Here is a 115,343-nt window from a genome sequence, read left to right on the forward strand (position 1 = left end):
AGCCCGCATTGTCCTTCTGCACCGCGCGCAGTCCGTCCCACACGGTGCCGTCCGGTGTCACCACTTCGAGGCCGAGCACGAGGTCCTGCATCATGCCATAGCGAAACCCCTGGCTGCCGCCGGCATTGGTTCCGATCAAGCCGCCGATCCCAGCGCTGCCTTCCGCGCCGAGATGCATGGGAAACATCAGGCCATGCGGCTCCAGCGCCTCGTGCAGCGCGGCAAGCACGACGCCCGCTTCGACGACGATCGAGCCGCTGTCGAGATCGGGTTCGCCGATCGCCGCCATGCGCGACAGCGAGACGATCACCGCGTTCGGCTGCTCCGCGACGGCACCGCCGCAAAGCCCGGTATTGCCACCTTGCGGCACCACCGCCAGCCCAGCCTCGCGGCACGCCTTGACGACCGCGGCCACTTCAACGGTTGTCGCGGGGCGTGCAACGCCCAGCGGCGCGACGCCATAGCGGTTGAGCCAATCGCGCTGGTAGGGCGCGGCATCGGCGCCCGAAAGCCAGCCTTTCGGTCCGAGGATCTGGCGCAGCGCGGCTGTGGGGTCAGTCATGGAAATCCCTGAATGTGTGTGCTGCTTGAACGTTGCATCTTCAAAAATGCCGTTCAATGACCCAGCACCTGCGACAGGAATTGTCGAGTGCGCTCGTTGCGGGACGCTGTGAAGAATTCTTCCGGTGGCGCCTCCTCGACGATCTCGCCGCCATCCATGAAGACCACCCGGTCGGCGACCCTTCGGGCAAAGCCCATCTCATGCGTGACGCAGATCATCGTCATGCCTTCGGAGGCGAGCGTCACCATGACGTCGAGCACTTCCGAAATCATTTCCGGATCGAGCGCCGAGGTCGGTTCGTCGAACAGCATGATCTGCGGCTGCATGCACAGCGCCCGCGCGATCGCCACCCGCTGCTGCTGGCCGCCGGAAAGCTGGCCGGGAAACTTCATCGCCTGTTCGGGAATGCGGACCTTCTCCAGATAGCGCCGGGCGGTTGCCTCGGCGTCAGCGCGCGGCTTTCTGCGCACGATCATCGGCGACAGCATGCAGTTCTCCAGCACCGTCATGTGCGGAAACAGGTTGAAGTGCTGGAACACCATGCCGACCTCCCGCCTGATCTCGTCGATGTTGCCGACATCGTCGTTGAGCTCTGTGCCGAGCACAGTGATACGACCTGCGTTATGTTGTTCGAGGCGATTGATGCAGCGGATCATGGTCGACTTGCCCGAGCCCGATGGACCGCAGACGACGATCTTTTCGCCGCGCTCCACGGACAGGTTCACCTTTCTCAACGCGTGGAACGTCCCGTAATATTTGTCGAGATTTTCGATGCGGAGCGCGGGTCCGGCCGGTTGCGTCGATTTGCCTGAAATCATGTCCGCGCCTCCTTAGCGTTCACTGACCGACATGCGGCGTTCCAGGAAGGCGCCGTAGCGGGACAGGCTGAAAACGAAGACGAAATAGATGAAGGCGATGAAGGCGTAGACCTCGACATAGGCGAAGCGCCATTCGCCGGTGCCGTAGGCAGCATTGCCGGAAGCCAGAATCTCGAAGAAACCGACGATGACCACCAGCGAGGTCTCCTTGAACGAGATGACGAACTGGTTGATCGTCGCCGGCAGCGCGTTGCGCATGGCCTGCGGCAAGAGAATGCGGCCGATGCGCTGCCAGTAGCGCATGCCGAGCGCCATGGCGGCTTCTTCCTGTCCCTTGGCAACGCCCTGCATGCCGCCGCGCACGATCTCCGCCTGGTAGGCGGAGAAGAACAGCGCCGAACCCAGGATCACCCGGTAGAGCTTGTCGCCCTGCAGCCATTGCGGCAGCGCGAACGGCAGCACGATGGCGAATGTGAACAGGATCGAGATCAGCGGCAGCGAGCGCACCCCATCGATGATCAGGCCGGTGGTGCGGGAAATCCAGGGCAGTTCCGAGCGGCGCAGCAAAGCGAGGCAGATCGCCAGCGGGAAGCCGATCAGGCAGGTGGTGACAAAGATGAACAGGGTCAGCGCCAGCCCGCCCCACGCTTCCTCGCCGACGAAGGGCAGGCCGAGCACGCCGCCTTTCATCAGCACGTAGAAGACGGTGGTTCCGACACCCCAGACCAGGGCGATGCGGCGGCCCGTCCAGAAGGCTGGAATGCAGCTCAGCACCGTCATCACCACCACGGCCACGCAGGCCAGCGCCGAGCGCCATTGCTCCTCATAGGGATAGAGGCCGAAAAAGATGATGCGCCACCTGGCCGCGATGACCGACCAGCAGGCCCCGGCCGCGGCCTGGCAGGCTTCGGGCCCGCCGCTGGTGGTGAAGACAGCCGAGAAGACCGCCCAGTTCAGCAGCTTCCAGACGATGAAAGCCATGATCGCCAGGGAGATCAGCGACATCACGGCCTGAAGCGGCGTCGCGAAGAAGCGTCGCCTCAGATCTTTGAGCTTTCCGGGGGCGGGGGAGCGACAATCTCCATGGCTCAGCCCCTCAGCTGATTGCCCTTGAGGGCAATGGCCTTGTTGAGGCGGTTGAACAGGGCGGCCAGCGAGAGGTTGATGGCGAGGAAGCCCGCCATCAGGATGCCGATCACTTCGAGGGTCTGGCCGGAATGATTGATCGTCAGCGCCACGATCATGAAGAAATCCGTGAAGCCCACCGCAATGCCCATCGTGGTCGCCTTCATCAGCCAGACATACTGGTTGGCCAGGATCGGCAACATGGCGCGCAGCGCCAGCGGCAGCCGCACCAACGTGAACACCCGCCACGGGCTGAGCCCCAGTGAGAGCGCCGCTTCCATCTGACCCTTGCCGACAGACTGGAAGCCACCGCGCACGATCTCTGCGATGTAGGAGCCGCCATAGATCGCGATGGCGATGGCCAGCGCGGAAAACTCCGGCGGAATGCGCAGGCCACCCCTGAGGTTCAGGCCTTGCAATGCCGGGAAGTCGATGAACGGAGCGTCGGGCAGGCGGCCGATCACCAGAATGATCGCCGTGCAAGCGAGCGCTGCCGCCACGGCGGCGAATTGGATCGTACGGCGCTGGCCGATTGCCTGGCTCAGGCGCGATGTGCTGCCCAGCCAGAGCGGCAGCGCTATGGCCGCGACCAGGGCCAACAGGGCCAGCGCCATTGCCACTCCGCCGACATTCGGAAACGGGATGTAGAGCCCGCGGCTGGTGAGCAGAAAGCCCCAGGCTTCGTGCGCGGCGCGCGGCGTCGGCAAATGCGTGATCAGCGCATACCAGAAGAACACCTGCAGGATCAGCGGGATGTTGCGGAAGATGTCGACATAGGTGCGGCCGAGCAACTGCGCCAATTCGTTGGTGGAGGTCCGCGCCAGGCCGACGATGGTGCCGACTGTTGTCGCCAGCATCAGGCCGACGGTCCCCAGAAACAGCGTGTTGGTGATGCCGATGAGGAAGAACCACCAATAGGGGTCATTGGCCGTGGCGGGCAGCAGCGTGAAGTTCACGTCCCAGCCCGTCGACTTGAACAGGAAGTCGAAGCCGGAGGTGATCCCTTGCTCGGCCAGATTCCGCCGTGCGATCACGACACCGGCAAGCACCAGCGCTGCGATCGAACCGACATAGAGAAGCTGCAACAGCGCGTTGCGGACCTTCTGATTTCTCAGCAGGCTGCTCATTGACCAATCTTTCCCGAATTGTCGCCGGCTCCGCCCGGCAAAGCCGGGCAGAGCCTAGAGCGGGATGTGTTTAAGAGCGGATCAGTCGATGACCAGCGGGAACAGGACGCCGCCATTGTTCCACAAATTGGTCAGCTCACGGTCCATCTTGTAGGGCGAGCCCTTGCCGAGGTCGCGATCGAAGATTTCGCCGTAATTGCCGACATTCTTGATCACCTTGTAGGCCCAGTCGTCGGAGAGCCCGAGACCCTTGCCCATGCCTGGCGTCACGCCGAGGAACTTGGCCACTTGCGGCGAGGTCGGCTTGGCCTTGATCTCGTCGACATTCTTGGAGGTGATGCCTTCCTGCTCGGCGAAGATCAGCGTGCTCAGCGTCCAGTTGGCGATGTCAACCCAATTGTCGTCGCCTTGCCGCATGATCATCACTTCGGGCTCGACCGCCAGCACGTCGGGCAGGATGACATGGTCTTCGACCTTGCCCTTGGCGATGCGCGCGATGGCCAGCGTCGGGCCCCACTGCGCATAGAGATCGCAGCGTCCCGAGAAATAGGCCTGTTCGAGTTCCTCGGTCTTTTCGATGAGCACCGGCTCGAGCTTGATGCCGAGCTTGGCCGTGTAGGCGGCGACCTGCTGTTCCTGCGAGGTGCCGGCGGGAATGCAGATCGTGCCACCCGCGGCATCCTTGAGCGACTTCAGATTGAGTTCCTTGTGCGCCATCACCTTGGTCGTGCCGAGGTAGTAGGACATGGAGAACTGCAGCCCGAGTTCCGTGTCGCGGCTGAGCGTGCCGCCCGATGCCTTGATGATGATGTCGACATCGCCCGATTGCAACGCCGGCCAGCGCTGCGCCCAACTGATCGGGACGACCTTCAGCTTCGTCGGATCGCCGAACACCGCCGTGGCCACTGCCTTGCAGAGGTCGATGTCCATGCCCTTCCAATTGCCCTTGTCGTCCACCTCGGCAAAGCCGAGATAGGAGCCGTCATGGCCGGTGCAATTCAGCACGCCGCGTGCCTTGACCGTTTCGAGCGTCTTGCCGCCAGCAGCTTGCGCCGGCGCTGAAAAATGCACGAGGCCAAGGGCCAGGGCCGCAGCCCCCCATTTCATCGTCTTCATGTTTGTTGTCTCCGCTGTTGAGGTTGTTCCGTTTCTTGTTGTTGGAGCCGCGAAAGAGAGCTTTCGAGGCCCGGTCTCGAAGCCGCTTCCTATTCGGAAAGCGGGGTCGGTTTCGGCAAGGGGATGGTGAGGTCGCTTCGCCAGTCTTGCTGGGCCAGCCATCGATGCAGGGCGGCCACCGCCTTCACGCGCAGATGTCCGCGCGGGACGACGAGGTAGAAACCCGGAACTTCCTCCGGCCGCATATCGGCGATGGCATCGCGGCCGATCGGCGCGACCAGCATGCCCGCCCGGAAATCCTCTTCGGCGTCGATGACGGAAACCAGGCCCACGCCGATGCCTTGCAGGGTCGCCCGGCGCATCGTCGCCGCGTCATCGAAGCTGATGCTGCGGTCGCCTTCGGTCAGTTCCACACCGAGGTGGCGCAATATATCCGGCCACAGGCGCTTCGACTTGACGGTGTCGAGCAGCGTGAACTTCGTCAGGTCGCGCGCCGACTTGATCTTTTCGCCGATCGCCGGCGTGCAGCAGATGATCTTCGGGTCCGGCACCAGCAGCGTGGTCTCGTAGTCTGGCCAGTTGCCGTAGCCCCACTGCACCGTCATATCGATGTCGTCGCGCCCGAAATCGGGCAGGTCGACCATCGTCGTCAGCCGCAGATCCGCGCCCGGCAGGATTTCCCGGAACAGCGAAAGCCTGGGCAGCAGATAGTGCGTGGCGAAATATGGGCTCGCATTCAGGTTGATGCGGTCGCGGTAGGTCGACTTGGTGACGCGGCGTACACCTTCCGAAAACTCGTCGAAGCCGGCTTTGACGTAGTGCGACAGAAGGATGGCGGACTCGGTCAGTTCGATCGACCGGCCCTTGCGCTCGAACAGTGTCACCTGAAGCGTGTCTTCCAAGAGCTTGATCTGCTGGCCGACCGCTTGCGGCGTGACCAGCAATTCGTCCGCGGCCTGTCGAAAGCTCTTGTGCTGCGCCACGGCGTGGAAGACGCGAAGCGCGTTCAGCGAGGGAAGGCGCAGCTTGCCGGTCATCGAATATTCCGCTCCTTCCGCTCGAGGCTCCGTTGATCATGCACTGCCGTATTTCAGCCGCCGCCGGCTGCAGAAAGCCGCCTCAGGCGTAGATATAACCACCTGAAACAATGACGTTTTCACCGGTCATGTAGGTGTTCTTCGGGCCACCGGTCATCAGCACCCATTCGGCGATCTCGGCCGGCTCGGCGCCGCGGCCGAGCGGGCTTGCCTTGGCCAGTTCCTCCAGGAAGCCGAGCGCTTTTGCCTTCTCCGTGGCCATACCGGCCGGCGCCACCGAGTTCACCAGAATGCCGTCCTTGGCCACGTGATGGGCGAAGGATCGCGTCAGGCTGACGACGGCGGCCTTGGTCGCCGCATAATGGGCGTTCTGCGGATGCGCCTTGAAGGCGTCGACGGAGGTCAGGTTGACGATGCGGCCGCGTACATGCGCCTTCGGCTGTTGCGCCTGCATATGGCGAACCGCCGCCACCATCATGTGATAGGTGCCCTTGATGTTGATGCCGTTGGAGGCATCCCAATCGGCGTCGCTGATTTCCAGAAGCGGGCGGCGCGGATAGATCGCGGCGCAATTGATAAGCGTGTCGACGCGCCCGAGCTTGGCAACGATGGCGTCGAATGCGGTGTGACATTGCGGGCCGACCTGGATGTCGCATGCCGCCGCCGCTGTTGGCAGGCCCTTGGCCTTCGCCGGCGCGAGCGCGGATTCGGCGGCCTCCTGATTGATGTCGATGATGCCGATCTTCGCCGCCCCGGCCGCCACGGCCATTTCGGCCAGGAGGGCGCCGAGGCCGGCACCGCCGCCAACGATCAAAACGGAAAGATCCTTCATCTAAAGTTTTCCTTACTTGGTGCCGCTTGGCGATGTCGGCCAGGTCGGCATGATGTCGAAACGGGTGACGTCGGCCCATGCGGGCAGTGCAAGCACCGCGACCACCATCCTGGCCACGTCGTCCGGCTGCACCACTTTGCTGGCGTACATGGCGGCACGCGCCTCGGCGCCGAGGATGTCCTGGTAGAGCTGCGTCTCGACACGGCCGGCGACGATTTCGGTGACGCGTATGCCTGACGGGGAGAGGTCGGCGCGGAGTGCTGCGGCAAAGCCTGATATCGCCGCCTTGGTGGCTGCGTAGACGGCGATGTTGGAGAAGGCCGCGTGGCCGGCGACGGATCCGGTGAACAATATGTGGCCGGACTGCCGCTCGCGCATCTGCGGTACGACGAGGCGGGTGAGCAGGATCGCCGCGCTGAGGTTTATCTCCAGCGTCGTGTCGATATCTGATATCTTCATGTCGGCGAAATTGCCGAGCGGCGGCATGATGCCGGCATTGTTGATCAGCACGTCGATGGTGAGATCCGCCAGAACCGCCTCCAGCGCCTCGCGGTCTGTGATGTCGACGGCGATCGGCACGATGCCGGGCCGCTCGGCCTGCAGCGCCTTGAGCGCGGCCTGGCTGCGCCCGACCGCATAGACCTCGTAGCCGGCATCGCTCAGCGCGATCGCCATGGCCCGCCCTATGCCGCTTGTCGCTCCTGTGATGAAGGCTGTCGTCACCTGGGCTTCCCCGTTTGCCTGGATTTCAATGTGCGGCGCTGGCCGGCGCCGCGAAACCAAGAAAACCAGCAAAAAGGAAAGATAAACTTTCGAATTCTCTTTTCCCGCCCGAAAATCGGGCAGATGGCCAGCCCGGTGCCGAGGCTGTAAACCCGGGAAAACGGCAGGAAAACGGCATTCTGAGCCTGCTGAAAGCGCCTTCGGTCAGCTGGCGGAGCAAAAACTTGGCTTTCGCAATGCGCGGCTAATCTGGTTGTCGACGAATGCCTGTGCGATCTAGGCCGTGAACCCATAAACACGAACGGCTGAGATGAGGTGGAAAGCTTCAATTCGCCTCGTCCGATCGGAACGACTAAGGACGCCTTCTCTAAACCTACGGGTCGCCCCAGTACCGTCGCGTCGACCGGGTCCAATCGATAGCGGCTGGGTATCAAGCGGAGGTTAAGGCTTTCAGCGTATTCGAGATGACGCGGGAGTAGTGACAACTTGAAGAGCCGTTGGGAACTTAAGCACGAAGACAGCCAAAGGGCGTTTACGACCTCAGGCACTGTAGTCGCCCTGCTGACTGCATTCATTTATGCCTTTTTCTCCCAAGCGGATTCTGGGTTCGCAACGTCGTTTTCAACGGCAGGGCTGTTCAACGCTAACATCTTTGTGATCGGCTTTGATGCGTCGCGGGCAAAAAGGGCGATTCCCTCCGGGAGATTTGTCTGAATCTATGCAGGGCAACCAATCATGAGGGTTGCACCGTTGCCCGGCACATTGCTGTCATTGTTTTCGCAGATCCCCGATCCACGCCGTGGCCAGGGGCAGATGTATCCCCAGGCGCCGATCCTGCTGTTCACGGTGCTGGCGATGCTGGCCGGGGCGGTTTCGTATCGTCAGGTCCACGCCTTCATCCGCATCCATCTTGTCCGCCTGAACGGCGTGTTCGGGGTCTCGGTGCGAAAGGCCCCAGCCTACTCGACGGTGCGGTTCATCCTTCGCGGTCTCGACGGGGCGGAGGTCGAAAGGGTGTTCCGCCAGCATGCGGCCGGCCTGCCGACGCCCCCGGCCCAAGAGCCGGACGACGCCATGCCGGACGACGTCATGCCGGCGTGCGTGGCCATTGACGGCAAGACGCTGCGCGGCAGCTTCGACGCCTTCAACGATCGCAAAGCGGCGCATCTGCTGAGTGCTTTCGCCAGCGATGGTCAGATCATCCTCGGCCATCTGGCGATCGATGAGAAGAGCAACGAAATCCCCGCCGCCCAGGACTTGATCGCCACGCTGGGCCTGACCGGGCGCATGTTCACTCTCGACGCCATGCATGCCCAAAAAAACCTTCGCCGTAGCCCTGGCCACGGGTAACCATCTGCTGGTTCAACTCAAGGAGAACCAGCCCAATCTGGATGACGAGATTCGCGCCATCGTCGACAGCCGCACTCCCAGCGACACGGCCTCCTCACGCGACACAGTGCGATCCCGGCAGGAGGATCGAACCGTGGACGTCTTTCCCGTCGGCAAGGCCCTCGTCGACAGCGAATGGCAGCCCTTCGTCAAGACCATCATCCGCGTCACCCGCCAAACTTGGCTCCGCAGTGCCGCCACGGGCATGTGGCAGCCGCGCGGCGAGGTCTCATACTATATCTCCTCCGAACAGGGTCTCCCCGCCAAGACTTGGGCCGCCATCATCCGAGGCCACTGGGGCATCGAGAACCGCAACCACTATGTCCGCGACGTGTCCTGCGACGAGGACCGCAGCCGTATCCGCGACAACCCCGGCATCATGGCCAGAGCCCGCAGCTTCGCCCTCAACATCCTGCGTCACAACGGCACGAAAAACGTCGCTCAAGCCCTCTGGAACGGCGCTCTCTCCCTCGATCTCATCCTCGCTTACAAGGCTCTGTAATCAGCGTTGAACAGCCCTGGTTTTCAACGGCCTTTTCGCTCACTGTCGATCTCGGAAGGTGCTCTTCATCTTTCTCAGCGATCATCATGGCGCAGATGGTCTATTCCATCGCGGTTACTTTGCTTTTGGTATCCATCGCGGGCAGGTGCGCATTCGGCGCGATTACGGATGCTGGAAGCAGAAAACCGTTCTTATGGATGGCTGTCGGGGCGCTGCTTTTCGGCGGGTTCCTCATTGGGCTCGCAACGACTGAAAGCGCATGGTGGTTTTTCGGAAGTCGTAGGTCGATCAGTCGCGCGATTTCGTTTCAACAAGCATGTTTGAACAGCCGTCAAGTTCTCCATCCCCAGCTTTATCTGATCAGCGTCTGGCTTTTCGGAATAACCTGGATGGCTTTAATGGTGTTAACGATGCTCACACAAAGAGTGGCGTTTCACCGTGAGTACGAAGACTTGCCCAGGGACCCGCAACTTCGCGAAGAAATCCTGAAAATTCGAGCGAAGTATCCGCCAGTTCCACAGCCGAAGCCGAAGAGTAGCGACTATTCGATCGTCAGCTTAGTCTTAGTTGTCGGAGGCTGCATCATAGGCCTGACGCACGGCCTTTATAAAGCTGGTATCGCCTTCGCCCTATTGGCTTTTGGGAGCTAGCCGCCAGCTATCCGCCGGTGGGCGAGGGCCTCTTCATATCGGTGAACAGCGAGGCCGCTGCCGCCTTCTGCTCCGCCTCCGTCGCCTCGACGCCGGAAGCTCGGGCCAGCGCCCGCACACGCCCGAGGCTGTTGTGCAGGTGCTTGCGCATGGCCTGGCGCGCGGCGCGGCCGTCCTGCCTTTCAATGGCGTCGACGATTGTCCTGTGCTCGTTGTGGATGCGCGTGTAGTAGCTGTCCTTGCGCTCCGGCGTGACCACGTAGCCGAGCTGGAAGCGCGGAACGATCATCGGCCTGAGATAGGCGAGGAAGCCGTGGATGAATTCATTGCGCGCCGCTTTGGCGATCGCCAGGTGGAAATCATAGTCGTAGTGGATCTGGACGACGGCCGGATCGGCCTGCTGGGCGTCGACCTGTTCCATCAGCGCGCGGATGCCGCTGGCCTCCGCATCGGTTCGCCGTTCCGCGCAGAGCCCGGCGGACTCCACCTCGACGCTTAGCCTCAATTCTAGCAAGGCGATGGTTTCTGGCAAGGTCCTCAGCGCCTCGTCGGGGATCGAGAAATTGCGCGGCGCCGGTGTTTCGCTGACGAACATGCCGCGCCCCTGCTGCGGCACGACCATGCCTTCGGAGCGCAGCCGTGCCACCGCTTCCCGCACAACCGTGCGGCTGACATCGTATTCGGCGCAAAGCTCCGCCTCGGTCGGCAATTGCGCGCCGGGAAGCAGCGATCCGGAACGGATCTTTTCCGACAGGCTCTCCGCCACGACGGTGGAAAGCGGCTTGCGCTTCGTCATCAGTCTCCCTCTCGCCCGATTCGCGATGATGCCCGAACCGGCAGGACCATTCAAACCGCCGCGGTGACGATCAGCTCGACCAGCATTCCGGGCTTGGCCATCCGTCCCTCGCCGGAAGAGCGCGCCGGCGCATGCTCCTTCGGTATCCAGGCGTCCCACACCGTGTTGACCTCGTCGAAGTCTCTGACATCGTCCAACCACATCTGCACGTGCAGGATGCGGGTCTTGTCCGTGCCTGCTTTGGCCAGCAGCGCATCGATCTTGCCGAGCACCTCGCGCATCTGGTCGGCGGCCGACTGGCCCGGTCTCGCGACCTGGCCGGTGAGGTAGAGCGTGCCATTGTGGATGACGCCGTGGTGGATGCGGGTGTCGAAGTCGAAACGCTTGATGTCGCTCACGGATTTTTCCCTCGTCAGATTGCCGGCGTTTGCCGGATGGGATTGCCTTGCAGATATTGGGCGTAGGGCGCCTGGACGAGCCAGCCGGCGTCGACAGGCAAGGTAACGCCGGTTATCGACGCTGCACGGTCCGAGCAGAGGAACAGCGCCGCCTCGGCAACGTCGCGCGGCTCGACGAAGCGGCGCAGCGCCGTCGTGGCCTGGATCGCTTCGGGATTGCGCTCGCCCTTGGCGATCCTGGCCTTCAGCCCATCGGACAGTGTGTAGCCGGGCGCGACCGCATTGACGCGCACCCCATGCGGGCCGAGTTCAGCGGCGAGGATCTGTGTCAGCGCCAGGACCGCGTGCTTGCCAGGCGTGTAGGCGGGCAGCGACAGCGGCGCGAAGGAGGCGAGCGAGCCGACATTGAGGATCGCGCCGCGTCCGGCCGCCGACATCAGCCGGCCGAACATCTGGCACCCCAGCAGCGTGCCGCGATAGTTCACCCGCCACATCTTCTCGTCCTCGTCCAAATCCTGGTCGAGGACATGCTTGCCGCTCTGCAGGATACCGGCGCAGTTGACCACGACATGCGGCGTGCCGAACGCAGCGCTGACGGCCTGAGCCAGCGCCTCCACCGAGGCGGCTTCGGCGACATCGGTCTGGACAAACAGCGCGCGCGGCGCGCCCGCCGTCTCGCAGGCGCTGGCCGCCTCCTTGCCTCGTGTCGCGTCCCGGCCGGCGACGACCACCTGGTAGCCGTCCTCGGCGAAGCGCAGCGCGATCGCGCGGCCGATGCCGGAAGTGCCGCCGATGACGACAGCCGTCAATGTCTCAGCCATGGCTACGATCCCTGCGCTCGATATCGAAGAATTCGGCCATGGCTTCAACCTGGAAATCCATCATCGGGCGTCCGGGCTGGACGCGGCAGCCGATCTCCTTGGCTGCCTTCAGCAGCGCTGTCTCGGCCGGCTCCATGATGATGTCGACGACCGTCATGTCGGGCGTCAGCTTCGTCACATCCATGGGCAGCGGATCGCTGGCCTTCAGCCCGGAAGGCGTGGCATTGATCGCCATGTCCATGCCGGACGGATCGGGTTGGCCAACCTCGATACGGCATTTTGGAAAGGACTTGCTGACCAGCGCGGCCAGCTTCTCCGCGCGTCCCCTGTCGATGTCGGCCAGCCGGATCTCCGCCGCGCCTGCCTCGGCCAGACAGTAGGTCAGCGAAGCGCCGGCGCCGCCGGCGCCGACCTGGAGGATGCGGCGGCCGGCGATCTGATGCCCGCCTGCCTTCAGCCCGTCGATGAAGCCGACGCCGTCGAAATTGTCGGCGTACCAGCTTCCATCGGGCATCCGCCGCACGGAATTGGCGCTCTCGACCCGCGCCGCGCGGTCATGCGCGGCGGAACACTTGTGGTAGACCGCGACCTTGTACGGCACCGAGATGATGACGCCGCGGATGTTCTCGGCCGCGGTGAGGCCGGCCCAGAAGGTGTCGAAATCCTCCGGGCGGCAGCTCAGCGGAACCATCAGGCTGTCGAGGCCCTTCTGCTCGAAGATCTCGTTGAACATGCCGGGGCTCTTGGCGTGGCCCACGGGATGGGCCAGCATGACGAAGACATCGGCCTTGCCGGTTCCGCGCATCGATTTATTCCTTTCCGTTTGACAGTTCATGGTCGCTCAGCGGTCGGGCACATCTTGCATCGAGTCAAAGCCATATGATATAGGACATCATACAAATTTCAATGCACCTTCTTGGATTGGAGACCGCCGCGTAATGCAGGAGCGCCGCAACACATTGAAGGTCGCCTTGACGGCCGGCCGGGCCCATATCGGCATCTGGTGCTCGCTGGCTTCGGCTCTCACCACGGAGATCGTCGCCGGCTCCGGAGCCGGCTGGGTGCTGATCGACGGCGAGCACAGCCCCAACGATCTGCGCAGCATCATGGCGCAGCTCCAGGTGATGGGCGGCTTCGACAGCGAACCCGTCGTCAGGTTGCCGTCCGACGACCCCAATCTGATCAAGCAGGCGCTCGATATCGGCGCCCGCAGCCTGATGATCCCCAATGTGCGCACGGCCGAGCAGGCCCGCGCCATCGTCGCGGCCATGACCTATGCGCCTGGCGGGTTTCGCGGCTTCTCGGTCGGTCACCGCGCCAACGCCTTCGGCCGCATCGCCGGTTACCATGCCAAGGCGCGCGAGCAGCAGCTTCTCGCCGTGCAGATCGAATGCGAGACAGGGGTGGCCAATGCCGCCGAGATCGCCGCCGTCGACGGCGTCGATGTCCTCTTCGTCGGCCCCGGCGATCTCTCGACCAATATGGGTGCGATGGGCAATCCGGGTGCCGCGCCTGTCCAGGAGGCGATCGCCTCGGTGCGCAAGGCCGCAAAGGCGGCAGGCAAGGCCAGCGGCATACTGGCGCCGGCAAAGGCCGATGCCGACCGCTACCTCGCCGACGGCTTCACTATGGTTGCCGTCGGGTCGGACCTCGGCCTGCTGGCACGGGGCTCGGACGCCCTGATCGCTTCATTCAACCAGTAGACCGGAGACAGACCGTGGCAATTCCTCCTTACAAGGCGCCGTCGCGCGCTGCCTATGACATCGTCATCGTCGGTGGCGCGGTTGTCGGTTCGTCGACGGCCTATTGGCTGAGCCAGGCGCTGGGCAATGGCGCCTCGATCCTCGTGGTCGAACGCGATTCGAGCTACACCTTTTCCTCGACGGCGCTCTCCACCAGCGCCATTCGCCAGCAATATTCCAATCCGATCAATGTGAAGATCAGCCAGTTCGGCATCGACATCATCCGCAATTTTCCGGAGCGGATGGCGCCCTTCTACAAGGATGAGCCGGCACCCGATCTCGGCTTCAAGGAACATGGCTATCTCTACTGTTGCTCACCCGATGGCGTGGACGCGGCGCGCGAAAGGGTGGATCTGCAGCGCAGTCTCGGCGCTCACACCGTCTTCCTCGAGCCGGGTCCGCTGAAGGAGCGTTTCCCCTGGCTCAATGTTGAGGATCTCGGCGGCGGCTCCTGGGGCTCGCGCGAAGAGGGCTGGTTCGATTCCATGGGCCTGCTGAACGGCTTCCGCCGCGCGGCGCGTGCCAGCGGCGTCGAGTACATCGACAACGCCGTGACCGGACTGGAACTCGCCGACGGGCGCGTCGTCTCGGCGCGCCTCGCGACCGGTGAGACGATTTCCTGCGGAACCCTGGTCAACGCCGCCGGCCCGCGAGCGCAGCAGGTCGCGGCCATGGCCGGCCTCTCCATCCCGGTCGCGCCCTACAAGCGCTACAGCTTCGTCTTCGCCAGCGCCACTCCGATCCCCGGCCCCATGCCCAATGTCATCGACCTCTCCGGCACTTTCGTGCGTCCGGAAGGCGAGCTTTTCCTCACCGGCAACACGCCGCAGGGCGATGGACCGGCCGACTACGACGACTTCGAAATGCACTTCGAGGAGTTCGACGATTACATCTGGCCGGCGCTCTGGCACCGCATTCCGGCCTTCGATGCGCTGAAGGTCCAGACCAGCTGGACCGGCCACTACGAATACAACATGCTCGACCACAACGGCATCGTCGGCTTCCACCCGGAAGTGACCAACTTCATGTTCGCCAATGGTTTTTCGGGACACGGCCTGCAGCAGTCACCGGCCGTGGGCCGGGCCGTGTCGGAGCTGATCGTTCATGGCGCCTTCCAGACACTCGACCTGTCGCCGTTCTGTTACGAACGCATCGCGCGCAACGAACCGTTCCTGGAAGAAGCCGTGATCTGAGGCGAGGGGTCATCTGGACTTTGCCCGGCCTGGCGACGGCGGATGCTTGGATGCAATCGACTAAAAGCCCCGCTGCTGTTTCTGGTAGCGTTTGACAAGCCGCTCCCGCTTCAGGCGGGAGAGCCGCTCGATCCAGAACTGCCCGTTGAGCTGGTCGATCTCGTGCTGGTGACAGACAGCGAGCAGGCCCTCGGCCTCCTCGACGGCCTCGTCGCCATCCAGGGTCTGGTAGCCGATACGCACGCGTGCATTCCGTTCTATCTCCTCGGTAACCCCTGGCATGGACACGCTGCCTTCGACATGGCGGATCATTTCGCCCGATGCCCAAAGGATGGTCGGATTGACGTAGCTGCGCAGGCTCGCCGCCGGCGACACTTCGAGGACGACCAGCCGCTTCAGGATGCCGATATGAGGCGCGGTGATTCCGATGCCTGGAGCGGCGCGCATTGTGTCGGCGAGATCGCCGGCAAGCCGGTGCAGGTCTTCGTCAAAGACCGATATGGGCTCGGCGACGGAGCGCAGACGAAGGTCGGGAAATCTCACGATTGGCCGTATCGTCACATGTCACTCCCGCGTTCGGCAAGCGCAGAGGCTAACGCCAGGCGATCGAGAGGCCAAGCCGGCAGGGCAAAATGTCAGGCTTGAACGGCGCCCCGCTCTTGCTCCATCTCGGCCATGTCCTGGAAGCGGTCGGCGATGCGGGGATGGATGCGGCCGCCATCCGCCGCGCCGATGGCGACGACGATCTCGTCCGCGGCCGGGCCGTCGGCGATCTGGAAGTTGGCGGTAATGAAATGCGAGCGGCGGCCGTTTTCGCTCTTGTGCATCATCGGCAGCGACAACAGTGCGCCCGGCGCATTGCGGGTGTTGCAGAATTCGAGATAGGTCGTGCCGCCGACGGCATCGCGGAAAACATTGCCGAAGCGCAGCGTGTGGATCATGGCGGAGGCATGCTCGATCTCGCCGGCGGTTCCGACGGCCGCGGCCTTGCCGTAGCTCTCGATGCGTTCCGCCGGCATCAGCCCGATCAGGCGGCGCGTCAGTTCCTGCCCGAGCCGGGGGGCGATGGCGACAATCTCCGGCCGCAAATCCTCGACGAAGCCGCGCCCGGCCCATGGATTGCCCAGGACGGCGGCGACGACGATCGATGTCACCGGCCTGGCGGCCACCTTGCTGCCTTCAAGGTGTACTTCCTCGATGAAGGTACAGATCTTCCGCAATTCCATGATTTTGGCCTCTCCACGTGGAAGCTCAAATCTAATGCGCGCCAATCGGCGGGTATTCCTCCGATTCGTAGGAAGAATCGGCGTGCGCCCCGCTTGGAAGCGGTGTAGCGTTCGTATATCCGCGACGGCTTAAATTCGCCCTTCGCGAGTGGCGGAAAATCAGGCGTGGACCACGAGTCGCAAATTCTCTCCTTGCGGGACGCCGCCAGCCTCATCAATTCGGGCGGCGATCTCCAGTCCGTGCTGCGCGACCTCGTGCTGGCGGCCTGCCGACATGCCCAATGGACGTTGGGCTCGATCATGGGCATCGATGCCCCGCATGGCCACGCCTATGTGATCGTGCGCCACGACCCGACGCTCATTCAGCGCACGCTGCCGGATCGCTGGGAACTCGCCACCAGTCCCTCGATCGTTGCGCTCAACCGCAATGAGCCGGTCTATATCAGGGACGCGCGGGTGTCGGAGGAGTTCCCGGGCTATCGCCGCGAGGCCTTCGAGCGCGACTACCGCAGCGTGCTGGTCATGCCGATGAACTGCCTCGACGAAGACGGCCGACCGATGGTGCTGACCGTCGTCTCGCGCGAAATCACCGAAGTGACGGCGCAGGATATCGCCTTCATCGGCATGATCGTGCATCTGGGCGAGATCGCGGTCGAGAAGCAGCATCGGCTGCGCCAGGAGAAGCAGGCCGGCGAACGCCTGCAACGCGCCCTCTCGGCGCACACCTCGCTTCTGCAGCAGGCCTTGTCGGACGGGTCGGTGGTCTCGCTCGCCGAGAAGGTCAGCGAACTTCTGCCCAATCCGGTGGTGGTGATCGATTTCCATGCCAATCTGGTCGTCGCTGGCCGTTCCCCGAGCGAGGCGCATTTCGACATCGCCTCGTGGCAGGCGGTGAGCGGAACACTGAGCCGGCAGATATTCAAGATCGCGCGCGGCGCGTCCGACGGACGCCACACCGAGACGCTGTTCGTCGATGACGGCAAGCGCCAGCTCAAGCTTTCGGTGCGCATCGAACCGCTTACCATCGATGCCGAAGTGGTTGGCGCGCTGATGATTTTCCCGACGCCGCAGGCATCGGGCCAGCTCGAGCAGATGCTGCTCGACAGCACCAAATTTGCGCTCAGCGTGCAGATGATGCGCAGTTTCGTGCGCTTTCGCTTCGAGACCAGGTCGCTCACGGAACTGTTTCTGGAAGTGACGGAGCGCCGCTGGCGCGACGAGGCCGATATCGTCAATCGCGCCCGCCGGCTGGGGCTCGACCTGACGGTTGCGCACAAGATGATCGTCGTCGATCTCGCCGAGCAGGTGAAGGACGGTGCCATCGGTCTTGCCGATCCGCATCATGCGCTGGTGCGTCTTTTGCAGCAGGCCGGTATTGCCGGCACGGCCATAGCGGTGGAAGACGGCCTTGTCTGCCTCGTCCCGGCCGATGCCGGACAGGACGGCGCGCGCTTCGCGAAATTGCCGCACAGGATCGCGGCCGAGCTTGGCCGCTATTTCGAACGCGAGCCGGTGGTGGTGCTGTCTGAAGCCTGTGCCGCGCTGGCCGATTATCCCATCGCCTGGGAGCGATGCCGCCGCATGATCCGGATCGGCCGTTCCTTCGGACGCACCGGTGTTTTTGCCGGCCAGGATTTCGGCCCGCTGCCGATATTGGTCGCCGCCGCCGACGCTCCCGACGTGCGCGGCTTCGTCGAGGACAGTGTCGGCGCTCTGATCGCGCATGATCGCGACCACGGCACGCCCTATCTGGACACGCTGTTTGCCTATCTGCGCGAGGGCTGTCGCAGCCAGGCCTGCGCCGACGCCATCGGCCTGCATGTCACCACCTTGCGCTATCGCCTGTCGCGCATGGAGGAACTGTTCGGGATCCGTCTCGACACGCCCGAACAGCGCTTCGCGGTTGAACTGGCGATCCGTCTCAGCGGCATCATCGACAGCCGCGTGCCGCCCGTCCGCTAGAACCACTCCATCCCGACACCGCTGGCACTGCCTGGCGTCCGCTGCCAGGCACAGGCTCGCCGCGCCTGCACTTGCTCGGGATGGCAGCAGCGCGCCACGACATCTTTCCTACAGACCGGAGGAAGAACGCCGGCCGGCTCCTGCCTAGCTTTCATCCGACACTATGGAGGAAAGCAATGGCGGACGCGGTGGCACAAAGGACGATCGACCCGATCGCCTTGCGTCGTGCCTTCGGCACCTTCGTCACCGGCGTCACCGTCATCACCGCGCGCGACTGCGACGGCAATCCGCGCGGCATGACCGCCAACTCCTTCACTTCGGTCTCGCTTGACCCGCCTCTGCTCCTGGTCTGCGTCGGCAAGGCGGCGGCGAGCTTTCCGGCATTTAACGAAACGCGGTCCTTCGCGGTGAATTTCCTGCATGAAGGCCAGGCCGATGTTTCTTCGGTGTTCGCGTCGAAAGCGGCGGACAAGTTCCAGTCGGTCGACCATGACCGCGCCCACACCGGCGCGCCGATCCTCACCGACAGCCTGACCTGGTTCGACTGCACCGTTCACAACCGCATCGAGGCCGGCGACCACATCATCCTGATCGGCCAGGTCCAGGCTTTTGGAACGAGCCCATCGGCGCCGCTCGGATTTTGCCGCGGCCGTTACGCCAGCGTGAAGGATCCGCTGCCCGCCGGCTGGCTGGCCTCGCAGGACATGATCATCGGCTATCTCGTCGAAGCTGGTGACCGGATCCTCTTGCGCACCGACGGCAAGGGAAGCTGGGTGCTGCCGACGGCGCGGCGGCGCAAGGCCGACAGCCAACTTGTGCTGGATGGCGGCGAGGCGCTGAGCCTCGTCCCTGAAAACACCTTCCTCTATTCGGTGTTCGACGTCGCCGACAGCGATCCCGGCTATCTGATCTACCGCGCCGAACTGAGCCGTGAGAGCGTTGAAGCAGCACTTCCGGACGGCCACGCCTTCTTTGCCGTCGACGCGCTGCCCTATGAACGGATCGCCACGCATGAATTGCGCGCCATGCTGCGCCGCTATGCACGCGAGCGCCAGGACAAGCGCTTCGGCATCTACATCGACACCGGTGACGGCGGCCGTGTCGCCATGATCGACGGCCAGTCGCAATCGTGGACGCAGGCCGCGTCCGAATGATGCTCCACGCAGGACAGACAGCATGAAAACGACGGTCGCATCGCTCGAAGGCTCGCGCCAGAACCTGTTCATCAACGGGGCTTTCGTGGCGCCCAGGAGTGGGCAGTACATCGACAGTTTCGACCCGACCACCGGCAAGCCCTGGTACCAGTTCGCCGAGGCCAGCGCCGAGGATGTCGGCGCAGCTGTCGAGGCCGCGCGGTCCGCCTTCGCGGCGCCGGCCTGGCGGCGCATGACCCAGACTGACCGGGGCAAGCTCGTTCGCCGGCTGGCGGAGCTGGTGCTGGAGCACGCCGACGAACTGGCGCTGATCGAGACGCGCGACAATGGCAAGCTGCTGAAGGAAATGCGGGCGCAGATGCGCGCCATGCCCGACAGCTACACCTATTTCGCCGGCATGGCTGACAAGCTGCTCGGCGACACCATTCCGGTGAACAAGCTCGACATGCTCAACTTCAACCTGCGCGAGCCGATTGGTGTCGTCGGCATGATCACGCCATGGAACTCGCCGCTGATGCTGCTCACCGGCACGCTGGCGCCATGCCTGGCGCTCGGCAATACAGTGGTCGTCAAGCCGTCCGAGCATGCCAGTGCCTCGACGCTCGCTCTGGCCGAGCTGATCATGGAAGCTGGCTTTCCCGCCGGCGTCGTCAACGTCGTGACCGGCACGGGTGTTGTGGCCGGCGACGCGCTGACGCGGCATCCGGGCATCGCCAAATTGGTCTTCACCGGCTCGACCGTGACGGGGCGGCGGATTGCCGCCAATGCGGCGCAGAATCTCATCCCCTGCTCGATGGAACTCGGCGGCAAGTCGCCGCATGTCGTCTTCGGCGATGTCGACATCGACCATGCCGTCAACGGCGTCGTGTCCGGTGTGTTCGCGGCCGCCGGGCAGAGCTGCGTCGCCGGTTCGCGCTGTTTCGTCGAGGCCAGCGTCCATGACCGTTTCGTCGAGGCGCTGGTCGAGCGCACGAAGCGCGTGCGGGTCGGGCTGCCGATGCTGGAGGAAACCGACATCGGCCCGCTGGCGCTGTCGGCGCAGCTTGCCAAGGTGGAAGGCTACGTCGCCTCGGGCGTGCGCCAGGGCGCCAGCATCGCGGCCGGCGGCAGGCGGCCGCAGGCGGCCGAGCTTGCCGGCGGCTGGTATTTCGAACCGACCGTCATGACCGATGTCGACAACGGCATGGACTTCATGCAGGAGGAACTGTTCGGCCCCGTCGTCGGCGTCATGCCGTTCTCGTCGGAAGAGGAGATGATCCGGCTCGCCAACGACACCCGCTATGGCCTCGCCTCCGGCATCTGGACGCGGGACATCAACCGCGCGCTGCGCTTCGCCAGGAACGTCGAGGCCGGCACCGTCTGGATCAACACCTATCGCGCCTCCTCCTTCATGTCCGCCAATGGCGGCTTCAAGGAGAGCGGCTACGGCCGACGCGGCGGCTTCGACGCCATGGAGGAGTTCTCGCGCCTGAAGAATGTCGTCATCGACTATTCGGGCGCCATGCAGGACCCGTTCGTCATCCGCCTTCGCTGACCAAGACCCGATACACTGGGGAGACCGACATGAAATTCGCCGTTTCGCTGACCATGGAGCGCTTCTCGCCCGACATCCCGATGTCGAAGGTGAAGAGCAATCTGCTTGAGCTGGCGCGCATGGCCGACGAAGGCGGCTTCGAGACGCTATGGACGGCGGAGCATCACACGATCGAATGCACGATCTCGCCCAATCCGCTGATGACGCTGACATGGCTTGCCCAGCATACCGAGCAGATCCGGCTCGGTACCTCGACGCTGGTCGCGCCCTATTGGAACCCGATCCGGTTGGCGGGGGAGGCGGCGCTTTGCGATCACCTGACCGGCGGTCGGCTGGAGTTCGGCATCGCGCGCGGTTCGTACCAATACGAGTTCGACCGCATGGCCGGCGGCATGCCGCAGCAGGAAGGCGTTGCCTATCTGAAGGAACTGGTGCCGGCGGTGAAGAAACTGTGGGCGCAGGATTATGCCCATGACGGCCACTACTGGAAGTTCCCGCTCGCCGCTGGCGTCCCGAAGCCGCTGCAGAAGCCGCATCCGCCGATCTGGGTGGCCGCGCGAGACCCGGGCACCTTCGATTGGGCCGTCGGCATCGGCGCCTCGATCCTGTCGACGCCCCTGTCGGCGCCGGCGGCCGAAATCGCGGTGCTCGGCGAGAAATTCCGCAAGGCCGTCGCCGATCATCCGGAGGTGCCGCGCCCGCGCCTGATGATGCAGCGGCGCACCTGCGTCTACGAACGGGCGCAGGACTGGGAGATCGCGGTCGGGCATGCCATCGACTACGGCCGCGCCTTCGAGAACCTGTTCCAGAACATCGGCACCGTGCAAAACGGCTTTCCCGAAGCCGTCCCCTATGAGAGCGTCAAGGGCAAGGACAACTACAATCCCGAGAACATCCGCCGCAACCTGATGTTCGGCACGCCGGACGAGGTGATCGAGAAGCTGCTCGACTATGAAGCGGCGGGCGTCGACCAGTACTGCCTCGGCCTGACGTTCAACCTGCCGTTCGAATTGCAGAAGAAGACGATCAAGCTGTGGGTCGACGAGGTAATGCCGGTCTTTGCCGCGCGCGAGCGCGACAAAGCGCGCCAGGCGGCGAGGGCGTGACCATGGCGCGCACCGGCCAGCTCGATGTCGAAGGCGTGCTGCTCAACTGGCGCCTGGACGGCGAGGGCGGCGTGCCGCTGGTCTGCATCCATGGCGTCGGCTCCTACCTCGAAGCCTGGAATGGCGTGGCCGGGCAGTTGAAGGATCACTTCGCGGTTCTCACCTTCGACCTGCGCGGCCACGGTCGCTCCAGCCGCGTGAAGGGTCGCTACGAGATCGACGATTTCGTCGGCGAGACTCTGGCGCTGGCCGACCATATGGGGTTTGCCACTTTCCATCTGGCCGGGTTTTCGCTGGGTGGCCTGATCGCACAGCGCCTGGCGCTGACGCATGCCGAGCGCCTGCAAAAAATGGTGCTGTTGTCTACGGTCGCCGGCCGCACGCCCGAAGAGCGGCACGCGGTGCGTGGCCGGCTGGCGGCGCTGATGGCGAGCGACGCCTCGGCGCATCACGCCGCCTCGCTGTCGCGTTGGCTGACGGAGGAATTTCAGGACAGCAATCCGGAGATTATCGCGGAGCTGCGCCGGCGGGATGCCGAGAACGACCGCGACTGCTACGTGGCAGCCTATCGCGTTCTGGCCGAAACCGATTTCGGCGGCATTCTCGACCGCATCACTTGCCCGACGCTGATCGTGACCGGCGAGGATGACCAGGGTTCCAGCCCGCGCATGGCGCGGCTGATGCACGAACAGCTGCAAGGGTCGCAACTCGCGATCCTGCCCGGACTTCGCCATTCGATCCTGATCGAGGCGCCGGCTCGGGTTGCCGCGGCGATGGGCGATTTCCTGTTGGATCAAGGTGCCAAGAGGGCGGCGGCCCATGGATAGCAACCTTCGCGAGGCAGGAGAGCAACGCCGGCCCCAAGCTTCGCGTGACGCTTCGCCGGCATCAGGCCGGGGCCTTCCCTGTGATCGGGGGAATGGCGACGGCGAACATCCTCCGCGACATCGGAAGACCGGAACGGCCGCGACGTCGCTAAATCCGCGAGCCTTTGGGAGAAGACGCCGACCTGGTCGGCACGAGATTGCGACGTCACGACCGGCTGAACGGAAGTGACCGCAAGTGACTGAACAACAACAGGGGAATACGCACATGACAATCTGGAACAGACGACAGCTGACGATGGCCGCGATGGCGCTTGCGCTTGGCGCATATCCTGCTCACGCCGGCGCTGTGCTCGACCGCGTGATGGCGGCCGGCACGCTCAAGGTGGCGACCGACGCCAACTGGGCGCCGCAATCCTTCGTGAATGCCAGCAACGAGCTGGACGGCTTCGATGTCGACGTCGCCAAGGCGATCGGCAAGCACCTCGGCGTCAAGGTCGAGTTCATCACGCCCGGCTGGGACATCATCACGGCCGGCAATTGGGCAGGGCGCTGGGACATGCATGCCGGCTCGATGACGCCGACCAAGAAGCGCGCCGAGATCTTCGATTTTCCGGCGGTCTATTATTACACACCGGCGGCCGTTGCCGTGCACAAGGACAGCAAGGCGAAGACTTTGGCCGATCTCGACGGCAAGGTGGTCGGCGCCACCAGCACCTCCACCTTCGAGGCCTATGCCAAGAAGGATCTGACGCTCGACGCCGCCGGCGCGCCGCCATTCGAGTACAAGCTCAACCCGAAGGAGGTCCACTCCTACGAGAATTCGACGACCGCCTTCGACGACCTTCGCCTTGGCGATGGCGTGCGCCTCGACGCGGTGGTCTCCTCGCTGCCGTCGATCCTGGATGCGCAGAAGGCCGGCTACCCGATCAAGCAGCTGGGCGATCCGGTATTCTACGAACCGCTGGCGATCGCCATCGAGCGCGGCGATCCCGAACTCTCCGCCAAGATCGCCGACGCCGTGAAGGCGATGAAGGCGGACGGCACGCTGAGCAAGCTTTCCGAAAAATGGTACGGGCAGGATTATTCGAAGACAAACTAGCCCTTAAGGCGGCCTGCCTTGGGGCAGGCCGCCGAACAGCCGGTGCTCAAAGATGCTCTATCCGGATACCGTCGAAGCCGAAATCCTCGTCCACAAACCCTGGTTTGTGGCGACGATGTTCGGCGTCGTTCTGCTGCTCTTCATGGCCTTCAACATGGCGGGCACCAGCTTCGCTGAACTGATGCGTCCGGTGATCGGCGAACCGTCGGTGAGTGGCCTCTACGGCCGCTTTGCCATTGCTTTCGCTATAGCGGTGATCTTCACCTTGAATGTCGTGCTGATCGGTTTCGCGCCGATCAAGTTCCAGATCGGCATCGTCTGGCTCGAACTGCTGCTGCTGTTCATCGCCTTCTTCGAGACGTTCCATCTCAGCCTGCCCTTCATCAGGGAGAAGCTGCCGTTCCTGATCAGCCAGGGCGTTGTCACCACGCTCTACGTTTCGGCGATTTCCATCGTCATCGCCTCGGTCATCGCCGTTGCCGGCGCGGTCGCCAAGCTTTCCAGCAATGGCTTCGCTTACGCCATCGCCAGCTTCTACACCTCCTTCTTCCGCGGCCTTCCGCTGCTCATGCAGGTCTATCTGATCTATCTCGGCTTGCCGCAACTCGGCTTCGTCATCAACGCGGTGCCTGCCGGCATCCTGGCGCTTTCGCTCTGCTATGGCGCCTACATGACCGAGATTTTCCGCTCCGGCATACAGAGTATCGATCGCGGCCAGTGGGAGGCGTCGCGCTCCATGGGTTTCGGCTTCGCATTGACCATGCGCCGCATCATCCTGCCGCAGGCGCTGCCGGTCATCATTCCGCCGACCGGCAACCAGTTCATCTCGATGCTGAAGGATTCCTCGCTGGTCTCGGTCATCGGCGTCTGGGAACTGATGTTCCTGGCGCGCACCCTCGGCCAGAAGACCTTCCAGCACATGGAGATGCTGATTTCGGCCGCCATGATCTACTGGATGCTGTCCATCTGCCTCGAACTGATCCAGGCACGGATCGAGCGGCACTACCGCAGGAGCAAGGTCAGATGAACGCTCATGTCATCATCGAAGCGCGCAACGTATCGAAGTGGTACGGCGCCTTTCACGTCTTGAAGGACATCAACCTGACCGTCCACAAGGGCGAGCGGATCGTCATTTGCGGGCCGTCGGGTTCCGGCAAATCGACGCTCATCCGCTGCTTCAATCGCCTGGAGGCGCATCAGGAGGGCGATATCACCGTCAATGGCGTTGCCTTGCATGGCAAGATGGGCAACGTCGCCGACGTGCGCTCCAACGTCGGCATGGTGTTCCAGCATTTCAACCTGTTTCCGCACATGACGGTGCTGATGAACTGCATGGCCGGCCCGATGTGGGTGAAGGGGGTGTCGGAAAAGGAGGCGCGCAAGACCGCGCTGAAGTTCCTCGAGCGGGTTCGCATTCCCGAGCAGGCGAACAAGTTCCCCATCCAGCTGTCCGGCGGCCAGCAGCAGCGTGTGGCGATTGCCCGCAGCCTGTGCATGGAGCCGGCTGTCATGCTGTTCGACGAACCGACCTCCGCCCTCGACCCGGAAATGGTCTCGGAGGTGCTGGACACCATGACGGAACTGGCCCGCGACGGCATGACCATGGTGTGCGTGACGCATGAGATGGGCTTTGCCCGTGCCGTGGCCGACCGCGTCATCTTCATGGACGCCGGGCAGATCGTCGAGGCCGGTACGCCAGACGAATTCTTCGGCCACCCACGCCACGATCGAACCAGATTGTTCCTCAGCCAGATCCTGAAACACTGACCGGAGCGTCCCACCGTTTCACGGAAATGCCCTGTCGGCACGGCCTCCAGGGGGCTGCGAACGCCTGCTTCTTCGCGCGGCCATCCCGATACGGTCATCCATGCGCCTAAGGCCCCAGCGCGGTCAGCGCTGGCCTGGTTAGGCCCAGCCTAAGCAGAATTATAGAAAATCATTATTTGTGCATCGCACACAGCGTGCTTTGCTCCCTCCACCGGCTGAAAGAGAACAAAAAGAACGTCAGGCGGCAGCCTTCGGCGATGCGTCCGAAGCGGGTTGTTTTGGCGCCGACAGCGCCTGACCTCAGAAAAAGACAGGGGAACGTGATGACGACAATAATCTCGAAGTTTCGCCGCGCCGCGCTTGCGGCCGGCATTGCGCTGAGCGCCCTTTCGGTGAGCCTCCACGCCGAAGCCGGCAGCTTGAAGCTGGGCATGACGACCTGGGTCGGATACGGCCCGCTCTTCCTTGCGCGTGACATGGGCTACTTCAAGGAAGGCGGCCTCGATGTCTCGCTCGAAATCATCGAGGAAGCATCGATGTACATGGCGGCCGTCGCCGCCGGCGAGCTCGACGGCAGTGCCTCGACCATCGACGAAATCATGAAATACCGTTCGAAGGATGTCTGCTTCAAATCGGTCTATGCCCTGGACGACAGCCATGGCGGCGACGGCGTTCTGGCGCCGAGCGGCGTCAAGAGCGTCGCCGATCTCAAGGGCATGGAAGTCGGGCTGAACGAAGGCTCGGTGTCGCAGTTCTGGTTCAACATCCTGCTCAAGCAGGCCGGTCTCAGCCAGACCGATGTGAAGATCACCAACATGACGGCGGATGATGCCGCCGCCGCCTTCATGGCCGACCGCATTCCCGTTGCCGTCACCTGGGAACCGCATCTGACGCTGGCCAAGAAGGAAAACAAAGGACAGGTGCTGATCGACTCCTCCAAGACGCCAGGCCTGATCGTCGATGTGGTGGCGCTGAACTGCGACTACATCACCAAGAACCCGGCGGATGTCGAGGCGCTGGTCAAGGGGCTCTACAAGGCCAACGAGTTCATCAAGGAAAATCCTGCGAAGGCTTATGAGGTGATGGCCAAGGGCGTCGGCGGCTGGCTGAAGGATCCGAAGGACTTCGCCTCCTCCGCCGCGGGCGTGAACTTCTACGGCAAGGACCGCAATGCCCAATTCTTCGCCGGCGGCGAGACTGGCGAAGCCGGCAAGCTGATCAAGCTCGGCGGCGATATCTGGGGCGGCTTCGGCAAGCTCAAGATGGACATCAAATACGACGACCTCGTCGATACGTCGTTCCTTGCGAAGTGACTTGGCCTTGCGAAGTAACCTATCCTTGTAAAGTGAGCTCGCTGGACCGCGGGCCGGGCCTCGCGCCCGCGGTCCATCCGGCCCAAAGGGTTTCCCTGTGACACTGGCACCGAATGCAACGTCTCCCATCAGCCATATCGTGACCACGAGCGTGGAAAAAAATCAGCCCGGTCGATCCGCCTGGAAAGCTGTCACCACGCCTTTTCAGGCCGTGTCGCGCCCTCTCTCCATCACGCTCAGCGTCCTGGTCTGGGGCGCGGTCATCGGCGGCTGGTTTGCCTTGACCTATTCCGGAGCGGTCAAGGAAATGTTCCTGCCGCGCCCGGAATCCGTACTGTTCACCACCATCAACATGGCGCTTGACGGCTCCTTGTGGGAGCACGTGCTGGCCAGCGTCCAGGTGGTGCTGATCGGCTTCGTCATTTCGAGCATCGTGGCGGTGCCGCTTGGGCTAACGATGGGCACCTACCGCATCGTCCAGGCCGCGCTCGACCCGCTCGTCAATTTCATCCGCTATCTGCCGGTGACGTCCTTCGTGCCGCTTTTCATCCTGTGGATCGGCATCGGCATCGAGCAGCGCGTGGCCGTCATCATCTTCGGCATCTTCTTCCAGCAACTGGTGATGATCGCCGACAGCGCCCGCAGCGTTCAGCGCGACCTCGTCAATGCGGCTTACACGCTCGGGACGAAACGCAGCGACACGGTCTTCCACATCGTCTTTCCGGCCACGCTTCCCAATGTGCTCGACGTGCTGCGCGTCACGATGGGCTGGGCCTGGACCTATCTCGTCGTCGCCGAACTCGTCGCCGCGCGCAGCGGGCTTGGCTACATATCGCTGAAGGCCATGCGCGGCTTCCAGGTCGACGTCATCTTCATGGCCATCGCCCTGATCGGCATCCTTGGCCTTTGCACCGACCAATTGTTCCGGGGCATCCGCCGCCTCGTCGCTCCCTGGGCCAATTGAGGAGTTCGTAGACATGGATGCCCTGACACTCGCGACGAAACCGAAGAGCGCCGACATCGGCATCGACAATGTGGTCCTGCGCTACGGCAAGGGCGACAACGCCGTGCTGGCGCTGGACGGCATCTCATTCCATGTCGTGCCCAATGAGTTCTGCGTGATCGTCGGCCCATCGGGCTGCGGCAAGTCGAGCCTGCTCTATCTCATTGCCGGTCTCGAGGAGCGCACCGGCGGCATGATCTCCGTCGGCGGCAAGCCGGTCACCGAGCCAGGCCCGGATCGCGGCATGGTGTTTCAGGCCTATACCCTGTTTCCCTGGCTGACCGTGGCGCAGAACGTCGAATACGGCCCGAAGCGCAAGGGCATGCCGGCGGCCGAGCGCAGGGCCACCGTCGAGCATTTTCTCCAGGAAGTCGGCCTGGCGAAATTCGCCAACCATTATCCCTCGCAGCTGTCCGGCGGCATGAAGCAGCGCGTGGCGATTGCGCGTGCGCTCGCCAACGATCCGCAGGTGCTGCTGATGGACGAACCCTTCGGAGCGCTCGACAGCCAGCCCCGCCACTCCATGCAGAAGCTTTTGCTGAGGATCTGGGACCATTCCAAGAAAACCGTCCTGTTCGTCACCCACGACATTGACGAGGCGATCCTGCTGGCGGACCGGGTGCTCGTCATGTCCGGCCGGCCCGGCCAGATCAAGAAAGAAATCCGCGTCGGCCTCCCGCGTCCGCGCAGCATGGACCTGGTCATGGAGCCGAACTTCATCGCCATGAAGCGGGAAATCCTCGAGCTCTTGAAGAACGACGAAGACGACGAGCACTAATGCATGTCGCCCAAAAGTGACCTCGGTTTTGGGAGGACGACATGCATGAAACGAAGACCGGCATGAGCATCGCGACCGCGGAATTCGACTATATCGTCATCGGCGCGGGCTCGGCCGGTTGTGTCCTGGCCAACAGGCTGAGCGCAAACCCCGCCAATCGCGTCTGCCTCATCGAGGCCGGCGGCAGCGACGATCGAACAAGGGTGCGCGTGCCGGCCGGCATTCTCTCGCTCTACGGCAATCCGACTTTCGACTACGGCTACAAGGGCGTGCCGCAGCCGCTGCTCAACAACCGCCGCATACCGGTCAATCGAGGCAAGCTTCTTGGCGGGTCGAGTTCGATCAACTCGATGGTCTACATCCGTGGCGCCGTGCAGGACTACGACGAGTGGGCAGCGCTTGGCTGCGCGGGGTGGTCCTATGCCGACGTGCTGCCGGTCTTCAAGACGCTGGAGCGCAATCTCCTGTCGCAGAGCCCGGCCTATCACGGCTTCGACGGCGAATTGCTGGTCGACAATCCGCGTGATCCCAACGCCGTATCCAGCCTCTGGGTAGAGGCGGGTCGCAGCGTCGGCCTGCCCGAAAACCGCGACTTCAACGGCGATGGCCAACTCGGCCTCGGCATCTACAACGTCACCCAGGACAAGGGCGAGCGCTTCTCGGCCTACACCGCCTTCGTCCGGCCGGTTCTCGGCCGCTCGAACCTCCAGGTCCTGTCAGGCGTCGAGGTGCTTAATCTGGCGATCGAAAACGGACGCGTGACCGGCGTCAATGTGATCAGGGACGGAGCAGCCCAAAGGCTGTCATGCCGCGCCGAAGTCGTCCTGAGTGCGGGTGCGATCGGATCGCCGCGCATCCTGCTTGCTTCCGGCATTGGCCCGGCCGAAGAGCTGAAGGCGGCGGGGGTGGAACCGGTCATGAACCTGCCCGGCGTCGGCAAGAATTTGCGCGACCATGTCGACGGCATGATCACCGTGCGGTCGAACAGCACCAGGACGCTCGGCCTGTCGCTCGCCAATCTGCCGGCGATGCTGGCCGCACCCTTTCAGTATTTCGTCCGGCGCAAGGGCATGCTGACGACCAATTACGTCGAGGCCGGCGGTTTCGCCAGGACGAAATATGCCGGCGATATTCCCGATGTCCAATTCCACTTTGTCCCGGGCTACCGCAGCCATCGCGGCCGGCTCGTCGAATATGGCCATGGCTATGCCGTGCACACTTGCGTGCTGCGGCCGGGAAGCGTCGGCGCAATCACGCTCGAGCGCGACGGCACCCGCCGCAACGTGCTGATCGATCACCGCTTCTTCAGTGACGGGCAGGATGCTTTGACCCTGGTCGAAGGCATCAAGCTGGCGCGCTCGATCCTGGCTGCACCGGTCTTTGCCGATATTCGCGGACCGGAAATCCTGCCGGGACCCGATGTCGTCAGCGACGACGAGATCCTCGCCTATCTGCGTGCCGAAGCGCTCACCGTCTATCACCCGGTCGGCACGGCCAAGATGGGCAACGACGCCATGGCAGTGGTCGATCCCGCCGGCCTCAAGGTGCGCGGCTTCGACAATCTGCGCGTGGGGGACGCCTCGATCATGCCGACACTGATCGGCGGCAACACCAATGCGCCGTCCATGATGATCGGCGAAAAAGCAGCCAGGGCGATGCTGTCGTAGTCTCGCACTGGCCGGTCTCCTGGCATTTAGGGACAAGCTAACCACTGCCACGTGAAATCGTAATTTTCGCTAATCAGTCCCTCCAGTACACCAGCGATCTGACCTCCTCGCATCCGCAGAAACTCTTGGGGGGAAAGGACGCAGAAATGTCGGTGGAAAAAATAGACACACTTGTCGTCGGCGGTGGCCAGGCGGGGGTGGCTATGTCTGAGCATCTGAGCAAATGCGGCGTGCCGCATCTCGTTCTCGAGCGTGGCCGGATCGCTGAGCGCTGGCGTTCGCAGCGGTGGGACTCGCTCGTTGCCAACGGCCCGGCCTGGCACGACCGTTTCCCGGGCATGGAATTTCCCGTGACGGGTCCCGACGGCTTTCCCTCCAAGGAGGAGGTTGCGGACTATTTCGCCGCCTATGCAAAACAGATCAATGCGCCGATCCGCTGCGGCGTCGAGGTCAAGCTCGCACAAAGAAATGTCGGACGGCCCGGGTTCCGCGTCGAGACGTCGGACGGGGTGATCGAAGCCAACAGCATCGTCGCGGCGACCGGACCGTTCCAGGTCCCCGTCATCCCCGCTCTTGTCCCCGGCGATGCCGGCATTCCGCAGATCCATTCCAGCGAGTACCGCAACCCCGGACAATTGCCAAAGGGCGCGGTGCTGGTGGTCGGGGCGGGATCGTCAGGTGTGCAGATCGCCGATGAGTTGCAGCGCTCGGGGCGGCGCGTCTACCTCTCGGTCGGCCCGCACGACCGCCCGCCGCGCGCCTATCGCGGGCGCGATTTCTGCTGGTGGCTTGGCGTTCTCGGCAAATGGGACCTCGAGACCCCAGGGCCTGGCACAGAACATGTCACGATCGCGGTGAGCGGCGCGCGTGGCGGCGAGACGATTGATTTCCGTCGGCTGGCCGCGCAGGGACTTACCCTGGTCGGCATGACGAAAACATATCAGGACGGCGTGCTGACCTTCGCGCCCGATCTGGCGAAGAACATTGCCCGCGGTGACGCCAACCTGATGTCGCTGCTGGACGAGGCTGACGCCTATGTCGCGCGCAACGGCCTCGACCTTCCGCAAGAGCCCGCGGCCCGTCGGATCGACCCGGATCCCGAATGCCTGGCTAATCCGCTTCGTGAACTCGATCTGGCCGAAGCCGGCATATCGTCGATCATCTGGGCGACAGGCTTTGCCGTCGATTACAGCTGGCTGAAGGTCGATGCTTTTGACGGGAAGGGCCGGCCGAGGCATCAGCGCGGCGTCTCGACCGAACCTGGAATCTATTTTCTCGGCCTTCCCTGGCAGTCGCGAAGAGGATCGAGTTTCATCTGGGGTGTCTGGCATGATGCCAAGCATGTCGCCGACCGTATTTCGACGCAGCGCAAATATCTGGCCTATCACGCTGCCGCTCAACGCGAGACAGTGGACGCCTGACCGACGTTGACGACAGCCGCGAGCCCGATCTGATGGAGACCAGCATGGCGCATACGAGAATTCGCAAGTTCAACACCAAGGACACCTATCCCGAGCAGAAGCTCGACAATGATCTGTGCCAGGCGGTCGTCACGCGGGGTGGCCGGACGGTCTATCTGCGTGGCCAGTGTCCTCAGGATCTCGACACCGCCAAGAATATCGACAGCCACGATCCGGCCGAGCAGACGCACAAGGTGATGCAGAACATCAGGCAGCTCATCGAGGAGTGCGGCGGCACCATGGAGCATCTGGTCAAGGTGGTCGTCTACATCACCGACGTGCGCCATCGCGAGGCGGTCTACCGCACCATGGGCGAGTACATCAAAGGCGTGCATCCCGTCTCGACCGGCCTCGTCGTGTCGGCCCTGGCGCGGCCGGACTGGCTGGTCGAGATAGACGGCACCGCCGTCATCCCGGATTGATCCTGATGACGTTCTCAATTGTCGCGCGGTGCAGCCGCACCGGCATGTTCGGCGTCGCGGTGTCGTCCTCCTCACCGGCGGTGGCGGCGCGTTGCGCCTATGCGCAGGCGGGCGTGGGCGCGGTCGCCAGCCAGAACGTCACCGATCCGACTCTCGGTACGAGAGGGCTCGAACTGCTGGCGCGCGGAGCCTCGGCCGCCGAGGCGGTCGCCATCCTGAAGCGCACCGGCGCCTACAGCGAGTACCGGCAGGTGCTGGCTGTCGATGTCGCCGGGACCACCGCCATCCATTCCGGGCCGAGGGCGCTTGGCATCTGGGCGGAAGCGCGTGCGGACAATGTCGCCTGCGGCGGCAACATGCTGGCCCATGATGGCGTGCCGCAAGCCATGGTCGAGGCCTTCCTCGCCTCGGAAGGGCATCTCGGCGACCGCCTGATCGCGACCATGCGCGCCGCGCTGAAGGCGGGTGGCGAGGCGGGTCCGGTCCATTCGGCTGGAATGAAGCTGGTGCGCGAGGTCGCCTGGCCGGTCGCGGACCTGCGCTGCGACTGGAGCGAAAGCTGCCCGATCGAGGAGCTGGCAGCCCTGTGGGATCGCTACAAGCCGCAACTCGATGCCTATGTCACCCGCGCGATCAATCCGTCCGACGCGCCGAGCTATGGCGTGCCGGGCGACGAGTAGTGAGTACGCAGGGGGAGGCGTCCGCATGAGCGAACTCAGTCACAAGGACTGGATCGGCAAGGCATCGGCGATCCGTTTTCGCGACAAGGCGTTCATCGACGGCAAGACGGTTGCCGCGCGTTCGGGCCGCACCTTCGCCAGTATCAACCCGGCCACCGGCGAAACGTTGGCCGAGGTGGCGTCGTGCGGCGAGGAGGATATCGATCTGGCCGTTGCCGCGGCGCGCCGCAGTTTCGAGGCCGGTGTCTGGTCGCGCACCAGCCCGGCGCACCGCAAGGAGGTTCTGCTGCGGCTGGCACGGCTGCTGCGCGAAAACCTGCAGGAGCTTGCCCTGCTCGAATCGCTCGACATGGGCAAGTTGGTCACGGATGCCGCCACCGTTGATGTTCCCGGCTCGGCGGCGATCTTCCAGTGGTATGGCGAGGCCATCGACAAGATCTACGACGAGATCGCGCCGACAGGCGCGAGCGATCTGGTATTGGTGCGGCGCGAGCCACTCGGCGTCATCGGCGCTGTGGTGCCGTGGAATTTCCCGCTCGACATGGCCACATGGAAATGCGCGCCCGCGCTGGCGGCGGGCAATTCGGTGGTGCTGAAGCCCGCGGAACAGTCGCCTTTCTCGGCGCTCAGGCTGGCGGAACTCGCCATGGAGGCGGGCCTGCCGGCCGGTGTGCTCAACGTTGTACCCGGCCTTGGCGAGACGGCCGGACAGGCGCTCGGTCGCCACATGGACGTGGATTGCCTCGCCTTCACCGGATCGACCGCGGTCGGCAAGATGTTCCTGCAATATTCGGGTCAGTCGAACATGAAGCAGGTCTGGCTCGAAACCGGCGGCAAGAGCCCGAACCTTGTCTTCGCCGATTGCGGCGATCTCGATGCGGCAGCCGACATGGCGGCATTTGGCATCTTCTTCAACCAGGGCGAGGTCTGTTCGGCCAATTCGCGCCTGCTCGTGCAACGCTCCATCAAGGATGCCTTCGTGGAGAAACTGGCTGAGCGCGCGGCGGTCACCCAGCCTGGCGATCCGCTCGACCCGGCCTCGAAAATGGGCGCCATGGTCGATGCCCGCCATGCCGCTAACGTCATGCGCTTCGTCGAGGCCGGCAAGAAGACCGCGCGCCTGGTCGCCGGCGGCGATCGCGTCACGGTCAATGGTCGGGGCAGCTTCATACAGCCCACCATCTTCGACAATGTCGCCCATGACGACCCGATCGCCAGGGACGAGATATTCGGGCCGGTGCTCTCGGTCATTGCTTTCGACGCTGAGGAGGAGGCTATCCGCATAGCCAATGACAGCCCCTACGGGCTGGCCGCATCGCTATGGACCGACAGTCTTTCGCGCGCGCACCGCGTCGCCGGCCGGCTCCGCGTCGGCACGGTTTCCGTCAATACGGTCGACGCGCTGAGCCCGATGACGCCGTTCGGCGGTATCAAGCAATCCGGCTTCGGCCGCGACCTGTCGCTGCATGCGCTGGACAAGTACACCGCGCTGAAAACGACATGGATCAAGTACTGAGGCGGAGCGGGCGCTTGATCGCGGCCCCCAAACCGGCAACATAGAAGCCCATGCCGCTACGCTTCACGCTCAGACAACTGGAATATTTCGTCGCCGTCGGCGAAGCCGGCTCCATTACCAAGGCGGCCGAGCAGGTCAATGTCTCGCCGCCTTCGATCTCGGCGTCGATCGCGCAGCTCGAGGCCGAATTCGGCGTCCAGCTTTTCGTCCGCAAGCATTCGCATGGCCTGTCGCTCACGGCCGGCGGGCGCGTTTTCCTGAAGGAGGCCGCCCGGCTTTTGGCCGATGCCGACGCCCTGCACGATATTGCCGGCGACATCGCCGAGAAGGTGCGCGGGCCGCTGGCGGTCGGATGCTTGCTGACCTTCGCGCAGATCGTCATGCCGACCCTGCGCATGAAGTTCGAGCGCGCCTATCCCGAAGTGCGGTTCCGGCAGTTCGAACGCAACCAGGGGCAGTTGCTCGAAATGTTGCAGCGGGGCGAGATCGATGCAGCACTTACCTACGATCTCGAACTGTCGCAGGACACGACGTTCGAACCGCTGATGCTGGTGCCGGCCTATGTCATGCTGCCACAGGGGCACCGCTTCGCCGGCAAGGCTTCGATCACGACGGAAGAACTGGCTGACGAGCCGATGGTGCTGCTCGACCTGCCATACAGCCGCGAATATTTTCTCTCGGCCTTCCAGATGCGGGGCATCAGGCCCAACATTGCCGAGCGCACCGGCGACATCGCGGTGATGCGGTCGATGGTAGCGAACGGCTTCGGCTACGGCATCGCCAACATGCGGCCGCTCAACACGCTGGCGCCCGACGGCAAGCCGCTGGTCTTCGTGCCTCTGGCAGGGGATTTGCGGCCTCTGACCATGGGTGTCGCCTTGCCCAACGCCGAGCACCGCACCCAGACGGTGCAGGCTTTCATCGATCATTGCCGCCGTTTCGTCGTCGAACAGGGCGTGTTCGGCAGCGGGCGGGTTGTGGAATAGAGGCGTTCCGTCACGCAAGCTGAAGCCGGTGATCGGCAAGCCGTTGCAGCAGATTGTCCAGCATGTCGTCGCAGCGGCGTAGCTGTTCGACGCTGACGAATTCGTCCGGCCGGTGCCCTTGCGCCATCGAGCCCGGCCCGCACACGATGGTCGGCGTGCCGAGGTCGCGGCTGAACAATCCGCCTTCGGTGCCGAAGGCAACCTTGATGGTGTCGTTGGCGCCGGTCAACGACTTCACGAAGGCCACGGCCTGCGAATTCGCCGGTGTGTCCAGTCCCGGATAAATGTTGGTGATCTCGATGTCGATGGCCGCTTCCGGCGCGATCGTTGAGGCGGCAACGGCAATACGCTGCGCCTCCGCGCGCAGGCCATCGAGGATTTCGTCCGGATTGTCGGCCGCGACGTTGCGGATCTCGAAGTCGAGCTGGCAGAGGTTCGGCACAATGTTGAGCGCCACGCCGGCATTGATCTTGCCGACGTGGACGGTGGTGTAGGGAATATCATAGTCGCCGTCGCGCGCGCCATCGCTGGCCAGCCGGTCCTGTTCCCGGCGCAATGCGCAGACGAAGTCGCAGCCCAGATGAATGGCGTTGAGCGCCAGCGGAGCGAGCGCCGAATGGCCTTCGCGTCCCCTGCAGAGGGCGCGCGCCGCAAGCTTGCCCTTGTGTCCGGTCGCCACCTGCATGTTGGTCGGCTCGCCGACGATGCACAGCAGAGGCCGGTGCGGCGCGGATCGCAGCATGTCGATAAGGCTGTGTACGCCGATGCAGCCGATCTCCTCGTCATAGGAAAGCGCCAGATGCAAGGGCGTTAGCAGGCTCATTTTCGCGGCCTTGAGACAGGCCGCGAGCGCGCAGGCCACGAAACCCTTCATGTCGGCGGCACCACGGCCGTACAGCTTGCCGTCGCGCGCGGTCATCTCGAAAGGCGCCAGCGTCCAGTCCTGCCCGTCGACGGGGACGACGTCAGTGTGGCCGGACAGCATGACGCCGGGCGCGTCGGCCGGCCCGATGGTGGCGAACAGGTTCGCCTTGTGGCCATCCGCGCTGCGGATGATCTGGCAGGCAATGCCCTGCGTCCCCAGCAACTCCGTCACATAGCCGATGAGGTCGAGGTTCGAGTCGCGGCTGACCGTCGGAAAGGCGATCAGCTTTTCAAGGATCTGGATGCTGTCCATGCGTCTCACGTCTTGTTGGCCGTGCGCGCTATCTAGCATCGCGTGGCCACCGCCTTGAAGTCGCATTTGGCTCAGCCGGGATTTGCCGGATGCTAATCCAGGCGGCGAGGGCTGATTAGGAGCGTCCTAATCGGCACAGAAGAAATCTGTAGTTTTCCGGCGCGCGCCGCAACTTATGAGTAGGGTCACGGCATCTACCCAGCGGGCAGACCGGCTTGCGCCAAGTTTCATCACCGCGCATGCCGCGATGCGACGCAGGCAGGAAGGAAGCACCATGCGTGATCCACGCTACGACATTCTGTTCGAGCCCGTGAAGATCGGTCCGGTGACCGCCAAGAACCGCTTTTACCAGGTGCCGCACTGCAATGGCGGCGGCTACCGCGATCCCTCCGCCGCGGCCGAGATGCGGCGCATCAAGTCGGAAGGCGGCTGGAGCGTCATCTTCACCGAGCAGACCGAGATGCACCACACTTCGGAGATCACGCCCTTCATCGAGCTCAGGCTGTGGGACGACGCCGACATCCCGGCGCTGGCGAAGATGGCTGAGGCCATGCACCAGCATGGCGCGCTGGCCGGTATTCAGCTCGCCTATTCCGGCATCAACGGCCCGAACCTCTACACCAAGGAGGTGCCGCGCGGGCCGTCGGCCTTGCCGATCCGCACCTTCACCAACGATCCGGTGCAGGCGCGCGCCATGGACAGAGAGGATATACGCGACCTCAGGCGCTGGCACCGCAACGCCTTCAAACGCGCCAAGATGGCTGGCTTCGATCTGGTATGTCTCTACGGCGCGCATGGTTTCGGCATCATCCAGCACTTCCTGTCCACCGCCACCAACCAGCGCAGCGACGAATATGGCGGCTCGCTGGAAAACCGTTCGCGGCTGATGCGCGAACTGATCGAAGAGGGCAGGGATGCCATCGGCGACACCTGCGGCCTGACGCTGCGGCTGTCGCTGGACGAGATGATCGGCGAGCTTGGCTTCGCCAATTCCGAAGTGCGCGACATGATCGAGATGCACGCCGACCTGCCCGACCTCTGGGACCTGGCGCATGGTGCCTGGGAGGATTGTTCGGGGCCGTCGCGCTTCAAGGAAGAGGCCGCGCAGGAAAGCCTGGTATCCGGCATCAAGACGCTGACCTCGAAGCCGGTCGTCGGCGTCGGCCGTTTCACCTCGCCGGATGTGATGGTCAGGATGATCAAGTCCGGCACGCTCGATTTCATCGGCTGCGCCCGTCCATCGATCGCCGACCCCTTCCTGCCGAAGAAGGTGGAGGAGGGGCGCATCGAGGACATCCGCGAATGCATCGGCTGCAACATCTGCATCACCGGCGACATGACCATGTCGATCTCGCGCTGCACGCAGAACCCGACCTTCATGGAGGAGTGGCGCAAGGGCTGGCATCCCGAGCGCATGCAGGCCAAGGGCGACAGCGACAGCGTGCTGATCGTCGGCGCCGGTCCCGCCGGGCTGGAGGCCGCCCGGGCGCTCGGCCTGCGCGGCTACCAGGTGGCCATCGCCGAGGCCGGCACCGAGCTCGGCGGCCGCGTCGCGCGCGAGTGCCGCCTGCCTGGGCTGTCGGCCTGGGGCCGCGTGCGCGACTATCGCCAGTACCAGCTCAGCCAGATGTCCAATGTCGACGTCTATTTCGAAAGCCGTTTGTCGGAGCAGGATATCCTGGCCTTCGGCTTTCAGCACATCGCCCTTGCCACCGGCTCGACATGGCGCCGCGATGGCGTGGCGCGCGCCCATGTCGTGCCGATGCCAATCGACCAGGCCACGCCGGTCTACACGCCGGACGATTTGATAGGCGGCAATGTGCCGACCGGCGCTGTCGTACTGTTCGACGACGACCACTACTATATGGGTGGCGTTCTGGCCGAGCTGATGGCGCGCCAGGGCGCCAAGGTGACGCTGGTGACGCCGTCCGCCTATGTCTCGGACTGGACCCGCAACACGCTGGAGCAGGGCGCTATCCACCGCCGCCTGGCCGGACTCGGTGTCGAGATCGTGCTCAACCGGACCGTGACGCGCGTCGTGCCGGGAGGCGTTGCCACCGCCTGCGCCTACACCGGTGCCGAACGCGACATCGCCGCCGACGCCGTGGTGCTAGTGACGTCGCGCCAGCAGGACGACGAGGTCTGGCGCGCGCTGAAAGCGCGGCGCGACGAATGGGCCGACAATGGTATCCGTTCGATCAAGGTCATAGGCGATGCCGAGGCGCCGGGGCCGATCGCCTGGGCGACCTATGCCGGCCACCGCTTCGCACGCGAGCTGGACGAACACGATATCGGTGATGCGCTGCCGTTCCGGCGGGAAGTGACGGCCCTGGCGGCGGAATAGCCGGGGCTTGCGCCTGGCAACCATGGTCCTTAGACAGGCGGCCGTTAAGGACGTTTGCCGAAGGCGGAGAAGAACATGTCGGACCGGATGAAGACCATCTCAGCTGCCAAATCGCATGGCGGCATGCAGGGGGTCTATTCGCATGCTTCGGATGCCTGCGCCTGCGACATGATTTTTGCCGTCTTCGTGCCGCCGCAGGCCCGTGAAAAACCTTGCCCGGTCGTATGGTATCTCTCCGGCCTCACCTGCACCCATGCGAATGTCATGGACAAGGGTGAGTACCGGCGGATGGCCGCCGAGCTCGGGCTGATCATCGTCTGTCCCGACACCAGCCCGCGCGGCGCCGACATTCCCGACGAGAAGGACAATTGGCAGTTCGGCAGCGGCGCCGGCTTCTATGTCGATGCGACGCAAGCGCCCTACGCCACGAACTATCGCATGTACTCCTACGTCACCGAGGAATTGCCGGCGTTGATCGCGAGGGAGTTTCCGGCTGACATGACGCGCCAGGCGATCTTCGGCCACTCGATGGGCGGGCATGGCGCGCTGACGATCGCGCTGAAAAATCCCGAGCGCTTCAAAAGCTGCTCGGCCTTCGCGCCGATCGTGCAGCCGAGCACCGCCGGCTGGTCGAAGCCGGCCTTTGAAAAATATCTCGGCGCGGACGAGACATCATGGCGGCGCTACGATGCCACCTTGCTCATCGAGGATGGCCACCGTTTCCCCGAGCTTTTCGTCGATCAGGGAACGTCGGACGGCTTTCTCAAGGACGGGCTGAGGCCCTGGCTTCTGGAAGCGGCGTGCGCCGACGCCGGCATCGCGCTGACCCTGCGCATGCAGGACGGCTACGACCACTCGTATTTCTTCATTTCGACATTCATGGACGACCATCTGCGATGGCACGCCCAAAGATTGTCTGGCCCGGTCGCTGACACCGGGCCACGCTGAACCAAGGGAATATCCCCGAGCGGCTCTAATCCCGCAGCAGGTCGAACATCAGCTTGAAGAAACGGTCCGCGTCGACCTCGTGGGCGATACGCGCATTGTCCTTCTCGCCGCGCTCGCCCCAGAAATCGGCAACCGTCGCGCCGAACGCATAGGTGCCGGACAGATCGACATCGATATGGGCGGGACGCGTGCGCACCAGCGTCGGGTCGATGGCGAGCGCCAAGGCCAGCGGATCGTGCATTGCGCCGCCGACGCCCATCGAGTTGCGGTGCAGCTTCTCGTAGAACAGCAGCCAGTCATTGACGAGCTTGCCGAGCGGCGTGTCGATGGTCGCCAGTTCGGCGTATTGCGGCGCCTCGATCAGCACCTGCATGGTGACGTCGAGCCCGACCATCAGGATCGGCACACCGCTGTCCAGCACGATCTTCAGCGCCTCAGGATCGCAGAATGCATTGAACTCGGTCGGCGTGATGATCTCGCTCTTGCGGTAGAAGACGCCGCCCATCCAGATCAATTCCTTGATCTTGGGCAGCACATCGCGATGCTTGAGGATCATCAGGCCGATATTGGACAATGGGCCGGTGGCGACAACCAGGATCGGTTCGGGCGCGGCGCGCAGCTTGTCGGCCAGGAAATCGACGGCGTGCTGGTCGACCGGCTTGATCGTCGCCTGCGGCAGATAGGGCGAACCTTCGAGGCCGCTCGGACCATCGGCGGTGCCGAGCACCAGCGGCCGCGCCAGCGGGCGGTGGCAGCCTTGCGCGACGGGCACGTCGCCGGCGCCGATATATTCAAGGATGCGCAGCGCGTTGGCGGTCGTCTTCTCGACCTCGGCATTGCCACAGGTGGTGGTGACGCCGATGAGTTCGATATCAGGCGAGCGATGCGCCATGACCAGCGCGATGGCGTCGTCGTGGCCTGGGTCGCAGTCGAACAGGATGGGAGTTGCAATGGTCATTTTGTCGGTCCTCACGCCGCTTGCTCGTAGCGCGCGACGGTTTGCTTGAAGATGTTCAGGAAGCGGCGGCCGTCGAGATCGGTGCAGATGCGCGTGGTCTTCGGCCCGCCGCCGGGTAGCAACTGCCGGCCGCGATGGGCAACCGTCTGTCCACGTGCGAGGCGGCCATCCAGCACGACATCGACGAAGAGCGGTTCGGTCATGGTGGCAAGGGCCGGATCGAAGGCCAGCGCCACGGTGATGACGTCATCCATCGGGAAGCCGACCAGGTCGAAGAACTCGCGCCAGATGTCGATATAGATCGGAAAGCTGTCGGCGATCATGTCGAAGACGGCGTTCTTCCGGGCAACGGCCTGCATGTCGGCAATGTCGTCGCGCGTCAGCATCGAGGCGGCGACGCGGTTGTCCTCGCAGATGTCGAGCGGCACCAGGATCTTGTCGACGTCGGCGTTGAGCACGATGCGCGACGCCTCCGGATCGGCCCAGATGTTGTATTCCGACAGCGGCGTCATGTTGCCGGGCGTCTGGAAATTGCCGCCCAAGACCAGCATCCGTTTGAGCGCGCCGGTCAGGCGCGGCTCCTGCAGCAGCGCCATCGCCGCATTGGTCAGCGGCCCCGTCGTCACCAGCGTGATCTCACCCGGATTGGCCATCACCGTCTCGATGATGAAGTCGACCGCATGTCCCGACGTTGCCAGGCGGACGGGAGTCGGTGCCGGCGGGTTGAATTTCTTCAGCCGGTCGCCGAAGCGGGCAACCAGCCGCTTTTCGAAATGGACAGGCGCCTCCATGTCGGCCTTGGCGTTGCCGACGATCGGCCGCCACGCCCCGGCATGGACCGGTATGTCGTCGCGCCCGGCCAGCGTCAGCGTGTTGAGCACGACATTGGTGACCTGTTCGATCGGGCCTGCCGCACCGGTTACGGTGGTCACGCCTTCGAGCCGGACATTCGGGTTCGCCGCGGCAAACAGCACGGCGAGAATATCGTCGCCGGCAGAATCCACGTCGAGGATTATGCGTTCCATGAGAGTTCCTTCACTGAGGATTTTTGTCGACCGGGGCGCTGCTGTTCCTGTCCACCGACAGCAGTTTCTGCATCGATGCCAGCGTCTCCTTGATGATTTTCGGCCGTGCCCGGTAGGACAGCGCGAACAGCGCCGTCAGCGCGACGACATAGGGCACGGTCAGCACCAGATAGGAGGGGAAGCCGAAGGTCTGCAGGCGCAGCGAGAAGGCATCGGCGAAACCGAACAGCAGGCAGCCGGCCAGCACTTTCAGCGGATCGCCATTGGAGAAGATCAGGATGGCCACCGCCATGAAGCCGCGGCCCGACGACATGTTCTCGGTGAACATGGTGATGTAGCCGAGCGACAGATGCGCGCCGGCCAGCCCCGCCAGCAATCCGCACAGCAGCGAGGCGGTGTAGCGGACGCGGGTGATCGAGATGCCGAGCGCTTCGGCGGCTTCGGGCTTTTCGCCGACGACGCGGATGTAGAGGCCGAGCCGGGTGCGGTTGTAGAACAGCACCAGCAACGGCACCGCGATGAAGGCGACATAGACGATCGGCGTGAAGCCCGAGATCAGCGGCGCCCACGAGCCGAGCAGCGCCTGGGCGCCTGGTATCTGCACCTTGGGCAGGCCGACAATGCCGTGACCGACGATCGATCCGCGCGTGCCGAAAATCGCTTTCATCAGCGAGATCGTCATGCCGCCGGCGAGGATGTTGAGCGCCAGGCCGACGACCACCTCATTGGCCCGGAACGTAACCACAAGAACGGCAAAGGCGAGCGCGAAGGCAAGGGCCGCGGCGACGCCGCAGGCGACGCCCGCGAATGCCGAACCTGTCCAGATCGAGCCGATGACGGCGAAGAAGGCGCCGGCCAGCATCTGTCCCTCGAGGCCGATGTTGAAGATGCCGGCCTTGGTGGTGAACGAGCCGCCGAGCGCGACCAGCAGGATCGGCGCGGTGGTGCGCAGCGTCGCCGCGATCAGCGCAACGTTGACAAGCTTGTCTCAGAATTTCCATCGCCGCTCCCCCGCCTGGCTGTCGCCGCGACGTTTGATCAGAACCTGCGCCGAGACGCTCAGGATGATCAGCGCCTGGATGACGGTGATGATTTCGCGTGAGGCGCTGGTGTCGACCTCGAGCAGCAGCGACCCGCTGCGCAACGCGCCGAAGAACAGCGCCGTGACGATGGTGGCGACCGGTGAGCCGTTGGCGAGCAGGGCGGCGATCAGCCCGTCGAAGCCGAAACCCGGCGCAAAGCCCTCCATGAACCGGTGATGCACGCCGAGCGTCTCGACGCCGCCGGCCAGCCCGCCGACGGCGCCTGAAAGCAGCAGCACGACAAAGCCCTGCCGCTTGACGTTGACGCCGCCATATTCGGCGAATTTCGGCGCCGAGCCGACCATGGTCACGCCATAGCCCCAACTGGTGTAGCGGAAGACCAGCGCGACACCGACCGCCAGCAGCAGGCCAATCACCAGCCCCCAGTTCAGCCGCGAGAAGGAAAAGATCTCCGGCAGATAGGCTGTCGCCAGGATCGGCGGCGTCTCCGACCAGCCGCCGGGCCGCTTGAACAGGAAGATGGTGAAATAGGAGGTCAGCAGCACGGCGATGTAGTTCGACAGGATGGTCGAGACGACTTCGTTGGTGTTGTAGCGGGCGCGGAAAAAAGCGGGAATGGCGACCCAGGCCGCACCCGCGACGACCGCGAGCGCCAGCGCCGCCAGCATATGGATGCCCGCGGGCAGGGAAAAGCTGAAGCCGACCCAGGCGGCGGCGAAACCGCCGAGGAAGAGCTGCCCTTCGATGCCGACATTGAACATGCCGCCGCGCAGGCCGATGCAGGCCGCGACACCGCAGATCAGGATCGGCGTCGTCTGCAGCAGGGTGCCGGCAATCTTCTCCTGGTCGCCAAAGGCGCCGCGCAGCAGCGTCATCAAGACACGCACCGGGCTTTCGCCGACCAGAAGGATGATGATCGCCCCCAACAGCAAGGCTACGCCCACGGCAATGATCTGGCCGGAAAAGGCGCGCAAACGGTCGCTCATCATGCGGGCTCCAGCTGCGGCGTAACACCCGCCATCATCATGCCGATCCTGTCTTCGTCGGCATCGTCGCCGGCGACTTCGCCCATGATCCGCCCGTTGAACATCACCAGGATGCGGTCGGCGAGCGCCGCCAATTCGTCAAGCTGCACGGAAATCAAGAGGATGGCACGGCCGGCCGCGCGCTGGCGCATGATCTCGTCATGAATGGCCTCCTGAGCGCCGATGTCGACGCCGCGCGTCGGCTGATCGATCAGCAGGAAGTCGGCGCCATTGGTGAACTCGCGCGCCAGCACGACCTTCTGGATGTTGCCGCCCGAAAGCCGCTTGACGGCATCGCCCGCTCCTTGCGCCCGGATATCGAAGCTCTTGATCAGCGCACCGGCATTTCCGGCAATCGCCTTCCAGTCGAGCATGCCGTTGCGGCTCCACGGCGCGCGGTGCTGGCGGCCCATCAGCGTGTTTGCCGCGATCGACGCATTGCGATCGACCCCGCGCACCATGCGGTCGCCCGGAACATGGGCAAGGCCCGCCTCGCGGATCGCGGCGGTGGAGAGCGTGGTGAGATCCTGGCCCTTCAGCCGGGCCTCGCCATGGCTTGCCGGCCGCAGGCCCGAAAGCACTTCCGCCAACTCCGTTTGCCCATTGCCGGCGACGCCCGCAATCCCCACCACCTCGCCGGAGCGGACAGTGAAGCTGGCGTTGCGAAGGGCTGGCAAGCGGCGATCATCACGCGCCCACAAATCCTTGACCTCAAGGATCACATCGCCCTGCAGCGCCGCGCGCGGCCGCCGGTCGAAACTGACCTCGCGGCCGACCATCATGCGCACCAGCTCGTCCTTGTCGAGTTCCGATGTCGGGCGGGTCGCAACCTTGCGGCCATTACGCAGCACCGTCACCGTGTCGGACACCTCCATCACCTCTTCCAGATGGTGCGAGATGAAGATCACCGTCATGCCCTCGGCCACGAAGCTGCGCAGCGTCTGGAACAGTTCGCGGCTTTCCTGCGGCGTCAGCACCGCAGTCGGCTCGTCGAGGATGATGGTGCGGGCGCCACGCACCAGCACTTTCAGGATTTCGATGCGCTGCTCGATGCCGACCGAGAGCAGCCCGACGCGCTCGGTCGCATCGACATGCAGTCCGAAACGCTTCGACAATTCCTGCGTGCGTGCGATCTGCGCGGCATGGTCGATCAGCCCATGACGACGGATTTCCATGCCGAGAAAGACATTGTCGGCGACCGAGAGCGAAGGCACCAGCTTGAAATGCTGGTGTACCATGCCGAGCCCCGCCTTGATGGCGGCGGCAGGGTCGGCGACCACCGTCGCCTCGCCATTCAGCCGGATCGCGCCTTCGTCGGGCTGCAGCAGGCCGAACAGGATGTTCATCAGCGTCGTCTTGCCGGCGCCGTTTTCGCCGATGATGGCGTGGATTTCGCCCCGGCGCACGGCAAGGTCGATGCCGTCATTGGCAATGAAGGCGCCAAAACGCTTGGTGATAGCCGTCAGCTCGACGGCCATCGCGGCAGTGTTGTGGAGGGTCGGTGACCCCGGCGCGTTCGACACCATTGCTCTCGCAGATTGGGCTCTCGCAGATTGCGAGCTCTCGAAGATTGGACACTGATCCGCCGCGGCGTGCCGCGGCGGATCAGTGTAGCGCTTTCTTGGGAGGGATGCGCTGTTGCTGGCTTATTTCGCCTTGGCGATCACGATCTTGCCGTCGAGAATGCCCTTCTTGATCTCGTCCAGCTTGGTCGTGACGTCGGCCGGGATCTTCGGCGCGATGTCGTCGCAGACCTTGAACTCGACGCCGCCTGACGCCAGGTCGAAGGTCCGGGTGCCGGCGGTGACCTTGTTGCCGCCGACCTCGTCCTTGATCAGCGTGTAGACGGCGATGTCGCCGCGCTTCAGCATGCTGCCCAGCACATTTCCGGGAGCCGTGCCGCACATGTCGATATCGACGCCGATCGAATATTTGTCGGCGGCGGCGCTTGCCTGCATCACGCCTTCGCCGGTCGGGCCGGCGACGTTGTAAACGATGTCGGAGCCCTGGCCGTACAGCGCCTGGGCAAGCTCGCTGCCCTTGGCCGGATCATCGAAGGTGCCGGCGAAGACGGAGTTCACCTTCACGTCGGGCGCGGCGTATTTGGCGCCTTGCTCGTAGCCGCCAAGGAAGTTGCGGATCACCGGAATGTCGCGGCCGCCGACGAAGCCGATTGCCTTGCCGTCGCCGATCTTGGGAAATTCGCTGCCCTTGGCCTCGATCATGCTGGCCAGAGCGCCGGCGACGAAGGAGCCCTGTTCCTCGGCGAAGTTGGCATAGATCATCTTCGGATTGTCGAGCACGCCATCGATGAAGACGAAGCGCTGGTCGGGATATTCCTTGCTGACCTTCTGCAGCGAATCCACCAGTTCCCAGCCCATGACGAAGATGAGGTCGTACTGCTTGCCCTTGGCCAGGTTCTCGAACTGCTCCTCATAGTCCAATGCGCGATTGCCGGTGTCGACCAGCTTGAGGTCGATGCCGAAATCGGCCTTGGCCTTGTTGAGGCCGTTGACGATCGAAACGCCAAAGCCCTGTGCGAAATATCCCGAGATGGCGGCGACCGAAACCTTGGTCTGTGCGGCGGCCGATCCCAACGAAACGGCCAGCATCGTGCCAGCCAGAAATAAGCTCTTGAGCGCCCTTTTCATGGTATTCCCCTTCAGCTTTTTTCAGCTTTTGAAGCCACGCCTTGACCATCCCCACGTGTCGCCGAGACGGCGGCGAGTTCGTTGATGGTCATATGAGTTTAGGAGCGGCTAAACAGGCTGTCAATCGTCATCCGATGCAGTTTTCTCGGGCTCGTCGCTGGCGTCCTCCACCTCCGTGCTTGACAAATATCGCGATGCATAATTGTTGATGCTCCAACGAATTTTCGTGAGTGACAGTCGAAGGATACGCGCAATGCCAGCTGTGGTGGTCAGGAAATTTCTGGTCCAGGTCGAAGAGATCTTCCATGAGGGTGGGCCGCCCGCGGCACGTCCCCCCAAGCGCGGTGCGATCGTTGCCGTCATCGCCAACCCTTTCGCCGGACGTTACGTCGAAGAGATCATCGGCTTCATGGAGGATCTGAAGCCGCTCGGCCTCGAAATGGCGCGGCGCCTGATCGACGCCATGGGCGATGGCGTCGCCGCTGTTGAAGGCTATGGCAAGGGTGCCATCGTCGGCGCCGCCGGCGAGCTTGAACATGGCGCACTGTGGCACAATCCGGGCGGCTACGCGATGCGCGAACTTCTCGGCGACGCCAAGGCTATCGTGCCCTCGACCAAGAAGGTCGGTGGCCCCGGGACGCGCATCGACATTCCGATCACCCACATCAACGCCTCCTATGTGCGCAGCCATTTCGACGCGATCGAGATCGGCGTCGGCGATGCGCCGCGCAGCGACGAGATGGCGGTCATCCTGGCGATGACGATCGGCGCGCGCGTTCATGCACGGGTCGGCGGCCTGGCAGCGGCTGACATCAAGGGCGAGGACGGATTGCGATGAGCCTCGAAATCCGCCGCATCATCACCATCGTCGAGGAAACCCGGATCGAAGGCGGCCGTCCCGTCGACCCGCCGACACGGCGTGCCGCCGCGATCGCGGTGATCCGCAACCCTTATGCCGGCACGTTTGTCGAGGATCTGTCGGCGTTGAGCGCGATTGGCGAAGCGCTGGGCGATATCTTGCCCAGGCGTGCGGTGGCTGCTCTCGGCATTGCCGGCGGTGAGGTCGAAAGCTTCGGCAAGGCAGCCGCCGTCGGCGCCGACGGCGAGCTTGAACATGCCGCCGCCATCCTTCACCCAAAGCTCGGCGCCCCGTTCCGCGACGTGCTGGGCAAGGGCGCCGCGCTCATTCCCTCATCGAAGAAGCGCGGCGGCCTCGGCGTGCCGCTCGACATTCCGCTCGGCCACAAGGACGCGGCGAAGGTGCGCAGCCATTTCGACGGCATGGAGGTCCGCGTCCCCGATGCACCGCGCGCCGACGAGATCGTCGTCGCCATCGCCGTCACCGATTCCAGCCGGCCGCACCCGCGCGTTGGCGGGCTGACCAAGGACAAGATTGTCGGCAAGGATGGAGTTAGCTGATGAGCCAGAAGGCCATCGTCACTGCGCAGTCCTGACTTCCGGCACCCGCATCGCCGGCGGGGTGTTGCGGCTCCGGCCGGTGCGCACCTCGCCGTCGATCACGACCATGCCGATGCCCGGCAGATTGCCGAGCGCCACGCTGTCGAGCAGCCCGTCACCGGCGCCGCCCATCGCCTGATCGATGAAGATGAGGTCGGCGGCGCGGCCGATTTCGATGATGCCGCGGTCTGCCAGTCCGCGCACGCGCGCGGTGTTGCCGCTGGCAAGGCAGAACGCCACTTCCGGCGCGATGCCGCCCAGTGAAGCCAGCATGGTCAGCGTTCTCAAAATACCCAGCGGCTGCACGCCGGATCCGGCCGGGCTGTCGGTGCCGAGGATGACGCGCGAAAGTTCGCCGCGCTGCCTGGCCAGGTCGAGCACGAACAGTCCGGTGCGCAGATTGCCGTTGTGGACGATTTCCAGCGCACGCGAGCCGTTTTCACAGATCTGCCGGATCTCGGCTTCGGGAAGTGCCGTCGGTCCGCCATTGACGTGGGCAACGATGTCGGCGTCGACCTCCAGCACGACATCCGCACCGATGCGGCCGGAGCCGGGCAGGGATGGACCGCCCGTATGGGTCATCGAGGTCATGCCGTATTTGCGCGCCCAGGCGATCATCTGCCGGCCGGTCGGACCATCCTTGACGCCGCCAAGTCCAACCTCGCCGATGAGGGTCACGCCGGCTTCGGCGAGATATCGAAAATCATCCTCGACCAGGCCGTGCTCCAGGATGGGGGCGCCGGCCAGGATCTTCATGCCGTTGGGGCGGAAGTTGGAGAAGGTCCGCTGCGCCGCGATCGCCAGTGCCTTCAACCCGACCAGGTCGCGCGGGCGTCCGGGCGTGTGGACCTCGCCCGCCGAGATGATGGTGGTGACGCCGCCATGCACGGTGGAATCCATCCAGCCGATCTGGTTCTGCCGCGGCGTCCAGTCGCCGGCCACCGGATGAGCATGGTTGTCGATGAGCCCCGGCGCCACCGCGCAGCCCATCGCATCAATGATCGTCGCCGCGTTGCCGCTGTCGACGTCATCAGCCTTGCCAATACCTGTAATGCGCCCGTCGGTCACGACGATGGTATCGGCGTCGAGGATCGGCTGGCCGAGGTCACCGCTCAGCAGAAGGCCGATATTGCGGATGACAAGCGTGGCAGACGACTTGGGGTCGGACGGCATTGGTTCTCATTTCTGCTGGTATGGAAAGGTCTGGGCGCGGCCTATTTGCCGCCGTCGCCATTCGATGGATCGTCGTCATTGATGCGCTTGAGCAGGCGAAGCAGCGTCGCCTGCTCGGCGGGTGAAAGCGGTGACAGGAAGCGGCGGCCGACCTCGACGCTGCGTGCGAGCCGCTCGAGCGTGTATTCGGTGCCTTTTTCGGTCAGCGCGATCATCGACAGGCGCTGGTCGGTGTCGGAAGCACTGCGTGTGATCAGCCCGTGCTTGAGCAATTTGCGCATGACGATGCTGATGGTCGACGGGTCCATCGCCGTCAGCCGGCCGAGATGGTTCTGCGAGACCTCGCCATGTTTGAGAATGGTGGCAAGGGCCGCGAACTGGGTCGGCGACAGGTCTTCGCCAGCCATGACCTGCTGGAAGCGCAGCGTCGCGCGCTGATGCGCCTTGCGGATGACGTGCGCTGGATGCTGGTCCAGCGCGTATCCGGTCTCAGCGTAGCGCTCCAGCACTTGCTCGCGGCTCAGTGGTTCCGCGTTGCCGTTCGGTCGCTTTGGTGTCGCGCTTTTCTCGGATTTCTTTTCGGTCGTCAAACCGGACTCCTGTTGCCTGTCTCGGATGCCGCTGGCTCTAGGTCAAGCCGCGACTTCAGTCGGTTGCAGCGACGTCCCATCGCGAAGCGCCGCGACGACATCAGCCGAATCGCTGACCACGCCGAAATGCGTCGCTATGTCGTAGAGCGAGCTTTCCTGCTCGCGCGGTCCGGTCGCGGCGCAGCAATCGCTAGGCACCACCACTTCATAGCCCTGGAAAAATGCGTCATGGACGGTCGAGCGCACGCAGATGTTGGTGACCACGCCAAAGATGACCAACTGGTCGACCTGCATATCCCTCAGCGTCAGATCGAGGTCGGTCTGAAAGAAGGCCGAGTAGCGCCGCTTGATGACATGGATTTCGTCATCGCGGGCGCCGAGATCCTCAATGATCTCCGGTCCCCAACTGCCTTCCACGCAATGCGGCGTGCGCTTGACCCATTCGCGCTCGCGGCGCATGCCCGGCCGGTGCGCGTCGTGAACCCAGATCACCGGCGCGCCGCTCGCACGCGCAGCTTCGATGACGGCCAACTGCGGGCCGACCAGCGTCTCATATCCAGGCAGGACCATGGCCCCGCCCGGTTTGCAGAACTCGTTGACCATATCGATGACGATAATGGCTGCGCGTTGCGCATCAAGGCGCATCGCGTCATCGTGCCGATGTGAGGAAAAAACGTCCACGGCCATGGCGGACTCCTTTGGTCGATCGTTGATACTCATACAAAAAACCCTGGCGGGTGCCAAGTCAATCCCGTTCGACGCAAAGCAGTAGTCACCGGCCTTGCGCACGCTGCTCTGACAAGCGTATGCGCTATTTGTCCAGCCGGATATGGCCTTGACAAGGGGTGGCAATCATGGACTCAATTTGTATGACCATCAACGATATCCATGCCGCCGAGTTTGCCGCGCCGAGGGCCGTGATATGAGGACGATCGTCACCGGAGCCAGTGGCCTGCTTGGCCGCCACGTTGCCGAGGCCCTGCTCGCCGCCGGCCATGACGTGCTGGGCATCGATACCGTGGCGCCGGTCGGGGGCGCATGGCGTCACGTCACCGCCGACCTGACGGATCTGGGATCGACCCTGCAGCTGGTGCGCGATTGCGATGCCGTCGTCCATGTCGCGGCCATTCCGCGCCCGACCGGGCGCGCCGGCGGCGAGGTGTTCAAGACCAATGTCGCGACCGCCTACAATATCGTCGAGGCCGCCGCCATGGCTGGTATCAGGCGCTTCGTCTATGCCTCGTCCTTCAGCGTCTTCGGCTACCCCTTCTTCGAGAAGATGGTCATTCCGCCCTATCTGCCGGTCGACATGAACCACCCTGTCGCCGCGCAGGATCCGTACGGCCTGTCGAAATGGCTGGGCGAGGAAATCGTCGACGCGGCGGTGCGCAGAAGTGCCTTCTCGGCGGTCAGCATCCGCATGCCATGGATCCAGACCCCGCAATCCTTCTTCGCCGGCGTCGGTCCACGCCGCGCCACCGCCGACAGCGCCCGCGACCTGTGGGCCTATCTCGACGCGCGCGATGCCGGGCAGGGTTTTCTGCGGGCGCTCGAATGGCAAGGCGACGGCCATCTGCGCGTCCTGCTCAGCGCTGCCGACACCTTCATGGAGGAAGAGACCGAAGCGCTGGTACGCCGCGTATATCCAGGCGTCGCCCTGTCGCGGCCGATCGCCGGTTTCGGGTCCGTGCTCGATACCGTCCATGCGCGCGAAACGATCGGCTTCGAGCCACAGCATTCATGGCGTTCCTATCCAAAGCCGGAGACCCAGGGATGAAAAGGTTCGACCAGAAGACGGTCCTTGTCACTGGCGGCGCCGGCGCCATTGGCAGTGCCGCGGTTCGGCGCTTCCTTGATGAAGGCGCACGTGTCGCCATTGTCGACCGCAACGGTGCGGCTGCCCGGGAGCTGGCTCGCGCTCTCGGCATCCGCACCATCGCCATCGAAGCCGACGTCACCGACGAGACGAATGTGCGCGGCGCCGTCGCAACCACCGTCGAGACGTTCGGCGGGCTGGATGTGGTGTTCAACAATGCCGGCATTTCGGGGGTCGTCGCTCCCGTGCATGATTTGCCGGTCGAGGACTGGGACACCATCATCCGCATCAATCTGCGCGGCATCTTCCTCGTCCTGCAGGCATCGCTCCATGCGATGATCGAGGCCGGAACCAGTGGCTCGATCGTCAATATGGGTTCGTCCATGGCCGGCTGGGACGTGCTTGCGGGCGGCGCCGGCTATGTCGCCTCGAAGCATGGCGTAGTCGGGTTGACGCGGGTCGCGGCGCTCGATGCGGCGCCCTATGGCATCCGCATCAATGCCATCTGCCCCGGTGTGATCGAGACGACGCTCGGCGTGCCGGCTTCCGGCGACGGTGATTTCAAGAGCAGCGTCCAGCATTTCGCCGACCGCATTCCGTTGCGCCGCATCGGCCAGCCTGACGATGTCGCGGCCGCCGTGGCCTTCCTCGCCTCGGACGAGGCAAGGCATGTCACCGGCGTCGACTGGCTGATCGACGGCGGCCAGACTTTGCAGAGCTGGGCCAACGCGCCGGCCGGCGACGCGTTTCCGAAATTTCGATAAGAAGCTGGTGCCATCTCACGGGCTGTCAGGCCGGGCGGCTCTTCGCCTCAGAGGCCGAACCGGTCCTTCAGCCGCCCCAAAAGGATCGCGGCCTTCACCCCGAGCGGCCAGAAGCGGTGAAACCGGATGGGCTTGAGCGGCGATATCGGCATGGGAAACGGCGACGTCTCACGGCCTTGCAGCCGCTGCGCCAGAGCAGCGCCCATGGCCGAGGCCATGGCGACGCCACGGCCGTTGTAGCCAAGGCAGATCAGCACGCCGTCTTCCGGCTCGTGAATGTGCAGGAGATGGTCCTTGGTGATCGCAACCCGGCCGTTCCAGGCGTGTGTCCAGCGTGTTCCCGCAAGCGCCGGCCAGAGCCGCAGCGCATAGTCGGTGAGGTAGCGGATGGCGGAAGCATCTCCGAGGGGTTTCATCGGCCCCCGGCCGCCCATGAGAAGACGGTTCTGGGCGTCGATGCGGTAGTACACGGTGATGTTCCCGGCCTCGTAGAGGACTGGCCTTTCGGGGAGAATTGCGGCTGCGACCGCCGGCGCAAGCGGTTCGGTCGCAGCGATGGCGCTGAACACCGGAACCAGCGACTGCTCGAGGTCCGGCCACAAGGCTCCGGTATAGCCGTTGGTCGCGACTAGCACCTTCTCGGCGCTGACCGAGCCGTTCGCGGTTTTGAGGATCCATCGCCCGGCCTCCCTCTTCAGCGAGAGGACTTCGCTGCCGCCGAATATCCGCGCGCCGGCGTTCTGCGCGGCTTCTGCCAGGCCGATCGTGTATTTCAAGGGATGGAGGTCGCCGCCGCGGGCGTCGAACATGCCGGCTATGTATCTGTCGGTTCCGGTTCGCGCCGCCATCGCCTGGGCGTCCAGCAGGCTGACCGGCATGCCCCGCCGCTCGCATTGCGCGGCCGTGGTCCGCACCGCGGCCTCCGGCTTCGGCCGGATCGCCGCGCGTATGGTGCCGTTCTGCCGCGCCTCGCAGGCGATCGATAGGCGTTTTATGAGGCCGAAGGTGAAATCCGGCGCACCATAGGAGAAGTCGATCATCCGCGGCCCAAGCTCGGGGCCGAACATCGCCTCGATCGTGTCGGGATCGTATTTGAGGCCCGGATTGACCTGGCCGCCATTCCGGCCCGAAGCGCCCCAGCCCGGCTGCTGCGCTTCGATCACGGCGACGTCGTCGCCCGCTTCCGCCAGATGCAAGGCGGTCGAAAGGCCGGTGAAGCCGCCGCCAACAATCGCCACCCTTGCCCGCTGCGCGCCGGCAAGGACAGGGTAGTTGCCGGTACCGCCGGCCGTTTCGCGGTAGAGGCTCCGGGGTGGACTGCTTTCGAGCAAATTGGGCATTGTCAAGGGAACCGGAAGAGACGCAGGTCAGAGAGGCTGGCGAAAGCCGTCGGGCGAAAGGGGACGCGCTACCTGCGAGAAACTCCATAACGGCAGACTCTCGAATATCGTGCCGGGCGCGCCACGCAATTCAGCATGGCTTTCGGGAAATCACAACAGTTGCGACAGCGCGGCCATGAAGTGGTCGTTCTCCGTTGGCGAGCCGATGCTGACACGCACGTAGCTGTCAAAACCGTCCTGCTTCCAGGGTTTGACAATGACGCCTTCGCGCAGCAGGCGCTCGGCGAAGGCGGAGGCATTGTGTCGGCAGTTGAAGAACAGGAAGTTGCCTCGTGAAGGGGCGACTTTGAGGCCCTTGCTTGCGAGGAAATTCTCGACACGGACTCTCTCCGCCTTGGCCAGCGCGACGACCCTGGCGAGGTGTTCCTCATCCGCGAGCGCCGCCAGCGCGGCGGCCTGCGCAACGCCATTGGCGTTGAACGGCGTGCGCACCCTGTCGAGCAGCGCGCGCAATTCCGGGTCGCCGACGATGCCGAAGCCGATCCGCAATCCGGCAAGCCCGAACGCCTTGGAAAATGTCCGCAGCACGATCCAGGGCCGGTCGCGTGTGCCGAGGTCAGGCAAGGACGATGCGTAGTCCTCACCCTCGGCATATTCGGCATAGGCTTCGTCGACGACAACAAGCGTCTCTTCGCTCACCGCATCCAGAACCTTCGACAGATCGCCGCCGGAAAGCCAACTGCCGACCGGGTTCATCGGGTTCGAGAACAGCAGCACGCGAGGTCGTTCGCGTACCGCCTCGATCAGCGCGTCAACGTCGATGGTGAGATCGTCGTTGACGGCCACGCGGTTGACGGTAGCGCCCATCAGCGTCGCATAGTCCTCATGCAGCGGGAACGACGGATAGAGCGTGACGACAGCATCGCCGGGCCGCAGCACGGCACGGCTGATGACGGAAAGAAGATCCTCCGAGCCATTGCCGAGGATGACCTGATCCTCGCCCACTTCATATCTGGCGGCGATGGCCTGGCGCAACTCGCGCCCAGCCGGATCCGGATAGAGCCGGAACATCTCGGCGCCGGCCTGCATCATCGTGGCGAGCGTCGGGCTCGGGCCAAGCGGGTTTTCATTCGAACCCAGCTTGGCGATCCTGACTGGCGCGTATCGCTGCATGACCTCGGCGATGGTCAGTCCGGAATTGTAAGGCGACAGGCGCGTGACCTCGGTTCGGACCATGTCTGAAGCTTTCGACACGAGCGGGCTCCTTTGCTGTTGGCCAAGCGACTTCCGTCTTCGGCCGGGTTCTCAAACACTGGGTTTCGCGGCATCGTCCCCGGGGCGAGCCAGGTTGCCGACGGGCGCGCCGGTGCGGCGAATTTTGTCAGGAGTAGCGTAGCCGAAACGGTTTGTATATGCTTGTATATGTAACTTGATCTGATAGTCTCGCTCTGCAAGCGGAAGGCGACATCGGTAAGGAGGATCACATGCGCAATGCTTCTCTGTTCGATCTTGCCGGCAGGAAAGCGCTTGTCACCGGCGCCAGCCGCGGCATCGGCCGCAGCATTGCCGCGGCGCTGAGTGCTGCCGGCGCCGATGTCGCGGTCACCGCGCGCAGCCTGGCCTCGCTCGAGGAGACGATGGCCGCCATCCGTGCGGCCGGTGGGGTGGCGCATGCCGTCGCCCTCGACGTCACCGATGTCGGCCGCTGCCGGACCGCCACCGCCGAGGCCGCGAGCCTGCTTGGTGGTCTCGATATCCTCGTCAACAATGCCGGAATGGAAGAGGTCCGGCCCTCGCTCGATGTCGACGAGGCGCTGTGGGACCGGATCGTCGACACCAATCTCAAGGGGGCGTTCTTCTGCGCCCAGGCGGCTGCGCGGCAGATGCGCGACGCCGGGCGTGGCGGCGCCATCATCAATCTCTGCTCGCTGACTTCAGAAGTCGGCATTCCGACCGCGGTGCCCTATGGCTCGTCGAAGTCCGGCCTGCTTGGCATGACAAGGGCGCTGGCGGCGGAGTGGGCCGATCTCGGCATCAGGGTCAACGCCATCGCCCCGGGCTATTTCCGGACGGCGATGACCGATGTGTTCTACAACAACGAGGCATGGCAGCAGTCCATGCTCGCCAAGATCCCGCAGCATCGTTTTGGCGATCTCGGCGACCTGCACGGCGTCGCCGTGTTCCTTGCCTCCGATGCTGCCGCCTACATAACCGGCCAGTCCATTCCGGTGGATGGCGGTTTTCTCGCATCGATCTGAGGCGGCTCACAATAGGTTCGAAATCAAAATCTTCCGCACTGTGACCGGCCGGCACGTTGCGTTCCAACAAAGAGGAAAATCCATGTCCGACATCAGCTTCCACGATCTGTCATCGCTTGATGCCACCCAGCGGGCTGGCCTGCTGAAACGCGCCGAGGGCGATCTGTCGGACTTCGTCGAAAAGGTCCGCCCGATCATCCAGGCCGTCAAGGACGAGGGCGACGCCGCGCTGGTCCGCTTCGCCAGGGAACTCGACAAGGCTGATGTGACTGAGGGCGGACTGAAGGTCTCGGAAGCCGAGTTCGATGCGGCCTTCGACAAGGTCGAGAAGGATGTCGTGGAAAGCATCGGCTTCGGCATCGACAATATCAGGCGTTTCCATGAGGAGCAGAAGCCGGAAACGATGTGGCTCAAGGAAGTCCGGCCGGGCGCCTATGCCGGCGACCGATACACGCCGATCGCCTCCGTGGCGCTTTACGTGCCGCGCGGCAAGGGCGCCTTTCCGTCGGTGACGATGATGACCTCGGTTCCGGCTGTCATCGCCGGCGTGCCGCAGATCGCCATTGTGACGCCGCCGACAGCCGACGGTTCGGTGGATGCGGCGACCCTGGTCGCGGCTCGCCTTGCCGGCGTGCAAACCGTCTACAAATGCGGTGGCGCCCAGGCCGTCGCCGCCGTCGCCTACGGCACCGAGACGGTGAAGCCCGCGCTCAAGATCGTCGGCCCCGGCAGCCCGTGGGTGGTGGCGGCCAAAAAGTGTGTTGTCTTCGGTCATCAACACCGGCCTGCCTGCCGGTCCGTCGGAAGCCATCATCTTCGCCGATGACAGCGTCGACGGCGGCCTTGCCGCGCTTGACCTTTTGATCGAGGCCGAGCACGGGCCGGATTCCTCGGCCTATCTGGTGACGCACAGCCGCAAGGTCGCCGAGGCTGCACTTGCCGCACTCCCGCAACACTGGTCGCGGATGACTGAACAGCGCGTGGAGTTTTCGCGCGCGGTGCTGACCGGCAAGCGCGGCGGCATCGTGCTGACCGCGTCGCTGGAAGACAGCTACCGTTTCATCAACGACTATGCGCCCGAACATCTCGAAATCCTCTCGAAGGAACCGTTCGCGCATCTCGGGCACATCACCGAGGCGGCCGAAATCCTGATGGGGCCGCATACGCCTGTGACCCTTGCCAACTTCGTCCTCGGGCCGAATGCGGTGTTGCCGACCAGCCGCTGGGCACGGACCTATGGGCCGCTTTCGGTGACGGATTTCGTCAAGCGCTCGTCGGTCGGCTATGTCACCTCGGCCGCCTATCCGGAACTGGCGAAGCATGCCCGCAGGCTCGCCCGCTACGAGGGCTTCAGTTCGCACGAGAATGCTGTCTCGGAGATCCGCGACCGCTACCTCGCCGGTTGAACGGAGGCGATGGCGATGAAGGCGGCACGGCTTTATGGAACTGGCGATCTGCGCGTCGAGGACATCGCCACACCAGGCGTACCTGATGCCGGCTGGGTGAAGCTCAGGGTCGATGCCGCCGGCATTTGCGGTTCGGACCTGCACAATTTCCGCACCGGCCAATGGATAAGCCGGTCGCCCTCGACGGCCGGCCATGAGTTGACCGGCACGGTGACCGCGCTCGGCCAAGGCGTCGACACCGTCGCCGTCGGCGACAGGGTGGTCGCCGATTCCCGTTTCTGGTGCGGGGACTGCCCGCAATGCCGTGCCGGCAGGCGCCATCTCTGCGCTTCGCTGGGCTTCGTCGGTGAAGTCTGCGACGGCGGCTTTGCCGAACAGGCGGTGTTGCCCGCGCGTCTGCTGCATGTCGTCGATCCGGCGCTGGATGAGCGGGTCGCTGCCATGGCCGAGCCACTCGCGGTCGCGCTGCACGCGGTGCGGCGGCTGCCGAAGACGGCAGGCTCTGTGCTGGTCGTCGGCTGCGGGCCGATCGGCGGTCTCGCCGCGCTGCTGCTCTCCCGAACTTTCCCTGGCACGGTGCTCGTCGCCGACCGCAACCAGGCGCGCTCTGCCCGCGTGGAACGGGTCACCGGCGCAACGATCGTCGACCTCAACCGCGATGCCATTGTCGCCGCAACCGGCAATGCCCCACTGCTGGCGGCGGTCGAGGCGACCGGCAGCATCGCCGCATTCACTCAATTGCTCGGCGTGCTCGATTCCGGCAGCGCGGTGGCGATGGTCGGCATCTTTCACGGTCGTCTCGACATCGATCCCAACCTCCTGGTCGAACGCGAGATCGCGCTGCTGGGATGCCACGCCTTCGCCGACGAACTGCCCGACGCCGTGCGGATGCTGGGTGAATTGAGCGACCCGCTGCTCGCCCTGATCGATCAAGAGATCGGTCTCGACGACATTCCGGCCACCTACGAGCGGCTGTTGGCGGGGCAGAGCGATGGCTTGAAAACAATCATCCGCATGCGGCAACCTGTTGAGCCGGCGTGATTTCCGATAAATTGCCGGAAAGGATTTTGAAATGATCGAGTTGCCCGATACGGCGAGCCCCCTTTACGAGAAGGTGAAGGACTACATCCTGACCAACATCGGAACGGGCCGATGGGGCAAGGATCGCAAGCTGCCGTCCGAGAACGAGTTGGTGGTTTCGTTGGGCGTCTCGCGGATGACGGTCCACCGCGCCTTGCGGGAACTGACCGCGGCGGGCTTCCTGATCCGGCTGCAAGGTGTGGGCACGTTCATCGCGCCGCCCCGCCCGCAATCGACGCTGATCGAGATCAACAACATCGCAGCCGAGATCGTCGAGCGCGGCAATAGGCATCGCTCCGAAGTCCTCGTGCTGGAAACCATCACGCCGACGAAGGAGCTTGCACTGTCCTTCGAGTTCCCAAAACGTGTTTCGATCTATCACTCCGTCGTCGTCAATTTCGAGAACGACCTGCCGGTGCAACTGGAAGAGCGCTTCGTCAATCCGAGCCTGATTCCCGACTATGACAAGCAGGATTTTTCGAAGACGGCGACCTATGACTACCTCATGCAGAAAACCCCGGTGACCGAGGTCGAGCACATCATCTCCGCGATCCCGGCCGACGCCGAGACGGCGCGGCATCTCAACATCGATGTCGGCAGCTGTTGCCTGTTTCTGCACCGCCGGACATGGACGGGCGCGATCGTCGCCACCATCAGCAAGCTGACCTATGTCGGCAGCCGCTACTCGCTCGGCAGCCGCTATTCCCCTCCAAGGCCAACTGACGACAACGCAGATGGAGGGAGGCGGATGCGCCAGATCAACGGGAAAATTGAGTCACTCTTACTTGTATATGCATGTATGTATTTTAGCCTTGACATCCGTTCGCGCTGACGCTGAAATATCCCTGCACTTCACTATGAAGTGGTGGTTAAAATGCCGAGGCACAGTGCCGCGAGAGCAGAAACCCACAGTCTCACCAGACCGGATGCCTGGGTAAAAAGCGGTCTGATCATCAAGGGGAACTAGATGATGCGTAACCTAGCAGGACAATTTCGCGCGCTCATGATGGCCGCCGCCATCGGGCTCGCCGCCGCGCCAGCGGCCCACGCGGCCGATGCGGCCATTCCCACGACGCCCGAGGCCGGATCGTTCAAGATCGGCATCGAGCCCTGGCTTGGCTACGGCCAGTGGCACGTCGCCGACGCCAAGGGCCTGTTCAAGACAAACGGCCTGTCGGACGTCCAGATCGTCAACTTCGCCGAGGACAAGGACATCAACGCCGCACTGGCCAGCGGCCAGCTCGACGCCGCCAACATCGCCACCCACACGGCGATGGGCATGGTTGCCGCCGGCCTGCCGGTGAAGATCGTGCTGCTGCTCGATGTCTCGATGACGGCCGATGCCATCATCGCCGGCAAGGACGTCACCTCCATTAAGGACCTCAAGGGCAAGCAGGTCGCTTTCGAGGAAGGCACGACGAGCGACATCTTGCTCAAATACGCGCTCGCCAAGAATGGCATGTCGATCGACGATGTGAAAGCCGTTCCGATGCCGGCGTCCGACGCCGGTGGCGCGCTGATCGCGGGCCAGGTACCGGTCGCGGTCACCTACGAACCCTACCTCACCGTCGCCATGGCGCAGAACAAGGACGTCAAGCTGCTATTCACCGCCGGCGAGGATCCCGGCCTGATCAGCGACGTGCTGGTGGTGCGCGACGAGGTGATCAAGTCGCGGCCCGGCCAGGTGCTGGCCATGATCAAGAGCTGGGACGCCGCGCTCAAGGACTACACTTCAGATACACCCGGTGGCCGCGCCATCATCGCCAAGGCGGTCGGTTCCGACGTCAAGGATCTGAACACCGCTTTCGACGGCGTGCGCTACTACTCGCTCGCCGAAAACAAGACGGCGCTCACCGGCGATTTCACCACCAAGACATTCGCCGATGTCGAAGCGGCCGCCAAGAACGCCAAGCTGCTGCAGGCCGACGTGACGCCGGAGCAGATGATCGACCCGTCCTTCGTCAAGGCGGCGCAATGATAAAGGCCGGGTCGCGGTGGTAGCGCAGATGTCCGCGAAGCCCCCCGCGAAAACGGGTCTGGCTCTTCCCTCATCAGGGCCGGTCACGAAACAGGCGAGGCGCCGCCGATCCTCGGGGATCGGCGTGCCCATCGCCAGGTCGCGTTTCCTGATGATCGCGGTGACCGTGTTTGTCGGGCTTGGCCTTGCCTGGTGGGCGGCGACCGGGCTGGAGTGGGTAAAGCCCATTTTCCTGCCGTCGCCCGGCAGCGTCGCGACCCAGATCGCCAAGCTCGCCACTGACGGCACGCTGTGGGTGGACCTCAGCGCCTCGGCATATCGCATTTCCATCGGCTTCCTGATCGCCTCGGCTTTGTCGATCCCGATCGGCGTGCTGATCGGCAGTTTCCGCTCCTGGGAAGCGGCCATCGAGCCGCTGGTCGATTTCATCCGCTACATGCCGGTCGTCGCTTTTGTGCCGCTCTCCATCCTGTGGGCCGGCACCGGCGATACGCAGAAATTCCTGATCATCTTCATCGGCACTTTCTTCCAGCAGGTGCTGATGATCATGGACAATGTGAAACGGGTTCCTGCCGATTTCATCGGCCTTGGCCGTACGCTCGGCCTGCCGGACCGCGAGATCCTGACGCGCATCGTCGTGCCCAGCGCTCTGCCGGGCATCTGGGACACGCTGCGCATCAGCCTGGGCTGGGCATGGACCTGGCTGGTGCTGGCCGAACTTGTCGCGGCGACGTCGGGCTTGGGCTATCGCATCACCGTTTCGCAGCGCTATTTCCAGACGAACACCATCATCGGCTACATCCTGCTGCTTGGCGTGCTCGGTCTCATCACCGACCAGGTCATGAAGGCATTGGAAAAGGTGCTGTTCCGGCAGGATGGCCACTCGCAATGAGGAACCGCCGATGACTGTTCCCAAACTGCGCATCGCCGGTCTCGACAAGAGCTTCGGCACGGGCGAGCGGCGCACGCAAGTGCTGCGCGACATCAACCTCGATCTTGCCGACAATGAGTTCGTCTCGCTCGTAGGCACGTCGGGCTGCGGCAAGAGCACGCTCTTGTCGATCGTCGCCGGACTGCAGGATTTCGACGCTGGCGATCTCAGCATCGATGGCGCGCCGATCCTGCAGCCCGGTCTCGACCGTGGCGTCGTCTTCCAGTCCTACACGCTGCTTCCCTGGCTGACAGCGCGGCAAAACATCGAGTTCGCGCTCAAGGCCGCCGGTTACGATCGCACGGCCTGCCGTGAGATCGCGCTCGAGCATCTCGATCTCGTCAAGCTGTCGCAGAGCGCCGACCGCTATCCGTCCGAACTGTCGGGCGGCATGAAGCAGCGCGTCGCCATCGCGCGTGCGTTGTCCTACAGGCCCAAGATGCTGCTGATGGACGAGCCCTTCGGCGCGCTCGATGCCTTGACCCGGCACCAGATGCAGGAACTGCTGACCCAGATTTGGGAAGAACACAGGCTGACCGTGCTCTTCGTCACGCATGATGTGGAAGAGGCGGTCTATCTGTCGGACCGCATCGTCGTCATGGGGATCGGCCCGGGGCGCATCATGCAGACCTTCAATGTCGACATCGAGCGGCCGCGCCGGGAAGAGGTGATGGAAACCCCGGCCTTCATGGATTTGCAGCGCGGCGTGCACAAGGCGATCCGCGAAGCGTCAAGACGCCCCGAAATGGCGTAGCATCCGAGCGGGGCCTCCTCCTGCATTGCCGGAATGACGAGGCAGCCGTCCCGGAACATCCGGGCCGGCTGTCCTGTGCGGGCCGGCGGCGTGGTCAGCAATCAGGGGCCGTGAGGACCGCACAGGTCGAGCGTCCAGGCGATGGTTCCGCAGAAGTCACCGACGTCGCCACGGTAACTGCCGTAGCCATTGTAGTAGTTGTCCATCCAGCCATTGCCGCTGGTCGAATTGTCGGCGGTCCAGCCGCCGCCAACCCAGCCGCCGTGGCCTCCATGCCCGCCATTCGCATGGCCGCCATGGGCAGCGGTGAGGTGGATATAATGATGCTTGACGACGGCGGCATCGGCGACGGTTGCAAACGGGATCGCGCTGGTGGCCAGGGTCAGCAGGATGGAGCTGATGAATACGAGTTGCCTTTTCATGGGAATGTCTCCTTTTCGTTCCAGAAATATGGGAAGGAAAGCCGTCCCTCGCCGGACACGTTCCTTCACGAAATCGGGACGGACACTCGCTGAACTGTGCGGTGTCTTCAGGCGGTCTCGCGACACATCGCCTGAATGGCCGAAATCTCAGTCCGCTCACGGCGCCGGTCAAGATTTGTTGACTTCCGGCAGGCTGGAAATGACTACCCCCGACCTATTTGTCGGACCATAAGACGGCGGTGCGATTCAGGCTCCGGCTGGCACGTAGGGCAATCTTGCCTTTGAACTGGGATGCGCCAATTTGGCTAAAGACTATAAGCCGCCCGCATGACGGAATTGGCCGTAGCACTGGAATAGCCTCAATTTGCCACCGAGCGTGATCCGAGGCTGAGGCTGATCATCCCGATCATCGTCGCCATCGCCTTTCTGATGGAGCAGCTCGATTCCACCATCATCACCACGGCGATTCCGGCCATCGCGCACAGCCTCGACACCACGCCGGTCCGGCTGAACCTTGCGATCACCACCTACATCCTGACGCTCGCCGTGTTCATTCCCGTCAGCGGCTGGTTCGCCGACAGGTTCGGCGCGCGAAAAGTGTTTGCGCTGGCGTTGTTCACCTTCACCCTTGGCTCGGCACTGTGCGGCATGGCCAACAGTTTCGGCATGCTGCTGGCCACGCGCGCCCTGCAGGGGTTGGGCGGCGCCATGATGACGCCGGTCGGACGGTTGATCCTGCTGCGCAGCTTTCCGCGCAGCGGGTTGATCACCGCCATGACCTACATGACCTTGCCGGCCATCATGGGACCGGTCATCGGGCCGCTGCTTGGCGGCCTGCTGACCACCTACGCCTCGTGGCGCTGGATATTCTATGTCAACGTACCGTTCGGCTGCCTCGGCATACTGGCGGCGCTGCGCTTCGTCGACGATTTCCACGAGGAAGCCGTGCAGCGCTTCGACTTCGCCGGGTTCCTGATGGTGGGATGCGGTGTGGCATTGCTGCAATTCGGCCTGGAAAACATCGGCCGGCCGATCATTCCCGTTTCCGCGACGGTGCTGGTGCTGGCCGCTTCCGTCCTGCTGCTGCTCGCCTTCGGACGCTACGCGCGCCGCGTCGTGGCGCCGGCCGTCGACCTGACGCTGTTTCGGTTTCGCTCCTTCTGGGTCGGCACGCTGGCAGGTGGGCTGTGCCGCGTCGGCCTCAACGGCGTACCTTTCCTCGTGCCACTGATGCTGCAGCTCGGCTTCGGTATGAGCCCGGTCACTTCGGGGTCGCTGACATTCGTCGGCAGCTTCGGCGCCTTGCTCATGCGGCCGCTGCTGTCGCCGCTGCTGCGGCGCTTCGGCTTCGGTGCCGTGCTGATCGGCAGCGCGATCGTCGGCTCCGCCGCCGTCGCGGGTTTCGCCCTGATGCGTCCCGAGACGCAGCATTGGATGATCGGCGTCTATGTCTTCCTGTTCGGCATCGTCCGCTCGGCGCAGTTCATGACCTCCAACACTTTGTCCTACGCCGACTTGCCGGCGGACAAGCTCAGCCGCGCCACCAGCCTCGGCGGCGTGCTGCAGCAGCTCAGCGTTTCGCTCGGCGTCTCGATCGCCGCCATGCTGCTGGGCCTGATCGCAGGGGAGACCCACGTGCTCACGCCGGAACGCTTTCACCAGGTATTCCTGCTGACCGCGATCATCCCGCTGATCTCCATTCCCGGATTTCGGTACCTGCGCGCCGAGGACGGCGCGCAGGTCAGCGGCCACATCAGGGGAATGCGCAAATAGGTCTCTCGGGAAGGCTGTGTCGGCGTTGAAACATGTCGCGGCCGGGGGCGCGAGGCCTGCAATGCAAGGAGGTTCCTCCGGACGGCACCAAGGCGCCGTCCTCGCCCGCGTGGGAGATTGCGGATCAGTACATCGGACGCGGGTTTATCGCGTCCGCTCGGACCGATTGGATAACGTCCCAATGTTCCACTTTACGGAACCTTAGTACCAGCGTCCGCGACCGTAAAATCCGCCACCGCCCAGCACGATAACAATAAGAACTATGACCAGGATTGTGGTGATATCCATATGCGCCTCCTGAGCGCGCCCGGCCGAGTTGGCCGTTCACCGCTCTTGCCCTGTAGGGCATGATTGTTCCTGTTACTTTGACATCCACCAACGTTCCGCACGGCATTCTTGTTCCAATGGACGCAAGGCATGAACCGCCGCCCAACGAACCGCTGGCCTCGCATCTCGGCTGGAAAGGTTTCGGAAACCATGTCCGGGTCCACCAAGGAACCAACTGGCCTGACGATTTCTTTAGCTGCATGAAAAGACCTGGCCCGCTCACAACGGAAGATCGCGACCACACCGATGCAGTGCGCACGTCGCCCGAATTGCCATCCCAATACCAGGATGCTGAAGGAGATTTCGGCGGTCGATTTGGATATGGGCATCCCGCTCACAAGCCCGATCCTTTTGCCACATACACGTTTTCGCCCGGGGCTGTTCGTCCTCTACCGGTCGACAACAAGAAAAGATGGCGCTAACCGGCTGTGCAAAAACCCTACGAAACAGCCTATTTCGCCAGGAAGCACGGGATCACGCAGGCCCAGGCACGGCGGATCACCAAGGACTTCGGCCCTTCACGTGTCAGGTGCGACATTGCCGCCCAGGATCTGAACTTGGCCCTGACAGGCTCATCGCCCTGTATGAGCGTCAGCCAGCATCTGTGTCTTCGATACCGAAGGAATAGCTGAGTTCTGAACGCAGACTACCAAAGCCGATGCATCGGTCTTGGCACAATCAGCGAAGCCACTTCCTGAACCTCGCGGCTTTATTCCGCACGAATGCAGCAGCTGCCGCATCACACGTCCTGCGCGATGGTCCATTCGCGGCAATGATGAACTTGGCGTCTCTCAGCGTGAGACCGTGCTTCTCTGCAAAGTGGATTGCTCCATAAGGCTCGTCTTGGGGTATGCCCCCGTTGGTGTGGGCCATTTGTGCCTCGCATGACGGATGGCTCGGCTTCGGCCTCTTCCGCCCGCCCAATCTGGTACATCAACCTTCGACGACAGGCGAAGGTTCCGATCAGAAGTGGAACCTCCAACTACAGGGCAAGGTTTAAGCTTGATGTTCGAAGGTTTTCGACTTGAGACAGTCCAGCTGCCCGAGGCGTCGCTTCGGGTGAGGCACGGCGGTTCAGGACCACCGGTCCTGCTTCTGCATGGCCACCCACGTACACATGCCACCTGGCATCGCGTTGCGCCGCTTCTCGCCGAAAGCCATACGGTTGTTTGTCCTGACGTTCGCGGTTTCGGGCAGTCTTCGATCCCCGAGGACACACACGATCATGCAGGATCATCCAAGCGCGCCAAGGCAAAAGACTGTGTCGCGCTCATGCGCCTTCTCGGCTTTGACCGGTTTGCCGTCGCCGGGCACGATCGCGGAAGCTACACCGCTTTCCGGACAGCGATGGATCATCCGTCCGCGGTGACGCATCTCATCATTCTGGACGGTGTTCCCATCCTTGAAGCCCTCGAGCGATGTGACGCCCGCTTTGCCACAGATTGGTGGCATTGGTTCTTCTTTGCCCAGCCCGACAAGCCGGAACAGGCGATCATGGCCGACCCCGAAGCCTGGTATGGCGGCTCCGCTGATCAGATGGGCGCGGAGGCATTTGCGGACTACAGGGCGGCGATTTTCGACCCTCGTGTCATCCATGGGATGGTCGAGGACTATAGGGCCGGGCTCTCAATCGACCATCTGCATGACGCGGATGACCGAAGGGCGGGCCGACGGGTCCAATGTCCCACCATGGTTCTGTGGTCGATGCGCGATGATTTGGAACGGCTTTATGGCGACGTTCTCGGCGTATGGCGTCCGTGGACGACAAGCCTGCGGGGAAAAGGCATCGCCTGCGGACACCATATGGCCGAGGAAGCACCACAGGTGCTCGCGGCAGAAATCTTGGCATTCTTGCGTACCATCTAGTCTCGACGTCTGAGGTGAGGCGCGACGTCAGCCGGCCAAACAAAGGAGTCTTGTTTCCCTCGGTCAGCTGGAAAGCAGGCGTTCGAGTGTGGTGTTCAGTTCGTCAAAGCTGAACGGTTTGCGAAGGACGGCACGATTGCTGAAACCATCGCGCATATCGCGACCACTGTTACCCGTCGAGTAGATGAACGGCACACCGCGCTCCGCAAGCGCATCGGCCACGGTATTGCTGTCGTCGCCGTCGAGATTCATGTCCAGCATTGCGGCATCGAAAGTCTGCGCTTCGATCAGGGCGATCGCCTTTTCGATCGTAGCGGCTGAGGTCACCGATTGGCATCCAAGATCGCCCAGCATGTCCTCAATCATCATCAGGACCAGAATTTCATCCTCGACAACGAGCATGCGCCGGCCGGAAAGCAGTTTATCCATCGTGAATTCCCGGTACCGGAATGTTCATCGTGCAGATCAACCCGTCCGGGCGATAGTCAAGCTGCACAGTGCCTTCGAGTTCGTGGGTGAGGCCGCGCTCGATCACGCGCGAACCGAACCCCTGTCGCGACGGTGGCGTAACCGGCGGTCCATCCTTCTCCCGCCAGCAAAGGATCAATCGACGGTCATCCGGCGCCGGCTCGATCGTCCAGTCGATCCGGATCGAGCCTTTGTCATTGGAAAACGCACCATATTTCACCGCGTTGGTCGCGAGTTCGTTGAAGGCGATGCCGAGCGCCAGTGCCGCTCTTGTCGAAAGGCGGATGTTCTCGCCTGATATCGCCAGACGTTCCGCCCGCCCGTCGGTGACGTCGAACGGTTCCAGGGCATCGTGAAGCACATCGAGCAGCCCGGCGCTGTGCCAATTTTCACGGGTCAGCAAATTGTGCGACCGGGAGAGCGCAAACAGCCGGGACTCGACGGCTTCGCGGATCGCCCGTGGATCGGAATTGGCTCGCGATGCCTGCCAGACGATCGACTGCACCGTTGCCAGCGTGTTCTTCACGCGATGGTTCAGTTCGTCGATGAGCATTTTGGATTGTGCCTGCTCCTCCTTGTGTTTGGTCAGATCGACGAAGGAGGCGAAATACTGAACGATGGCGCCGCTCTTGTCCTGGACAGGATTGGCGAAAAGACTCGCCCAGAATTCACTGCCATCCTTACGCCTGTAGAGGATTTCCGTGCCCGCCTCCGCATTGGCTTCGAACTCCGCCTTGATACGTTTCAGCGCCCTGGCGTCGGTGCTGTCCGCCATCAGGAAATTGAAGGGCTGACCCAGGACCTCTTCCCTGGCGTATCCGGTCAGCGCGAGGAAGGCGTCATTGGCAAAAATGATGGGGTTGCCGGGTTCTTTCGCATCGGCAAAAACCATGGCCATTCGTGTTGTCTCGGCGGCAACAACGAATGGGCCAAGCTCGTCGTGAAAGCCCGCGACTTCGGCTTCGGCCTCCTGCTGCTCTTCGGACTTGGCGACTACGCTGGACATGTCGTCAACCGGTCGGCGTCCACTATGCCGTTGACCGCCATCGCGCATCTCCCGTGATTAAGGGGCGAAAGCGTGATCGACTCTTTCAATCGCCAGCGCCCACTCACAGGCTGGCGACACCTGCTTTGTACGCTTCCGACAGTCAGTTAGCGAGTCATTCCGCGCCCCGCTGAATTGTCAGCCGATACGCTGATCTTCGCTGGAACGGCACCATTCACGTCGCTTTGCCGACCGCCGCGTCCATTCCCATCTCTTCCTGCGAAATGTCGTCGAACGAAGCGTAGTTCATATTGTAGAGGCGGGCGTAGAGGCCTTTCCTCTGCATCAGCTGTTGGTGGTTGCCGCTTTCGACAATCTCGCCATTCTGCAGCACGATGATGCGGTCGGCGCCGCGTATGGTGGCCAGCCGATGGGCGATGACCAGTCCGGTGCGGCCCTCCAGCAGTTTGATCAGCGCCTTCTGGATCAGCATCTCGGTGTAGGAATCGATGCTGGCGGTGGCCTCGTCGAGCACGAGGATCTTGGCGTCGGCCACCAGCGCGCGCGCAAAACTGATAAGCTGGCGCTGGCCGAGCGAGAGGTTGCCGCCGCGTTGCTCGAGTTCGGTGTCGTAGCCATCGGCCAGCTGCTCAATGAAGTCGTGCGCACCGACGGCTTGTGCCGCGCGCACCACTTCGTCGCGGCTGGCTGATGTCTTGTGGTAGCGGATGTTTTCCAGCACCGTGCCGGAGAACAGGAACGGCTCCTGCAGCACCATGGCCACCTGATCGCCCAGCGAATCCTGCGTCAGGTCGCGCACATCATGGTCGCCGACCAGGACCTTACCCGACCAGACATCGTAGAAGCGGTGCACCAGCGCCATGGAACTCGACTTGCCCGACCCGGTCGGGCCGACGAGCGCGACCGTCTCGCCCGGATTGACGCGAAACGAGATGTTCTTCAGCACCGGCTGGTTCGGCCGGTAGCCGAAGGTGACGTTCCGAAACTCGACCGAGCCGTCCATGTCGCGCGACAGCGCCACCGCATTGTCCTTGTCGCTGACATCCACCGGCACGTCGAGCACTTCGGAGATGCGCTGGCCCGAAGCCATGGCGCGCTGCATGACACTGTACTGCATGGTGAGCGAGCGGATCGGGTCGAAGAAGCGCTGGATGTAGAACAGGAACGCCACCATGACGCCGACGTCGAGGCTGTGCGACAGCACCATCGAGCCGCCGACGACGATGACCGTCGCCATGGCGATGCCGGTCAGCGTGTCGACGATCGGCACCATCAGCTGGGCATATCTGGCCGACCGCAGATGGGCGTTGAGGTTGGCGAGCACCTTCTCGTCATAGAGGTCGAAATTGACGTGCTGGCGCTCGAGACTCTGCACAGTGCGCACGCCATGGATGCCTTCGGCCAGCGCACCATTGGCGATCGAATTGGTCTCGTGCGCGGCCATGAAGGCGACCTTGGCGCGCGGCAGCCAGAACAGCCGCACGATGAACAGCATCGGCATGGTCGACAGCGTCAGCAGTCCGAGCCGGAAATCGAGCCACAAAAGGACGGTCACGATGCCGAACAGCAGCACGATGTCGCCCACCGACATGACGGACGTCTCTAGGAACTCCTGCATCGAATTGACGTCGCCCTGCAGGCGCGACATCAGCCGGCCGACCTCGGTCTTGTCCATGAAACTCAGGGACACGCGCTGCAGATGGCTGAACATGGCGCGGCGCAGGTCGGACAGCACGTTCTCGGCCACCTTGCCGACGACACTTTCCTGCACATGGCTGGCGGCATAGTTGATCAGGATAATCACAGCGAAGATGCCGGTTGCCCAGATCATCACCGAACGGTCGAGCCTGCCCGGCGCCATGCCGTGGTCGATGGCGTAGCGGATGACCAGCGGGATCGCCAGCTGCGTCAGCGTGAACACCAGCACCGCCGCGACCGAGATGAAAATCCGGCCCTGATACGGTCTGACGAAGCCCCAGATGCGCCTGACGATGCGCGGATCATAGGCCTTGCCGAAAACCTCTTCCTCGTCGCGATGCGAGCCGACCACCGCCTTGGTCGGCCGCCCGCTTTTGTCCTCCTTCTCGTCGTCGTCCTGCGTCGACATCATGCGGCTCCCTCGAGGCGGTCGTCGTCCGGCCGCAGCTGCAGGTCGTAAAGCGCGCGATAGCGACCGCCGAGCGCAAGCAGCTCCTCGTGCGTGCCGCGCTCGACGATGCGGCCGCCTTCGACGAACAGGATCTGGTCGGCATGCATCAGCGAACTCAGCCGATGCGAGATGATCAGCGTCACGCGATCTCTGGCGAAGCGCTTCATCGCCGCGCGGATGCGCTGCTCGGTGCCGGCGTCGATGGCGGCGGTGGAATCGTCGAAGACCAGAACCGATGGCCGCAGCATCAGGCTGCGCGCGATGGTCAGGCGCTGCCTCTGGCCGCCGGAAAGCGAGGCGCCGCGTTCGCCGACGACGGTGGTGTAGCCGGCTGGAAGCCCGATAATGTAGTTGTGCAGCTGGGCATACTCGGCGGCTTGCCCGATGCGGGTCTCGCGCGCCCAGGGATTGCCATAGGCGATGTTGTTCTCGATCGAGGTGGTGAACAGGAACGCGTCCTGCTGCACGACGCCGACCGCCTTGCGCAGCGATTGCAGCGTGACCTTGCTGATGTCCTGGCCGTCGATGGTGATCGCGCCCGAGGTGACGTCGTAGAAGCGCGGGATCAGATGCGCGATCGTCGACTTGCCGCTGCCGGGCGGGCCGACAATGCCGATCGTCTGGCCGGGCCTCGCCTCGAAGGAGATGCCGGACAGGGTCGGACGGTCGCCCGCGCCCGCATAGCGGAAGCCGACATCGTCGAAGCGCAGCACGCCCTCGGTGATGACGAGATCTCTGGCGTCGGGCGCGTCCTTGATGTCGAGTTCGGTGTCGAGCAGTTCGAACAGCCGCGTGCCGCAGGTCGAGGCGCGCGCGAACGAGTTGACCATCAGGCCGAGCTGGCGCACCGGCATCTGCAGGATGGTCATGAAAGTGAGGAACTGCGCCAGCGTGCCGACGCTGATCTGGCCCGCAATCACCTTCTGGCCGCCGAACCACAGCACCAGGCCCATGGCCGCCAGGAAGGAAAAGTTCATGGCGCTGGTGTTGGAGACGCGGATGTCGACGCGCTCATTGGCCAGCTCCAGCGCATCCTGCTTGGCGCGGTCGAATTTTTTGAGCTCATGGCGCTGCGCCGCGAAGGCGCGTACGACACGGATGCCGCCGAGATTCTCGTCCATCACCCGGCTCAGCACCGACAGCCGCTCCTGCAGCGTCAGCCAAGTGCTGCGCAACTTGAGCTGCGTCACCGAGGAGCGCCAGGCGACGAACGGCACGAAGCTCAGGCTGAGCAGGCCGAGGACGAGGTCGGTGCTGATCAAGAGATAGGCGCCGACGCCAATCAGCACGCCGAGCAGGACCACGCGCAGGATTCCGGTGGAAAAGAACATACGCACGCCGTCGAGATCGAGCAGCCCGAGCGTGATGAGATCGCCGGTATGAACCTTGTCGTGGTAGGCAAAGCTCAGGCGTTGGATCTTCTCATAGAAGGCCAGCCGCAATTCGTAGCCGGTTTGATGGCCGACGGCCTCGCCATAATAGTTCTGCGCCATGGTGAAGAGACCGCGCAGGATGCTGACGACGAGCAGCGTGAGCGCCGTGTGCCACAGCGCCTGTTCCGCGACAGTGCCTCCACTCGCGGCCATCACGCCTTGCGCCTGGTCGATGGCGCGTCCCAGGAGGCGAGGGATGAAAAGCTGCAGCGTCGCGGCGATGAAGGTCGAGACGAGGGTGATGGCGACCTGCCAGGGATGGCGCAGCGTCATGCGCACGATACGCAGCAAGGTGCTGAGGCCTTTGCCCCAGGAGGCTTCCGCCACATGGGCAAACGATTTGCCGCGCTTCGCCGCGCCGCTGGTTGCATCCGTAGGCAAGGAAAATATCCAGTCCAATCCGGACATTAGCCCGGACGAATGAAGCAGACTCAGTTCAGATGGCGCGATGTTACGCGTGTCCGACTTGACCCTTCAAGGGGCCAATGGCGGTATCGCACTGTGCCTGACAGGCGGTGCCGCTATTGGTCGTTAATGGGCGCTTGCGGCCTTGCGGTCAAAGATCATGGGAGGGTGTCGATGCGACATTCACTGGCATAAACAATTTTATGGCATTGACGCGCAGATTCTCCAGCTCGACCCAGCCTTGACGGACTATCAGTTCTGTCACGCATCGCCGACATTCCACGCACGCGGCCGATCCGGCAGCGAGGGCCGACATCGGCGTGAATACCAAGAGGGCAGTCTTCTTTGACAAATTTTCCCTTCACCGAAGCCATGCCAATCCAGTTTCAAGCGCCGTTGCCGAAGGCTTCGGAGGTTGTGGTCATCGGCGGTGGCGTCATCGGTGTGACCACGGCTCTGTTCCTGGCGCGACGCAACATTTCAGTGACATTGCTGGAAAAGGGCCGCATCGCCGGCGAGCAATCGTCGCGGAACTGGGGCTGGATCCGGCAGCAGGGTCGCGACGCCGCTGAACTGCCTGTTGTCATCGAAGCGCAACGCCTCTGGCGTCAACTGGCCGAGGAATGCGGCGAAGACATCGGGTTGAAGCAGACCGGCGTTACCTATCTTGCGCGAACCGACAAGGAGATGGCCGGCTTCGCGAAGTTCTTGGAAGTAGCCGAGATGCACGGCGTCGACACGCGTCTCCTCGATCAAGCCGGAACAGCCAAGCTGATCCCGGCCATGTCGCGCTCCTTCAAGGGTGCGATGACCACGCCATCGGACATGCGCGCCGAGCCTTGGGTCGCGGTGCCAGCACTTGCCCGCCTGGCCGCCCGGGAGGGTGTCACCATCATCGAGAATTGTGCGGCGCGCATGCTCGACATAGCGGCTGGTCGCATCAGCGGGGTCTGGACCGAGCAGGGCCGCATCGCCACCTCGAACGCGGTCTTGGCGAGTGGTGCGTGGACGTCACTCTTCCTGCGCGCCCACGGCGTTTCCATCCCGCAGCTCAGCGTCAGGGCGACCGTCGCCGCGACCGGACCCATGCCCGAAATCCATGCGGGAGCCGTTGCCGACGAACACATCGCATTCCGGCGCCGGCAGGATGGCGGTTACACGCTGGCATCGGGAGGCTCCAATCAGCTGTATGTCGGGCCTGACGCGTTTCGTCACGCGCGCAAATATGTTCCGGCCCTGATGGCCAATCCTTTTGGCACCCACTATTTGCCGGCCGCGCCGCGAGGCTATCCGGACGGCTGGTCAACCCCACGCAGATGGAACGCGGACGAGGAAAGCCCGTTCGAACGGATGCGCATCCTCAATCCGGCTCCGAAAACCTCGGCGCTGCGCGATATCGACCGCGAATTCACCGCACTTTTCCCGCATTTCAAGACGGTGCCGATCAAGGCGAGCTGGGCGGGCATGATCGATGCGATGCCGGATGTCGTGCCGGTCGTTGATCGTGCCGCCGAAATTCCGGGTCTCGTTATCGCCACCGGGATGAGCGGTCACGGCTTTGGCATCGGACCCGGCATGGGCCGCGTCGTGTCCGACCTCGTCCAGGGAAACGAGATCGGACATGATCTTCACAGATTCCGTCAATCCCGGTTCAGCGACGGCAGCCCGATCAAGTTGGGACCCAGCCTCTAGATCGTGTCGCAACTTGCCGCGGGTTTGCCGCCGGTGATCGACCTGACACCCTTCCGGGCGGATAGGTTCTGATTATTCAGGACACCTGCTGTCGCAGCGGGCCTGCCGTTCTTGCTTTGGGGGAAACGACGTGACCGCAAATACCAGCTCACAGGCCGGGGAGCCGATCGATCCGCAAAGCGTCTACGCCGTGCTGATCTGCGACCTGGTCGGCCTGCGTTTCGGACCTGACGGCAAGCCTGATCCAAGCGAAGTGCGCGCCCATATCGAAGCCAAGGGCGGCCGCTTCCACGCGGAGGCACTTGGCGACAAAGCAAGCCTCGAGCATGGCCGGGTGCATTTCTTCTACCAGCCGGATCTCAGCACGCGTGAAGAGCTGATCGAAGCCGCGGGCGATGGATGCTACGATGCCGTCATCGCCGCCGCGACCTTCCTGCCCGCCGAGACCGTCTTTCCGCTGGCCGGCGTGCGGATCGGCGCCGGCACCGGCAATATGGGCTCGCGCTCCTGGGGTGGAGGCAGCGGCGAGGGCGGCACCGCCGTGCTGATGAACACGCCCGGCATCAACAGCCGCGCCACGGCGCAGATGGCGATGAAGGCGATTTTGAACGTGCTGCCGGATCTTCCGGTCGACAGGCTTCACGAGCGGGTGGCGCGCGGCGCCTTCGACACGGGCAGGGAGCTGCGCGATTTCCCCACCGAGAAGCTTGAAGGCAAGACGCTTGCCGTAATCGGCTACGGCAATATCGGCCGCGAGGTGGCCAAGCTCGCCCGCGCCTTCGGCATGCGCGTGGTGATCCACGCCCGGCCTAGGCACCGCGACTGGATTGAAGCCGAGGGCTTTGCCTTTGCGCCAGACCTCATCGATGCGGCTGAAGGTGCCGATGTGCTCAGCGTCCATGTCGGCCTCGGCAAGCAGGATGCGCAAACCGGCCGCTACGCCAATGCAGGGCTCATCGGCGCGGACGTCCTGTCCCGCATGAACAAAGGCGCGGTGCTGGTCAATTACGATCGCGGCGAGCTTGTCGACGTTGCGGCCCTCGGAGACGCCCTCGATGCAGGCCAGGTGCGCCACGCCGCCATCGATGCCGACCTGTTCAGCGATGCCTCGACCGGGCGTCTTTCCGGCCCGATGCTGCCCTATCTCGACCTCGTCGAGAAGCATGGCGACAAACTCGAACTTCTGCCGCATGCGGCAGCCGATACCGATCATCCCTCGCGCGTCGCCGGCGCCAAACAGGCCGTCGACCAGCTGTTCGATGTCATCTGCCGCAAATCGGTGGCGAATGCGAAGGGCACGGTGCCGCCGGGCTATCTCTCCCTTGGCGCGACGACGCCCCCCGGCATCGGACCGGTGACGGCGGACCACCTTTTGAAATTGACCGCCGACGAATGCTCCGAGCTGGCGGATGTCTGCGATCGACAAGGCCGGTTGTGGCAGGCTCTGTTGGACACGCCGCCTGCCGAGCGCAGCAGGATCGTCGCCGAACAGGGCGAGGAGCTCGTCCGGATGATCGATCACTTCTGCCTTCTGGCCGAGAAGCTGAATCTCAGGGGGCCTTACCAGTAATATCGGGGCGCTAGTCCAGCTCTCACGGCTCGATCCGGTACCGGTGTGGAACGCCCGTCGCAGCCCGGTTGTGGATCTTGTCGGGCGCTTGACCCGCCAGCACCGCGACTTCGTCGTCGCGCACCGGCGTATAGAGCCGATAATATTGATGGCTATTCATGTTGAGTTCGGTTGGAACGACGTCGCTCACGTCCACCGCACTCACCTTGTCGCTGATGGTCGCCATATTGTCGGGTCCTCCGGCGCCGAGCCGGGGGCCGTTGAATTCAATTCCGGCACTCAGGAAGGTCAGCACCCAATCCTTGTGGGTGTAGTAGACGGTAACGCCACGCCCGAGGTCTGGCAGCGCCTTTAATTTGTCCTGACGGTCGAAAGCGTCGGAGTCTTCGTCGGCAGCGGCGAGAATGATCTGATTGAAGATGGTCGGAAGATGCGTCGCCGGTACGGACGGTTGGGTCTCACCGGGTTTTGTATCTTGCGGCTGTGCCAGCAATGCCTGGACGCCAAAACGCAGCATATAGTTTCCCATACTGTGACAGAGCAGGTGAACGGTTGGACGCTGTGAGGTTGGGGAAAGGCCGGCAAGTTCCGATGCCAACCTGCGGATCACCCGTGCAAACGCGGGACCGCTCTGTCGTGACGTTGCCCGGTCATGCTGGTAGCCGATCAATGTGCCCGCGGACGGCCAGCTGAAAACGATGATCTCGGCGTCTATTCCGTAGAAGCTGAGGATCGTCGCCGCACGCTCGACGCTGTCGGAAAAGGTGTTGAAGAAGCCGTGCGCGAACAAGATGATCGTCTTTGCCGAAACGAATGCCGGATGAAGCGCAGCAAACATCTGGTCGCTTCCGCGAATTTGAGCCTTGCCTTTCTCGACGAGTATCTTCTCGTCGTACACAAGCAAGGTGCCAGGCACGATCTTGCCCTGTTTGGGGGCTCCGGTGACCATCACCTGGACCTCTCCGTAGCGAACATCGACGCCTTGAGCCTGGCTGAGATTGGGACCAAAACCGGTGATCCGACCCTGACTGTTCACGATCGGGTTTCGATTGCTGACGAAATGGACCTTGTAGGTGTTGGCCATGGGTTCCTCCAGACGGGATCGGGGGTGCCAGATCAGACAGACGCTCGGCCTTCATTGGCCTCCAGGGGACAGTTTACTTTGTGCATTGAGTTTTAGGAGTTTCATATTGAATGGCGCGAATATCATCGCGCCTGTGTTCAGCATCCGTACAGTCACCAGGAAGCATCTTGCCGTTGGGCATGATTACGTTACAGACAATCGCTTTGGTTCCGGCTTGAGCGTCGAGTAGGCTTTCCTCTGTTATTCCGGATGCTCCACGAAAATTCGTATCGATGAGCACTGCCCCATCGAATACGGGGTCGGTGATCTTAGCGCCTTCGAATGAAGTATGCTTCAGATCGGCAGCGGAGAAATTAGGATTTTCAAGTTGCGCTTGCTCGAATTCGGCTTTGTAGAGCAAGGCATTGGCAAAGGACGGTTTATGCAAATTCGACCGGATAAAAGTTGCGCTGTCCAACACAGCACCGTCAAACCTGGTTTCCTCGCCGTAGCTGTCGTCAAAATGGGCAGAGCTCACGGCTGTGCGCACCTTGTAAGCGTGAATCATATCCGGAACGGCGGAGTTAAGACCTGGGCAGAAAGCCGCCCCAGACAGCCCGGCGCTATTGAGATTTGCCCCAGCCAGGTTTGCGCCACTCAGATCGGCTTCGCGCAAATTGGCAGCTCTGAAGTTTGCTCGGTATAATCCGGAGCCGTGTAGGTCGGCATTGTAGAAATCCGAGTTGCTGAACGCCGCATAGTGTTTCGCCGGATCGTCCGCGAGAACGGCGCCAGGAAATTTGCCGGTGCGAAAGTCAAATCCCGTCTCTGTTTGCGAAGTTCGAAATGCAACAATTTGTAGTGCGGTCAGCGCATCCGGATGAACGATCTGGCTCGATTGCGCCGGCTGCTCCACGGCGAACGCCGCCAGCGCTCTGAGCAGGATCAAGCCTCGATCCTCGTCACCTTTGCTGCCAGACGCAGAGGCGGCACCGTCATTGTCGATCAGCGTTTTTAAAGCATAGAGTCCGCCTATCCGTGTCGCCATGCTTGTGGCGCCAAGAGCTTCGAACCCTCGCCGGTATTGATCTTGATAAGCGACGTCCTGCGACTGCTGGTAGGTCCTTAATGCTTGAATTGCGGCGACAGAGGCTGCAAGTGCGCCGATCAATGCGAGCGGGAACCCGATAATCTGCCCCAAGGCCTTGCGATAGTCGTCTTCGACTTCGAGCTGGGACTTATCCCTGCCTACGGCGAGACGAGCTGCAATCCAACGAGGAACAGTCAGCCAAATTGCCGCCGCTATAATAATCAGGACGATTGCCACAAATACAAACCAAAATAAGAAGCTTATAGAAAGTAGATTAGGCATCTATTTACTCGATTTGTTAGCAGTATGTGCATCTAGAAGGTTGTCAAAGTATTGACAATATACAAATGGTTATTTTACACCAAATTTCCCGTTTTCTCATAAATATTGTGCGCGCCCTTCAGGGAGAGAAGGTGCATTTTGATTCATATTTCTTGCTAAGAACGTACTTATTATTCTTAATTTGGTATTGGCTTTTCGACAAGCAATTTCGCATCACCTCATCTCTTTCTTGCTGATGCATCGCTTCGACGGCATGCGGCAGCAGATGGCGGGCAACTGGGTGTTTTCTGCGTGAGGGAATGGAACGGCCATATCGACAGCGGCGTCGTTAGCTTGACGTTTGTGACGCCGGCCTGCAGATCCGGGTGCCGGCGACACCGTGCTTGGTGGATCGGTCGCCGCTCAGTACCGCGGACCGGCCACCATTCGCGCCATCCGTGTCATGTCCGTACTCATCTCGCGGTCGTCGTCGAGCGGGCTGACGAGCGCGCGGACAGCGGCGAAGGTGCGCTGCGGCCCTTCGCCCATGCTGTCGACGACACCGCGCAGCTCCACGCCGGTCGCCGCGAAGATCAGCTCCATCGCCACGAGATAGCGCATGCGCTCGATGATCTCGGCGGTCTTGGCCACGACGCGTGGCGCCATCGACGACTGGTCCTCGATACCGTCCGAAACGGCGAGCGGGCTGAGCGACATCGGGTTGGCCAGATGCCGGATTTCGGCTTCCAGCGCTGACAATGGTTTCTGCAGTTCCGCATAGCCCTGGCGGCTGCCGCCCCTGGCCGACAGGAAGCGCGGCAGGTCGGCGATCGTCGGCGACATCAGCTTCATGCAGCGATTGGCCGTGCCGACCGCGCAATGCGCGAGCGCCTGGCCGAGCTGTTCAAAGGCCAGCGTCATCGCCGTGAGGTCGAAATTGCCGTTGGAAATCACCCGCTCGCCCTCGGCCAGGATCACGGGATTGTCGCCGGAATGGGTCAGTTCGATCTCGGTCGCCAGCCTTGCCTGTTCGAACGCATTGAGCAGGCCGCCCCAGACCTGCGGCACGCAGCGATAGCTGAGCGGATCCTGCAAGCGCCGTGCCGCTCTGTCCTTCCACAGACCGCTTCCCGCCAGTTCCGTGCGCAGCCGGGCGCCGATCTCGCGCTGGCCGAAGGCCGGCCGCGCGGCCAGCGCCTGCTCGTCGATTGCGGAGAGGGAGGAGCGAAACGCCTCATAGTTGAGCGCCACGGCAGCCAGCGCCCAGTCGATGAGATGGGCGACGTCTTCGAGGCACAGGCACGCGGTTCCGGTCGACAGGCTGTTGGCGACGATGATGGCGTGACCGTCCTTCTCACGCAGATCGAGCGGCTCGAGCCCGGCGAGAGCGAGCGCCTCGGCAGAGGGCATGATCCTGCCCTGAAACTCCGCTTCGCCATCGCCGCGCAGCGACCTTGCCATATGGCCGAGATGGGCAAGGTCGGCCGCGCCGATCGAGCCCCAGGTCGGGATCACCGGATGGACGCCGGCGTTGAGCGCCGCGACGAGGCCCATGACCACGCGTTCGGAGGTGCCGGTGCCACCGGCGGCCATGCCCGAGATGCGCGCGGTCATCATCGCCCGCACCGCCTCGGTCGGCATCGCCGGTCCGATGCCCATGCTGTGGCTGAGCGGTACGCTGTGCTGGAAGGCGATCAGGTCCGCCTGTGCGAGCGGCGTGTCGACACAGGCGCCGAGGCCCGTGGTGACGCCGTACATCGGCTTGCCGAGCCCGGTGAGATGCTCGATCAGCGCGCGGCTCGCCCGGATGCGGCGCATCGCTTCCTCGCCCAGCATGAGCCGGGCGTTGCGACGTGCGATCTCGGCGACGTCGGCCACGCCGAGCGGCTTGGCGTCGAGCAATATCATTCGGCCTGTCATGTCTCGCCTGTATCCTGTGGCCTGATGCCCGGACCAGTATTGTTACGGGCGTCGCCGTTTGTGACGGCTCGCGGACACGACTGCAAGCCATTCCCATTGGGACAGCGGCGATAAGGTGGTCAGAAGCGAGGGGCCAGGAAACTATGCCGGCCGCTCCGCGACGGCGTCCGGGACGACCACCAGCTTGCCGACGAAATCCTTGGCAATGAAATCCGCCTGCGCGCGGTGGAAGTCGGAGAGCCTGTAGACACCGCCGACCAGCGGCCGGATCTTTCTTGCCTCGATATAGCCGACGATGCGGCGGAAATCCGCGCGCGTGCCCTGGCTCGAGCCATGCAACTGCAACTGCTTGAGATACATGGTCCTGAGATCGAGTTGCACGACCGGGCCGGCGATCGCACCGGCGGTGGTATAGCGCCCCTCAGGTCTGAGAATGCGCAGCAGGTCGTTGAAGATCGCGCCGCCAACAAGGTCGGCTACGACGTCGATCGGCTGGCCGCCGGTCGCTTCAATCACGGCTTGCGGCAGGTCGGCGACGCCACGGGTGATGACAGCTTCGGCGCCGATGTCGATCACCGCCTGTTCCTTGCCCTTGCCGACAACGGCATAGGGAATGGCGCCGCGCGCCCGCGCCAGCTGGACGATGCCGGAGCCAACGCCGCCCGAAGCGCCGGTGACCAGCACGCGTTCGCCGGCCTTCAAGCCGGCGCGTTCCAGCATCTGTTCGCCGGTGAGATAGGCGCAGCAGAAGGTGGCGAGTTCGACATCGCTCATATCCGTGTCGACGACATGCGCGTTCTCAGCCGGCACCGCCTGATACTCGGCATAACCGCCGTCGCGGCCATGGCCCATATAGTCGATGTCGGCGAGCGAATCGTCGTCGCGGTTGTAGATGGAGAAATCGACCATCACGCGTTCGCCGATACGGTCCGGCGACACGCCCTCGCCAACCGCAACGATATGGCCAACCGTGTCGGTGCCCTGGATGCGGGGGAAGGTCAGCGTGTTGCCTTGGCGTCGCCAGGTCGACACCGCGGCAGCATCCTCCTCCGTACCATAGGCGCCCTGGCGCACCCAGACATCGGTGTTGTTCATCCCGCAGGCGCTGACCTTGACCAGCACTTCACCCGGGGCAGGCACGGGCACTTTCACATCGGTGCGGTAGACGAGCTTGTCCGGTCCGCCGTGCCCGGTCAGCAGCACGGCGGCCATGGTGGCGGGGAGGGTTCTGGTCATGGCATTCATCGTCGATCTCAGAGATTGGCAAACACGCTCTTCACCGCATCGGCCGTCTTCGAAACGACGATGTCGGCCTCCTCGCGGGTCAGGCAGAGCGGCGGCGCAAAGCCGAGGATGTCGCCTTGTGGCATGGCGCGGCCGATGACGCCGCTTGCGGCAAGCGCTGTCGCCACTTGCGGACCGATCTTCTGCGAGGCGTCGAAGAACACCCGGTCGTCCTTGTCGGCGACGAACTCGACCGCCGCCAACATGCCGTCGCCGCGCACGTCGCCAACGTTTTTATGGCCGCCGACGGCCTTGGCGAGCTCAGCACGGAAATAGGCGCCGATTTCCTTGGCATTGGTCACCAGATCCATCTCATCGATCAGTTCGAGATTGGCGACGCCGGCGGCAACGCAGATCGGATGCGCCGAATAGGTCCAGCCATGGCCGAGCGACCCGAGCTTGTCGGAACCCTGCACCAGCACCTGCCACATCTTGTCGGCGACGATGACGCCCGACAGCGGCGCATACGCCGAGGTCAGGCCCTTGGCGATGGTGATGAGATCCGGCTTGATGCCGTAGTGGTCGGAGCCGAACATGGTGCCCAGCCGGCCAAAGCCCGTCACCACCTCGTCGGCGACCAGCAGCACGTCATACTTCTTCAGCACCGCCTGGATCTTCTCCCAATAACCGGCCGGCGGCGGCACGATGCCGCCCGTGCCGAGGATCGGCTCGCCGATGAAGGCAGCGACGGTTTCGGGGCCCTCGGCCAGGATCATCTCCTCGAGCTTGTCGGCGCAATGCTGCGAAAACTGCTCCTCGCCCATCGAGCGGTCGGCGCGGCGGAAATAATAGGGCGCTTCGGTGTGCAGCACCGGCGCGCGCGGCAGGTCGAAGGCGTTGTGGAACAGGTCGAGCCCGGTCAGCGACCCGGTCATCACCCCCGAGCCGTGATAGCCGCGCCAGCGCGAGATGATCTTCTTCTTCTCCGGCCGTCCCAGCACATTGTTGTAGTACCAGATCAGCTTGATGTTGGTTTCGTTGGCGTCCGAGCCGGAGAGGCCGAAATAAACCCTCGACATGCCCTTCGGCGCGCGGTCGATGATCATCTTGGCCAGGGTGATCGAGGCCTCGGTGCCGTGGCCGACATACGCATGATAGTAGGCAAGATTCCTGGCCTGGGCGGCGATGGCATCGGCGATCTTCTGGCGGCCATAGCCGACATTGACGCAATAGAGGCCGGCAAAGGCATCGATGCTCTTCTTGCCATTGTTGTCCCACACGGTCACGCCTTCGCCTCCGGCCATGATGCGCGTCGGCGATTCACCCCGCGCATGCGTGCCCATATGGGTCGAGGGATGGAAGAAGTGGTCGCGATCCCAGGCGGCGAGTTCGTTGGACTGGTCGAGCATTCTTTTGACTCCTTGAGATATGGCCGGACGGACCTATGCGACGTCCAGGCAGAGGTACTTCAGATCCGTGAACGCTTCGAGGCCATGGCGCGAGCCTTCGCGGCCGATGCCGGATTGCTTGACGCCGCCGAACGGTATCGGCGCGCCGGTGATCTTGACGCGGTTGATGGCGACCATGCCGTAGTCGAGCGCGCGGCCCATGCGCTGCTGGCGCGCGCCATTCTCGGTCACGACATAGGCAACGAGGCCATATTCGGTGGCGTTGGCGCGGACGATCACTTCGTCCTCGCTGTCGAACGGCGTCACGGCCGCGACCGGCCCAAAGGTTTCCTCGCGCATGATCAGCGCGTCGTCGGGCACATCAGCCAGCAGTGTCGGCTGATAGAACAATGGCCCGGCCGGATGCCGCTTGCCGCCGGCGAGGCAGCGCGCGCCATGAGCGATGGCGTCGGCGACCTGCTCCTCGACCTTTGCCACGGCGCGCTCATGCATCAGCGGCCCGATATCAATCGTGTCGGCGAGCCCATTGCCGATCCGCAGCGCCTCGATCCGCCTGGCGAAGGCGGCGCAGAAGCGATCGTAGAGCGGCCGCTGGACATAGATGCGGTTGGCAGCGAGGCAATCCTGGCCCGACGTGGCGAATTTGGCGTCGATGGCGATGCCCACCGCTTTGTCGAGATCCGCGTCGGTGAACACGATCAGCGGTGCGTGGCCACCGAGTTCCATCACCAGCCGTTTCATCGTCGGCGCACTCTGGGCGGCGATCAGCCTGCCGATCTCGGTCGAGCCGGTAAAACTCATGGCGCGGACGCGTGGGTCCTCGCACATGCACCCGACGATCGTCGCGGCCTTGCCGGTGACGATGTTGAAGACACCGGCCGGCAATCCGGCGCGCTCACCAAGCTCGGCCAGCGCCAGCGCTGACAGCGGCGTTTCCGAGGAAGGATGCGCGACGATGGTGCAGCCGGCGGCAAGGGCGGCGGCCGCCTTGCGGGTCAGCATGGCGGAGGGAAAATTCCACGGCGTGACGACGCCGACAACACCAAGCGGCTCACGCCGCACCATCATTTCCGCGTTCGGCAGATGGCTGGTGACGCTTTCGGCATTGAGGCGTTTTGCTTCCTCCGCATACCATTCGACGAAGGAGGCGGCATAATCGATTTCGCCAAGCGACTCCTGCAGCGGCTTGCCTTGTTCCAGCGTCATCAGCAAAGCGAGGTCGTCCTTCGCGGCGATGATCAGCTCGAACCATTTTCGCAGAATTTTCGAACGCTCCTGCGGCAGGAGCGACCGCCAGGCCGGGAAGGCGCGGGCGGCGGCATCGATCGCTTTCGTCGTTTGCCGCGCATCCAGCGCGGCGACGAAGGCGACCGTGCTTCCCGTCGCGGGGTCGGTGACCTCAAAACTTTCGGCGGCCTCGCTTGCCGTCCAATGCCCGTCGACATAGGCGAGTTCGCGCAGCAGCCGGCGGTCGGCGAGGCGGTCGAGCGCCTCGTGGCGATGCGAGCGGGCAAAATGCGCGGACATGGTCGAAGCCTCCCGGTTCGGTCTGATGCTGGGAGACTAGCCATCGCGGACAGACAGAGAGGCTGTTTGGGCGCACGCTGGTAGAGAGTTTCTCTCTATTGCACCGATCGGGCAGACGATCTCTCCGCCGCTACGGCGACGCGGGCAACAAGTCGGCTATGGGCAGCGCGATATCGTCCTTCACCGTCTTGATGACGATGTAGGTGAAGTAGCGGTCGATGCCGATCTCGCGCTCGAGCAAGCCGTCGACCAGCCGCTGGTAGGCATCGATGTCGCGCGCCATCACCTTCAGCACATAATCGACGCCGCCGCCCACCGACCAACAGGCGACGATCTCGGGAATGTCGCGAATGACGCGCTCGAAGCGGTCGAAATCGGCCTGGCGATGGGTGGCCAGCGTTACCTCCATCAGCACAGTGGCGACCGGTGCCACGACGCGCATGGCGATGCGGGCGTGATAACCCGAAACGATGCCGGCCTTCTCGAGCTTGCGCAGCCGCATCCAGCATGGGGTCGGCGACAGGCCGACCTGCTCGGCCAGCGCCAGCTTGGTGATGCGTCCGTCGCGCTGGATGGCGTCGAGGATTTTGAGGTCGATCGCGTCGAGTTTCGCAGCAGTCATCAGCGCCCACTTTTTCGTCCACAGTACCATGAGGGCGCATTATTTCGATTGTCAATTGCACTGATTTCGATCTCTAATAAGTCATGACATTGTGGCAACCCGATCCCGCGCTCATCCGGCGGCCAGCCTATCAATCGCTGGCCGACCAGTTCGCGCGCGCCATCCATGACGGGCGCCTCGCCAATGGCGCACGCCTGCCGACGCATCGCCGGCTGGCCGACGATCTCAAGCTGTCGGTGCAGACGGTCAGCCGCGCCTATGAGGAATTGATCCGCCGCGGCCTGATTTCGGGCGAGATCGGCCGTGGCAGCTTCGTCCAGACGCAGCGCCGCGAGCCGGAGCCGCCCTATCTGCCCGAGCGTCTCGGCGAGGTCATCGACCTCTCCATCCTGAAGCCGGTCTGCGAGCCGATGCATCTGGAGCGGCTGAAGCAGGCGCTGGGCTGGCTGGCCGAGAATCTTCCCTCGAGTTCGGCGCTGTCCTTCCGGCCCAACATGGTGTTCCCGCGCCACCGCGCCGTGGCGGTCGACTGGCTGAAACTGTGCGGGCTCGATGCCTCGGCGCAGAACATCAGCCTGACCAACGGCGCCACCGCCGGCATGACGGTGGCGCTGATGAGCGTGGCGCCACCGGGCTCGACAGTTGCCACCGAGGCGATCGGCCATCACACGCTGGTGCCACTGGCGCGCTATCTCGGCTTCAACCTCGAAGGCTTGCCGATCGACGACAACGGCCTGATCCCGGAGGCGCTGGACGAGGCCTGCCGGCTGTCAGACATCCGCGCGGTGTTCGTGCAGCCCTCGGTGATCAACCCCACGGCAACGCTGATGGATGCGCGGCGGCGCGAAGAAATCGCTGCCGTTGCACGCAAGCACGACATCGCCATCATCGAGAACGATGTGCTGGGGCCGCTGGTCGAGGACCGGCCGCCGCCGGTCGCGGCCTTCGCCCCGGAACGCACGCTCTACGTCACCTCCTTCACCAAGATCACCGTGCCTGGCCTGCGCATCGGCTACCTCGCCGCGCCCGACCGTTATGTCGCGGCAGTGGCCAACCGGCATCTGGTCTCCAACTGGATGGCAACACCGCTGGTGGCCGAGATCGCCACCAAATGGGTGGCCGACGGCACGGCGATGGAGCTCGTGCGCTGGCAGCGCGCCGCACTTCGGCGGCGGCAGGACATCGCCGCCGAGGTGTTGGCAGGGATCGACTATCGCGCCCGGCGCGACGGGCTGCATGTCTGGCTGCAACTGCCCGACGACCGTGCCGAGGAGGGCTTTGTCGCCCAGGCCCGGCTGCAGGGCGTCGCGATCGCGCCGGGCACCTCCTTCCGCATTTCGGATGCGCCCTGGCATCCGGCGGTGCGCATCTCGCTGGGTTCGACCACCGAGGGGGAACTGCGCGCCGGCCTCGGCGTTGTCACCAAGCTCTTGCTTGGCGATCCGGAGCACCTGCTGCTGGCGATTTGAGCCAACTGTGCTTCGAAATTGTGCGGAATCAGAATAATTGTCATGATATTATTTTCCCAATTGACATGATTTGGCGCGTTCCGCATCGTTAAGGGCACAGGCTTCTCCAGCACGGGGAAATTCATTTGTCCGCCACCGCGCCCATCATCAAGATCGACGGCATCTCGAAGAGCTTTGGCAGCTTCAAGGTGCTCGACGGCCTGTCGATGCAGGTCATGCCGCGCGAGAAGCTGGCGCTGATCGGCCCGTCCGGTTCGGGCAAGACGACCATCTTGCGCATCCTGATGACGCTGGAGCGCATCGATGGCGGCCACATCCAGATCGAGGGCGAGCAGCTCTACCACATGGAGCGCAATGGCCAGCTGCTGCCGGCCGACGAGCGGCATCTGGCCAGGATGCGGCAGAAGATCGGCATGGTCTTCCAGCTGTTCAACCTGTTTCCGCACAAGAGCGTCATCGACAATGTGACGCTGGCGCCGATGCTGACCAACGGCACGCCGCGCGCTGCCGCCGAGAAGCGGGCGATGGAACTGCTCGACATGGTCGGCATGGCCGACAAGGCCAAGGCGATGCCGGCGCAGCTGTCGGGCGGTCAAAAACAGCGCGTCGCTATCGCCCGCGCGCTCGCTCTGCAGCCCAAGATCATGCTGTTCGACGAGGTGACGTCGGCGCTCGACCCGGAACTGGTCGAGGAAGTGCTCAACGTCCTATGGCGGCTCTGCGCCGAGACCGACATGACCATGCTGCTGGTCACCCACGAGATGGGGTTCGCCCACGACTTCGCCGACCGGGTGCTGTTCTTCGATCGCGGCAAGATCGTCGAGGAAGGCAAACCCGACGAGATTTTCCGCAATCCCAAGCAGGAGCGCACGCAAGGCTTCCTGAAGAAGATCATCGCGGCCGGACATCGCGTCTGACCGCTTTGCGGGGGCGGAAGATCGCCCCAGACAAACCAAGGCAAGAAGCCAAAACCAAGACAAGAAACAAGGAGTTGGGAACAATGAAGAAACTTGGCATTCTGGCCGGCGTCGCCGGCCTTGCATTGACGGCGGTGCTGGCCGCCTCGACCGCGGGTTCGGCCGACGACAGCAAACTCGAGCAGTTGAAGGCACAGGGCTTCGCCCGCGTCGCCATCGCCAACGAGCCGCCCTACACGGCCGTCGCCGCCGACGGCAAGGTTTCGGGCGCGGCACCCGACGTGGCGCGCGAGATCTTCAAGCGCCTCGGAGTTAGCGACATCGTCGCCTCGATCTCCGAATATGGCGCGATGATCCCCGGCCTGAAGGCCGGCCGTTTCGACGTCGTCACCGCCGGCCTGTTCATGAAGCCGGAACGTTGCGCGGCTGTCGCCTATTCCGAACCGGTGCTGTGCGACGCCGAGGCGATGCTGGTGAAGAAGGGCAATCCGAAAGGTTTCAAGAGCTACGAGGATGTCGCCAAGGACACGACAGCCACGATCGGCGCGCCCGGCGGCGGCACCGAGGAGAAGCTGGCCCTCAATGCCGGCGTGCCGCGCGAGCGTGTCATCGTCGTGCCGGATGGCCAGAGCGGCCTGAAGATGGTGCAGGACGGCCGCATCGACGCCTACTCGCTGCCGGTCCTGTCGATCAACGATCTGATGAAGAAGGCCGCCGATCCGAACCTCGAAGTCATCGCGCCGGTGCAGGGCGCCCCGGTCTATTGCGACGGCGCCGCCTTCAAGAAGGGCGACGAGGCGCTGCGCGATGCCTATGACGTCGAACTTGCCAAGATGAAGAAGTCGGGCGAGTTCGCCAAAATCATCGAGCCCTACGGCTTCTCGGCCGCCGCCGCGATGTCGACAACGCGCGACAAGCTCTGCTCGGCGAAGTAGCGCCTCTTTTTCCTTCTCCCCGTTCACGGGGAGAAGGTGTCACGAAGTGACGGACGAGGGGCAGCGCCAAGTTCTGCCATGCTAGCGCTGCCCCTCATCTGCCTGCCGGCATCTTCTCCCCGTGGAACGGGGAGAAGGAAGCTAACCGCCAACGTTGGAACCTCTAATCGAATGACCCAGTGGTCCGGCTATCTCGGCCTGATAGTGCAGGGAGCGCTTGTCACCATCGAGCTGACGCTGATGGGATCGGTGCTTGCCCTGATCATGGCCTTTCTTGCCGGCATGGGGCGGCTGTCGCGCTTCTTCGCGCTGAGGGCGCTGGCCACCGCCTATATCGAATTCTTCCGCGGCACCTCGATCTTCGTGCAGCTGTTCTTCGCCTATTTCGTGCTGCCGCTGATTGGCCTTGAACTGACGCCACTGCAAGCCGGCGTGCTGGCACTGGGCCTGAATGTCGGCGCCTATGCCGCCGAAGTGGTGCGCGGCGCCGTGCAATCGATCGGGCGCGAACAGCACGAGGCCTGCATCGCGCTCAATCTCGGCCGCTGGCAAGGCATGCGCCATGTCATCCTGCCGCAAGCATTTCTGGTGATGCTGCCGACCTTCGGCAACAACGCCATCGAACTGCTCAAGGCCACATCGGTCGTCTCGCTGATCTCGCTCGCCGACCTGACCTTCCAGGCGCAGGTCGTGCGTGCCCAGACCGGCAACACCATGGTGCCGTTCACCACCATCCTGGTCATCTATTTCATCCTGGCGCTGCTCATTTCATGGGGTGTGCGCTCGCTGGAGCGCCGCATGGCACGCGGCCTCGATGGGGTGCGCGCCTGATGGAATGGGACTGGGATTTTGTCCGGCAGATCCTGCCGACGCTGATCCAGGGGGTGAAGATCACCATCCTGGCGACGCTGCTCGGTTCGGTGCTGGCGGCGATTGTCGGGTTGGGCATTGCGCTCGCACGCCGCTCGCCCAACAAGGCGCTGTCGGGCACCGTCGGCTGGGCGGCCGAATTCATTCGCGGCACACCGCTTCTGGTGCAGCTCTATTTCATCTTCTACGTGCTGCCCGACATCGGCATTCTTCTGCCGCCGCTGGTCGCCGGTGTCATCGGGCTTGGCTTGCACTACGGCACCTACACGGCCGAGGTCTACCGCGCCGGCATCGACAATGTACCGCGTGGTCAGTGGGAGGCCGCCAAGGCCTGCAATCTCAGCGCCACGCAGACCTGGACGCACATCATCATTCCGCAGGCCATTCCGCCGATGATCCCGGCGCTGGCCAACTATTTCATCGCCATGTTCAAGGAGACGCCGTTGCTCTCGGCGATCACCGTGCTGGAGCTGATGAACCAGGCGAAGAGCGTCGCCAACACCTACTACCGCTATATCGAGCCGATCACGCTGGTCGGCGCGTTCTTCCTCGCCATCAGTCTTTGCTCGGTCGTGTTGCTGCGCTGGCTGGAACGCCGCTACGGCAAGATCGAGAGGTAATCCGTGAAACCTTTGCCTGAGATCAAGGTTGCGCCCAACCAGCCAGCACTCGATGACCGTCCGCTCAACAAGCGCATCGGCCTGATCATCCTTGCCACCGATCACACCAGCGAACCCGACTTTCGCCGCATGGTGGCGAGCGAGCGCATCGGCGTCTATGTCGCGCGCATTCCTTACGCCAACCCGACAACGCCTGACAATCTGCGCAAGATGCAGCCGGCGCTGACCGCGGGCGCGGCGCTGATCCTTCCGGACGAGCCACTCGACGCCATCTGCTATTCCTGCACCTCGGCATCCGTGGTGATCGGCGATGCCGAGATCGAGGCGGCGATCCAGGCGGTCAAGCCCGACATTCCCGTCGTCACGCCGCCGATGGCGGGCGTGCGCGGGCTGAAGGCGCTGGGTGCGAAAAGGATCAGCATCCTCACCCCTTACACGGTCGAAACCTCCAGGCCGATGGCAGCCTATTTCGCGGCACGCGGTTTCGAGATCGCCAGCTTTACCTGTCTGGATTTCGAGGATGATCGCGAGATGGCGCGTATCGCCCCGGCGACGCTTGTCGATCTCGCGCGTCAGGCGACCCACCCGCAGGCCCAAGCGCTGTTCGTGTCCTGCACGGCGCTGCGCGGTGCGCTCGCGGTCACCGGCATGGAACAGGCGATCGATCGCCCGGTTGTGACCAGCAACCAGGCCAGCGCCTGGAATTGCCTGCGGCTGTGCGGCGACGAGACGGCCCACCCCGAATTCGGCCGTCTGATGACGCTGCCTTTGCCTCGCGATTGACGATCATGGCGACCGTCACTCTTAGCGATATCCGAGCCGCGCGTGAGCGCATTGCCGGCAAGGTCGAGCGCACGCCAACTGTGCTTTCCCAGAATTTGTCAGAACAATTGGGCACCCCCGTCCATCTCAAGCTCGAACACCGCCAGACCACCGGCAGCTTCAAGCTGCGCGGCGCCTCGAATGCCGTCGCCTCATTGAGCGCGGAAGAGAAGGCGCGCGGCGTGGTCGCGGCGTCGACCGGCAATCACGGCCGGGCGCTGGCGCATGCCGCGAAGCTCGAAGGCATGCGCGCGGTGATCTGCATGTCGCGCCTGGTGCCCCAGAACAAGCTCGACGAAATCCGCCGACTTGGCGCCGAAATCCGCATTGTCGGCAACAGCCAGGACGACGCGCAGCAGGAGGTCGAGCGCTTGGTGGCGGAGGAGGGGCTGGTGATGTTGCCGCCCTTCGACCATCCGGCCATCATCGCCGGGCAAGGCACGCTCGGGCTGGAGATGATCGAGCAGGTTCCGGACGCTGCTCTCATCCTGGTGCAGCTCTCCGGCGGCGGGCTGGCCTCCGGCGTCGCTGCCGCCGTCAAGGGCGTCAACCCCGGCACAAAAATCATTGGCGTTTCGATGGCGCGTGGCGCAGCGATGAAGGCAAGCCTCGATGCCGGCATGCCAGTGCCCGTGGAAGAACTGCCGACGCTGGCGGATTCGCTCGGTGGCGGCATCGGCCTCGACAACAGGCTGACTTTCGCCATGTGCCGCGACCTGCTCGACGATGTCATCCTGCTGAGCGAGGACGAGATCACCGCCGGCATCCACCATGCCTACGCTGAGGAGCGCGAGATCGTCGAGGGCGCCGGCGCAGTGGGCATCGCCGCGCTGCTCACCGGCAAGGTCAAGGCGAGCGGGCCGGTGGTCGTACTTCTCTCGGGCCGCAACATCGACATGAACGCACATCGCAGGATCGTCTGCGGCGAGGCAATTGGGGAGCGCGCCGCATGAGCCGTATGACGATACTGACCGAGAGAGAATTGCGTGAGATCGTGACGCTCGATCTCGACGCGGTCGCTTGCGTCGAGAACGCCTTTCGCGCACTGGCCACCTTGCCGGTGGCGATGCCGCCGATCCTGCGCCTCGACATCCCCGAGCATCGCGGCGAAGTCGACGTAAAGTCCGCTTACGTACCCGGTATCGACTGCTTTGCCGTTAAGATCAGCTCCGGCTTCTTCGACAATCCAAAGCTCGGCCTGCCGAGCGGTGGCGGCATGATGGTGCTGCTTTCGGCAAAGACCGGTGTGGTCGAGGCGCTGCTGCTCGACAATGGCTACCTGACCGATGTCCGCACCGCAGCGGCAGGCGCGGTCGCGGCGAAGCATCTGTCGCGCGAAGACTCCACCGTAGCGGCAATCTTCGGCGCAGGTTTGCAGGCAGGTCTGCAATTGGAAGCACTGCGCCTTGTCAGGCCGATCGCCGAGGCGCGAATCTGGGCGCGCGACGCCGCCAAGGCCGAAGCCACTGCTGCCCGCTTGCGTGAGAAACTTGGCATCGTCGTGCGCGCGGAACCCGAGGCGGCAAAGGCGGCTGCCGGCGCTGACATCATCGTCACCACGACGCCGTCGACCGAGCCGCTGATCAAGGCCGGCTTCGTCGCCGCCGGCCAGCACATCACCGCCATGGGCTCGGATGCCGAGCACAAGAACGAGATTGCGTCGGCGATCCTGCGCATGGCCGATCTCTATGTCGCCGACAGCGCCCGCCAAACGCGGCGCCTTGGTGAACTGCACCATGCCGTCGCTGCAGGAGTGATGGCTGCAGATGCCGAGGTGACTGAGCTCGGCCAGATCATCGCCGGCGCAAAACACGGCCGGCGCTCGGCCAGCGATATCACCATCGCCGACCTGACCGGCACCGGCGTGCAGGACACGGCGATTGCGACGCTCGCCCGCGACCGGGCTCGCGCTGCCAATGCCGGAACCATCTTTGAAAGCTGATGCTGGCCGCAAAACAAGGACCAAGAACAATGCAACCAAACCTGAAATTCTCGCGCGGCGAATTTGCGGATCGCCTCGCCAAGACGCGGCAAGCCATGGCGGCGAAGGGCGTCGATCTGTTGATCGTAAGCGATCCCTCCAACATGGCCTGGCTGACCGGTTATGATGGCTGGTCGTTCTACGTGCATCAGGCGGTCATCGTGCCGCCCTCAGGTGAGCCGGTCTGGTACGGCCGCGCCAGGACGCCAACGGCGCTAAGCGCACCGCCTATCTCGCGCATGACAACATCGTCGGCTACGCCGACCACTACGTGCAGTCGACGGAGCGCCACCCGATGGATTTCTTGTCCAGCGTGCTTGCCGATCGCGGCTGGGGCAAGCTCACCATCGGCGTCGAGATGGACAATTACTGGTTTTCCGCCGCTGCATTCGCTTCGCTGCAAAAACATCTGCCCAACGCCCGCTTTGTCGACGCCACCGCGCTGGTCAACTGGCAGCGCGCGGTAAAGAGCCCGACCGAGATCGACTACATGCGCAAGGCCGCCCGTATCGTCGAAGCCATGCACCAGCGCATCGTCGACAGGATAGAGATCGGCATGCGCAAATGCGATCTCGTCGCCGAGATCTACGATGCCGGCACGCGCGGCGTCGACGGTATTGGCGGCGACTATCCGGCGATCGTACCGCTGCTGCCGTCCGGCGCGGATGCCTCGGCGCCGCACCTGACCTGGGACGACCAGCCGATGAAGCGGGGCGAGGGCACCTTCTTCGAGATCGCCGGCTGCTACAACCGCTACCACTGCCCGCTGTCGCGCACCGTCTTTCTCGGCAAGCCGACGCAGGAATTCCTCGATGCCGAGAAGGCCACCCTGGAAGGCATGGAGGCGGGGCTTGCTGCCGCAAAGCCCGGCAACGCTTGCGAGGACATCGCCAATGCCTTCTTCGCCGTCCTGAAGAAATACGGCATCGTCAAGGACAACCGCACCGGCTATTCGATCGGTCTTTCCTATCCGCCGGACTGGGGCGAACGCACGATGAGCCTGCGCCCCGGCGACCGCACCGAGCTCAAGCCCGGCATGACCTTCCATTTCATGACCGGCCTCTGGCTGGAAACGATGGGGCTGGAGATCACCGAGTCCATCCTGATCACCGAAACCGGTGTAGAGTGCCTGGCCAATGTGCCGCGCAAACTGGTGGTGAAGAATTGAGCCCGATGTCCAGCCTCCGCCCGTCGCCGATCGCGCCGACCGTCGAATTCGATCGTGACGGCGTCCAGCATGGTTTCCTGCGCTTGCCTTACAGTCGCGACGACTCGGCCTGGGGTTCGGTGATGATCCCGATCTGCGTCATCCGCAACGGCAAAGGGCCGACGGCGCTGCTGTCCGGCGGCAATCATGGTGACGAGTATGAGGGGCCGCTGGCGCTCTACGATCTCGCCCGCACGCTCGATCCCAAGCACGTCAGCGGCAGCGTGATCATCGTGCCGGCGATGAACTATCCGGCCTTCCGCGCCGGCACGCGGACCTCGCCGATCGACAAGGGCAACATGAACCGCAGCTTTCCCGGCCGCCCGGACGGAACGGTGACGGAAAAGATCGCCGATTATTTCCAGCGCGAATTGCTGCCCAGCGCCGACATCGTCTTCGACTTTCACTCCGGGGGAAAGACGCTGGACTTCGTGCCCTTCTGCGCGGCCCACACGCTGCCCGACAAGGCGCTGGAGCAGAAAGCCTTCGACGCGGTGGCGGCATTCTCGGCGCCCTTCTCGATGCGCATGATCGAGATCGATTCCGTTGGCATGTACGACACGGCAGCCGAGGAAATGGGCAAGGTTTTTGTCAGCACCGAGCTTGGCGGTGGTGGCACCTCGCGTGCGCAGACCGTGCGCATCGCGCGGCGCGGCATTCTCAATGTGTTGCGCCATGCCGGCATTGTCGATGGTGCGGTCGAGAAGACTCGAACTCAATGGCTCGACATGCCGTCGGGCGATTGCTTCTCCTTCGCCGAGGACGACGGCATGATCGAAACTATGGTCGATCTCGGTGAGCCTGTCAAAGAAGGTGCGGTACTGGCCCGCATCCATTCCACCGGCCGCACCGGCATCGCCCCGCAGGAGATACGGGCAAAGATGTCGGGCATGCTGGCGGCGCGCCATTTCCCCGGACTGGTCAAGGCTGGAGACTGCGCGGCGGTGGTTGCCGTCGAAGTCGATTGATCAAAGCGGTTCCCGGCCAAGCCCAATCCTGGACACGAGGATACTTATATCCTCGATGCTTTTCCACTAGGCTGATGCCATCCGAGGTGGGAGCATCGATTGCGCGGATTTTCCGAAAGCCTGATCGAGAGGCCGCAGACGGTGGCGGAGCAGGTCGCCAACGTCCTGCGCGAAGCCATTGCCAGTGGGGCGCTGAAGGCTGGCACCGCTTTGCGGCAGGATGAACTGGCCGAGCAATTCGGCTTCAGCCGCATGCCGATCCGTGACGCGCTTCGCCAACTGGAGGCCGAGGGCATTGTCTCTATCCATCCGACCAAGGGCGCGCATGTCGCCCGGATGGACGGCGCCGAAATCAGCGAAATCTATGCCGTGCGCGAACTTCTCGAATGCGAGGCGCTACGGCTGTCCGTGCCTACCCTGTCAGAAGGCAAGCTCGATGAAGCCGAACAGGTGCTCGACCAGATCGATGCCGAGCGCAATGTCGGTCGCTGGGGCGCGCTGAACCGGACCTTTCACCTGTCGCTCTATCATGCCTGCGGCAACCAGCGTCTGCTCGGCCTGATCGAGGCGCATCACAACGCCGCCGATCGCTATGTCCGCATCCTGCTGTCGAACCTCGACTACCGCACCCGCTCGCAGAACGAGCATCGCGACCTGCTGGCCGCCTGCCGCCAGCGCGACGGCAAGAAAGCCGTGAGCATTCTGCGGCAGCACCTTCGCGAAGGCAGCGAGACGCTCGTCAAGGCGATTGGGGGCGGCGGCCTGTCGCGGAAGCCCTAAGCCTGGCCGGAGGCGCGGTTGCGTCTATCTGGGTTCGCTGCCACATATTGCAACATCAATGCTCGACACGAGGATCGCCATGTCTCCCGTCAGTCGCCTGCCAGCGCGCGCCTTGCCCCGCGCCGCCACGACGAGATCCTGAGGCGGCTGAGCGCCCAGGGTTCCGTCAGTGTCGCCGAACTGGCCGAGTTCTTCGACGTGTCGCGGGAAACCATCCGCCGTGACCTGAAGCTGCTTTCTGACCAGGGCAGGCTCGGCATCGTGCATGGCGGTGCCGCCCGCTTCGAACCGAGCGAACCGGCAATGAGCCTGCGCAGCCAGGAAAATGCCGGTGGCAAGGCGGCGATCGGCAAGGCGGCCGCCAGCCTGGTCAGGGATGGCATGGTGGTCTTTCTCGATTCCGGCACCACCACCTTGGCCGTTGCGCAGGCCATGGCCGGACTGCGCGATCTCACCATCTGCACCGCCAGCCTGAAGATTGCGCTGCATCTTTGCCATGTCCCGGGCATACGCGTGCACATGCTGGGCGGCGAAATCGATCCGGGCGAGGAGGCAGCCTCCGGTATCGACACGCTCGATGCCATGGCCCGCTTTCGCGTCGACATCGCTTTTCTCGGTGGCGGCGCCCTGTCCCCCGACGGCGAGGTCACCGACTTCACCCGCGCCGGCGCCGAGCAACGCGGCCGCATGATCGCGCTCGCGGGGAAGGCCTATTTCGTCCTCGACAGCAGCAAGTTCGGCAAGCTGACGCCGCTCAGGGTTCCGAATTTCGAACGCGCTGCCGGGGTGATCGTCGACGCCAGTCCCGAACCCGCCCTTGCCGAGGCGCTTTCGCAAAAGGGGCCAGAACTCATCGTTGCTTGATGTGATATTTTGTGACATTTTGAGTTGATATTTGGTTTTTCTGTGTTAGTGTGCCCGCCATCCCTTCAAATGGCGGAACGCTCATGGCACATGAATTTCCCACCCAGGCTCGAATTGTCATTGTCGGCGGCGGCATTATCGGCTGCTCTGTCGCCTATCACCTGACCAAGCTCGGCTGGACCGATGTCGTGCTGCTCGAGCAAGGCCAGCTCAGTGGCGGCACCACCTGGCACGCCGCCGGCCTTGTCGGGCAGTTGCGCAGCCATTCCAACATGACAAGCCTGATCCGATATTCAACGCAGCTCTACAGCGAGCTGGAGGCCGAGACGGGGCTTGCCACCGGCTGGAAGAATTGCGGCTCGCTGTCCGTGGCGCGAACGGCCGATCGAATGACCGTGCTGAAGCGCACGGCCGCCTCGGCGCGCGCACAGGGCGTGGAGATCGACGTCATCTCGCCCAGGGAGGCCGCTGATCTCTGGCCCGTGATGGCGACCGACGATCTGGTTGGTGCCGTCTGGCTGCCAGGCGACGGCAAAGCCAACCCGACGGACCTCACGCAATCCCTGGCCAAGGGCGCGCGCAACCGCGGCGCCAAAATCTTCGAGCGGGTAAAGGTCACCGGCATCAGTGTCAGGAATGGTGTCGCCTGCGGCGTCGAGACCGATCGCGGCAACGTCGCTTCGGAAATCGTCGTCAACTGCGCCGGCCAGTGGGCGCGCAAGGTCGGGCTGATGTGCGGCGTCTCGGTGCCGCTGCACTCGGCCGAACACATGTACATCGTCACCGGCCGGATCGAGGGTGTGCATCCGGACTTGCCGGTCATGCGCGACCCCGACGGCTTCATCTACTTCAAGGAAGAGGTCGGCGGCCTGGTGATGGGCGGCTTCGAGCCGCATGCCAAGCCGTGGGGCATGAACGGCATTCCCGAAAATTTCGAGTTCGCGTTACTGCCGGACGACTGGGACCAGTTCGAGATCCTGATGGAAAACGCGCTGGTCCGTGTGCCCCAGCTGGCGCAGGCCGCGGTCAAGAAATTCTACAACGGCCCCGAAAGCTTTACGCCCGACAACAATTTCATCCTCGGCGAAGCGCCGGAACTGAAGAATTTCTATGTCGGCGCCGGCTTCAACTCGATGGGCATAGCCAGCGCCGGCGGTGCGGGCAGGGCGCTGGCCGAATGGATCGTCAACGGCGCGCCGACCATGGATCTGTGGCCGGTCGACATCAGGCGCTTCGCCGCCTTCAACAACAATCCGCGCTGGCTGCATGACCGGGTCAAGGAGACGCTCGGCCTGCATTACGCCATGCCTTGGCCGAACCGCGAGCTGGATACCGCACGGCCGTTTCGCCGCTCGCCGCTCTATGATCGGCTGGCCGCCAAGGGCGCCTGCTTCGGTTCAAAAATGGGCTGGGAGCGCGCCAACTGGTTTGCCGCTCCAGGCGAGAAGGCGGAGAACAACTACGCCTTCGGCCGCCAGAACTGGCACGAGGCGGTACGGCGCGAAATGAGGGCAACGCGCGAAGCCGTCGCCATCTTCGACCAGACCTCCTTCGCCAAGCTCCTCGTCCAGGGCCACGACGCCTGCGCCATGCTCAACCGGATCTGCGCCGGCAACATCGATGTGCCGGTCGGCACGTCGGTCTATACAGGCGTGCTCAATGTGCGCGGCGGTTACGAAAGCGATCTCACGGTGATGCGGCTTGCCGCAGAAAAATTTCTCATCGTCACCGGCTCCGCGCAGGCGGTCCACGACGCAGACTGGATCGTCAAGAACATCCCGTCCGACGCCCATGCGATCCTGACCGACGTCACTTCGTCCTATGCTGTATTGGCTGTGATGGGGCCGCGCTCGCGCGATCTCCTTGGCAAATTGTCGTCGGCGGATCTTTCCAATACGGGCTTTCCCTTCGCGACTATGCGCGAGATCGATATCGGCTACGCCACCGCCTATGCCAACCGCATGACCTATGTCGGCGAACTGGGCTGGGAACTGATCGTGCCGACTGAATTCGCCGTCGGCGTCTACGAGGCGCTGCATGAGGCGGGCCGTGAGTTCGGGCTGGTTGACGCCGGCTACTATGCGCTCGATGCCTTGCGCATCGAAAAGGGTTTTCGCGCCTGGGGCAGGGAATTGACGCCTGACATCAACCCCTGGCAGGCCGGGCTTGGCTTCGCCGTCGCCATGGACAAGCCAGGCGGTTTCATCGGCCGCGATGCGCTGGTAGAGGCAAAGTCGTCGTCGACTCCGGCAAAGCGGATCGTGCTGTTCACGCTCGACGATGCCGAACCGATGCTGTGGGGCGGCGAACTGATCCTGGGTGACGGCAAGCCGGTGGGCGAGGTTCGTTCGGCCGCCTATGGCCACACGCTCGGCCGCTCGGTGGCGCTCGGGCTGATCGAGAATGAAGCCGGTGTCGACGCCGTGTTCCTCGCCGGCGGCCGTTTCGAGATCGACCTTGCGGGTGTGCGGCATGCCGCGACAGCGCACCTGCGCAGCCCCTACGATCCGAAGTCGGAGCGGGTGAAGGCGGATGTCGTGGAGATCAGGGCGGCCGCTTAGTCCGCCGACATCGACCTTGCCATGTCGAGGAAGGCGCGCACCAGTTTGCCGCCGCTACGTTCGCGCAGGCAGATCAGCGCTTCGTCCATCAAGGTCTCGGGGGCGTCGATGGCGATCGGCACCAGTCGCGAATCCTGGCCGAACTCGGCCGCCGAGACGAAGCCGATGCCGGCACCCGAGGCGACGATCTCGCGGACGGCCTCGCGGCCTTCGGCCTCGATCACCGGCCTCAATTCAACCTTCGATGCCGCGGCGAGGTCTTCGAGTTTCTGACGCGTCTTCGAGCCCCGCTCGCGCATGACCAGCGATTCCTGCGCGAGTTGCTTGAGGGTCAGCGATTTCTTGCCCGCCAGCGGATGATCGACGGAGGCGAAGGCGATGATCGGCGTCGAATTGAGTTTCAACACCTCGAAGTCGCGCCCCGTCGGCACCTCGCCCAAGACACCAATGTCGGCGTCGTAACTGTAGAGGCTGCTGATCACCGTCTCGGTGTTCCCCGCCCGTACCGAAACCTGCACGCCGGGATAGCGGGCCCGGAAACTGCCGAGAATATGCAGCAGATGGTGCGCGGCGTCCGCAACGATGCGCAGCGTGCCCGAGCGCAGAGCGCGCGACTCCGTCAGCAGTTCGAGTGCCTGCTGTTCGGTATCGAACATACGGTGGGTTATTTCGAGCAGCTTCTGGCCCGAATGGGTCAACGTGACCTGCTTCTTGTTCCGGTTGAACAGCAGGACATCATACTCTTCCTCTAGCTTGCGTACCTGGTCGGATATGGCCGGTTGGGTCAGGAACAGCGCTTCGGCAGCCCGTGAAAAACCGCCGGAGATGGCCACCTGATGAAAGGCTCGCAGCTGAACGTAGCGCATTCGTCTTCACCTTCGACACATCGGAATCGTGAGTCAGCCTATCATAAGGCCAGATTTCCTGAAGGCCGAAACGAACGATTTAGCTTATGCTAAAAAGCGAACTTATCCGGCTTCACAACCGTGTCATGACCGGGATGCAATTTGCACTGGGTGGTTCACTCGACCATCGTGAAAATCGATACTTCGATACAAAATAACGATTTTACAAATATGTCGTTTCGGCCAAGAATAAGGCCGCATCAAAAAGCAGCGATCTGTCGGAGGACACCATGCGCGCCGAGACGAAATTTGCCGCGGAGCCGCTGGCCAGTCCGGCGCTGGGCGAGCCCTATCTGCTGACCCCGGGTCCGCTCACCACCGCCTATTCGGTCAAGCAGGCGATGCTGCGCGACTGGGGATCGTGGGACGGCGATTTTCGCGGCATGACCGCCGAGATGCGCCACCGCCTTTTGGCGCTGACGGGCGACACGAAAGACGAATTCGACTGCGTGCCGATGCAAGGCAGCGGCTCCTTCTGTGTCGAGGCGATGCTGGGTTCGTTCGTACCCAGGGAGGGCAAGGTGCTGGTGCTGGCCAATGGCGCTTACGGCCTGCGCGCCGCGCAGACCATGCAATATCTCGGCCGCGCCTATACGCTGATCGACAAGGGCGACTACCTGCCGCCACGCGGCGACGAGGTGGCGGCCGCGCTTGAGGCCGACCCCGCGATCACCCATGTCATTGCCATCCATTGCGAGACCAGCTCCGGCATTTTGAACCCCGTCGCCGAGATTGCCGAAGCCGTCCATGCCAAGGGCCGCAAACTGCTGGTCGACTCCATGAGCGCCTTCGGCGCCGTCGCGCTCGACGTCAACGAGATCCGCTACGAGGCGATGGTCTCCTCCGCCAACAAATGCATCGAGGGTGTGCCGGGTTTCGGCTTCATCATTGCCCGCAAGAGCGAGCTGGAAGCCGCCAAGGGCCGCAGCCATTCGCTGTCGCTCGACGTCCATGCACAGTGGGCGCACATGAACAAGACCGGCCAGTGGCGCTACACGCCGCCGACCCATGTCGTCGCCGCCTTCCTGGAAGCGCTGCGCCAGCACGAGGCCGAAGGCGGCGTCGCCGGCCGTGGCGCCCGCTATGTCAGGAACCGCGACGTCATGGTGGCCGGCATGCGCGAACTCGGCTTCGAGACCTTGCTCAAGGATCGCTGGCTCTCGCCGATCATCGTCACCTTCTTCAATCCGGCCCACGCCAATTTCGCCTTCGACCGCTTCTACGAGCTGATGAAGGACAAGGGCTTCATCATCTATCCGGGCAAACTGACGGTGGTGGATTCCTTCCGCGTCGGCTGCATCGGCCAGATGGACGAACATGTCATGCGCCGCGTCGTCGAGGCGGCAGCTTTCTCGCTTCATGAAATGGGCGTCGACACCGCTGCTCCACCCGCCGCGGCAATCGCCGAACGCGCCAAACTCGCCGCCTGAAGCGGCACTATTTCGAAGGAATTCCGATGAACCAGATGTCTCCCATCAACGTCGCCGTCAACGGCCGCACCTACGCCTGGCCGCGCGTGCCGGCCATCGCCATCTGTCTCGACGGTTGCGAGCCGGCCTATCTCGACGAAGCGATCAAAGCCGGGCTGATGCCGGCTTTGGCCAGGATCAAGGAGAAGGGCACGGTGCGTTTTGCCCACTCGGTCATTCCGAGCTTCACCAACCCCAACAATCTGTCGATCGCTACCGGCCGTCCGCCGTCCGTGCACGGCATTTGCGGCAACTACCTCTACGAGCGTGAGACCGGCAAGGAAGTGATGATGAACGACCCGCGCTTCTTGCGCGCGCTGACCATCTTCCAGGCCTTCTACGATGCCGGCGCCAAGGTTGCCGTGGTCACCGCCAAGGATAAATTGCGCGCGCTGCTTGGCAAGGGTCTGGGTTTCGACGAGGGCCGCGCTCTGTGCTTCTCGGCGGAAAAGTCGGACACCACGACTGTCGCAGAACACGGCATCGACAATGCCTCCAAGCATTTCGGCCTGCCGGTGCCGGAGGTCTATTCGGCCGAGCTTTCGGAATTCGTCTTTGCCGCCGGCGTCCAACTGCTCAGGGAGTTCCGCCCCGACATCATGTACCTGACGACGACAGACTATGTGCAGCACAAATACGCGCCCGGCGTACCCCAGGCCAACGCCTTCTACGAAATGTTCGACAAATACCTGACCGAACTCGATGCGCTGGGCGCGGCCATCGTCGTCACCGCCGACCATGGCATGAAACCCAAGCACAAGGCTGATGGTTCGCCCGACGTCGTCTATGTCCAGGACCTGCTCGACGAATGGCTGGGCAAGGACGCGGCCCGGGTCATCCTGCCGATCACCGATCCCTATGTCGTGCATCACGGCGCGCTTGGTTCCTTTGCCACCGCCTATCTTCCGGCCGGCGCGGATCAGGCTGCTATCATGACGCGGCTGGCCAAGATCGACGGCATCATGCTTGTCGTCGACAGCCCGACCGCATGCGAGCGCTTCGAACTGCCGGCCGACCGCATCGGCGACATCGTGCTGATCTCGACCGAGAACAAGACCATTGGTACCAGCGAACATCGCCACGATCTGGCGGCCCTCAACGAACCGCTGCGCTCGCATGGCGGCCTGACCGAGCAGGAAGTGCCGTTCATCGTCAACCGCGTGCTGCCGGAGCTACCGAATGAGCCGACGCTGCGCAATTTCGACGCCTTCTACTACGCGACGATGGCGGCGGCACTGGCTTGATGCCGAGCGTGATTGTCGACCCCCACTCCGCCGAGCTTCGCTCGGCACCTCTCCCCGATCGACGGGGGAGAGGAAAGGCGCCAGAGCTAGCTGCAGCTTGGCCTGGAACCGTTGGGGCGCTGACCTCGCCTGATTTCCTCTCCCCCGTCGATCGGGGGAGAGGTGGCCCGAAGGGCCGGAGTGGGGGTCGATCCTCCGCCGCGACGTACCCAAAAATCTGCTGGAGCAGAGCCCATGACCAAGCTTGACCCTGCCATCAAAGTTCGCCACGAGCCGATGCGTATTGCCGGCAGGAAGGTCGATGCCGACGGCGTCGTCGAGGTGCGATACCCCTGGAACGACACCGTGATCGGCACCGTGCCGGCCGGCCGCGCCGAGCATGCGCGACAAGCCTTCGAAATCGCCGCCGGTTACAGATCGAAGCTGACGCGCTACGAGCGCCAGCAGATCCTGTTTCGCACGGCGGAGGCATTGGCCTCGCGCCGCGAAGAAATCTCCGATCTCATCACGCTGGAACTCGGCATCTCCAAGACCGACTCGCTCTATGAGGTCGGCCGCGCCTATGACGTGTTCACGCTGTCGGCGCAGATGTGCATCCAGGACGACGGCCAGATATTCTCTTGCGATCTCACCCCCGCACGGCAAGGCGCGCAAGATCTTCACCACGCGCGAGCCGCTGAAGGCGATCTCGGCGATCACCCCGTTCAACCATCCGCTCAACATGGTCTCGCACAAGGTGGCGCCGGCGATTGCCACCAACAATTGCGTGGTGGTCAAGCCGACCGAATTGACGCCGATGACGGCGCTGCTTCTGGCCGATATTCTCTACGAAGCCGGCCTGCCGCCGGAAATGCTGTCGGTGGTGACCGGCTGGCCGGCCGAGATCGGCAACGAGATGATCACCAACGAGAACATCGATCTGATCACCTTCACCGGCGGCGTGCCGGTCGGCAAGATGATCGCCCGCACCGCCGGCTACAAGCGCCAGGTGCTTGAACTCGGCGGCAACGATCCGCTGATCATCCTCAACGATTTGTCGGACGAGGATCTGGCAAAGGCGGCGGACCTGGCAGTGGCCGGAGCGACGAAGAACTCCGGCCAACGCTGCACCGCGGTCAAGCGCATCCTCGTCCAGGAAAGCGTCGCCGACCGCTTCGTGCCGCTGGTGCTGGAACGGGCGAAAAGGATCCGCTTCGGCGATCCGATGGACCGCTCGACCGATCTCGGCACCGTCGTGCACGAGAAGGCGGCGACACTGTTCGAGGCCCGTGTCCACATGGCCGCCGAACAGGGCGCCGACATCCTCTACAATCCCGGCCGCCAGGGCGCGCTGCTGCCGCCGATCGTCGTCGATCGCGTCCTGCACACATCCGAATTGGTGATGGAAGAGACGTTCGGGCCGATCATCCCAATCGTGCGCGCTCCGGACGATGACGAGGCGCTGATCGCGCTGTCGAATTCGACGGCCTTCGGCCTGTCGTCGGGCGTCTGCACCAACTCCTTTCCGCGCATGCAAAAATACATTGCCGGCCTGCAGGTCGGCACCGTCAACATCTGGGAAGTGCCGGGCTACCGGATCGAGATGTCGCCTTTCGGCGGCATCAAGGACAGCGGCAATGGCTACAAGGAAGGCGTCATCGAGGCGATGAAGAGCTACACCAATGTGAAGACATTTTCACTGCCTTGGTCGTGACCGGGCCATAGCAACTGGCAGACCAACCGAGGGGGCGGCCGACGCTCCCTCATTCGCGTTTCGGAGACGGTGATGGCCGCGATCAAAGAACTTGTGCATACCGAGGGCGATTCCAACACGACGGCCGCGCGCGGCGGCTGGGATGCCGGCCAGGACGATCCCCGCATCCGCGGCCTGCTTGACCGCGATGCCGCCGCCTTCATGCACCAGAGCCTGTCCAGCCCGTGCCTGTCGACGATCGCCAAGGCGGAAGGCATCTGGATCGAGGACACCGTTGGCCGCCGCTTCATGGACTTCCACGGCAACAGCGTGCATCACCTCGGCTACGGTCATCCCAAATTGGTGGCGGCGATCAAGAAGCAGCTTGATGACCTCTGCTTCGCGCCGCGCCGCTTCACCTGCGAACCCGCGGTCGAGTTGGCCGAGAAACTGGCGGCACTTGCTCCGGGCGATCTCGGCAAGGTGCTGTTCACCACCGGCGGCTCGGATGCCATCGAGGTGGCGCTGAAGATCGCGCGCGCCGCGACCGGTCGCTTCAAGACGGTGTCGTTCTGGGATGCGTTTCATGGCGCTGGGTTTGGTGCTGCCAGCGTCGGCGGCGAAGCCACCTTCCGCTCGCACATATCAGGCCCGATGATGACCGGCACCGAGCATGTCGCGCCCTGGGACGGCTATCGCTGCCCATACGGCCACGATTCCCTCGAAGCATCGGGTCTCGCCTGCGCCAACATGATTGCCTACGTGCTCGGCCGCGAGCAGGACGTGGCGGCGGTCGTCGCCGAGCCGATGCGGGCGACGCCCAATCCACCGCCGTCCGGCTTCTGGAAACGGGTGCGCGAGGCCTGCGACCGGCATGGCACGCTGCTGATCTTCGACGAGATCCCCACCGGCCTCGGCAAAACAGGAAAATTCTTCGCCCATGAGCATGATGGCGTGACACCCGACATCGTCGTTCTCGGCAAGTCGCTTGGCGGCGGCATCCTGCCGATCGCCGCCGTCATCGCGCGTCGCGAGCTCGATGTCACCGGGGGCTTCGCTATCGGTCACTACACCCACGAAAAGAACCCAGTGACGACGCGCGCCGCCCTGACCACCATCGACATCATCCTGGAGGAAGGGCTGGTCGAACGGTCGGCCGAACTCGGCCAACATATGCTGGGACGCATGCAGGATCTGATGGCGCGCTCGCCTCATGTCGGCGACGTCAGGGGTAGGGGGCTCATGGTCGGCGTCGAACTGGTCGAGGATCGCGCCACGCGGCAGCCGGCGCGCGAGCTTGCTGAGCGGGTTTTCTATGCCTGCCTGGAGCAGGGCCTAAGCTTCAAGGTCAGCCATGGCAATGTGCTGACGCTGTCGCCGCCGCTGGTTATCTCGAAAGCCGATCTCGACCGCGCCCTCGACATTGTCGAGCGCGCCGTGCTGGCGGCCTGACCATGAAGGCCGTGCGCACCGACCAGGAGCTCGAATGCCCCGGCATCGACGCCGGTCTGCGGGCGAGGGGCGTTGAGTTGGTGACGCTGCCGGACGGCATTTTCGAAGCCGATCTCATAGAGGCCATTGCCGACGCCGATCTTCTCCTGATGTGCTACACACCGATCACGGCGCGGGTGATCGATGCAGCGCCGAAATTGAAGGGCATCGTTAAATACGGCGTCGGCATCGACGCCATCGACATTCCTACCGCCATGCGGCGCGGCATCCCTGTCGCCAACGTGCCGGAATACGCCGAGGAAACCGTCGCTGAGGGCGCCTTCGCCCTGATGATCGCGCTGGCCAAGCGGCTGCCGGCGATCACGGCGGCGGTGTCGCGCGATGGCTGGGTCTGGCCCGCGCAGTGCTGGCTCGGGCGCGACATTTCCGGCACCACGCTCGGGCTAGTCGGCTGCGGCAAGATCGGCCGCAGCATGGCACGCATGGCAGGCCAAGGGTTTCATGCCCGGGTTCTCGGCTTCGATCCCGGTGTCGATGCCGCAACCATGCACGCCGCCGGCATCGAGAAGGTCGACGACCTGCAAGCCATGCTGCGCGTCTGCGATTTTGTCTCGATCCATTGTGTGTTGAACGACAAGACGCGCGGCCTGATCGGCAAGACGGAACTCGCCTGCCTGAAGCCTTCCGCCATCATCGTCAACGTCTCGCGCGGTGCCCTCATCGATGAGACGGCGCTTGTCGAGGCTGTTGTCGCCGGCCGTATCGGCGGCGCCGGGCTCGACGTCTATTCGGTCGAGCCGCTGGCCAGGTCAGGTCATCCGATGAGCGCGCTTTTCGATCGCGACAATGTGATCCTGTTTCCGCATCTCACCTTCTTCACGCATGAGGCGATGCGCCGGCTCGAAGACGACACGCTCGCGCGCTGCTTCGAGATCCTTGACGGTCGCCCGGTGACCATCCGCTCGCATGATCCGCGTTTGCGGGCGCAGACATCGGGCGTTTCATTCAGCTGATATCCCTGATTTTTCAAACTGATAGACGCCTTCCGCGTAGCCAAAATCGCGCCCGCGACATCTGTGCGACAGTTCCATGACAAACATCAGAAGAAGTTTGCCTGTCATAAAATAAATAGATTTTACTTATCGATCATCAGTCCCCAGAGTTGGCGCAACAACGACATCCAGTCGGCTCAACGTCCGCCAGAGACCCGAAGCCGGTCGGTCCTAGTGCATCGCAGAATGTGCCAACAATCACAGGGGAACTGATCCATGAAATCGCGCAATGCAACCATCGCTATGGCCTTCGCCGCGTCGCTGCTGGCGTCGTCGGCTCTCACCGGACCGGCTTTCGCCGACGGTGTCGTCACCATCTATTCCGCCGACGGCCTGCATGACGGCAATGGCAGCTGGTACGAGACCGAATTCGCCGCCTTCACCAAGGCCACCGGCATCACCGTGCAGTATATCGAGGCAGGCTCCGGCGGGGTCGTCGAGCGCGTCGCCAAGGAAAAGTCGAACCCGCAGGCCGACGTGCTGGTGACCTTGCCGCCCTTCGTCCAGCGCGCCGCCGCCGACGGTCTGCTGCAGGACTACAAGCCGGCAGGCGCCGACCAGATCGACGGCGGCACTGACAAGTACCGGCCGCTGGTCAACAACTACATGAACTTCATCTACAACAGCGCCGTGCTGTCGGAAGCGCCGAAGAGCTACAACGACCTGCTCGATCCCAAATTCAAGGGCAAGATCCAGTATTCGACCCCCGGCCAGGCCGGTGACGGCACCGCCGTCATGCTGCAGGTCATCCATGCTTTCGGCGGCGAGGATGCGGGCTTCGAATTCATGAAGAAGCTGCAGGACAACAATGTCGGTCCCTCAGCCTCGACCGGCAAGCTGACCGCACTGGTCAACAAGGGCGAACTGCACGTCGCCAATGGCGATCTGCAGATGAACATGTCGCAGATGGCCGATAACCCGAACATCAAGGTGTTCTGGCCGGCGGGACCTGACGGCGTGCGTTCCACCTTCGCGCTGCCCTATGAAATCGGCCTGGTCACCGGCGCGCCCAATGGCGACAACGGCAAGAAGCTGATCGACTTCCTGCTCGCCAAGGAAGCCCAGTCGACGGTCAGCTCGATTGCCATCGGCGTGCCCGCCCGCAAGGACGTGACGCCGTCCGACGCCAACTTCGCCAAGCTGCAGGAGGCGATGAAGGGCCTGACCATCTGGTCGCCGAACTGGGACGAGGCGCTGAGCAAGCTGCCCGACTACGTCAAGAAGTGGAACGAAGCGACCGGAAGCTGACCTCCAAAGGAAACCATCCGGAGAGCCCCGCCATGTCGGCCGTCGCCTTCACTGGTACCAGTGTCATGGACATCGACGCCGCGAAAATTCGCGGCGCCGGTTCCAATGTCCACTTCGACAAGGTCAGCGTCGCCTATGGCGCGCATGTCGTGCTGCACCCGCTGACCCTGGATATCGCGCCCGGCGAAATCCTGGCGATGATCGGCCCGTCGGGTTCCGGCAAGACCACCGCCTTGCGCGCCGTCGCCGGCTTCGTGCGGCCGGCCAGCGGCCGCATCCGCATCGGCGCCACAGACGTCACCGACCTGCCGCCGTACGAACGCGGCCTCGGCATGGTGGTGCAGAACTACGCGCTGTTTCCGCATATGCGGGTCGAAGACAACGTCGCCTTCGGCCTGCGGGCACAAGGCGCCGACAAGGCGTTGATCGGCGAACGGGTCAAGGATGCGCTCGCCACGGTCGGCATGGCGACTTTTTCCCGGCGTTATCCCCGCGAGCTTTCGGGCGGCCAGCAGCAGCGTGTCGCGATTGCCCGCGCTCTTGCCGTGCGGCCGCGCGTGCTCCTGCTTGACGAGCCGCTGTCGGCGCTCGACGCGCAGATACGCCGCAACATGGTCGAGGAGATCGCTCGCCTGCACCGCAGCCTGCCGGGCCTGACCATCCTCTACGTCACCCACGACCAGACCGAGGCGCTGACGCTTGCCGACAAGATCGCCATCATGCGCGACGGCAGGGTCTGTTCGCATGGACCGACGACGGAACTCTACCGCCGCCCGCCGAACCGCTTCACCGCCGAGTTCCTCGGCCGCGCCAACCTCCTGCCGGTGACAATTGCCGAGCCTGTTGGCTCGAAGGGCCTTGCCACGGCAAGGCATGGCGACGCGGTGCTCACCGGCGCCGGCCGTGACGAGAAGGAAGGCGACAAGAGCCTGCTCTGCATCAGGCCGCAGCATCTCAGCCTGACGGCCGATGCAGAGCACACTAACCGCATCGTCGGCACGTTGCGGGAAGTGCACTGGCAGGGTGAACTCACCCATCTGGTGCTCGATGTCGACGGCACGCCGGTGCGTGTCTCGGCAACCAAACTGCCGATCGCGCTGCCCGAACCCGGCGCCAAGGTGCCGCTGTTCTTCGCGCCCGCCGACACCTCGCTGCTTCCGGAAGACGCCGGTGTCTGAGGCTGTCGCTCTTCGCGCGCCGGCGATCCGGAGGGAGCCCGGCAAGTTCTGGATCGTGCCGCCGGTGGCCCTGCTGGCGCTGCTGTTCTTCTACCCCCTGGCGCTGATTACCCGGCAGGCCTTCCTCGACGACAGTGGTGTCGCCAATGCCGCCGAGATTTTTCGCGTGCTGCATTCGCGCTTCTTCCTCAACGCGCTGATCAACACGGTGACGATCTCGGTCACGGCGACGGCCGGATGCCTGATCGTCGGCCTCGTGCTGGCGCTGATCCTCGCCTTCGTGCCTTTCCCCGGCAGCGGCTTCATCGCCCGGCTGATCGACACCTTCATCGCGCTGCCGACCTTCCTGGTGACGCTCGCTTTCACCTTCCTCTACGGCTCCGCCGGCATGCTCAACGCCGGGCTCATGGAGACCTTCTCGCTGCCGCTGCCGCCCGTCGATTTCCTCTATTCGACCTGGGGCGTCGTGCTGGCCGAAGTCACCGTCTACACGCCCTTCATCCTGCGGCCGCTGCTTGCCGCCTTCTCGCTGGTCGATCGCGGCCAGATCGAAGCGGCGAGCCTGCTTGGCGCACGGCCGTTCCGTATCGTGCGTCAGGTCATCCTCCCGGCCGCAATTCCCGCGCTCATCGCCGGCGGCAGCCTCTGCCTGCTGTTGACCGTCAACGAATTCGGCATCGTGCTGTTCATCGGCGCCAAGGGCGTCATCACGCTGCCGTTGCTGATCTACGGCAAGGCGATCCAGGAATCGGCCTACCAGGTCGCCTGCATCATCGCCGTGGTCAACATCGCGCTGTCGCTCGGTCTGTTCGGCCTCTACCGTTTCGCCGCCGGCCGGTTGGGGGTGTAGCCATGCTGGTCTGGTCGCGCCCGAGTCGCATCGTGCTGTGGGTGCTTTTCGCGCTGATCTTCGGCGTGCTGTTCCTGGCGCCGCTAGCGGTCATTCTCCTGTCCAGCCTCGCCGACCAGTGGAACGGTGTGCTGCCCAATGGCCTGACGACGGAGCACTACACCGATGTCGTCCGCGGCGCGGCCTGGAATTCGGTGAAGGCGAGCCTGATCACCGGCTTCCTGGCCAGCGCGCTGGCGCTGGTCAGCGGCACCTGGGCAGCCCTTTCGCTTCGCCTTCAGGGGCCAGCCCTAAAGCGCCTGCTGGGCCTGCTCTTTTTCATCCCAAGCGCGGTGCCTTCCGTGTCCGTCGGCCTTGGCCTGCTGGTGGCGTTCAGCCATCCGCCGCTGCTGCTCAACGGCACGATCGCGATCGTCATGATCGCGCATTTCGTGCTGATCTCGGCCTTCACCTTCGGCAATGTCTCGGCCGGCTTGGCGCGGCTGTCGCCCGACTTTGAACAGGTCGCATCAAGCCTCGGCGCGCGGCCCGCCTATCGGCTCTGGCATGTCACGCTGCCGCTGCTCGCGCCCTATCTGGTCGCCGCTTTCGGCCTGAGCTTCGCGCTGTCGATGGGGAACTCGGCGCCACCGTCATGGTCTATCCGCCGGGCTGGGTGACGCTGCCGGTGTCGATCTTCAGCCTCACCGATCGTGGCGACATCTTTGCCGGAGCAGCGCTCACCATGATCCTGGTGGCGGCGACGCTAGTCCTGCTGCTCGGCTTGGAGCGCATTACGAAGCGCGCCACCGGCGCATAGCGCGGACTTCGTTAGGCCGGCTTGCGTTCGACGATGTAGATGTGGTCGGCCGCCAGCACGACCTCGCCGCGCTGGTTGATCACTTTGCAGCGTTCGATCACCCGCCCGGAAGCCGGCCGTTTTGGATCGTCTTCCTTGGCCGTGATCGTGGTGCGCGTGCGGATCGTGTCGCCGATGAACACCGGCTTGATGAAGCGCAGCCGGTCATAGCCATAGGAAAAGGCGACCGGGTTGACGATGCTTGCCGTCAGCCCGATGCCGACGGAAAACACCAGCGTGCCATGCGCGATGCGCTGGCCGAACGGCGTCGTCTTCATGTACTCGGCGTCCATATGATGCGGGAAGAAGTCGCCGGTGTGGCCGGCATGGACGATGAAGTCGGTCTCGGTGATGGTGCGGCCGCTGGTCAGCCGCGAAGAGCCGATCTCGTAGTCCTCGAAATAAGTGATCTGTTCCATCAGGGTCTTTCTGCGATAGGCGTCGCCGGCGCCGCGCTCGATTTATAGGCGGCTTCCACCAGCGCCATCGTGTTCCAGGCGTCCTCGACCGAGCTGACCAGTTCGTCGTCTTCGCCCGCGGCGAACCGCTGCACATTGGCCATGCGCCCTACGAAGGCGTCGGGGAACCATTCGCCGGCGAGCGGCACACTGACCCAGTCCGCCCCGCCCTTCGGATAGATCTCCAGTATGTCCGGTTCGCCCCGGGGATAGTCGAGGTTGAGGCCGAGCTTGAGATAGGCCGCACCCTCTGTGCCGGAAATACGGAACTCGCAGGCCTGGTGCCGGCGGCCGAATTTGTGGTCGTGGTTGATCGACAGCGCGCAGCGCACCGTGTCGCCATAATCGAGAATGGCGCTGGTGCGCGTCTGCGCCACCTTGTGGTTGGGATGGCCGAGCGTCTTGGCGTGCAAGCCCTTGGGGTCGCCGAGCAATTGCCTGATGAGGTCGAGATAGTGGATCGAATGCATGGCGATCTCGACGCGCGGCGCCTTGAGCAGGAACTCCCACAATTCCCACGGCGTCGCCAGCGCCAGCCAGGCGTCGAAGTCGACGACCTCGCCGAGCCAGCCCTTGGCGATGGCATCCTTGAGCGCCAGCATCATCGGTGCGAAGCGCAGCTGGAAGTTCACGGCCGCCTTAAGCTTCTTGGTGCGGCATATTTCGAGGATTTCGGTTGCTTCGCCGAGATAGTTGCCCATCGGCTTCTGGATCAATACGACCGCACCGTCCGGCAGAGCTTTCAGGATCTTGGCGTGCCGTCCCGGTGGCGTCGCCAGATCGAAGATCGCGTCCTTGGTGGCTGCGGCTTCGTCGACCGAACGGAACGCCGTCACGCCCCATTTTGCGGCCAGGGTGTTCGCCTTGGTCTGGTCCGGATCGTAGAGGCCGGCAATCGGAAAGCCCGCTTTGCGATAGGCCGGAAAATGCGCGTCGCCGACAATCGATCCGGCGCCGAAAGTCACGATAGGGCGAGGCGTCGAGGGTTTGGGCCAGGACTGGACGAGCGAGGCAGAGTCGAAGCCGCCTTCAGTCATGGTGGAAGACCTCGTCCATGCTCGCCCACCATTCGCCCTCCTTGCGGGTCGCCAGCGGCTCCTGGCACGGCATGCAGACGGCCCACCATTCCTGCGTCCTCGGGTCGGCCGCCATCTTGGCCATGTCGGCGGCGTAGTCGGTGCCGTGATATTCGAAAGTGGAAAACAGCAGGTTCTCCGGCCGCTTCAGATAGATCGAATAATTCTTGATGTTGCAGGTCGAGATCATGGTCAGCACGTCGGGCCAGACAGCGGCGTGGAGGCGGACATACTCCTCGACCTTTTCCGGCTTCAGCCCCAGCACCATTCCCATCCGCTGCATATCAATTCCCCTGGTTCGTGATCGCCGTGGTGAATTCGGCGATGCTCATGGCCTTGACCGCATCCCAGTCCCAGTCGATGCCGATGCCGGGCTCGTCGGGGGGCCAGTGCGTGGCCATCCTCGATGCGCATATGCTTGCCGGTCAACGCATCGAGTTGCGGAATGTACTCGACATAGCGGCCGTTCTGAACAGCGCAGGTCAGGCTGACATGCAGCTCCATCAGGAAATGCGGGCAGACCGGAATGTCGAAGGCTTCCGCCGCATGCGCGATCTTGAGCCACGGCGTGATGCCGCCGATGCGGCCGACATCGACCTGGACGATCGAACAGGCGCCTTTCTGCATGTATTCGCGGAAATGGCGGATGGAATAGAGCGACTCGCCGATGGCGATCGGCGTTGGCGTCGAATTCGACAGCCTGATATGGCCGTCGATATCGTCCGCCGGCAGCGGCTCCTCGATCCAGGCGAGATCAAGTTCGCGCAATCTCGCCGCGCGCCGGATCGCCTCGTCGACGGAAAAACCCTGATTGGCGTCGGTCATGATCTCATAGCCGTCGCCGACCGCCTTGCGCACCGCCGCCAGGCGCGCCAGATCCTCCGACCCGTGCGGCTTGCCGATCTTCACCTTCGAGCCGCGAAAGCCCTTGGCCTTGGCGGCCAGCGCATCATCGACCAGCGCTGCCGTCTCGATGTGCAGCCAACCGCCCTCGGTGGTGTAGAGCGGGCAGCGGTCCTTGGCCCCGCCGGCCAGTTTCCACAGCGGCAGCTTCTGTTTCCTTGCCCTCAGATCCCAAAGTGCCGTGTCTATCGCCGCGATGGCAATGGCGGTGATGGCGCCGATCGTGGTGGCGTGCGTTGCGAATTCGAGATCGTGCCAGATCGCCTCGATCATGTCAGGGTCGCGGCCGATCAGGCGCGGCACCAGGTGGTCGGACAAGAGCCGCATCACCGATGAGCCGCCAGTGCCGATCGTGTAGCTGTAGCCGGTGCCGACCGCGCCGTCGGAATCGGTGATGGTGACGATCGGTGTTTCCTGGCTGACGAAACTCTGAATGGCGTCGGTGCGCTTGACCTTGGGCACAAGGTCCACCATCCGCAGTTCGATTTTCTCGATTCTAGCCATCGGTCAGCTCCGCAATGTCTTTCCGGTCTCGGTGGCAAACAGATGCGCCTGCGACAGGTCGAGGCTCATCGTCACCCGCTCGCCGGACTTGAGCGGCCTCGGATTCAGCATGCGCGACACCCAGTCCGTGCCGTTGAACTCGACGAACACCAGCGTCTCGTTGCCGAGCGGCTCGGTGACCGTGATCGGTAGCTCGATCTGGTGGACGTCGGCAGCACCGCCGGAGCTGATGCCATGCCCGGTCGGATAGATGTCGTCAGGCCGCAGCCCGAACACCACTCTGTCGCCGGTCGCGACATTGGCCTTGAACTGGGCGGGCAGGGGCAGTTTCTCGCCGCTGGCAAAAACAAGCTGGCCGTCATCGACCGTCGCCTCGTGCAAATTCATCGGCGGCGAGCCGATGAAGCCGGCGACGAAGCGTGTCGCCGGCCGGCGGAACACCTCGTCGGGCGTGCCGACCTGTTCGATATGGCCGTCGCGCATGATGACGATGCGGTCGGCCAGCGTCATCGCCTCGACCTGGTCATGGGTGACATAGATCACCGTCGACTGCACCTTGGCATGTAGCTTCTTGATCTCGGTGCGCATTTGAGTCCTGAGCTTGGCATCGAGATTGGAAAGCGGCTCATCGAACAGGAACACGTCGGGGTCACGAACGATGGCGCGGCCCATGGCGACGCGCTGACGCTGGCCGCCGGAGAGTTGCGACGGGCGCCGGTCGAGCAGCGCGTCGAGGCCGAGGATGGCCGAGGCTTCGGCAACGCGGCGGTCCATATCTTCCTTGGCGGCGCCGGCGATCTTCAAGGAGAAGCCGAGATTTTCGCGCACCGTCATATGTGGATAGAGTGCGTAGGACTGGAACACCATCGAGATGTTGCGCGAGCGCGGCGGCAGATCGTTGACGACACGTCCGCCGATCTCGATCGAGCCGGCGCTGATTTCCTCCAGCCCGGCGATCATGCGCAAGGTCGTCGATTTGCCGCAACCGGAGGGGCCGACCAGCGCGATGAATTCGCGATCGGTGATATCGAGATCGATGCCGTGCACGATCCCGATATTGCCGTAGCGCTTGGTCAGCTTTTTGAGGGAAACCGTTGCCATGGGGTCAGCCTTTCACCGCGCCGGAGGTCAGGCCGCCGACAAGGTGTTTCTGGACGATGTAGGTGAGGGTGAGCGCCGGAATGATCATCACCACGGCAAGCGCGCACATGCCGCGCCAGTCGATGGTGAATTCGGCCGTATAGTCGAGCAGGCCGACCGGCAGCGTCTTGGCGCTCACCGAACGGGTCAGTTGCGAAGCCAGCGCGAACTCGTTCCAGCAGGTCAGGAAGGCAAAGATGGCGGCCGACGCGATGCCCGGCCCGGCGAGCGGGAACTCGACCTGCCAGAAAGCTTGCCAGCGCGTGCAGCCGTCGATCTGGGCGGCCTCCGCGAGGTCTTTCGGCACCTGGCGGAAGAAGCCGTCGATCAGCCAGATGGTGAACGGCACGTTGAGCGCGACATAGGCGAGAATCAGCCCGAAATGCGTGTCGATGATGCCGAGCCGCACATAGAGGAAGAACAGCGGCAGCGACAGCGCGATGCCCGGCACCGTGCGCGTCAGCATCAGGCCGAGGAAGACGCTGGACTTGCCGCGGAAACGATAGCGCGCGAAGGCGTAGCCGCCGGCCATGCCGATGGCGACTGCAATGATCGTCGATGTCACCGAGATGATCAGCGAGTTGCGGAAATATTCGATGACCGGGATGCCGCCTTTGCCGATGCCGCTGAACATCGAAACATAGGCGTCGAACGAAATCTCTTGCGGGATCCACACTGGTGGCTTGGCCATGATCTCGACGGTCGGCCGCAGCGACGAGATGACGATCCAGAGGCCCGGCAGGCAGATGGTCAGCATCGCCAGGAACAGGCCGATGCGGTAGACGATGCCAAGCAGCCGGCGCTTCAGGCGGGCGGAAGAATTCTCGTCCATCACCACTCCGCACCGATCTGCGTGCGCGCCGCGGCGAGCTTGTTGAAGAAATAGACGGTGAAGGCGATCGACAGCAGGATCGAGAAATAGGCCATGGCGTTGGCCATGCCCATGCGGCCGTCGCTATAGGCGGTGCGTGCCACCAGCGTCCACAACAGTTCGGTGCGGCCCGCCGGTCCGCCATCGGTCATGATCTTGACGATGTCATAGGCGCGCGCGACGTCGAGCGAACGGATGGTCATGGCGATGTA

The 115,343-nt window shown here is 63.6% G+C and carries 104 protein-coding genes and 4 pseudogenes (2 of these 108 running past the window's edge); 62 read left to right on the forward strand and 46 right to left on the reverse strand.

All coding sequences use genetic code 11. The annotated features are described in order from the left end of the window. The 8 genes from HB778_RS21640 to HB778_RS21675 all read right to left on the reverse strand — a co-directional run. A protein-coding gene (locus tag HB778_RS21640; protein WP_183456818.1) for an FAD-binding oxidoreductase crosses the window boundary here: on the reverse strand, positions 1 to 562 show its 5' portion. It extends 845 nt beyond the left edge of the window; 562 of the gene's 1,407 nt are visible here — the first part of the coding sequence; its start codon is at positions 560 to 562; the stop codon falls past the left edge of the window. 53 nt (positions 563 to 615) lie between these two features. After that, entirely contained in the window at positions 616 to 1,380 is a 765-nt protein-coding gene (locus HB778_RS21645) for an amino acid ABC transporter ATP-binding protein (protein WP_183456820.1), read from the reverse strand. Between the two features lie 12 nt (positions 1,381 to 1,392). Continuing rightward, positions 1,393 to 2,385 carry an amino acid ABC transporter permease gene (locus HB778_RS21650; protein ID WP_244661558.1) on the reverse strand — a complete coding sequence of 331 codons (993 nt, stop codon included), beginning with the start codon at positions 2,383 to 2,385 and terminating at the stop codon, positions 1,393 to 1,395. 83 nt (positions 2,386 to 2,468) lie between these two features. Then, positions 2,469 to 3,632 carry an ABC transporter permease subunit gene (locus tag HB778_RS21655; RefSeq protein ID WP_183456822.1) on the reverse strand — a complete coding sequence of 388 codons (1,164 nt, stop codon included), beginning with the start codon at positions 3,630 to 3,632 and terminating at the stop codon, positions 2,469 to 2,471. 81 nt (positions 3,633 to 3,713) lie between these two features. Next, positions 3,714 to 4,748 (reverse strand): amino acid ABC transporter substrate-binding protein, encoded by a 1,035-nt coding sequence (locus HB778_RS21660; RefSeq protein WP_183456824.1) that lies wholly within the window; start codon positions 4,746 to 4,748, stop codon positions 3,714 to 3,716. An 89-nt stretch (positions 4,749 to 4,837) separates the two neighbouring features. Next, positions 4,838 to 5,785, reverse strand: a complete 948-nt coding sequence (locus tag HB778_RS21665; RefSeq protein WP_183456826.1) for a LysR substrate-binding domain-containing protein — start codon at positions 5,783 to 5,785, stop codon at positions 4,838 to 4,840. 82 nt (positions 5,786 to 5,867) lie between these two features. Then, entirely contained in the window at positions 5,868 to 6,617 is a 750-nt protein-coding gene (locus tag HB778_RS21670; RefSeq protein ID WP_183456827.1) for an SDR family NAD(P)-dependent oxidoreductase, read from the reverse strand. Between the two features lie 12 nt (positions 6,618 to 6,629). After that, positions 6,630 to 7,340 (reverse strand): SDR family oxidoreductase, encoded by a 711-nt coding sequence (locus HB778_RS21675; protein ID WP_183456829.1) that lies wholly within the window; start codon positions 7,338 to 7,340, stop codon positions 6,630 to 6,632. 735 nt (positions 7,341 to 8,075) lie between these two features. Here HB778_RS21675 and HB778_RS42830 point away from each other — a divergent pair. The 3 genes from HB778_RS42830 (at position 8,076) to HB778_RS21690 (ending at position 9,881) form a co-directional block, all read left to right on the forward strand. Next, a complete protein-coding gene (locus tag HB778_RS42830; RefSeq protein WP_183456831.1) occupies positions 8,076 to 8,690 on the forward strand; it encodes an ISAs1 family transposase in 615 nt (204 codons plus the stop codon). Beyond that, complete coding sequence (locus HB778_RS42835; RefSeq protein ID WP_183455035.1) at positions 8,650 to 9,231, forward strand: ISAs1 family transposase; 582 nt, start codon at positions 8,650 to 8,652, stop codon at positions 9,229 to 9,231. The genes HB778_RS42830 and HB778_RS42835 overlap by 41 nt, the downstream gene beginning before the upstream one ends. 86 nt (positions 9,232 to 9,317) lie before the next feature. After that, complete coding sequence (locus HB778_RS21690) at positions 9,318 to 9,881, forward strand: hypothetical protein (protein ID WP_183456833.1); 564 nt, start codon at positions 9,318 to 9,320, stop codon at positions 9,879 to 9,881. A gap of 7 nt (positions 9,882 to 9,888) precedes the next feature. Here HB778_RS21690 and HB778_RS21695 read toward each other — a convergent pair whose 3' ends face one another. From HB778_RS21695 to HB778_RS21710, 4 genes are read right to left on the reverse strand one after another with little or no spacing between them, the layout of a single operon-like run. After that, complete coding sequence (locus HB778_RS21695) at positions 9,889 to 10,677, reverse strand: FadR/GntR family transcriptional regulator (protein ID WP_183456835.1); 789 nt, start codon at positions 10,675 to 10,677, stop codon at positions 9,889 to 9,891. A 50-nt stretch (positions 10,678 to 10,727) separates the two neighbouring features. Further along, positions 10,728 to 11,075, reverse strand: coding sequence for a RidA family protein (locus HB778_RS21700; protein WP_140769515.1), 348 nt, complete (start codon positions 11,073 to 11,075; stop codon positions 10,728 to 10,730). 14 nt (positions 11,076 to 11,089) lie between these two features. Further along, the gene (locus HB778_RS21705) at positions 11,090 to 11,896 is read right to left on the reverse strand and encodes an SDR family NAD(P)-dependent oxidoreductase (RefSeq protein ID WP_183456837.1); all 807 of its coding nucleotides are present in this window, start codon (positions 11,894 to 11,896) and stop codon (positions 11,090 to 11,092) included. Then, positions 11,889 to 12,701, reverse strand: a complete 813-nt coding sequence (locus HB778_RS21710) for a shikimate dehydrogenase family protein (protein ID WP_183456839.1) — start codon at positions 12,699 to 12,701, stop codon at positions 11,889 to 11,891. The genes HB778_RS21705 and HB778_RS21710 overlap by 8 nt, the downstream gene beginning before the upstream one ends. A gap of 133 nt (positions 12,702 to 12,834) precedes the next feature. Between HB778_RS21710 and HB778_RS21715 the strand changes: the two genes are divergently transcribed. Together HB778_RS21715 and HB778_RS21720 are read left to right on the forward strand one after the other, a co-directional pair. Next, positions 12,835 to 13,599, forward strand: a complete 765-nt coding sequence (locus HB778_RS21715) for an HpcH/HpaI aldolase family protein (RefSeq protein ID WP_183456841.1) — start codon at positions 12,835 to 12,837, stop codon at positions 13,597 to 13,599. A gap of 14 nt (positions 13,600 to 13,613) precedes the next feature. Next, a complete protein-coding gene (locus HB778_RS21720) occupies positions 13,614 to 14,831 on the forward strand; it encodes an NAD(P)/FAD-dependent oxidoreductase (protein ID WP_183456842.1) in 1,218 nt (405 codons plus the stop codon). A 60-nt stretch (positions 14,832 to 14,891) separates the two neighbouring features. Here the strand turns inward: HB778_RS21720 and HB778_RS21725 are convergent, their stop codons facing one another. Next, complete coding sequence (locus HB778_RS21725) at positions 14,892 to 15,392, reverse strand: peptide deformylase (RefSeq protein ID WP_183456844.1); 501 nt, start codon at positions 15,390 to 15,392, stop codon at positions 14,892 to 14,894. Positions 15,393 to 15,466: 74 nt separating this feature from the next. Beyond that, the gene (locus tag HB778_RS21730) at positions 15,467 to 16,057 is read right to left on the reverse strand and encodes an amino acid synthesis family protein (RefSeq protein WP_183456846.1); all 591 of its coding nucleotides are present in this window, start codon (positions 16,055 to 16,057) and stop codon (positions 15,467 to 15,469) included. A gap of 165 nt (positions 16,058 to 16,222) precedes the next feature. Between HB778_RS21730 and HB778_RS21735 the strand changes: the two genes are divergently transcribed. From HB778_RS21735 to HB778_RS21815, 17 genes are all read left to right on the forward strand, one after another. Next, complete coding sequence (locus HB778_RS21735) at positions 16,223 to 18,019, forward strand: helix-turn-helix domain-containing protein (RefSeq protein WP_183456848.1); 1,797 nt, start codon at positions 16,223 to 16,225, stop codon at positions 18,017 to 18,019. A 176-nt stretch (positions 18,020 to 18,195) separates the two neighbouring features. Then, a complete protein-coding gene (locus HB778_RS21740; RefSeq protein WP_183456850.1) occupies positions 18,196 to 19,173 on the forward strand; it encodes a flavin reductase family protein in 978 nt (325 codons plus the stop codon). 22 nt (positions 19,174 to 19,195) lie between these two features. Beyond that, positions 19,196 to 20,707 carry an aldehyde dehydrogenase gene (locus HB778_RS21745; RefSeq protein ID WP_183456852.1) on the forward strand — a complete coding sequence of 504 codons (1,512 nt, stop codon included), beginning with the start codon at positions 19,196 to 19,198 and terminating at the stop codon, positions 20,705 to 20,707. Positions 20,708 to 20,736: 29 nt separating this feature from the next. Continuing rightward, positions 20,737 to 21,813: an LLM class flavin-dependent oxidoreductase gene (locus HB778_RS21750; protein ID WP_183456854.1), complete on the forward strand. Its 1,077-nt coding sequence runs from the start codon at positions 20,737 to 20,739 to the stop codon at positions 21,811 to 21,813. 2 nt (positions 21,814 to 21,815) lie between these two features. Beyond that, a complete protein-coding gene (locus tag HB778_RS21755; protein ID WP_183465174.1) occupies positions 21,816 to 22,640 on the forward strand; it encodes an alpha/beta fold hydrolase in 825 nt (274 codons plus the stop codon). A 265-nt stretch (positions 22,641 to 22,905) separates the two neighbouring features. Further along, the gene (locus tag HB778_RS21760; RefSeq protein ID WP_183456856.1) at positions 22,906 to 23,739 is read left to right on the forward strand and encodes a transporter substrate-binding domain-containing protein; all 834 of its coding nucleotides are present in this window, start codon (positions 22,906 to 22,908) and stop codon (positions 23,737 to 23,739) included. Positions 23,740 to 23,791: 52 nt separating this feature from the next. Further along, positions 23,792 to 24,766: an amino acid ABC transporter permease gene (locus tag HB778_RS21765; RefSeq protein ID WP_183456858.1), complete on the forward strand. Its 975-nt coding sequence runs from the start codon at positions 23,792 to 23,794 to the stop codon at positions 24,764 to 24,766. Continuing rightward, positions 24,763 to 25,506 (forward strand): amino acid ABC transporter ATP-binding protein, encoded by a 744-nt coding sequence (locus tag HB778_RS21770; protein WP_183456860.1) that lies wholly within the window; start codon positions 24,763 to 24,765, stop codon positions 25,504 to 25,506. The genes HB778_RS21765 and HB778_RS21770 overlap by 4 nt, the downstream gene beginning before the upstream one ends. 323 nt (positions 25,507 to 25,829) lie before the next feature. Next, positions 25,830 to 26,819, forward strand: a complete 990-nt coding sequence (locus HB778_RS21775) for an ABC transporter substrate-binding protein (protein WP_183456862.1) — start codon at positions 25,830 to 25,832, stop codon at positions 26,817 to 26,819. A gap of 139 nt (positions 26,820 to 26,958) precedes the next feature. Continuing rightward, positions 26,959 to 27,783 (forward strand): ABC transporter permease, encoded by an 825-nt coding sequence (locus HB778_RS21780; RefSeq protein ID WP_244661559.1) that lies wholly within the window; start codon positions 26,959 to 26,961, stop codon positions 27,781 to 27,783. Between the two features lie 13 nt (positions 27,784 to 27,796). Next, positions 27,797 to 28,600, forward strand: a complete 804-nt coding sequence (locus HB778_RS21785; RefSeq protein WP_183456866.1) for an ABC transporter ATP-binding protein — start codon at positions 27,797 to 27,799, stop codon at positions 28,598 to 28,600. A 62-nt stretch (positions 28,601 to 28,662) separates the two neighbouring features. Beyond that, positions 28,663 to 30,267 carry a GMC family oxidoreductase gene (locus tag HB778_RS21790; protein WP_183465175.1) on the forward strand — a complete coding sequence of 535 codons (1,605 nt, stop codon included), beginning with the start codon at positions 28,663 to 28,665 and terminating at the stop codon, positions 30,265 to 30,267. Between the two features lie 146 nt (positions 30,268 to 30,413). Continuing rightward, positions 30,414 to 31,688: a flavin-containing monooxygenase gene (locus HB778_RS21795; protein WP_183456868.1), complete on the forward strand. Its 1,275-nt coding sequence runs from the start codon at positions 30,414 to 30,416 to the stop codon at positions 31,686 to 31,688. A gap of 44 nt (positions 31,689 to 31,732) precedes the next feature. Further along, positions 31,733 to 32,149, forward strand: coding sequence for a RidA family protein (locus HB778_RS21800; protein ID WP_183456870.1), 417 nt, complete (start codon positions 31,733 to 31,735; stop codon positions 32,147 to 32,149). 5 nt (positions 32,150 to 32,154) lie between these two features. After that, positions 32,155 to 32,829: a DUF1028 domain-containing protein gene (locus tag HB778_RS21805; RefSeq protein ID WP_183456872.1), complete on the forward strand. Its 675-nt coding sequence runs from the start codon at positions 32,155 to 32,157 to the stop codon at positions 32,827 to 32,829. 25 nt (positions 32,830 to 32,854) lie between these two features. Further along, a complete protein-coding gene (locus tag HB778_RS21810; protein WP_183456874.1) occupies positions 32,855 to 34,345 on the forward strand; it encodes an aldehyde dehydrogenase in 1,491 nt (496 codons plus the stop codon). A 50-nt stretch (positions 34,346 to 34,395) separates the two neighbouring features. After that, positions 34,396 to 35,331, forward strand: a complete 936-nt coding sequence (locus tag HB778_RS21815) for a LysR family transcriptional regulator (protein WP_027045706.1) — start codon at positions 34,396 to 34,398, stop codon at positions 35,329 to 35,331. A gap of 10 nt (positions 35,332 to 35,341) precedes the next feature. Here HB778_RS21815 and argE read toward each other — a convergent pair whose 3' ends face one another. Beyond that, positions 35,342 to 36,508, reverse strand: coding sequence for an acetylornithine deacetylase (argE, locus tag HB778_RS21820; protein ID WP_183456876.1), 1,167 nt, complete (start codon positions 36,506 to 36,508; stop codon positions 35,342 to 35,344). Positions 36,509 to 36,782: 274 nt separating this feature from the next. Between argE and HB778_RS21825 the strand changes: the two genes are divergently transcribed. Next, entirely contained in the window at positions 36,783 to 38,852 is a 2,070-nt protein-coding gene (locus HB778_RS21825) for an NAD(P)-binding protein (RefSeq protein WP_183456878.1), read from the forward strand. 75 nt (positions 38,853 to 38,927) lie between these two features. Then, positions 38,928 to 39,800 carry an S-formylglutathione hydrolase gene (fghA, locus tag HB778_RS21830; RefSeq protein WP_183456879.1) on the forward strand — a complete coding sequence of 291 codons (873 nt, stop codon included), beginning with the start codon at positions 38,928 to 38,930 and terminating at the stop codon, positions 39,798 to 39,800. A gap of 25 nt (positions 39,801 to 39,825) precedes the next feature. On the opposite strand, the gene HB778_RS21835 is transcribed toward fghA, so the two are convergent. The 6 genes from HB778_RS21835 to HB778_RS21860 all read right to left on the reverse strand — a co-directional run bounded on the left by HB778_RS21835 (position 39,826) and on the right by HB778_RS21860 (position 46,502). Beyond that, positions 39,826 to 40,758: a nucleoside hydrolase gene (locus tag HB778_RS21835; RefSeq protein ID WP_183456880.1), complete on the reverse strand. Its 933-nt coding sequence runs from the start codon at positions 40,756 to 40,758 to the stop codon at positions 39,826 to 39,828. A gap of 11 nt (positions 40,759 to 40,769) precedes the next feature. Continuing rightward, positions 40,770 to 41,783, reverse strand: coding sequence for a nucleoside hydrolase (locus tag HB778_RS21840; protein ID WP_183456881.1), 1,014 nt, complete (start codon positions 41,781 to 41,783; stop codon positions 40,770 to 40,772). A gap of 10 nt (positions 41,784 to 41,793) precedes the next feature. Further along, positions 41,794 to 42,750, reverse strand: coding sequence for an ABC transporter permease (locus tag HB778_RS21845; RefSeq protein WP_183465176.1), 957 nt, complete (start codon positions 42,748 to 42,750; stop codon positions 41,794 to 41,796). Positions 42,751 to 42,771: 21 nt separating this feature from the next. Then, on the reverse strand, positions 42,772 to 43,812 hold the full coding sequence (locus HB778_RS21850; protein WP_183456882.1) for an ABC transporter permease: 1,041 nt from the start codon (positions 43,810 to 43,812) through the stop codon (positions 42,772 to 42,774). Then, positions 43,812 to 45,377, reverse strand: coding sequence for an ABC transporter ATP-binding protein (locus tag HB778_RS21855; protein ID WP_183456883.1), 1,566 nt, complete (start codon positions 45,375 to 45,377; stop codon positions 43,812 to 43,814). Before HB778_RS21855 ends, HB778_RS21850 begins: the two co-directional genes overlap by 1 nt. A 120-nt stretch (positions 45,378 to 45,497) precedes the next feature. After that, positions 45,498 to 46,502, reverse strand: coding sequence for a BMP family lipoprotein (locus tag HB778_RS21860; protein ID WP_183456884.1), 1,005 nt, complete (start codon positions 46,500 to 46,502; stop codon positions 45,498 to 45,500). Positions 46,503 to 46,755: 253 nt separating this feature from the next. Here HB778_RS21860 and HB778_RS21865 point away from each other — a divergent pair, with 253 nt between their 5' ends. Next, a complete protein-coding gene (locus tag HB778_RS21865; RefSeq protein ID WP_183456886.1) occupies positions 46,756 to 47,340 on the forward strand; it encodes an amino acid synthesis family protein in 585 nt (194 codons plus the stop codon). Beyond that, positions 47,337 to 47,921, forward strand: coding sequence for an amino acid synthesis family protein (locus HB778_RS21870; RefSeq protein WP_183456888.1), 585 nt, complete (start codon positions 47,337 to 47,339; stop codon positions 47,919 to 47,921). The genes HB778_RS21865 and HB778_RS21870 overlap by 4 nt, the downstream gene beginning before the upstream one ends. A gap of 18 nt (positions 47,922 to 47,939) precedes the next feature. Here HB778_RS21870 and HB778_RS21875 read toward each other — a convergent pair whose 3' ends face one another. Genes HB778_RS21875 through HB778_RS21885 form a run of 3 tightly spaced genes read right to left on the reverse strand, consistent with a single transcriptional unit; the run spans position 47,940 to position 50,410 of the window. After that, a complete protein-coding gene (locus HB778_RS21875; protein WP_183456890.1) occupies positions 47,940 to 49,133 on the reverse strand; it encodes an amidohydrolase family protein in 1,194 nt (397 codons plus the stop codon). 41 nt (positions 49,134 to 49,174) lie between these two features. Further along, positions 49,175 to 49,723, reverse strand: a complete 549-nt coding sequence (locus HB778_RS21880) for a MarR family winged helix-turn-helix transcriptional regulator (RefSeq protein ID WP_183456892.1) — start codon at positions 49,721 to 49,723, stop codon at positions 49,175 to 49,177. A gap of 42 nt (positions 49,724 to 49,765) precedes the next feature. Further along, complete coding sequence (locus tag HB778_RS21885) at positions 49,766 to 50,410, reverse strand: cysteine hydrolase family protein (RefSeq protein WP_183465177.1); 645 nt, start codon at positions 50,408 to 50,410, stop codon at positions 49,766 to 49,768. Between the two features lie 235 nt (positions 50,411 to 50,645). Between HB778_RS21885 and HB778_RS21890 the strand changes: the two genes are divergently transcribed. Next, complete coding sequence (locus tag HB778_RS21890) at positions 50,646 to 51,500, forward strand: NAD-dependent epimerase/dehydratase family protein (protein ID WP_183456894.1); 855 nt, start codon at positions 50,646 to 50,648, stop codon at positions 51,498 to 51,500. Continuing rightward, on the forward strand, positions 51,497 to 52,303 hold the full coding sequence (locus HB778_RS21895; protein ID WP_183456896.1) for an SDR family NAD(P)-dependent oxidoreductase: 807 nt from the start codon (positions 51,497 to 51,499) through the stop codon (positions 52,301 to 52,303). The genes HB778_RS21890 and HB778_RS21895 overlap by 4 nt, the downstream gene beginning before the upstream one ends. Positions 52,304 to 52,350: 47 nt before the next feature. Here the strand turns inward: HB778_RS21895 and HB778_RS21900 are convergent, their stop codons facing one another. Together HB778_RS21900 and HB778_RS21905 are read right to left on the reverse strand one after the other, a co-directional pair. Continuing rightward, positions 52,351 to 53,634 carry an NAD(P)/FAD-dependent oxidoreductase gene (locus HB778_RS21900; protein WP_183465178.1) on the reverse strand — a complete coding sequence of 428 codons (1,284 nt, stop codon included), beginning with the start codon at positions 53,632 to 53,634 and terminating at the stop codon, positions 52,351 to 52,353. Positions 53,635 to 53,793: 159 nt separating this feature from the next. Next, positions 53,794 to 54,897 carry a histidinol-phosphate transaminase gene (locus tag HB778_RS21905; protein WP_432421198.1) on the reverse strand — a complete coding sequence of 368 codons (1,104 nt, stop codon included), beginning with the start codon at positions 54,895 to 54,897 and terminating at the stop codon, positions 53,794 to 53,796. Between the two features lie 230 nt (positions 54,898 to 55,127). Between HB778_RS21905 and HB778_RS21910 the strand changes: the two genes are divergently transcribed. The 7 genes and pseudogenes from HB778_RS21910 (at position 55,128) to HB778_RS21940 (ending at position 62,050) form a co-directional block, all read left to right on the forward strand. Continuing rightward, positions 55,128 to 55,901 (forward strand): SDR family NAD(P)-dependent oxidoreductase, encoded by a 774-nt coding sequence (locus tag HB778_RS21910; RefSeq protein ID WP_183456898.1) that lies wholly within the window; start codon positions 55,128 to 55,130, stop codon positions 55,899 to 55,901. Between the two features lie 82 nt (positions 55,902 to 55,983). Beyond that, positions 55,984 to 57,307, forward strand: a pseudogene (gene hisD / locus HB778_RS21915) (histidinol dehydrogenase). Positions 57,308 to 57,322: 15 nt separating this feature from the next. Further along, entirely contained in the window at positions 57,323 to 58,348 is a 1,026-nt protein-coding gene (locus tag HB778_RS21920; RefSeq protein ID WP_183465180.1) for a zinc-dependent alcohol dehydrogenase, read from the forward strand. A gap of 31 nt (positions 58,349 to 58,379) precedes the next feature. Beyond that, positions 58,380 to 59,219 carry a histidine utilization repressor gene (gene hutC / locus HB778_RS21925; RefSeq protein WP_244661561.1) on the forward strand — a complete coding sequence of 280 codons (840 nt, stop codon included), beginning with the start codon at positions 58,380 to 58,382 and terminating at the stop codon, positions 59,217 to 59,219. A gap of 138 nt (positions 59,220 to 59,357) precedes the next feature. Then, positions 59,358 to 60,365, forward strand: a complete 1,008-nt coding sequence (locus HB778_RS21930) for an ABC transporter substrate-binding protein (protein ID WP_183465181.1) — start codon at positions 59,358 to 59,360, stop codon at positions 60,363 to 60,365. A 124-nt stretch (positions 60,366 to 60,489) separates the two neighbouring features. Beyond that, on the forward strand, positions 60,490 to 61,257 hold the full coding sequence (locus HB778_RS21935) for an ABC transporter permease (protein ID WP_183456900.1): 768 nt from the start codon (positions 60,490 to 60,492) through the stop codon (positions 61,255 to 61,257). A gap of 10 nt (positions 61,258 to 61,267) precedes the next feature. Further along, on the forward strand, positions 61,268 to 62,050 hold the full coding sequence (locus HB778_RS21940) for an ABC transporter ATP-binding protein (protein ID WP_183456902.1): 783 nt from the start codon (positions 61,268 to 61,270) through the stop codon (positions 62,048 to 62,050). 101 nt (positions 62,051 to 62,151) lie between these two features. Here HB778_RS21940 and HB778_RS21945 read toward each other — a convergent pair whose 3' ends face one another. Beyond that, a complete protein-coding gene (locus HB778_RS21945; RefSeq protein WP_095198988.1) occupies positions 62,152 to 62,472 on the reverse strand; it encodes a hypothetical protein in 321 nt (106 codons plus the stop codon). Positions 62,473 to 62,901: 429 nt separating this feature from the next. On the opposite strand from HB778_RS21945, the gene HB778_RS21950 reads away from it, so the two are divergent. Then, positions 62,902 to 64,245 (forward strand): DHA2 family efflux MFS transporter permease subunit, encoded by a 1,344-nt coding sequence (locus tag HB778_RS21950; RefSeq protein ID WP_244661562.1) that lies wholly within the window; start codon positions 62,902 to 62,904, stop codon positions 64,243 to 64,245. Positions 64,246 to 65,577: 1,332 nt separating this feature from the next. After that, positions 65,578 to 66,438, forward strand: a complete 861-nt coding sequence (locus tag HB778_RS21955) for an alpha/beta fold hydrolase (protein ID WP_183465182.1) — start codon at positions 65,578 to 65,580, stop codon at positions 66,436 to 66,438. Between the two features lie 63 nt (positions 66,439 to 66,501). Here HB778_RS21955 and HB778_RS21960 read toward each other — a convergent pair whose 3' ends face one another. The 4 genes from HB778_RS21960 to HB778_RS21975 all read right to left on the reverse strand — a co-directional run bounded on the left by HB778_RS21960 (position 66,502) and on the right by HB778_RS21975 (position 71,902). Next, complete coding sequence (locus HB778_RS21960; RefSeq protein ID WP_183456904.1) at positions 66,502 to 66,867, reverse strand: response regulator; 366 nt, start codon at positions 66,865 to 66,867, stop codon at positions 66,502 to 66,504. Then, positions 66,860 to 67,912: an HWE histidine kinase domain-containing protein gene (locus HB778_RS21965; protein WP_183456905.1), complete on the reverse strand. Its 1,053-nt coding sequence runs from the start codon at positions 67,910 to 67,912 to the stop codon at positions 66,860 to 66,862. The genes HB778_RS21960 and HB778_RS21965 overlap by 8 nt, the downstream gene beginning before the upstream one ends. A 214-nt stretch (positions 67,913 to 68,126) precedes the next feature. Next, positions 68,127 to 70,019 (reverse strand): ABC transporter ATP-binding protein, encoded by a 1,893-nt coding sequence (locus HB778_RS21970; RefSeq protein ID WP_183456907.1) that lies wholly within the window; start codon positions 70,017 to 70,019, stop codon positions 68,127 to 68,129. Next, positions 70,019 to 71,902 (reverse strand): ABC transporter ATP-binding protein, encoded by a 1,884-nt coding sequence (locus tag HB778_RS21975; protein ID WP_432421199.1) that lies wholly within the window; start codon positions 71,900 to 71,902, stop codon positions 70,019 to 70,021. The genes HB778_RS21970 and HB778_RS21975 overlap by 1 nt, the downstream gene beginning before the upstream one ends. Positions 71,903 to 72,244: 342 nt before the next feature. Between HB778_RS21975 and HB778_RS21980 the strand changes: the two genes are divergently transcribed. After that, positions 72,245 to 73,591, forward strand: coding sequence for an NAD(P)/FAD-dependent oxidoreductase (locus HB778_RS21980; protein WP_183456911.1), 1,347 nt, complete (start codon positions 72,245 to 72,247; stop codon positions 73,589 to 73,591). Between the two features lie 130 nt (positions 73,592 to 73,721). Continuing rightward, on the forward strand, positions 73,722 to 75,161 hold the full coding sequence (locus tag HB778_RS21985) for an NAD(P)-dependent oxidoreductase (protein ID WP_183456913.1): 1,440 nt from the start codon (positions 73,722 to 73,724) through the stop codon (positions 75,159 to 75,161). 22 nt (positions 75,162 to 75,183) lie between these two features. Here the strand turns inward: HB778_RS21985 and HB778_RS21990 are convergent, their stop codons facing one another. The 7 genes from HB778_RS21990 to HB778_RS22020 all read right to left on the reverse strand — a co-directional run bounded on the left by HB778_RS21990 (position 75,184) and on the right by HB778_RS22020 (position 84,277). Beyond that, positions 75,184 to 76,245 carry an alpha/beta hydrolase gene (locus HB778_RS21990; protein WP_183456915.1) on the reverse strand — a complete coding sequence of 354 codons (1,062 nt, stop codon included), beginning with the start codon at positions 76,243 to 76,245 and terminating at the stop codon, positions 75,184 to 75,186. 73 nt (positions 76,246 to 76,318) lie between these two features. After that, complete coding sequence (locus HB778_RS21995; protein ID WP_183456916.1) at positions 76,319 to 77,596, reverse strand: pentapeptide repeat-containing protein; 1,278 nt, start codon at positions 77,594 to 77,596, stop codon at positions 76,319 to 76,321. Positions 77,597 to 77,998: 402 nt separating this feature from the next. Then, the gene (locus tag HB778_RS22000; protein WP_183456917.1) at positions 77,999 to 79,495 is read right to left on the reverse strand and encodes an HAL/PAL/TAL family ammonia-lyase; all 1,497 of its coding nucleotides are present in this window, start codon (positions 79,493 to 79,495) and stop codon (positions 77,999 to 78,001) included. A 141-nt stretch (positions 79,496 to 79,636) separates the two neighbouring features. Then, entirely contained in the window at positions 79,637 to 80,740 is a 1,104-nt protein-coding gene (locus HB778_RS22005) for an alcohol dehydrogenase family protein (protein WP_183456918.1), read from the reverse strand. 8 nt (positions 80,741 to 80,748) lie between these two features. Continuing rightward, on the reverse strand, positions 80,749 to 82,128 hold the full coding sequence (locus tag HB778_RS22010; protein ID WP_183456919.1) for an aspartate aminotransferase family protein: 1,380 nt from the start codon (positions 82,126 to 82,128) through the stop codon (positions 80,749 to 80,751). 33 nt (positions 82,129 to 82,161) lie between these two features. Beyond that, positions 82,162 to 83,655: an NAD-dependent succinate-semialdehyde dehydrogenase gene (locus HB778_RS22015; RefSeq protein WP_183456920.1), complete on the reverse strand. Its 1,494-nt coding sequence runs from the start codon at positions 83,653 to 83,655 to the stop codon at positions 82,162 to 82,164. Between the two features lie 130 nt (positions 83,656 to 83,785). After that, complete coding sequence (locus tag HB778_RS22020) at positions 83,786 to 84,277, reverse strand: Lrp/AsnC family transcriptional regulator (RefSeq protein WP_183456922.1); 492 nt, start codon at positions 84,275 to 84,277, stop codon at positions 83,786 to 83,788. A gap of 83 nt (positions 84,278 to 84,360) precedes the next feature. Between HB778_RS22020 and HB778_RS22025 the strand changes: the two genes are divergently transcribed. The 13 genes and pseudogenes from HB778_RS22025 (at position 84,361) to HB778_RS22085 (ending at position 98,271) form a co-directional block, all read left to right on the forward strand. Next, complete coding sequence (locus HB778_RS22025; protein ID WP_183456924.1) at positions 84,361 to 85,746, forward strand: PLP-dependent aminotransferase family protein; 1,386 nt, start codon at positions 84,361 to 84,363, stop codon at positions 85,744 to 85,746. 125 nt (positions 85,747 to 85,871) lie between these two features. Next, a complete protein-coding gene (gene ehuA / locus HB778_RS22030) occupies positions 85,872 to 86,663 on the forward strand; it encodes an ectoine/hydroxyectoine ABC transporter ATP-binding protein EhuA (RefSeq protein WP_280515922.1) in 792 nt (263 codons plus the stop codon). An 83-nt stretch (positions 86,664 to 86,746) separates the two neighbouring features. Further along, on the forward strand, positions 86,747 to 87,598 hold the full coding sequence (ehuB, locus tag HB778_RS22035; protein WP_183456926.1) for an ectoine/hydroxyectoine ABC transporter substrate-binding protein EhuB: 852 nt from the start codon (positions 86,747 to 86,749) through the stop codon (positions 87,596 to 87,598). A 171-nt stretch (positions 87,599 to 87,769) separates the two neighbouring features. Beyond that, positions 87,770 to 88,429, forward strand: a complete 660-nt coding sequence (gene ehuC, locus HB778_RS22040) for an ectoine/hydroxyectoine ABC transporter permease subunit EhuC (RefSeq protein WP_183456928.1) — start codon at positions 87,770 to 87,772, stop codon at positions 88,427 to 88,429. Beyond that, positions 88,429 to 89,088, forward strand: a complete 660-nt coding sequence (gene ehuD / locus HB778_RS22045; protein ID WP_183456930.1) for an ectoine/hydroxyectoine ABC transporter permease subunit EhuD — start codon at positions 88,429 to 88,431, stop codon at positions 89,086 to 89,088. Before ehuC ends, ehuD begins: the two co-directional genes overlap by 1 nt. Positions 89,089 to 89,091: 3 nt before the next feature. Then, entirely contained in the window at positions 89,092 to 89,871 is a 780-nt protein-coding gene (gene eutA, locus HB778_RS22050) for an ectoine utilization protein EutA (RefSeq protein WP_183456932.1), read from the forward strand. Positions 89,872 to 89,876: 5 nt separating this feature from the next. Further along, the gene (eutB, locus tag HB778_RS22055; RefSeq protein WP_183456934.1) at positions 89,877 to 90,863 is read left to right on the forward strand and encodes a hydroxyectoine utilization dehydratase EutB; all 987 of its coding nucleotides are present in this window, start codon (positions 89,877 to 89,879) and stop codon (positions 90,861 to 90,863) included. After that, positions 90,860 to 91,852, forward strand: coding sequence for a cyclodeaminase (locus HB778_RS22060; protein WP_183456936.1), 993 nt, complete (start codon positions 90,860 to 90,862; stop codon positions 91,850 to 91,852). The genes eutB and HB778_RS22060 overlap by 4 nt, the downstream gene beginning before the upstream one ends. A gap of 29 nt (positions 91,853 to 91,881) precedes the next feature. Then, positions 91,882 to 93,059: pseudogene (gene doeA / locus HB778_RS22065) on the forward strand (ectoine hydrolase DoeA). A 5-nt stretch (positions 93,060 to 93,064) separates the two neighbouring features. Then, on the forward strand, positions 93,065 to 94,066 hold the full coding sequence (doeB, locus tag HB778_RS22070; protein ID WP_183456938.1) for a N(2)-acetyl-L-2,4-diaminobutanoate deacetylase DoeB: 1,002 nt from the start codon (positions 93,065 to 93,067) through the stop codon (positions 94,064 to 94,066). 99 nt (positions 94,067 to 94,165) lie between these two features. After that, entirely contained in the window at positions 94,166 to 94,846 is a 681-nt protein-coding gene (locus tag HB778_RS22075) for a GntR family transcriptional regulator (RefSeq protein WP_244661564.1), read from the forward strand. 54 nt (positions 94,847 to 94,900) lie between these two features. Continuing rightward, entirely contained in the window at positions 94,901 to 95,710 is an 810-nt protein-coding gene (locus tag HB778_RS22080) for a DeoR/GlpR family DNA-binding transcription regulator (protein WP_244661995.1), read from the forward strand. A gap of 83 nt (positions 95,711 to 95,793) precedes the next feature. After that, positions 95,794 to 98,271 carry a GcvT family protein gene (locus HB778_RS22085; RefSeq protein ID WP_183456942.1) on the forward strand — a complete coding sequence of 826 codons (2,478 nt, stop codon included), beginning with the start codon at positions 95,794 to 95,796 and terminating at the stop codon, positions 98,269 to 98,271. Here the strand turns inward: HB778_RS22085 and HB778_RS22090 are convergent. After that, positions 98,268 to 99,137: a LysR substrate-binding domain-containing protein gene (locus tag HB778_RS22090; protein WP_183456944.1), complete on the reverse strand. Its 870-nt coding sequence runs from the start codon at positions 99,135 to 99,137 to the stop codon at positions 98,268 to 98,270. The genes HB778_RS22085 and HB778_RS22090 overlap by 4 nt on opposite strands. A 269-nt stretch (positions 99,138 to 99,406) precedes the next feature. Between HB778_RS22090 and HB778_RS22095 the strand changes: the two genes are divergently transcribed. The 10 genes and pseudogenes from HB778_RS22095 to HB778_RS41570 all read left to right on the forward strand — a co-directional run bounded on the left by HB778_RS22095 (position 99,407) and on the right by HB778_RS41570 (position 110,140). Then, positions 99,407 to 100,606, forward strand: coding sequence for a 2-aminoethylphosphonate--pyruvate transaminase (locus tag HB778_RS22095; protein WP_183456946.1), 1,200 nt, complete (start codon positions 99,407 to 99,409; stop codon positions 100,604 to 100,606). A gap of 26 nt (positions 100,607 to 100,632) precedes the next feature. Then, positions 100,633 to 101,889, forward strand: a complete 1,257-nt coding sequence (gene phnA / locus HB778_RS22100; RefSeq protein ID WP_183456948.1) for a phosphonoacetate hydrolase — start codon at positions 100,633 to 100,635, stop codon at positions 101,887 to 101,889. A 234-nt stretch (positions 101,890 to 102,123) separates the two neighbouring features. Continuing rightward, positions 102,124 to 103,582, forward strand: a pseudogene (gene phnY, locus HB778_RS22105) (phosphonoacetaldehyde dehydrogenase). Between the two features lie 72 nt (positions 103,583 to 103,654). Beyond that, complete coding sequence (pbfA, locus tag HB778_RS22110; RefSeq protein ID WP_183456950.1) at positions 103,655 to 105,013, forward strand: (R)-1-hydroxy-2-aminoethylphosphonate ammonia-lyase; 1,359 nt, start codon at positions 103,655 to 103,657, stop codon at positions 105,011 to 105,013. 2 nt (positions 105,014 to 105,015) lie between these two features. Continuing rightward, positions 105,016 to 106,026, forward strand: coding sequence for a 2-hydroxyacid dehydrogenase (locus HB778_RS22115; RefSeq protein WP_183456952.1), 1,011 nt, complete (start codon positions 105,016 to 105,018; stop codon positions 106,024 to 106,026). 255 nt (positions 106,027 to 106,281) lie between these two features. After that, positions 106,282 to 107,313 carry a 2-aminoethylphosphonate ABC transporter substrate-binding protein gene (locus tag HB778_RS22120; RefSeq protein WP_183456954.1) on the forward strand — a complete coding sequence of 344 codons (1,032 nt, stop codon included), beginning with the start codon at positions 106,282 to 106,284 and terminating at the stop codon, positions 107,311 to 107,313. A 32-nt stretch (positions 107,314 to 107,345) separates the two neighbouring features. Next, positions 107,346 to 108,491, forward strand: coding sequence for an ABC transporter ATP-binding protein (locus tag HB778_RS22125; protein ID WP_183456957.1), 1,146 nt, complete (start codon positions 107,346 to 107,348; stop codon positions 108,489 to 108,491). Next, entirely contained in the window at positions 108,484 to 109,341 is an 858-nt protein-coding gene (locus tag HB778_RS22130; RefSeq protein WP_183456959.1) for a 2-aminoethylphosphonate ABC transporter permease subunit, read from the forward strand. The genes HB778_RS22125 and HB778_RS22130 overlap by 8 nt, the downstream gene beginning before the upstream one ends. 2 nt (positions 109,342 to 109,343) lie before the next feature. After that, complete coding sequence (locus HB778_RS22135; protein WP_244661565.1) at positions 109,344 to 110,000, forward strand: ABC transporter permease; 657 nt, start codon at positions 109,344 to 109,346, stop codon at positions 109,998 to 110,000. Then, positions 109,976 to 110,140 (forward strand): hypothetical protein, encoded by a 165-nt coding sequence (locus HB778_RS41570; RefSeq protein ID WP_244661566.1) that lies wholly within the window; start codon positions 109,976 to 109,978, stop codon positions 110,138 to 110,140. The genes HB778_RS22135 and HB778_RS41570 overlap by 25 nt, the downstream gene beginning before the upstream one ends. A gap of 11 nt (positions 110,141 to 110,151) precedes the next feature. On the opposite strand, the gene HB778_RS22140 is transcribed toward HB778_RS41570, so the two are convergent. The 7 genes and pseudogenes from HB778_RS22140 to HB778_RS22170 all read right to left on the reverse strand — a co-directional run. After that, positions 110,152 to 110,601, reverse strand: coding sequence for a MaoC/PaaZ C-terminal domain-containing protein (locus HB778_RS22140; RefSeq protein ID WP_183465185.1), 450 nt, complete (start codon positions 110,599 to 110,601; stop codon positions 110,152 to 110,154). Next, positions 110,598 to 111,674 (reverse strand): Gfo/Idh/MocA family protein, encoded by a 1,077-nt coding sequence (locus tag HB778_RS22145; protein WP_183456960.1) that lies wholly within the window; start codon positions 111,672 to 111,674, stop codon positions 110,598 to 110,600. Before HB778_RS22145 ends, HB778_RS22140 begins: the two co-directional genes overlap by 4 nt. After that, a complete protein-coding gene (locus HB778_RS22150) occupies positions 111,667 to 111,996 on the reverse strand; it encodes an L-rhamnose mutarotase (protein WP_183456961.1) in 330 nt (109 codons plus the stop codon). Before HB778_RS22150 ends, HB778_RS22145 begins: the two co-directional genes overlap by 8 nt. A 1-nt stretch (position 111,997) precedes the next feature. Beyond that, positions 111,998 to 113,120: pseudogene (locus HB778_RS22155) on the reverse strand (mandelate racemase/muconate lactonizing enzyme family protein). Positions 113,121 to 113,123: 3 nt separating this feature from the next. After that, positions 113,124 to 114,221 carry an ABC transporter ATP-binding protein gene (locus tag HB778_RS22160; protein WP_095198948.1) on the reverse strand — a complete coding sequence of 366 codons (1,098 nt, stop codon included), beginning with the start codon at positions 114,219 to 114,221 and terminating at the stop codon, positions 113,124 to 113,126. A 4-nt stretch (positions 114,222 to 114,225) separates the two neighbouring features. Then, positions 114,226 to 115,092: a carbohydrate ABC transporter permease gene (locus tag HB778_RS22165; protein WP_183456962.1), complete on the reverse strand. Its 867-nt coding sequence runs from the start codon at positions 115,090 to 115,092 to the stop codon at positions 114,226 to 114,228. Next, on the reverse strand, positions 115,092 to 115,343 hold the final stretch of the coding sequence (locus HB778_RS22170) for a carbohydrate ABC transporter permease (protein WP_183456963.1). The gene runs 645 nt beyond the window's last position; the window shows 252 of its 897 coding nt (coding positions 646–897); the start codon falls outside the window, past its right edge; it ends in the stop codon at positions 115,092 to 115,094. The genes HB778_RS22165 and HB778_RS22170 overlap by 1 nt, the downstream gene beginning before the upstream one ends.

The sequence above is a fragment of the Mesorhizobium huakuii genome, assembly GCF_014189455.1.
Taxonomy (GTDB): Bacteria; Pseudomonadota; Alphaproteobacteria; order Rhizobiales; family Rhizobiaceae; genus Mesorhizobium; species Mesorhizobium huakuii_A.

Coding starts and splice junctions, on each gene's coding strand:
- HB778_RS21645 (WP_183456820.1), bottom strand. CDS start 1,380: ATGATTTCAGGCAAATCGACGCAACCGGCCGGACCCGCGCTCCGCATC.
- HB778_RS21650 (WP_244661558.1), bottom strand. CDS start 2,385: ATGTCGCTGATCTCCCTGGCGATCATGGCTTTCATCGTCTGGAAGCTG.
- HB778_RS21655 (WP_183456822.1), bottom strand. CDS start 3,632: ATGAGCAGCCTGCTGAGAAATCAGAAGGTCCGCAACGCGCTGTTGCAG.
- HB778_RS21660 (WP_183456824.1), bottom strand. CDS start 4,748: ATGAAGACGATGAAATGGGGGGCTGCGGCCCTGGCCCTTGGCCTCGTG.
- HB778_RS21665 (WP_183456826.1), bottom strand. CDS start 5,785: ATGACCGGCAAGCTGCGCCTTCCCTCGCTGAACGCGCTTCGCGTCTTC.
- HB778_RS21670 (WP_183456827.1), bottom strand. CDS start 6,617: ATGAAGGATCTTTCCGTTTTGATCGTTGGCGGCGGTGCCGGCCTCGGC.
- HB778_RS42830 (WP_183456831.1), top strand. CDS start 8,076: ATGAGGGTTGCACCGTTGCCCGGCACATTGCTGTCATTGTTTTCGCAG.
- HB778_RS42835 (WP_183455035.1), top strand. CDS start 8,650: ATGCCCAAAAAAACCTTCGCCGTAGCCCTGGCCACGGGTAACCATCTG.
- HB778_RS21690 (WP_183456833.1), top strand. CDS start 9,318: ATGGCGCAGATGGTCTATTCCATCGCGGTTACTTTGCTTTTGGTATCC.
- HB778_RS21695 (WP_183456835.1), bottom strand. CDS start 10,677: ATGACGAAGCGCAAGCCGCTTTCCACCGTCGTGGCGGAGAGCCTGTCG.
- HB778_RS21705 (WP_183456837.1), bottom strand. CDS start 11,896: ATGGCTGAGACATTGACGGCTGTCGTCATCGGCGGCACTTCCGGCATC.
- HB778_RS21710 (WP_183456839.1), bottom strand. CDS start 12,701: ATGCGCGGAACCGGCAAGGCCGATGTCTTCGTCATGCTGGCCCATCCC.
- HB778_RS21715 (WP_183456841.1), top strand. CDS start 12,835: ATGCAGGAGCGCCGCAACACATTGAAGGTCGCCTTGACGGCCGGCCGG.
- HB778_RS21730 (WP_183456846.1), bottom strand. CDS start 16,057: ATGGAATTGCGGAAGATCTGTACCTTCATCGAGGAAGTACACCTTGAA.
- HB778_RS21740 (WP_183456850.1), top strand. CDS start 18,196: ATGGCGGACGCGGTGGCACAAAGGACGATCGACCCGATCGCCTTGCGT.
- HB778_RS21745 (WP_183456852.1), top strand. CDS start 19,196: ATGAAAACGACGGTCGCATCGCTCGAAGGCTCGCGCCAGAACCTGTTC.
- HB778_RS21750 (WP_183456854.1), top strand. CDS start 20,737: ATGAAATTCGCCGTTTCGCTGACCATGGAGCGCTTCTCGCCCGACATC.
- HB778_RS21755 (WP_183465174.1), top strand. CDS start 21,816: ATGGCGCGCACCGGCCAGCTCGATGTCGAAGGCGTGCTGCTCAACTGG.
- HB778_RS21760 (WP_183456856.1), top strand. CDS start 22,906: ATGACAATCTGGAACAGACGACAGCTGACGATGGCCGCGATGGCGCTT.
- HB778_RS21765 (WP_183456858.1), top strand. CDS start 23,792: ATGCTCTATCCGGATACCGTCGAAGCCGAAATCCTCGTCCACAAACCC.
- HB778_RS21770 (WP_183456860.1), top strand. CDS start 24,763: ATGAACGCTCATGTCATCATCGAAGCGCGCAACGTATCGAAGTGGTAC.
- HB778_RS21775 (WP_183456862.1), top strand. CDS start 25,830: ATGACGACAATAATCTCGAAGTTTCGCCGCGCCGCGCTTGCGGCCGGC.
- HB778_RS21785 (WP_183456866.1), top strand. CDS start 27,797: ATGGATGCCCTGACACTCGCGACGAAACCGAAGAGCGCCGACATCGGC.
- HB778_RS21790 (WP_183465175.1), top strand. CDS start 28,663: ATGAGCATCGCGACCGCGGAATTCGACTATATCGTCATCGGCGCGGGC.
- HB778_RS21795 (WP_183456868.1), top strand. CDS start 30,414: ATGTCGGTGGAAAAAATAGACACACTTGTCGTCGGCGGTGGCCAGGCG.
- HB778_RS21800 (WP_183456870.1), top strand. CDS start 31,733: ATGGCGCATACGAGAATTCGCAAGTTCAACACCAAGGACACCTATCCC.
- HB778_RS21805 (WP_183456872.1), top strand. CDS start 32,155: ATGACGTTCTCAATTGTCGCGCGGTGCAGCCGCACCGGCATGTTCGGC.
- HB778_RS21810 (WP_183456874.1), top strand. CDS start 32,855: ATGAGCGAACTCAGTCACAAGGACTGGATCGGCAAGGCATCGGCGATC.
- HB778_RS21815 (WP_027045706.1), top strand. CDS start 34,396: ATGCCGCTACGCTTCACGCTCAGACAACTGGAATATTTCGTCGCCGTC.
- argE (WP_183456876.1), bottom strand. CDS start 36,508: ATGGACAGCATCCAGATCCTTGAAAAGCTGATCGCCTTTCCGACGGTC.
- HB778_RS21825 (WP_183456878.1), top strand. CDS start 36,783: ATGCGTGATCCACGCTACGACATTCTGTTCGAGCCCGTGAAGATCGGT.
- fghA (WP_183456879.1), top strand. CDS start 38,928: ATGTCGGACCGGATGAAGACCATCTCAGCTGCCAAATCGCATGGCGGC.
- HB778_RS21835 (WP_183456880.1), bottom strand. CDS start 40,758: ATGACCATTGCAACTCCCATCCTGTTCGACTGCGACCCAGGCCACGAC.
- HB778_RS21840 (WP_183456881.1), bottom strand. CDS start 41,783: ATGGAACGCATAATCCTCGACGTGGATTCTGCCGGCGACGATATTCTC.
- HB778_RS21850 (WP_183456882.1), bottom strand. CDS start 43,812: ATGAGCGACCGTTTGCGCGCCTTTTCCGGCCAGATCATTGCCGTGGGC.
- HB778_RS21855 (WP_183456883.1), bottom strand. CDS start 45,377: ATGGTGTCGAACGCGCCGGGGTCACCGACCCTCCACAACACTGCCGCG.
- HB778_RS21860 (WP_183456884.1), bottom strand. CDS start 46,502: ATGAAAAGGGCGCTCAAGAGCTTATTTCTGGCTGGCACGATGCTGGCC.
- HB778_RS21865 (WP_183456886.1), top strand. CDS start 46,756: ATGCCAGCTGTGGTGGTCAGGAAATTTCTGGTCCAGGTCGAAGAGATC.
- HB778_RS21870 (WP_183456888.1), top strand. CDS start 47,337: ATGAGCCTCGAAATCCGCCGCATCATCACCATCGTCGAGGAAACCCGG.
- HB778_RS21875 (WP_183456890.1), bottom strand. CDS start 49,133: ATGCCGTCCGACCCCAAGTCGTCTGCCACGCTTGTCATCCGCAATATC.
- HB778_RS21885 (WP_183465177.1), bottom strand. CDS start 50,410: ATGGCCGTGGACGTTTTTTCCTCACATCGGCACGATGACGCGATGCGC.
- HB778_RS21890 (WP_183456894.1), top strand. CDS start 50,646: ATGAGGACGATCGTCACCGGAGCCAGTGGCCTGCTTGGCCGCCACGTT.
- HB778_RS21895 (WP_183456896.1), top strand. CDS start 51,497: ATGAAAAGGTTCGACCAGAAGACGGTCCTTGTCACTGGCGGCGCCGGC.
- HB778_RS21910 (WP_183456898.1), top strand. CDS start 55,128: ATGCGCAATGCTTCTCTGTTCGATCTTGCCGGCAGGAAAGCGCTTGTC.
- HB778_RS21920 (WP_183465180.1), top strand. CDS start 57,323: ATGAAGGCGGCACGGCTTTATGGAACTGGCGATCTGCGCGTCGAGGAC.
- hutC (WP_244661561.1), top strand. CDS start 58,380: ATGATCGAGTTGCCCGATACGGCGAGCCCCCTTTACGAGAAGGTGAAG.
- HB778_RS21930 (WP_183465181.1), top strand. CDS start 59,358: ATGCGTAACCTAGCAGGACAATTTCGCGCGCTCATGATGGCCGCCGCC.
- HB778_RS21940 (WP_183456902.1), top strand. CDS start 61,268: ATGACTGTTCCCAAACTGCGCATCGCCGGTCTCGACAAGAGCTTCGGC.
- HB778_RS21945 (WP_095198988.1), bottom strand. CDS start 62,472: ATGAAAAGGCAACTCGTATTCATCAGCTCCATCCTGCTGACCCTGGCC.
- HB778_RS21950 (WP_244661562.1), top strand. CDS start 62,902: ATGGAGCAGCTCGATTCCACCATCATCACCACGGCGATTCCGGCCATC.
- HB778_RS21955 (WP_183465182.1), top strand. CDS start 65,578: ATGTTCGAAGGTTTTCGACTTGAGACAGTCCAGCTGCCCGAGGCGTCG.
- HB778_RS21960 (WP_183456904.1), bottom strand. CDS start 66,867: ATGGATAAACTGCTTTCCGGCCGGCGCATGCTCGTTGTCGAGGATGAA.
- HB778_RS21965 (WP_183456905.1), bottom strand. CDS start 67,912: ATGTCCAGCGTAGTCGCCAAGTCCGAAGAGCAGCAGGAGGCCGAAGCC.
- HB778_RS21970 (WP_183456907.1), bottom strand. CDS start 70,019: ATGTCGACGCAGGACGACGACGAGAAGGAGGACAAAAGCGGGCGGCCG.
- HB778_RS21975 (WP_432421199.1), bottom strand. CDS start 71,902: ATGTCCGGATTGGACTGGATATTTTCCTTGCCTACGGATGCAACCAGC.
- HB778_RS21990 (WP_183456915.1), bottom strand. CDS start 76,245: ATGGCCAACACCTACAAGGTCCATTTCGTCAGCAATCGAAACCCGATC.
- HB778_RS21995 (WP_183456916.1), bottom strand. CDS start 77,596: ATGCCTAATCTACTTTCTATAAGCTTCTTATTTTGGTTTGTATTTGTG.
- HB778_RS22000 (WP_183456917.1), bottom strand. CDS start 79,495: ATGACAGGCCGAATGATATTGCTCGACGCCAAGCCGCTCGGCGTGGCC.
- HB778_RS22005 (WP_183456918.1), bottom strand. CDS start 80,740: ATGAATGCCATGACCAGAACCCTCCCCGCCACCATGGCCGCCGTGCTG.
- HB778_RS22010 (WP_183456919.1), bottom strand. CDS start 82,128: ATGCTCGACCAGTCCAACGAACTCGCCGCCTGGGATCGCGACCACTTC.
- HB778_RS22015 (WP_183456920.1), bottom strand. CDS start 83,655: ATGTCCGCGCATTTTGCCCGCTCGCATCGCCACGAGGCGCTCGACCGC.
- HB778_RS22020 (WP_183456922.1), bottom strand. CDS start 84,277: ATGACTGCTGCGAAACTCGACGCGATCGACCTCAAAATCCTCGACGCC.
- HB778_RS22025 (WP_183456924.1), top strand. CDS start 84,361: ATGACATTGTGGCAACCCGATCCCGCGCTCATCCGGCGGCCAGCCTAT.
- ehuB (WP_183456926.1), top strand. CDS start 86,747: ATGAAGAAACTTGGCATTCTGGCCGGCGTCGCCGGCCTTGCATTGACG.
- ehuC (WP_183456928.1), top strand. CDS start 87,770: ATGACCCAGTGGTCCGGCTATCTCGGCCTGATAGTGCAGGGAGCGCTT.
- ehuD (WP_183456930.1), top strand. CDS start 88,429: ATGGAATGGGACTGGGATTTTGTCCGGCAGATCCTGCCGACGCTGATC.
- eutB (WP_183456934.1), top strand. CDS start 89,877: ATGGCGACCGTCACTCTTAGCGATATCCGAGCCGCGCGTGAGCGCATT.
- HB778_RS22060 (WP_183456936.1), top strand. CDS start 90,860: ATGAGCCGTATGACGATACTGACCGAGAGAGAATTGCGTGAGATCGTG.
- doeB (WP_183456938.1), top strand. CDS start 93,065: ATGTCCAGCCTCCGCCCGTCGCCGATCGCGCCGACCGTCGAATTCGAT.
- HB778_RS22085 (WP_183456942.1), top strand. CDS start 95,794: ATGGCACATGAATTTCCCACCCAGGCTCGAATTGTCATTGTCGGCGGC.
- HB778_RS22090 (WP_183456944.1), bottom strand. CDS start 99,137: ATGCGCTACGTTCAGCTGCGAGCCTTTCATCAGGTGGCCATCTCCGGC.
- HB778_RS22095 (WP_183456946.1), top strand. CDS start 99,407: ATGCGCGCCGAGACGAAATTTGCCGCGGAGCCGCTGGCCAGTCCGGCG.
- phnA (WP_183456948.1), top strand. CDS start 100,633: ATGAACCAGATGTCTCCCATCAACGTCGCCGTCAACGGCCGCACCTAC.
- pbfA (WP_183456950.1), top strand. CDS start 103,655: ATGGCCGCGATCAAAGAACTTGTGCATACCGAGGGCGATTCCAACACG.
- HB778_RS22115 (WP_183456952.1), top strand. CDS start 105,016: ATGAAGGCCGTGCGCACCGACCAGGAGCTCGAATGCCCCGGCATCGAC.
- HB778_RS22120 (WP_183456954.1), top strand. CDS start 106,282: ATGAAATCGCGCAATGCAACCATCGCTATGGCCTTCGCCGCGTCGCTG.
- HB778_RS22125 (WP_183456957.1), top strand. CDS start 107,346: ATGTCGGCCGTCGCCTTCACTGGTACCAGTGTCATGGACATCGACGCC.
- HB778_RS22135 (WP_244661565.1), top strand. CDS start 109,344: ATGCTGGTCTGGTCGCGCCCGAGTCGCATCGTGCTGTGGGTGCTTTTC.
- HB778_RS41570 (WP_244661566.1), top strand. CDS start 109,976: ATGGTCTATCCGCCGGGCTGGGTGACGCTGCCGGTGTCGATCTTCAGC.
- HB778_RS22145 (WP_183456960.1), bottom strand. CDS start 111,674: ATGACTGAAGGCGGCTTCGACTCTGCCTCGCTCGTCCAGTCCTGGCCC.
- HB778_RS22150 (WP_183456961.1), bottom strand. CDS start 111,996: ATGCAGCGGATGGGAATGGTGCTGGGGCTGAAGCCGGAAAAGGTCGAG.
- HB778_RS22160 (WP_095198948.1), bottom strand. CDS start 114,221: ATGGCAACGGTTTCCCTCAAAAAGCTGACCAAGCGCTACGGCAATATC.
- HB778_RS22165 (WP_183456962.1), bottom strand. CDS start 115,092: ATGGACGAGAATTCTTCCGCCCGCCTGAAGCGCCGGCTGCTTGGCATC.